Origin of the sequence: Sphingobacterium sp. MYb388 (genome assembly GCF_037479535.1) — a bacterium.
In the GTDB taxonomy this organism is placed as follows: domain Bacteria; phylum Bacteroidota; class Bacteroidia; order Sphingobacteriales; family Sphingobacteriaceae; genus Sphingobacterium; species Sphingobacterium anhuiense.
In genome coordinates this window covers 57,672-161,478 of the sequence record NZ_JBBGYV010000010.1, presented here as the reverse complement: position 1 = coordinate 161,478, position 103,807 = coordinate 57,672, and the positions used below count along the sequence as shown (strand labels likewise).

83 protein-coding genes (1 of these 83 running past the window's edge) are annotated in these 103,807 nt (G+C 35.1%); 40 read left to right on the top strand and 43 right to left on the bottom strand.

All coding sequences use genetic code 11. The features are described 5' to 3' along the window. The first annotated feature begins 386 nt into the window (after positions 1-386). From WH188_RS23630 to WH188_RS23600, 7 genes are all read left to right on the top strand, one after another. Complete coding sequence (locus WH188_RS23630) at positions 387-3,488, top strand: SusC/RagA family TonB-linked outer membrane protein (RefSeq protein WP_132769159.1); 3,102 nt, start codon at positions 387-389, stop codon at positions 3,486-3,488. Positions 3,489-3,505: 17 nt separating this feature from the next. Beyond that, positions 3,506-5,140, top strand: coding sequence for a RagB/SusD family nutrient uptake outer membrane protein (locus WH188_RS23625; RefSeq protein WP_132769157.1), 1,635 nt, complete (start codon positions 3,506-3,508; stop codon positions 5,138-5,140). 290 nt (positions 5,141-5,430) lie between these two features. Continuing rightward, positions 5,431-8,505 (top strand): SusC/RagA family TonB-linked outer membrane protein, encoded by a 3,075-nt coding sequence (locus tag WH188_RS23620; protein ID WP_165905858.1) that lies wholly within the window; start codon positions 5,431-5,433, stop codon positions 8,503-8,505. Between the two features lie 20 nt (positions 8,506-8,525). Then, the gene (locus WH188_RS23615; RefSeq protein ID WP_168127582.1) at positions 8,526-10,259 is read left to right on the top strand and encodes a RagB/SusD family nutrient uptake outer membrane protein; all 1,734 of its coding nucleotides are present in this window, start codon (positions 8,526-8,528) and stop codon (positions 10,257-10,259) included. A gap of 428 nt (positions 10,260-10,687) precedes the next feature. Next, positions 10,688-11,989 carry a ribosome biogenesis GTPase Der gene (gene der / locus WH188_RS23610; protein WP_021188677.1) on the top strand — a complete coding sequence of 434 codons (1,302 nt, stop codon included), beginning with the start codon at positions 10,688-10,690 and terminating at the stop codon, positions 11,987-11,989. Between the two features lie 19 nt (positions 11,990-12,008). After that, positions 12,009-13,475, top strand: coding sequence for a cysteine--tRNA ligase (gene cysS, locus WH188_RS23605; protein WP_132769153.1), 1,467 nt, complete (start codon positions 12,009-12,011; stop codon positions 13,473-13,475). Between the two features lie 32 nt (positions 13,476-13,507). Further along, a complete protein-coding gene (locus tag WH188_RS23600) occupies positions 13,508-14,392 on the top strand; it encodes a hypothetical protein (RefSeq protein WP_021188679.1) in 885 nt (294 codons plus the stop codon). An 81-nt stretch (positions 14,393-14,473) separates the two neighbouring features. Here the strand turns inward: WH188_RS23600 and WH188_RS23595 are convergent, their stop codons facing one another. Further along, positions 14,474-15,823 carry a peptidylprolyl isomerase gene (locus tag WH188_RS23595; protein WP_168127581.1) on the bottom strand — a complete coding sequence of 450 codons (1,350 nt, stop codon included), beginning with the start codon at positions 15,821-15,823 and terminating at the stop codon, positions 14,474-14,476. 360 nt (positions 15,824-16,183) lie between these two features. On the opposite strand from WH188_RS23595, the gene WH188_RS23590 reads away from it, so the two are divergent. Further along, positions 16,184-17,278 carry a lactonase family protein gene (locus WH188_RS23590; RefSeq protein ID WP_021191303.1) on the top strand — a complete coding sequence of 365 codons (1,095 nt, stop codon included), beginning with the start codon at positions 16,184-16,186 and terminating at the stop codon, positions 17,276-17,278. Here WH188_RS23590 and mnhG read toward each other — a convergent pair. Genes mnhG through mbhE form a run of 7 tightly spaced genes read right to left on the bottom strand, consistent with a single transcriptional unit; the run spans position 17,268 to position 22,997 of the window. Further along, positions 17,268-17,660, bottom strand: coding sequence for a monovalent cation/H(+) antiporter subunit G (gene mnhG, locus WH188_RS23585; RefSeq protein WP_021191304.1), 393 nt, complete (start codon positions 17,658-17,660; stop codon positions 17,268-17,270). The two genes, WH188_RS23590 and mnhG, sit on opposite strands and share 11 nt — an antisense overlap. Further along, complete coding sequence (locus tag WH188_RS23580) at positions 17,653-17,928, bottom strand: cation:proton antiporter (RefSeq protein ID WP_021191305.1); 276 nt, start codon at positions 17,926-17,928, stop codon at positions 17,653-17,655. The genes mnhG and WH188_RS23580 overlap by 8 nt, the downstream gene beginning before the upstream one ends. Beyond that, positions 17,925-18,401 carry a Na+/H+ antiporter subunit E gene (locus tag WH188_RS23575; protein ID WP_021191306.1) on the bottom strand — a complete coding sequence of 159 codons (477 nt, stop codon included), beginning with the start codon at positions 18,399-18,401 and terminating at the stop codon, positions 17,925-17,927. The genes WH188_RS23580 and WH188_RS23575 overlap by 4 nt, the downstream gene beginning before the upstream one ends. 8 nt (positions 18,402-18,409) lie before the next feature. Then, positions 18,410-19,912 carry a proton-conducting transporter transmembrane domain-containing protein gene (locus tag WH188_RS23570; RefSeq protein ID WP_132769146.1) on the bottom strand — a complete coding sequence of 501 codons (1,503 nt, stop codon included), beginning with the start codon at positions 19,910-19,912 and terminating at the stop codon, positions 18,410-18,412. Then, complete coding sequence (locus tag WH188_RS23565; protein ID WP_021190426.1) at positions 19,909-20,265, bottom strand: Na+/H+ antiporter subunit C; 357 nt, start codon at positions 20,263-20,265, stop codon at positions 19,909-19,911. Before WH188_RS23565 ends, WH188_RS23570 begins: the two co-directional genes overlap by 4 nt. A 7-nt stretch (positions 20,266-20,272) precedes the next feature. Further along, positions 20,273-20,686, bottom strand: coding sequence for a Na+/H+ antiporter subunit B (locus WH188_RS23560; RefSeq protein ID WP_021190427.1), 414 nt, complete (start codon positions 20,684-20,686; stop codon positions 20,273-20,275). 1 nt (position 20,687) lies between these two features. After that, on the bottom strand, positions 20,688-22,997 hold the full coding sequence (gene mbhE / locus WH188_RS23555) for a hydrogen gas-evolving membrane-bound hydrogenase subunit E (RefSeq protein ID WP_132769144.1): 2,310 nt from the start codon (positions 22,995-22,997) through the stop codon (positions 20,688-20,690). A 211-nt stretch (positions 22,998-23,208) separates the two neighbouring features. Here mbhE and WH188_RS23550 point away from each other — a divergent pair, with 211 nt between their 5' ends. The 8 genes from WH188_RS23550 (at position 23,209) to WH188_RS23515 (ending at position 34,992) form a co-directional block, all read left to right on the top strand. Next, a complete protein-coding gene (locus WH188_RS23550; RefSeq protein ID WP_021190428.1) occupies positions 23,209-23,745 on the top strand; it encodes an RNA polymerase sigma factor in 537 nt (178 codons plus the stop codon). 240 nt (positions 23,746-23,985) lie between these two features. Continuing rightward, positions 23,986-25,146, top strand: a complete 1,161-nt coding sequence (locus WH188_RS23545; RefSeq protein ID WP_339424692.1) for a FecR family protein — start codon at positions 23,986-23,988, stop codon at positions 25,144-25,146. Positions 25,147-25,274: 128 nt separating this feature from the next. Then, positions 25,275-28,979, top strand: a complete 3,705-nt coding sequence (locus tag WH188_RS23540) for a SusC/RagA family TonB-linked outer membrane protein (protein WP_132769140.1) — start codon at positions 25,275-25,277, stop codon at positions 28,977-28,979. 11 nt (positions 28,980-28,990) lie between these two features. Continuing rightward, positions 28,991-30,463, top strand: coding sequence for a RagB/SusD family nutrient uptake outer membrane protein (locus WH188_RS23535; protein WP_168127580.1), 1,473 nt, complete (start codon positions 28,991-28,993; stop codon positions 30,461-30,463). Between the two features lie 3 nt (positions 30,464-30,466). Further along, a complete protein-coding gene (locus tag WH188_RS23530; RefSeq protein WP_168127579.1) occupies positions 30,467-31,837 on the top strand; it encodes a substrate import-associated zinc metallohydrolase lipoprotein in 1,371 nt (456 codons plus the stop codon). A 3-nt stretch (positions 31,838-31,840) separates the two neighbouring features. Then, a complete protein-coding gene (locus tag WH188_RS23525; RefSeq protein WP_132769134.1) occupies positions 31,841-33,169 on the top strand; it encodes a DUF4302 domain-containing protein in 1,329 nt (442 codons plus the stop codon). Between the two features lie 206 nt (positions 33,170-33,375). Further along, complete coding sequence (locus WH188_RS23520) at positions 33,376-34,227, top strand: hypothetical protein (protein WP_132769132.1); 852 nt, start codon at positions 33,376-33,378, stop codon at positions 34,225-34,227. Positions 34,228-34,392: 165 nt separating this feature from the next. Further along, positions 34,393-34,992: a helix-turn-helix domain-containing protein gene (locus tag WH188_RS23515; RefSeq protein ID WP_165905857.1), complete on the top strand. Its 600-nt coding sequence runs from the start codon at positions 34,393-34,395 to the stop codon at positions 34,990-34,992. Between the two features lie 783 nt (positions 34,993-35,775). Here the strand turns inward: WH188_RS23515 and acs are convergent. After that, positions 35,776-37,692: an acetate--CoA ligase gene (acs, locus tag WH188_RS23510; RefSeq protein WP_132769128.1), complete on the bottom strand. Its 1,917-nt coding sequence runs from the start codon at positions 37,690-37,692 to the stop codon at positions 35,776-35,778. A gap of 180 nt (positions 37,693-37,872) precedes the next feature. Between acs and WH188_RS23505 the strand changes: the two genes are divergently transcribed. Then, positions 37,873-38,742 (top strand): hypothetical protein, encoded by an 870-nt coding sequence (locus WH188_RS23505; protein WP_168127578.1) that lies wholly within the window; start codon positions 37,873-37,875, stop codon positions 38,740-38,742. Positions 38,743-38,758: 16 nt separating this feature from the next. Here the strand turns inward: WH188_RS23505 and WH188_RS23500 are convergent, their stop codons facing one another. From WH188_RS23500 to rsmA, 3 genes are all read right to left on the bottom strand, one after another. Then, positions 38,759-39,691, bottom strand: coding sequence for an NAD(P)-dependent oxidoreductase (locus WH188_RS23500; RefSeq protein WP_132769124.1), 933 nt, complete (start codon positions 39,689-39,691; stop codon positions 38,759-38,761). Between the two features lie 96 nt (positions 39,692-39,787). Then, on the bottom strand, positions 39,788-40,936 hold the full coding sequence (locus WH188_RS23495) for an FAD-dependent monooxygenase (RefSeq protein WP_168127577.1): 1,149 nt from the start codon (positions 40,934-40,936) through the stop codon (positions 39,788-39,790). Positions 40,937-40,947: 11 nt separating this feature from the next. Further along, positions 40,948-41,724 carry a 16S rRNA (adenine(1518)-N(6)/adenine(1519)-N(6))-dimethyltransferase RsmA gene (rsmA, locus tag WH188_RS23490; RefSeq protein ID WP_132769120.1) on the bottom strand — a complete coding sequence of 259 codons (777 nt, stop codon included), beginning with the start codon at positions 41,722-41,724 and terminating at the stop codon, positions 40,948-40,950. A gap of 183 nt (positions 41,725-41,907) precedes the next feature. Here rsmA and pdxA point away from each other — a divergent pair, with 183 nt between their 5' ends. From pdxA to miaA, 4 genes are all read left to right on the top strand, one after another. Then, the gene (gene pdxA / locus WH188_RS23485) at positions 41,908-42,963 is read left to right on the top strand and encodes a 4-hydroxythreonine-4-phosphate dehydrogenase PdxA (RefSeq protein ID WP_132769118.1); all 1,056 of its coding nucleotides are present in this window, start codon (positions 41,908-41,910) and stop codon (positions 42,961-42,963) included. A gap of 117 nt (positions 42,964-43,080) precedes the next feature. After that, positions 43,081-44,514, top strand: a complete 1,434-nt coding sequence (locus WH188_RS23480) for a CCA tRNA nucleotidyltransferase (protein WP_021190442.1) — start codon at positions 43,081-43,083, stop codon at positions 44,512-44,514. Between the two features lie 70 nt (positions 44,515-44,584). Further along, a complete protein-coding gene (locus tag WH188_RS23475; RefSeq protein ID WP_021190443.1) occupies positions 44,585-45,175 on the top strand; it encodes an IS1096 element passenger TnpR family protein in 591 nt (196 codons plus the stop codon). Beyond that, the gene (gene miaA, locus WH188_RS23470; RefSeq protein ID WP_168127575.1) at positions 45,175-46,089 is read left to right on the top strand and encodes a tRNA (adenosine(37)-N6)-dimethylallyltransferase MiaA; all 915 of its coding nucleotides are present in this window, start codon (positions 45,175-45,177) and stop codon (positions 46,087-46,089) included. The genes WH188_RS23475 and miaA overlap by 1 nt, the downstream gene beginning before the upstream one ends. Before the next feature lie 114 nt (positions 46,090-46,203). On the opposite strand, the gene WH188_RS23465 is transcribed toward miaA, so the two are convergent. Further along, the gene (locus WH188_RS23465; protein WP_021190447.1) at positions 46,204-47,274 is read right to left on the bottom strand and encodes a branched-chain amino acid aminotransferase; all 1,071 of its coding nucleotides are present in this window, start codon (positions 47,272-47,274) and stop codon (positions 46,204-46,206) included. Between the two features lie 387 nt (positions 47,275-47,661). Between WH188_RS23465 and WH188_RS23460 the strand changes: the two genes are divergently transcribed. Continuing rightward, positions 47,662-47,808 (top strand): hypothetical protein, encoded by a 147-nt coding sequence (locus WH188_RS23460; protein ID WP_021190448.1) that lies wholly within the window; start codon positions 47,662-47,664, stop codon positions 47,806-47,808. 115 nt (positions 47,809-47,923) lie between these two features. Here the strand turns inward: WH188_RS23460 and WH188_RS23455 are convergent, their stop codons facing one another. Genes WH188_RS23455 through recJ form a run of 3 tightly spaced genes read right to left on the bottom strand, consistent with a single transcriptional unit; the run spans position 47,924 to position 51,947 of the window. Then, positions 47,924-49,438 carry a GH3 auxin-responsive promoter family protein gene (locus WH188_RS23455; protein WP_132769114.1) on the bottom strand — a complete coding sequence of 505 codons (1,515 nt, stop codon included), beginning with the start codon at positions 49,436-49,438 and terminating at the stop codon, positions 47,924-47,926. Between the two features lie 18 nt (positions 49,439-49,456). Beyond that, on the bottom strand, positions 49,457-50,197 hold the full coding sequence (gene lptB / locus WH188_RS23450) for an LPS export ABC transporter ATP-binding protein (protein WP_021190449.1): 741 nt from the start codon (positions 50,195-50,197) through the stop codon (positions 49,457-49,459). A gap of 49 nt (positions 50,198-50,246) precedes the next feature. Continuing rightward, a complete protein-coding gene (gene recJ, locus WH188_RS23445; RefSeq protein ID WP_021190450.1) occupies positions 50,247-51,947 on the bottom strand; it encodes a single-stranded-DNA-specific exonuclease RecJ in 1,701 nt (566 codons plus the stop codon). A gap of 113 nt (positions 51,948-52,060) precedes the next feature. Here recJ and WH188_RS23440 point away from each other — a divergent pair, with 113 nt between their 5' ends. From WH188_RS23440 to WH188_RS23430, 3 genes are all read left to right on the top strand, one after another. After that, complete coding sequence (locus WH188_RS23440; RefSeq protein WP_168127574.1) at positions 52,061-52,840, top strand: MBL fold metallo-hydrolase; 780 nt, start codon at positions 52,061-52,063, stop codon at positions 52,838-52,840. A gap of 215 nt (positions 52,841-53,055) precedes the next feature. Next, positions 53,056-53,535: a cation:proton antiporter regulatory subunit gene (locus tag WH188_RS23435; protein ID WP_021190452.1), complete on the top strand. Its 480-nt coding sequence runs from the start codon at positions 53,056-53,058 to the stop codon at positions 53,533-53,535. A 24-nt stretch (positions 53,536-53,559) separates the two neighbouring features. Continuing rightward, complete coding sequence (locus tag WH188_RS23430; protein ID WP_021190453.1) at positions 53,560-54,801, top strand: cation:proton antiporter; 1,242 nt, start codon at positions 53,560-53,562, stop codon at positions 54,799-54,801. 36 nt (positions 54,802-54,837) lie between these two features. Here WH188_RS23430 and WH188_RS23425 read toward each other — a convergent pair whose 3' ends face one another. Both WH188_RS23425 and WH188_RS23420 read right to left on the bottom strand, forming a co-directional pair. Next, a complete protein-coding gene (locus tag WH188_RS23425; protein ID WP_021190454.1) occupies positions 54,838-55,167 on the bottom strand; it encodes a metal-sulfur cluster assembly factor in 330 nt (109 codons plus the stop codon). Between the two features lies 1 nt (position 55,168). Then, the gene (locus WH188_RS23420) at positions 55,169-56,338 is read right to left on the bottom strand and encodes a glycosyltransferase family 4 protein (protein WP_168127573.1); all 1,170 of its coding nucleotides are present in this window, start codon (positions 56,336-56,338) and stop codon (positions 55,169-55,171) included. A 273-nt stretch (positions 56,339-56,611) separates the two neighbouring features. On the opposite strand from WH188_RS23420, the gene WH188_RS23415 reads away from it, so the two are divergent. Together WH188_RS23415 and WH188_RS23410 are read left to right on the top strand one after the other, a co-directional pair. Beyond that, the gene (locus tag WH188_RS23415; protein WP_132769108.1) at positions 56,612-57,580 is read left to right on the top strand and encodes a polyprenyl synthetase family protein; all 969 of its coding nucleotides are present in this window, start codon (positions 56,612-56,614) and stop codon (positions 57,578-57,580) included. A 91-nt stretch (positions 57,581-57,671) separates the two neighbouring features. Then, positions 57,672-58,448 carry an amidohydrolase gene (locus WH188_RS23410; protein WP_021190460.1) on the top strand — a complete coding sequence of 259 codons (777 nt, stop codon included), beginning with the start codon at positions 57,672-57,674 and terminating at the stop codon, positions 58,446-58,448. A 5-nt stretch (positions 58,449-58,453) separates the two neighbouring features. On the opposite strand, the gene WH188_RS23405 is transcribed toward WH188_RS23410, so the two are convergent. Next, positions 58,454-58,771 (bottom strand): hypothetical protein, encoded by a 318-nt coding sequence (locus tag WH188_RS23405; RefSeq protein ID WP_132769107.1) that lies wholly within the window; start codon positions 58,769-58,771, stop codon positions 58,454-58,456. Positions 58,772-59,013: 242 nt separating this feature from the next. Here WH188_RS23405 and WH188_RS23400 point away from each other — a divergent pair, with 242 nt between their 5' ends. Continuing rightward, positions 59,014-59,460 (top strand): MarR family winged helix-turn-helix transcriptional regulator, encoded by a 447-nt coding sequence (locus WH188_RS23400; RefSeq protein WP_021190462.1) that lies wholly within the window; start codon positions 59,014-59,016, stop codon positions 59,458-59,460. 41 nt (positions 59,461-59,501) lie between these two features. Here WH188_RS23400 and WH188_RS23395 read toward each other — a convergent pair whose 3' ends face one another. The 4 genes from WH188_RS23395 to WH188_RS23380 all read right to left on the bottom strand — a co-directional run bounded on the left by WH188_RS23395 (position 59,502) and on the right by WH188_RS23380 (position 64,930). Then, positions 59,502-61,052, bottom strand: coding sequence for an FMN-binding glutamate synthase family protein (locus WH188_RS23395; protein ID WP_021190463.1), 1,551 nt, complete (start codon positions 61,050-61,052; stop codon positions 59,502-59,504). A gap of 217 nt (positions 61,053-61,269) precedes the next feature. After that, entirely contained in the window at positions 61,270-62,034 is a 765-nt protein-coding gene (locus tag WH188_RS23390; RefSeq protein WP_021190464.1) for a Rossmann-like and DUF2520 domain-containing protein, read from the bottom strand. Further along, entirely contained in the window at positions 62,034-64,499 is a 2,466-nt protein-coding gene (locus WH188_RS23385) for a heme lyase CcmF/NrfE family subunit (protein ID WP_168127572.1), read from the bottom strand. Before WH188_RS23385 ends, WH188_RS23390 begins: the two co-directional genes overlap by 1 nt. Positions 64,500-64,519: 20 nt before the next feature. Beyond that, the gene (locus WH188_RS23380) at positions 64,520-64,930 is read right to left on the bottom strand and encodes a cytochrome c maturation protein CcmE domain-containing protein (RefSeq protein WP_168127571.1); all 411 of its coding nucleotides are present in this window, start codon (positions 64,928-64,930) and stop codon (positions 64,520-64,522) included. A gap of 357 nt (positions 64,931-65,287) precedes the next feature. On the opposite strand from WH188_RS23380, the gene WH188_RS23375 reads away from it, so the two are divergent. Then, the gene (locus tag WH188_RS23375; RefSeq protein ID WP_132769101.1) at positions 65,288-66,235 is read left to right on the top strand and encodes a lipid A deacylase LpxR family protein; all 948 of its coding nucleotides are present in this window, start codon (positions 65,288-65,290) and stop codon (positions 66,233-66,235) included. Here the strand turns inward: WH188_RS23375 and WH188_RS23370 are convergent. After that, positions 66,224-67,474, bottom strand: a complete 1,251-nt coding sequence (locus WH188_RS23370; RefSeq protein ID WP_168127570.1) for a dicarboxylate/amino acid:cation symporter — start codon at positions 67,472-67,474, stop codon at positions 66,224-66,226. The two genes, WH188_RS23375 and WH188_RS23370, sit on opposite strands and share 12 nt — an antisense overlap. A gap of 368 nt (positions 67,475-67,842) precedes the next feature. On the opposite strand from WH188_RS23370, the gene WH188_RS23365 reads away from it, so the two are divergent. From WH188_RS23365 to WH188_RS23345, 5 genes are all read left to right on the top strand, one after another. After that, positions 67,843-68,424: an RNA polymerase sigma factor gene (locus WH188_RS23365; protein ID WP_168127569.1), complete on the top strand. Its 582-nt coding sequence runs from the start codon at positions 67,843-67,845 to the stop codon at positions 68,422-68,424. Positions 68,425-68,524: 100 nt separating this feature from the next. Continuing rightward, positions 68,525-69,712 carry a FecR family protein gene (locus WH188_RS23360; protein ID WP_168127568.1) on the top strand — a complete coding sequence of 396 codons (1,188 nt, stop codon included), beginning with the start codon at positions 68,525-68,527 and terminating at the stop codon, positions 69,710-69,712. 131 nt (positions 69,713-69,843) lie between these two features. Further along, on the top strand, positions 69,844-73,191 hold the full coding sequence (locus WH188_RS23355) for a TonB-dependent receptor (RefSeq protein ID WP_339424691.1): 3,348 nt from the start codon (positions 69,844-69,846) through the stop codon (positions 73,189-73,191). Positions 73,192-73,200: 9 nt separating this feature from the next. Next, positions 73,201-74,652: a RagB/SusD family nutrient uptake outer membrane protein gene (locus WH188_RS23350; protein ID WP_168127566.1), complete on the top strand. Its 1,452-nt coding sequence runs from the start codon at positions 73,201-73,203 to the stop codon at positions 74,650-74,652. 8 nt (positions 74,653-74,660) lie between these two features. After that, positions 74,661-75,812 (top strand): metallophosphoesterase, encoded by a 1,152-nt coding sequence (locus WH188_RS23345; protein WP_168127565.1) that lies wholly within the window; start codon positions 74,661-74,663, stop codon positions 75,810-75,812. Between the two features lie 61 nt (positions 75,813-75,873). On the opposite strand, the gene WH188_RS23340 is transcribed toward WH188_RS23345, so the two are convergent. After that, positions 75,874-77,085, bottom strand: a complete 1,212-nt coding sequence (locus WH188_RS23340) for an FG-GAP repeat domain-containing protein (protein WP_168127564.1) — start codon at positions 77,083-77,085, stop codon at positions 75,874-75,876. 203 nt (positions 77,086-77,288) lie between these two features. On the opposite strand from WH188_RS23340, the gene mnmD reads away from it, so the two are divergent. Next, positions 77,289-77,954, top strand: a complete 666-nt coding sequence (mnmD, locus tag WH188_RS23335) for a tRNA (5-methylaminomethyl-2-thiouridine)(34)-methyltransferase MnmD (RefSeq protein WP_168127563.1) — start codon at positions 77,289-77,291, stop codon at positions 77,952-77,954. Between the two features lie 84 nt (positions 77,955-78,038). Here mnmD and WH188_RS23330 read toward each other — a convergent pair whose 3' ends face one another. The 4 genes from WH188_RS23330 to WH188_RS23315 all read right to left on the bottom strand — a co-directional run bounded on the left by WH188_RS23330 (position 78,039) and on the right by WH188_RS23315 (position 81,855). Next, positions 78,039-78,275 carry a hypothetical protein gene (locus tag WH188_RS23330; RefSeq protein ID WP_339424690.1) on the bottom strand — a complete coding sequence of 79 codons (237 nt, stop codon included), beginning with the start codon at positions 78,273-78,275 and terminating at the stop codon, positions 78,039-78,041. Positions 78,276-78,815: 540 nt separating this feature from the next. Then, positions 78,816-79,313: an FKBP-type peptidyl-prolyl cis-trans isomerase gene (locus WH188_RS23325; protein ID WP_021190473.1), complete on the bottom strand. Its 498-nt coding sequence runs from the start codon at positions 79,311-79,313 to the stop codon at positions 78,816-78,818. Positions 79,314-79,343: 30 nt separating this feature from the next. Next, positions 79,344-81,347: a thioredoxin domain-containing protein gene (locus tag WH188_RS23320; RefSeq protein WP_168127562.1), complete on the bottom strand. Its 2,004-nt coding sequence runs from the start codon at positions 81,345-81,347 to the stop codon at positions 79,344-79,346. Positions 81,348-81,369: 22 nt separating this feature from the next. Next, positions 81,370-81,855 carry a SixA phosphatase family protein gene (locus WH188_RS23315; RefSeq protein ID WP_168127561.1) on the bottom strand — a complete coding sequence of 162 codons (486 nt, stop codon included), beginning with the start codon at positions 81,853-81,855 and terminating at the stop codon, positions 81,370-81,372. A gap of 431 nt (positions 81,856-82,286) precedes the next feature. On the opposite strand from WH188_RS23315, the gene WH188_RS23310 reads away from it, so the two are divergent. Continuing rightward, the gene (locus WH188_RS23310; RefSeq protein ID WP_168127560.1) at positions 82,287-83,381 is read left to right on the top strand and encodes a glycosyltransferase family 4 protein; all 1,095 of its coding nucleotides are present in this window, start codon (positions 82,287-82,289) and stop codon (positions 83,379-83,381) included. Between the two features lie 63 nt (positions 83,382-83,444). On the opposite strand, the gene WH188_RS23305 is transcribed toward WH188_RS23310, so the two are convergent. Continuing rightward, positions 83,445-84,233, bottom strand: a complete 789-nt coding sequence (locus WH188_RS23305; protein WP_168127559.1) for a glycosyltransferase family 2 protein — start codon at positions 84,231-84,233, stop codon at positions 83,445-83,447. Between the two features lie 291 nt (positions 84,234-84,524). Here WH188_RS23305 and WH188_RS23300 point away from each other — a divergent pair, with 291 nt between their 5' ends. From WH188_RS23300 to WH188_RS23285, 4 genes are all read left to right on the top strand, one after another. Then, positions 84,525-85,556 (top strand): glycosyltransferase family 2 protein, encoded by a 1,032-nt coding sequence (locus WH188_RS23300; protein WP_168127558.1) that lies wholly within the window; start codon positions 84,525-84,527, stop codon positions 85,554-85,556. A 2-nt stretch (positions 85,557-85,558) separates the two neighbouring features. Beyond that, positions 85,559-86,824, top strand: a complete 1,266-nt coding sequence (locus tag WH188_RS23295) for a glycosyltransferase (protein WP_168127557.1) — start codon at positions 85,559-85,561, stop codon at positions 86,822-86,824. A gap of 428 nt (positions 86,825-87,252) precedes the next feature. Continuing rightward, positions 87,253-88,431 carry a glycosyltransferase family 4 protein gene (locus tag WH188_RS23290; RefSeq protein ID WP_168127556.1) on the top strand — a complete coding sequence of 393 codons (1,179 nt, stop codon included), beginning with the start codon at positions 87,253-87,255 and terminating at the stop codon, positions 88,429-88,431. Positions 88,432-88,518: 87 nt separating this feature from the next. Next, positions 88,519-89,592 carry a glycosyltransferase family 4 protein gene (locus tag WH188_RS23285; RefSeq protein ID WP_168127555.1) on the top strand — a complete coding sequence of 358 codons (1,074 nt, stop codon included), beginning with the start codon at positions 88,519-88,521 and terminating at the stop codon, positions 89,590-89,592. A gap of 66 nt (positions 89,593-89,658) precedes the next feature. Here WH188_RS23285 and WH188_RS23280 read toward each other — a convergent pair whose 3' ends face one another. From WH188_RS23280 to WH188_RS23220, 13 genes are all read right to left on the bottom strand, one after another. Then, complete coding sequence (locus tag WH188_RS23280; protein WP_168127554.1) at positions 89,659-90,747, bottom strand: glycosyltransferase; 1,089 nt, start codon at positions 90,745-90,747, stop codon at positions 89,659-89,661. After that, positions 90,744-91,862 carry a glycosyltransferase family 4 protein gene (locus WH188_RS23275; protein ID WP_168127553.1) on the bottom strand — a complete coding sequence of 373 codons (1,119 nt, stop codon included), beginning with the start codon at positions 91,860-91,862 and terminating at the stop codon, positions 90,744-90,746. The genes WH188_RS23280 and WH188_RS23275 overlap by 4 nt, the downstream gene beginning before the upstream one ends. Before the next feature lie 80 nt (positions 91,863-91,942). Then, entirely contained in the window at positions 91,943-92,968 is a 1,026-nt protein-coding gene (locus tag WH188_RS23270) for a glycosyltransferase family 9 protein (RefSeq protein WP_168127552.1), read from the bottom strand. After that, the gene (locus tag WH188_RS23265; RefSeq protein WP_132769066.1) at positions 92,968-93,573 is read right to left on the bottom strand and encodes a DUF4254 domain-containing protein; all 606 of its coding nucleotides are present in this window, start codon (positions 93,571-93,573) and stop codon (positions 92,968-92,970) included. The genes WH188_RS23270 and WH188_RS23265 overlap by 1 nt, the downstream gene beginning before the upstream one ends. A 157-nt stretch (positions 93,574-93,730) precedes the next feature. After that, positions 93,731-95,221: an NADH-quinone oxidoreductase subunit N gene (locus tag WH188_RS23260; RefSeq protein ID WP_168127551.1), complete on the bottom strand. Its 1,491-nt coding sequence runs from the start codon at positions 95,219-95,221 to the stop codon at positions 93,731-93,733. A 4-nt stretch (positions 95,222-95,225) separates the two neighbouring features. Further along, entirely contained in the window at positions 95,226-96,827 is a 1,602-nt protein-coding gene (locus tag WH188_RS23255) for a complex I subunit 4 family protein (RefSeq protein WP_168127550.1), read from the bottom strand. A gap of 3 nt (positions 96,828-96,830) precedes the next feature. After that, complete coding sequence (locus WH188_RS23250) at positions 96,831-98,873, bottom strand: NADH-quinone oxidoreductase subunit 5 family protein (RefSeq protein ID WP_339424689.1); 2,043 nt, start codon at positions 98,871-98,873, stop codon at positions 96,831-96,833. 2 nt (positions 98,874-98,875) lie between these two features. Continuing rightward, positions 98,876-99,181: an NADH-quinone oxidoreductase subunit NuoK gene (gene nuoK / locus WH188_RS23245; protein WP_339424688.1), complete on the bottom strand. Its 306-nt coding sequence runs from the start codon at positions 99,179-99,181 to the stop codon at positions 98,876-98,878. Next, positions 99,178-99,726: an NADH-quinone oxidoreductase subunit J family protein gene (locus WH188_RS23240; RefSeq protein ID WP_132769056.1), complete on the bottom strand. Its 549-nt coding sequence runs from the start codon at positions 99,724-99,726 to the stop codon at positions 99,178-99,180. The genes nuoK and WH188_RS23240 overlap by 4 nt, the downstream gene beginning before the upstream one ends. Then, positions 99,726-100,289, bottom strand: a complete 564-nt coding sequence (locus WH188_RS23235; RefSeq protein WP_132769054.1) for a 4Fe-4S binding protein — start codon at positions 100,287-100,289, stop codon at positions 99,726-99,728. The genes WH188_RS23240 and WH188_RS23235 overlap by 1 nt, the downstream gene beginning before the upstream one ends. Before the next feature lie 15 nt (positions 100,290-100,304). Continuing rightward, complete coding sequence (locus WH188_RS23230) at positions 100,305-101,378, bottom strand: complex I subunit 1/NuoH family protein (RefSeq protein WP_237682819.1); 1,074 nt, start codon at positions 101,376-101,378, stop codon at positions 100,305-100,307. Between the two features lie 169 nt (positions 101,379-101,547). Beyond that, a complete protein-coding gene (locus WH188_RS23225) occupies positions 101,548-102,834 on the bottom strand; it encodes a citrate synthase (RefSeq protein WP_132769051.1) in 1,287 nt (428 codons plus the stop codon). 329 nt (positions 102,835-103,163) lie between these two features. Next, positions 103,164-103,807, bottom strand: partial view of a molybdate ABC transporter substrate-binding protein gene (locus WH188_RS23220; RefSeq protein ID WP_168127548.1) — the 3' portion only. The gene runs 268 nt beyond the window's last position; only the last 644 of its 912 coding nucleotides appear in the window; its start codon lies beyond the right edge, outside the window; its stop codon occupies positions 103,164-103,166.

Sequence of the window (103,807 nt, the reverse complement as noted above, 5' to 3'; positions counted from 1 at the left end):
GATTCCCGCTACTTGGTAACCCTTTAGTCAAAAGCTAAAGGGTTTATTTTTGTCTTTTATTTTTTCCACCTCCTTCCCAATACCTATGATTTAATCCTCTAATTGTTACAAAGATTCTTTTTTAATGAATGGGATTCATTTTTCTTTATTTGAATATTATTTTCAATCTAAAGAGTTTGATAATTAGTGTTTTACTGATTATCAACCAATTTATATGTAGTACTTATTATTTTTTTAATAAAGTTGTCTAGGCAATATATGCAATCGATTGTTCGATTTTTGCTCTTTTTTTTTCAATAATATAGATTTAATATTGTGTTTACAAATAGTAAACAACTGACTTAAATACAATACAAAATCATTATTTACAATTATTAAATTAACCTATGAAAAGAAGAGCTACCATACTTTCTTGTGCTTTGTCTTTAGTTATGAGTGCAACTTTTGCACAAAAAATTAAAGTTAAGGGTAATGTTACAGATGACAAGGGAAATCAGTTGTCGGGTGTAACTATTACTGAGAAAGGTACAAGTAATGCTACGGCAACTAATGCTGCAGGAGGATTTGAATTAAATGCAGAAACAGGTAAAATACTTATTTTTAATATTGTGGGATACGAGCCCAAGGAGGTGGTTTATACCGGTGGAAATCTGAATATTTCATTAACATCTTCAAATACAGCATTAGATGAAGTTGTTATCGTAGCTTTTGGTACCCAAAAGAAAGCAAATTTAACAGGTTCTGTAGCAACAATTACCCCTAAGCAATTGGCAGATAGACCTGTAACTTCATTGCAGAATGCTTTACAAGGTATATCACCAGGCGTGACAGTCTTGAGTAGACCAGGTGAGGTAGGAAAATCTTCTAGTACGGGCGCGTCAAGTAATTCTGGAGGAATAACTGTACGTGGTAGAACTAATTTAGGTTCACCTTCGCCGATGTTTATTATTGATGGAATTCCAGCAACTAGTGCAGAATTTTCGGCATTGAGTCCAAATGATATCAATAGTATGTCCGTTCTAAAAGATGCTGCTTCTGCATCATTGTATGGTTCTCGAGCTGCTAATGGTGTTATTTTAGTAACGACTAAGCGTGGTGGCGGTGACCGAGCTGTCGTAGGTTTTAATGCAAACTACGGGTTTCAAAGTGCAACTTATTTACCAGAATATGCTGATGCTGTAGGTTATGCCGAACTGCATAATAAGGCGATGGTAAATGCGGGAAAAGCTCCTACATTTAAGCAAGATGTGATCGATAAATTTAAAAATCAAACCGATCCTGATTATTATCCTAATAATGATTGGTATAAAGAGGTCTTGAGAGGTTCCGCTCCTCAGCGTGATTTTGGATTGAATGTAAATGCTCCTGGAAAAATTACAAACTACTATCTTGGCTTAAACTATTTTGATCAAGAATCTTTAGTACCAGGACGAAAACAGGATCGTATTAATATGAAATTGAATACCAATACGACCGTTATCAAGGATTTGTTAACATTTAACACAAATGTTTCTTTTTTAAAGCAAGATTATGATCGTAATGGTAGTGCTATAAGCTGGGTTGAGATGGGTAGAGCGCTTCCTTTTACCTCAATACGTCAATCAGATGGTTCTTGGGGGTCAATCTCAAATGGAGCTGCTAACGCGACAATTGCAAAAAACAATCAATTGCGCGCCATTACTGAAGGTGGAAGGGGTAATAATAGAGATAATTATTTACAAATGGCTGCCAACGCATCTTTAACTCCGCTTAAAGGTTTATCAATTGATGGGGCTATATCTTTGAAATATACCAATACAAATTCTTTTGATTTTATAAATCGTACAGATCCTGTTATAAATTTCATTACAAAACAACCCATGGCCTCTACTGTAAATGCAATCAATGAGCTAAAGGAATTTTGGGGTAAACGTCAGGAGTTGATGTTGCAAGGAACAATTAATTATGAGCGTCGATTTGGAGATCACTATGCGAAAGCGACTGTTGGTGCTTCTGAGGAGTCAAATGTATACAGGGAAGCATTTTTAGGTAGACAAAATTTTGTTAACAACGATGCTTCTACGATTATTAACGGTAGTTCGGGCGAAATTAGTAAAGATGATAAAGGTCTTGCTAACCGCACTACTCAAGATGAGTGGGCATTGCGTTCTTTTTTTGGCCGATTTAATTATTCGTACCAAGATAAGTATCTCTTTGAAGCAAACATGAGAATGGATTACTCCTCTCGATTTGCTCCGGAAGTTCGTAGAGCAATTTTCCCATCTTTCTCTGCCGGTTGGAATATCAATAAGGAATCTTTTATGCAGGATGTGGAGTGGATTGATTTATTAAAGTTAAGAGGATCTTATGGTACATTGGGCAATCAAGATGCAGTTGCGATAGGTAATTATTATAATCTTTTGGATCGTTATTCTGCTTACAGCTTTGATGGATTAGCAGTTGATGGATTAGAGCAGCAATATGGAGCTAATAGACTTGCGCTCTGGGAAAAAGTTACGATGTCGAATATTGGATTGGACGCTACTTTTTTAGGGGGTAAGTTTAATTTAGTAGCTGATTATTTTGTTAAAAAATCGGAGGATGTACTATTAAGACCCGCAACTTTGTCTACATCGGGCTTTGATAAAGATCACACACCATATTATAATCAAGGGACTACGCAAAATAAAGGAATTGAGATTGCATTGACTTACAATGGTAAAGTAGGTGATGAATTTACATATTCGGTATCGGGAAATATCTCGAAGATTAAAAATACCATACTTTCTTTAGGTGATGTAAATGAAATCACCGACGGTTACTACATCAATCGTGTAGGCGGATCTGTTGGTGACTATTATGGTTATAAATCTGATGGATTGTTTACCAATGCGGAAGAGCTAAAGAATGTCAATTATGAAGCAATGGGAGGTACACCAAAATTAGGAGATATCCGATATGTAGATATCAATGGTGATCATAAAATTGATGCAGAGGATCGTACAATCTTAGGTAATGATGTTCCTTGGTTCAATTATGGGTTTAATTTCAGAGCTGCCTATAAAAATTTTGATATTGATGTGTTGACTTATGGAGTTGGTGGAGTTAAAACTTATTTGGATAATGAGGCTTCCTTTCCTTTCTTCAATGGTGCTAACATTAAGAAGAGCTGGTCAAACGGTTGGTCCGAAGAAAATAATGTATCGGATGCTCCATTTCCGAGAATCACATTGACAGGTGATGCTCCTCATAATTATAAAACATCAGATTTTTGGTTGTTTAGTGGTAACTATTTCAGAATTCGTGCCATTACGGTCGGATACACATTTCCTAAAGAAATGTTGAGTAATATCAAAATGTCTCAATTACGCTTCTTTGCTTCATCTAATAATCCATTTACTATTATGGCGGATAAGCGTCTTGGCGATTTTGATCCGGAAACTGGTTCGGGAAGAGCAAGTTATCCGGGTGTGAAAACAATTTCTGTTGGTTTAACCGCTAAATTTTAATTTTTAATAGAAAAGCAATGAAAAGACATATATTATATCCCTTATTAGCAACAACACTGTTATTTGGAGCCTGTTCAAAAGATTTTTTAGACCGTACACCTGTTAACAAGGTTCCGGAGGAAGAATTTTGGAGAACTGAAAATGATGTGAAATTAGCGGTAAACGCTATTTATGGAAAACTATCTGATGGTATGTATGATGATGGAGCTTCAGATTTGGTTCATGCTCAATACCCATGGGAAAGTGCTTCAACGGCAATATCATCTGGCTCGCTAGGTGCAGACATCGATGCAGGCTGGAGTTATATTCCAATCCGAACATGTAATTATTTTTTAGAAAATGTAGATAAAGCTGTCATGGATGAAACGCTTAAAGAGCGTTATAAAGCTGAAGTTCGTTTTATTCGTGCTTATCTATATATCCCTATGGTAGAGAAATTTGGAGATATTCCTTTGGTGACTAAGGTCTTGACTAAGGAAGAATCTAATGTTCCTCGCGTTGCGAAGAAGGAAGTACTTGATTTCTTGTTTAAGGAATTACAAGAAGTTTCAGCAAAATTGCCTGCGTCATACTCTTCTGAAAAGGGAAGGATTACGAAAGGTGCCGCTTTAGCTTTACAATCGCGATTATATTTGATGGAGAATAATTGGGAGGAGGCTGCACGTACAGCCAAGGAAGTAATGGGCTTAGGATATGGATTGTTTCATGCTGGTGCTGAATCAGAATTAAATAAAAAAGATAATTATGCGCAATTTGTTGATTTTGAAAATGCTGATGATGAGAAAAAGTTTCGATTAGGGCTTAGAAGTTATGAAGGTATCTTTCAGGTTGAAAATGAAGGTAACAGTGAAGTGATTTTGGATAGACAATATATTCGTGTCGCTCAATCTCAATTGAATAATACCTTACTAGGAGAAGGTGCTGTGGGCGGCTGGAGTTCTTTAACACCAACACAGAATTTAGTTGATCTTTATGTTAATTTTAAGACGGGAGAATCCATCAAGCCTGTGAGTGCTGAAGTAAGAGCTGCTAATTATGCAAAAGCGGATAAGGCTGATTTTGTGAAGGAGTTTAAAAATCGTGATCCACGTTTTTATGCCTCTATATTATTTGAGACAGCGCCTTGGAATGCTTTAACAAAAGAAGGAGGATATAAGTTTACTTGGAGCAGTGGTAAATCTAATATGTCAATAACAGGATATAATTTTAGGAAATTAGTAGATCCAACATCTAATAGAGATCAGATTGATTCTTATGCTAATGTTATCCTAATTCGTTATGCTGAAGTTTTACTTAACTACGCAGAAGCTCAAAATGAAAAATCTGGACCAGATGCAACAGTTTTTGATGCTTTGGACCAACTTCGTGTTCGTGCAGGTTTGCCTAAAGTCGATCGCGGAGCATATGGAAGTCAAGGTAAGTTAAGGGAATTAATTCGTAATGAGAGAGCTGTTGAATTGGTGTTAGAAGGCGTGCGCTATTATGATATTCGTCGTTGGAAAACCGCTCCTGATGTAATGAAAAATATTTACGATGTAAAAAATGGGCTAGCTCAAGAGCGAGTTTGGAATGATAGATTATATCTAATGCCTGTTCCGCAAAGCCAAATTGATTTATCTTATGGAGTTTTGAAACAGAACACAGGTTATTAATTTATTTTAACCCGATTAATAAAAGCAGGTATCTCTATAAATACCTGCTTTTATTGTTTATTGTGATATAATAGCCGAGCAGTTATTTCATTATGAAGAAGTTTGTATAAGCGCTATGATTGGGTAGTTTCTGAGATAACTATATTTTAGTTTTCATAACAATCGTTTGCGTGAATTTATGCAATCGATTTCGTTACATATTAAATTTATATTAAGTAATCTTTACGCTATTTTGCACTGTATAAATTATGATAATTAACTAATATACTGATTATCTTGAAATTAAGTTTATGAATAAAAGATTTACAAAACCTTTTTTTACGACTAAATTTTACCCGATTACATCTGCCTTAATGTTTGCTCTTGTAGCTCCAAATATGGTGATGGCAAATGATTATGGTAATTTGATTAGCGTAACAAGTAATAGTATGCAACAGAAAGTTTCTGGTACTGTTACATCAAGTACGGGCCCATTAAGCGGAGTGACTATTTCTGTGAAAGAAAAACCTACTCTTGCGACTTCAACTGATGCTAATGGTCGCTATTCTCTTCAAGTTGAAGTTGGTCAAACTTTGATTTTTTCAGCCATTGGATTTAACAAAACTGAAAAACTAGTGGAAGGTGCATTTTTAAATGTGCAGTTACAAGAGTCCAATCAAGCACTTGAAGAAGTTGTAGTTGTAGGTTATGGCACTCAAAAGAAAGAGAGTCTAACAGGAGCGCTACAAGTTGTAAAGGGTGATCAATTGAGAGGTACAACTTCTCCGAATGTGGAGAATATGTTAAATGGAAAAGCTGCTGGTGTTTATGTTGCCCCCGGATCGGGTCAGCCAGGTGCAAAAGGAGGAGTCGTGATTCGTGGTCAAGCTACTTTAAGTGGTACAACTAGTCCGCTCTGGGTCGTAGATGGTGTAATTCTTGGATCTAGTGCTGGAGATTTAAATCCAGATGATATCGCAACATTAACAATTTTGAAAGACGCAGCTTCCACTGCTATTTATGGTTCTCAAGGCGCAAATGGTGTAGTTGTCGTAACGACTAAGAACCCATCTGCAAGCGGCACTTCAATCAGTTTTTCTACAAAAATGGGATTCAATCAGCTTACCAATGGTAATATGAAAATGATGAACGGTGCAGAATTGTATGATTACTATGCTTCTTTTGCTAACCAAAGTGCAATCAAATTTCCACGTTGGAATGCAGATTTAAGAGATAGCAATTTTGACTGGTGGAAAGTAGCTACTCAGCAAGGATTTACGCAAAATCATAATGTTTCGATTCAAAGTGGTACGGAGAAGTTGCAGTCTTACTTGTCATTAGGTTATTATAATGAAGTAGGTGCTGTAAAAGGTTATGAATACGATCGTTATAACTTCCGTATGAATACAGTTTATAAGCCTACCACATGGTTGACTGTTAAACCAACATTGGTGGGGGCACGTCGTGGAGTTGAAGATAGACAGTATTCTACAACTGCTATGTATTCAAATTTCCCTTGGGACAGTCCATATGATGCTAATGGTAACTTGGTTGGTCACCGTTCAAGTAGCTGGGTAAATAGTGCGAGTACAAACTACCTTTACGATTTACAATGGGATCATAGCGCCAACACAAATTATGAATTCAGTGGTAATATGGACTTTGATATCAAGTTCACGAATTGGCTAACATTTTCGTCTGTTAATAACTACCGCTATAACACGTATAGTGCTGCTGGTTATACTGATCCACGCTCTAATGGTGGAGAAAGTGTAAAAGGACGTTTAACCGATTATCGTTCGGAATATGCACGACGTTACACCAGCCAAATATTAAAATTCAATAAATCTTGGGGCAAGCATGCTGTGAACGCATTAGCAGCATATGAATTCAATGATTATTGGTCTAAGACATTAGATGTATATGGAACTGGATTTATTCCAGGATTTGAAGTGCTTGATGTTGTTTCTCGACCAGAAAGAACTAAAGGAGCGATCAATGAATGGGCTGTTCAATCTTTCTTGTCTAATGCAAACTATGCTTACGATGGTAAATATTTAGGACAATTGTCTTTCCGTCGTGATGGCGCTTCTAACTTTGGTGACAATGCGAAATACGGAAATTTCTTCTCTGTGAGTGGAGGATGGAATATCAATCGCGAGAATTGGTTCAATGCCTCATGGGTTGATAATTTAAAAGTTCGTGCTTCTTATGGTTCTGTCGGTAACCGCCCTAGTGAGTTGTATCCACAATATAGCTTATATTCTGTATCATCATCATCCGGATATAATGAGACTTCGGGCGCTTTGATTTATCGGATTGGAAACAAGAATCTGACGTGGGAGCGTACGTTTACTACAGGGGCAGGATTTGATGCATCGATGTTCAGTAATCGTGCTCGTGTAAGTTTTGACTACTATGATAAAAAAACCGATAATATCTTATATAATGTGCCAATTAGTGGATTAACTGGAGTTACTTCTGTGTATAAGAATATCGGTAAGATGCAAAATAGAGGTATTGAGCTTACTTTAGGTGGAGATATCATTCGAAAAAATGACTTTACGTGGAGTCTGGATATCAATATTGGTCACAATAAAAATAAACTGACACAATTGATTAAGAGTAAGGATGCTAGTGGAAATGACGTTGTTAGACCACTTATCATTGGTGATGGTTTAGGCATCGCTGGTTCTGCTAATCGTGTTTTAGAACCTGGTTTACCTGTTGATACCTATTATATGCCGATATGGGCTGGAGTGAATGTAGAGACAGGTGCTCCCGAATGGTATAAAGTTGAAACCGATCAAGATGGTAATCAAACTCAAGTAAAGACCTCTAATTATTCTGCAGCAACATTACAGAAAGCAGGAAAAGCATCGCCAGATCTATTTGGAGGATTCAATACTGGAATAACTTATAAGCAATTTGATTTAAATGCTTCGTTTGGCTATTCAATTGGTGGAAAAATCTATAACTATTCTCGTCAAGAATACGATTCGGATGGAACATATACAGATAGAAATCAAATGAAATTGCAAGATGGCTGGAACCGTTGGGAAAAACCGGGAGATATAGCAACACATCCTATTGCGAAATACAATAATAACGATAAAGGAAATTCTACTTCAACTCGTTATTTAGAAGATGGTGATTTTTTAAGGTTGCGTTCTTTAACCTTAGGATATAATTTGAAATTGGAACAGTATAAATTGAAAAATGTTCGTTTGTTCTTTACGGGGGAGAACTTGTTTACCATTACAAATTACTCAGGTGTAGATCCTGAAATGTCTGTGAATGATTCAGGTGCTATATTGGGTTCTGCAGGACCTGCTATTTATCCTGCTACACGTAAATTTATGTTTGGTCTTAATGTGACATTTTAGTTAAAAGAGGAAAAAATTTTATGAAAAAGATATTATTTGTATTATTAGCAGCTGCTAGCTTTACGTCATGTAATATAGATAGGTTACCCCATAACTTAATGGATTCGGATGTTATTGCGAATAATCCAGACGCGATGATCAATGGTGCTTATGCACAATTAAAAGCATGGTCAGACCCGATGCATCGCGCAGGGGAATATGCAGGAGATAATATGATGATTAGGGGTGCCTCAACGGATGCATTTTATGAGTTTATTTCTTATGCACGTACTCCGAATAACGGACGTTTGTCTGAATTTTGGAATGCAGGTTATAAGGCAATTGCTCAATCTTCCAATGTGATGAAAATTATAAAAGAGGGAGAAAGTGCTGAAAAAGACAATCAATTAGGAGAATGTTACTATATCCGCGGGATGATGTATTTCTATTTGGTTCGTGCATATGGACGTCCTTATTATCAAAATCCAGAAACAAATCTAGGTTTGCCTATTGTAAATGGTACACCGGATGATGTATTTGATAATTTACATTTACCAGACCGTTCAACTGTTAAAGAAACTTATGCGCAAGCGATAAGCGATCTGAAGAAAGCGGAGTCTTTGTTGACAATTAATAAAGGTAATATTTATGCTTCTAAGGGAGCAGCTCAAGCGATGTTATCCCGTGTTTATCTATATATGAGTGGTACATATCAATCACCCAATGCAGAATATGCAAGATTGTCTGTTGAGTATGCGGATAAGGTAATCAACTCTGGATCTTATTCATTGTTGGAAAGAGAGCGATTTATGAAATATAATACGTTCACACCAGAAAATAATAACGAGACTATTTTCGCAGTTAAAAGAGTAGCATCTGAATTTTCGGGTGATGATCATTATTATGGTATTGGTGGTATGTATTCCAATATTGGAGGTATGGGCTGGGGTGAGATGTATGCAAGTGCTAAATACATTGATTTATTGAATGAAACCGGTCGTAACGATTGGCGTCCAGATAATTACCGCATCGTTGATGCTCGAGCATCTTTTATAGAACCTACTTATGCAAAAGATGAAAAAACAGGTAAGTATTCTGAAGTGTTTCGTTTTGTAAAAGAAGATGGAGTGAGTACGTTAAACTATGCTCAATTTGTTATTGAACGAGCTGGAAATGCAATCAATGCTGTAGAAGTAATCCCAGAAACGAAAACGGAGAAGGAGAAAAGAATATCATATGCATTAACTGTAATTGATGCAGGTCAGGGAATTTATAGCTTGAAATATAAAGATGGTAAAACCTACAAAGGAGTTCTCGATTACTATATTTCCTTGAACCGTGTATATCCTCAGTTTTACATCACCAAATGTTCTAAAGAAGGTGAAAATTCGCAATTACATTCACCTGTCATCAGCAGGTTAGGAGAGGTTTATCTCAATAGAGCAGAAGCACAAGCAAAACTAGGTAATTACAGTGCAGCTTTAGCGGATTTAAATAAAATAAGAACCCGCTCAATTACGAATGGTGCTTATTCATCTTTAAATGCTTCAAATGCAAGTAAATTAATTGATAAAGAGCGTGAATTGGAATTAGCATTTCAAGCAGAACGTAGCTATGATGTATTTCGTAACGGTGAAGCCTTGACGCGTCAATATCCGGGACCGCACAATCAGTCAGAGGTTATTGCTCCGACAGACTTTCGTGTAGTATACTTTATACCACAGTCTGCGATTAATTCTTACCCTGGTGTATTAACACAAAATCCAACTCAATAGTTTAAGTTTAGATTTTGATGAATAAAGTAATGGCTTTGCAATTTTGCAAAGCCATTTTTTATGTTTAATAATTATGATTGCTAGAATTTTCGCGAAAACGATTTTATGAATTAGAATAAATGAAATTTAGTGTTTTAGAACACCCCAGCTATTTGGGACTTTTTTTATTGAATCCCTTTTAGGATACTTTTTGGTAAGCTTATATTCTTTTAATTGAATTTCAATTAAAAGAATACTTACGGACTGATAGCAAGTTTGTTTGATAGTCTTAGCTCAGTTGTAAAATATGATAATAAAAATCTTATTGTTTACGATAAGATTAGATTGATTTTCAAAAATACCAGGTATATTATGTAACTTTGCCCACTGAGTTAAATTGTATTTAAATAAGTTGCCGTGAGGTAACGAGAATAATATATAGTAAAAATATGGCAAATATTGTTGCAATTGTAGGTCGTCCAAATGTTGGGAAATCCACGCTTTTTAATCGTCTGACGGAGAGTAGAAAAGCTATTGTTGATGACTTTAGTGGAGTGACGCGCGACCGTCACTATGAAACGGCAGAATGGATTGGGAAAAAGTTTACAGTAATTGATACTGGTGGGTTTGTACATGGATCGGATGATGTTTTTGAAGAAGCAATTCGTGACCAGGTTCATATCGCAATAGAAGAAGCATCAGCGATCATTTTTATGGTTGATGTAACAACAGGTATTACGGATTTAGATGATGAGATCGCAGATCTTTTGAGAAGAAGTTCTAAACCGGTATATGTTGCTGCAAATAAAGTTGACCACGCTAAATTACACCATGACTCTGCAGAGTTTTATGCTTTTGGTTTAGGTGAAATTTATAATGTTTCTTCCGCTACAGGATCGGGGACAGGGGAATTATTAGATGCTGTAGTTTCAACTTTTGAAGACGAAGAAGAAGATGATACCACATTAGCGAAATATACAATCGTAGGTCGTCCGAACGTAGGTAAATCTTCTTTAACAAATGCTTTATTAGGTGTTGATCGTAATATTGTAACACCTGTTGCAGGTACGACACGCGATTCGATTCGTATTCATTATAAGCAATTTGGACATGAGTTCTTATTGATTGATACAGCAGGTTTGAGACGTAAATCTAAGGTAAACGAAGATATTGAGTTTTACTCTGTGATGCGTACAATCAAGGCATTAGAGGATTCTGATGTTGTCCTTTTAATGTTAGATGCAAATGATGGTATTGAAGCACAGGATATCAATATTTTTCATTTGGCAGAAAAAAATAGAAAAGGTATTGTAATTATTGTCAATAAATGGGATACCATTGAAAAAGACAATAAAACGATGAAAGAGTTTGAAGCTCGAATTAAAGAGAAAATCGCTCCTTTTACAGATATACCGATTGTCTTTACTTCGGTCACTGAAAAACAACGTATTTTCAAAGCGCTAGAAGTAGCAGCAAAAGTTTATGAGAATAAAACGAAAAAAATACCTACTTCAAAATTGAACGAAGTGATGTTGCAGGTGATTGAGAATTATCCTCCACCAGCTTTAAAGGGTAAATATATCAAGGTAAAATACGTAACGCAATTACCAGGACGTACACCTATGTTTGCATTCTTCTGTAACTTACCACAGTATGTAAAAGATCCGTACAAACGTTATATCGAAAATAAATTACGTGAGCACTTCGATTTTGAAGGTGTTCCAATTCAAATATATTTTAGACAAAAATAGAAACAGCTATTTTCTAGACATGGAAAACAATCTTCATTTATACAATACGTTAACACGTAAGAAAGAAAAATTCCAACCATTACATCCCTCTTTGGTAGGGATGTATGTTTGTGGGCCTACTGTATACAGTGATGTTCACTTAGGAAATTGTCGGACTTTTGTGTCATTTGATTTGATATTTCGTTATTTAAAACATCTCGGATTTAAAGTTCGTTATGTACGTAATATTACCGATGCAGGCCATTTGGAAGGGGATAATGATGAAGGTGATGATAAGTTTGCTAAAAAGGCAAAATTGGAGCAATTGGAACCGATGGAGATTGTTCAAAAATATACTCTTGGTTTCCACGATGTGCTTCGTCTTTTTAATACTTTACCTCCAAGTATAGAACCGACCGCTACAGGACATATTTCTGAGCAGATTGAAATGGTCCAAAAGATCATTGCTAATGGCTATGCTTATGAAGTAGATGGGACTGTATATTTTGATGTAGAGAAATATGTGAAAGATTACGATTATACTATTCTGACTAATCGTAAGCTGGAAGATATGTTGAATAATACACGTGAGCTTGGTGGCCAAGATGAAAAACATGGCCGTCTGGATTTTGCATTATGGATCAAAGCTAAGCCAGAACATATTATGCGCTGGCCTTCACCTTGGAGTGTTGGATTTCCGGGTTGGCATATTGAATGTTCGGCGATGAGCCGTAAATATTTAGGCGATCAGTTTGATATTCATGGTGGAGGTATGGATCTGGCAGCAACGCATCATACAAACGAAATAGCTCAGTCTGAAGCATGTAATCATACTGCACCTGCCAAATATTGGATGCATACCAATATGTTAACGGTAAATGGAGCACGTATGTCTAAATCTTCAGGAAATGGCTTTTTACCTCATCAGTTGTTTACCGGTGATCATCCTTTGTTGGAACGTGGATATTCACCTATGGCTGTTCGTTTCTTTATGTTACAAGCGCATTATAGAAGCACATTGGATTTCTCAAATGAGGCACTTGATGCTGCAGATAAAGGGTTCAAGCGTCTTATGACAGCGGTAAATCTATTGGATAAGCTGAAACCTTCAAAAGGTAAGTCTGCTGTTGATGTAGCTGATTTACGTGCGAAATGTTATGCTGCCATGGATGATGATTTCAATAGCCCTATCTTAATTGCAGAATTGTTTGAAGTCGTTCGTTCGATTAATTCTATTTACGATGGAAAAGCAGCTATCAGTGCTGCTGATCTAGAAGAGTTAAGAGCATTTGTACAACATTTTATTTTTGATATTCTAGGCTTGCAAGATGATCAATTATCGAGCACTGATAATGTGGATGAAATCATGGCTATTGTGATCAAATTACGTGATGGAGCTAAGCAAAATAAAGATTTTGCTACATCTGATCGTATTCGTGAGGAACTTAATGCTATCGGTATTCAATTAAAAGATAGCAAAGATGGAACGCTTTGGAATAAGATTTGATAGTTAGTGTCCAATTAAAATAAAGACATTACATGAATATATGGAATAAAATGTCGGCAATAGTTTTCATGAGTGCCTTTTCAGCACAAGTGTATGCACAGGTTCCCGATAAAGTAGGTAGTTTAATCAATGCCGACAAAGAGGCTGCGTTGATTTCTAAGACAACTACTCCGCATCAGGCTTTTCTGTCGATTGTCGATAAAGAGTCTAAATTTTTTGTTCCTTCCGAGGTCAATGCTTTAGATTATCTTAATAATAGGCCGAATATACCCGATGTACTAACTTGGGAACCAGCGCTAGCGATGGTTTCAAAAAGTCAAGAATTTGGGGTTACTACTGGTTCGATGGAATTTCAGAAAGTAGGAGCGAGAAAACGTTTTGGGCAGTACTTAACCGTCTGGAAAAGAAATAAAAAAGGTAAGTGGCTGGTGGATATTCGTGCTGAAGTTGAAAATTTTGGCAATAAGGAAAATTCTGAACTGGAGTTTTATGAACCTAGTGAAGCTTGGTATTTGAAGCACCGTTCTCAGGTACGTTTAGATCAACGTAAAGAGATTGTTTTTGAAACCGATAAGCTTTTGTCAACGGTTCTTAAGGCTGATAATCAAGCGGGTTATAAAGAGTTTTTGAATGAAGATGCAAGATTTCTTTTTCCTTGGATACAACCAATAGAAGGTAAAAAAGAAATATTAGCATATTTAAAGAAATCTCGTATTAATATTCTAACTACTCCTGAAAAAGTAGGTAGAGCATATAGCGGTGAGTATGCTTATTCATTCGGTACTGCAACTGTCAATATTAAGGATAAGGTCGTTAAATACAATTATATCCGTATTTGGAAGTTGAGTGAACTCGCGAAGGACGATGTATCTAAAGCAAATTGGAATATACTTGTAGAAATGATGTTTGAAAGATAATATTTTTTCACATTATTTATAAAATAGAAAGGGCTTCAAAATTAATTTTGAAGCCCTTTCTATTTTATCTTATCAGATCAACTATTTTTTAGAGATCCAAACTTTAAGTTCATTACAGTCTTTAAAGTCATCGGCAATATTGATATATGTGTTCTCTCTCTTAGATTCAAACCAGGTATTCAATTTGCGGTTTACTTTATCTTGACGTGCAGCTTCTTTGATTTTCACAAAATCCTCATCTAAGTTTGCTTTATGAGGAGCAATACGTGATTTTAAATAATTGAATCGTAGACCAATTTCACCTGTACGATCTGTAAATTGTGCCGGTTTAGAATATTCTCCAGGTTTTAATGGATCTATAGCTTGAAATACAGAAGCTTCCAATTTATCTACAGGTATTAATGTTGAACGGGTTTCTCCCTCTTGGTTAAGAACCATTCCACCATTAAATTTTGATTCTTCACTGTCAGAGTTTGTCGTTGCAGCATGATAAAAATCTAATTTTCCTGTTGTCACTAAGTTGTAGATGCTATCCATCTTTGCTTGTGTGCGTTCAATACTAGCAGCTGTTGGTTTAAACTTAATCAAAATATGTCTAACATGTACTTCTTCCCCACGTCTTTCTAACACTTGTAAAAAGTGGAAACCATATTTTGTTTCAAAAACAGGAGAAACATCACCCGCTTTTAATTTAAAAGCCATTGCTGCAAATTCCTTAACCCAATTATCACGTGTATTGAAACCTAAATCTCCACCATAAGGAGCAGATCCATCTTCAGAATATAAACGTGCAACTGTACCAAAATCAGAACCATCTGTAACCTGTTTGCGAAGTCCCTCTGCCTTTGCTTTAAACTCAGCTTTCTCTTCAACAGTTAGTTTAGGGAACATAACAATTTCACCAATTTCTACTTCTGTATTAAAATAAGGTAGGCTATCGGTATTCAGTCCTTCATAATAGCGTTTTACCTCAATAGGTGTAACGTCTACTTTTTGAACAATATTCTGACGCATTTTATTTGCTTTCAATTGCTCATATATACTAGGACGCATATCTTCTTTGTATTGCAACAGAGATCTATTTAAGAATTTTTCTAATCTTTCTTGACCACCTGCTTGTTGAGACATATAGCGTAGTCGGCTGTTTAGGTTATCATCAACTTCAGTTTCGCCCACTTCGATGGAGTCAATTACCGCCTGCTGAGAAAGTAATTTCTGTGTTAACAGCTGTTGCAGCATTTCACATTTGAAATCTGCATTTGGTTTATTACCACCTGAAAGATATTGCGCATACTGCATATCAACATCTGATTGTAAAATAATACCAGATCCTACTGTCGCAACTACTCGATCGATAACTTGTTTTTGAGCAAATACTGTTTGTGCTGTCACAAATACCAATAATAGCAACGTATATAAGTTTTTTTTCATTAGAATAATATGTCTTTTAATGGTGATGAAGCTATCATGAGCTGGTTACTACTCGCGGTTTGTAAGCTATTATAAGCCCATGATGGTTTCATTCGTGGAATGTAATTTAAATGCTTTTTAAAAATATAACTGTTCAAACTTAAAGTTCTGAAAGCTTGCACAAAATTATTAGAATATATTAATTATTCTTAATTTTATTTGAATATTATTTCCGAGGTCTTATCCCGTTTATATGCTTATTATGAATAATAACATATTGAACGGCTCTGGAACAGCTAAAATAAGTATTTACAAGGTAGTAAAAGTAGTTTTAACCAAATTTAACACTACATTTTCCCACAAAATTTTAATTTTGAAATCATGAAAAAAATTATACTTTTTATTTTGACCTGTTTTCCTTTTTTTGGTTGGTCGCAAAACATTTCCATGTTTGTAGGTACTTATACCTCTAACACCGAAAGTAAAGGAATCTATGCATTTGATTTTAATGTAAAAACGGGTGAAATAGCGCTAGTATCGACCACTCCATTAGTGGATCCCTCTTTTCTAGCTCGAAAGGATAATATTTTATATGCCGTTAGTGAGCAGGGAAATAATAAAGGAAGTTTAACTGCGTATTCTTATAACAAAGGTAAATTTACAATCTTAAATACAGTTCCTACAAAAGGAGATGCGCCCTGTCATGTTTCGGTGAGTCCTTATAAAAACCTGATCACAGCTTCTAATTATAGTGGTGGCTCTTTTGTACTATACGGATTAGAACCCAATGGTGTTATCGGTAATCTAAAAGATTTTGTTCAACATGAAGGTAAAGGCGTTGACAAAGCTAGACAAGAAGGCCCTCATGTACATTCTGCGTTTTTCTCAAAAAAAGGAAATGAACTTTTTGTACAAGATTTAGGTCTAGATCAAATTTCGATTTATAAATTAATTGATCCAAAATCAAAGGATGTTAAATTGGGTACAGATCCTGCGGAAGTATTCTCTTCAGCAGGTGGTGGTCCTCGACATATTGCCTTTGATAAGAAAGAAAAGCATATGTATGTCGTACTCGAAATGACAGCAGACATTGCTGTATACAAACGGGATGGACAAGATTGGTTATTTGATCAATCTGTTAATATTAATCCTGATGGGTTTACAGGGAAAAATGGTGCCGCTGATATCAAAGTATCTCCGGACGGAAAATTTCTGTATGCATCAAACAGAGGTGATGCTAATACCATTGGAATTTTCGCTATTGCTAAAGACGGAAAATTGACCAAAGTAGCAAATCAGAGTACATCTGGAAAAGGACCGCGCAATTTTAATTTTAGCCCTGACGGTAAATTCCTATTGGTAGCCAATCAAACGAGTAACGAAATTATCACTTTTAGCAGGGATGAAAAAACAGGACTTCTAAAAGAGACTGGAAAACCACTTCGTGTTCCTGCTCCAGTTTGTATTATTTTTTAGTGATATCATCTGTTGATGAAGAGTCGTCAGAATTACTTTTTAATTCATGTGTCTCTTCATCATACATACCCTCTAATTCATCTGTGATTGTCCCTTTCCACAATTTAATGCCCGTTATATAGGCAACCCTTCCAATCATATGCGCCGCAACCGGAGCTGTTAGTACTAGAAAGAACGCGATTGCGATTGTTTTTGTTGTGACGGAGACGTCAGGAAAGACAATTGCGGCACAAAGCAAAAGCAAACCAACACCTAGAGTTGCAGCTTTAACCGTAACAGAAAGGCGTAAATAAAAGTCAGGCATTCTAAGGATGCCAATGGAAGCGAAGAGAATCGCTAAGGCGCCGATGGTACTCAGCACTGCAATAATAATATCAGTCATTATAGTCTTGTTTTTCTAAATAATAGGCAAAGGCAATTGTTCCTAAAAAGGCAATTAGGGCAAGTATCATGGCCACGTCAAGAAAAATTTCTTGAGATGTCGTGATACTATAGACAGTAATAATCCCAATACCTGTGGTAATGATTAGATCTAGAGCAATAACCCTATCGGCCACATCCGGTCCTTTGAAAAGACGTATAAATGTAATTACTGTTGACAAAATTAATATGGGCAGAATCACATAATCTAAATATTCAGTTAAGCTCATCTCAAAATTTCTAAAAGTTTGCGTTCAACATTGTTTTTCAACTCTGTCATGAATTTTTGTTTATCATGTAGGTACATGACATGGATATATAAAATCTTTTTGTCTTCGCTGATATCCAGAATTAATGTTCCCGGTGTTAGTGAGATAAAGGTAGAAAGTAAGTTGATCTCAAAATCAGACTTAGCATCCATCTTGTATTTCACAATTCCAGGTTTAAAAAAATACTTAGGTGTGATCACGTCGTAAGCAACCTGTAGATTAGCTATAATCATTTGATACAAGAAGAAAAAGAGAAAGCTAATCGTTTTCGGGACACGGTAAAAATAACGCTGATCAACTTCATTTCGGTTCATGACCCATAGAATGAAGAAACCAAGTAAGAAGCCAAAAAGAAAATTCGTATAATACATTGAACCTGTTAATGCTACCCAAATAAAAGAAAGCAGCAGGTTCATTAAAAACTGTTTGATCATATTTTACTTTATTTGCCTAATACTGCTTGAATATAAGGTTTGGTGTTTAACATTTCTGATGATATGCGGTCCGCTACCTGAATGATACTTTCTGCATTGAGTCCGATATATAAAGAACTAGCTGCAAGTATACAGATCGGTAAAATCAATGCGACCTTTCGAATACCTATCAGGTCTTTAAATTTGTCCTCAATTGCATCGGGGTCTTGTGGTTTTTTCCAAAATACTTCCGACCAAAATTTTGCGAGTACAAATAAAGTCATGAAGCTACCTAGTATAAGTGCTCCTGCATAAAAGTAATGTCCTGTTTGAAAGGCACCCTGCAATAAATATATTTTTGGCCAAAATCCGGATAATGGTGGTATACCAGCCAGTGAAAACAGTACTATGGCAATCAGCAATGAAATTTTTGGATATTCAGCATACAATCCACCCAGTTTTTTCATATCCATAGATCCTCTCATTTGACGGATCAATCCGGCGATTAAGAAGATGTTCGTTTTAACCATGATATCATGAATTAAATAAAATACGGCACCGAGAATTGCCAACTTGCTATAAATACCTAATCCCCCTATCATAAATCCGATATGGCATACGATGAGGTAAGAAAATAGCCGTCTTATATTGGTCTTGATCAATACACCGAATGCTCCTGTTAAAATGGTCAAAATTGCCAATATGACCAACAGATTCCGAATAAATTCATTAGGAATGAAAATTAAGGTAAAGACCCGGAATAAGGCATATATACCTACCTTAGTGAGTAGCCCACCAAATATAGCTGCTACAGCAGAAGGAGGTGTGTGATAGGATGATGGCAACCAGAAGTAAAGAGGGAAAATCGCAGACTTGATGCCAAATCCAATTAAAAAGAAAGTAGCAGTAATATCAACTATTGCACGGTTTTCAATCTTGGGAACGATGAGTGCTAGATCGGCCATATTTAAAGACCCCGATATACCATAAAGAATACCGATTCCAGTTAAGAAGAAAGTAGAAGCGAGTATATTCATCGCCATATACTTTACAGCGCCCTCTAATTGTGCTTTCCGACCTCCCAGGGTCATTAATACAAAGGATGAAATAATAATAACTTCAAAAAACACGTAAAGATTGAAAATATCTCCGGTTAAAAATGCACCATTTAATCCCATCACTAAAAAGTGGAAGATAGGGAAGTAACCGTAGAGTATACGTTGCCGGCCGATACCTGTTGCAGAGAAAATAGATACTGCTAAAGTCGCTATCGCTGTGAGCAGAACTAAGGTGGAGCTTAGTAAATCTGCTACAAATACAATTCCGAAAGGAGCCTCCCAATTGGCCGCATGCATAATGAGTATGTCTCCATTAAATACTTTAGCAAATAATTTGATGGCAAAAATTAAACTTATGAAACTGCCGCCAATGCTGAGGATACGTTGTGGACCTGTTTTTCTCCAAAAACCTAACTGTATGATTGCAGTAAATAAATGTACAAGTACTGTTGCTATAATTTGATTATCAATCATATATCTTCGTCTTCGGGTGTGTTTAAGTTGTCTAGATCGTCCGTGTTAATTAGTGCATAAACACGTTTTAATAGTACAATAGCAAAGGAAGTTAAGCCGAAGCTAATGACAATTGCGGTTAAAATTAATGCTTGAGGTATTGGATCTGCATATATATCTTGAAAGACTTTCAATCCATCTCTAATGATCGGCGGTTTTCCTTTGGTGATATTACCCAAGAGAAATATCAAAATATTGGTGCCGTTTCCAAGTAGCATAATTCCTAGAAGTAGTTTAACCATACTTCTTCTTAAAATAAGATATATGCCTGTCGCATATAATACGCCTATGAGTAAAATAAGTAGTATTTCCATTGCAATGTTAATCTGAACTGAGTGAAATGGTGAATAAAATGGTTAAAACAACTCCGATGACCACGAGGTAAATACCAAGATCGAAGAGTAGTGCTGTACCAATCATACCAATAACTGGGATCGGATGTTCCAGCCATAATCCAGTCATTACAGGCAGTCCGAAAAGTGCTGGCATAAACATACTGAATGCAGATATTCCTAATCCGATAGGAAGTAAGGATAGGGGTTTATAACGTAATATCTTCATTGTTTCTTCAGTACCATGAGCGAAACTGTGTAAGACAAAAGCAATGGATGCAACCAAACCTCCGACAAAACCACCGCCTGGGTAGTAATGTCCTCTTAATAATAGAAAAAAGGAAAATAAAAGAAGTATAGGCAACAAATATTTTGAAGCTGTTTGTAAAATAGTACTTTTCATATTATTCTTTCTCCGATGATTTTAAACGTAATTTTAATAAGCTGTACACACCTAATGCAGCGATCGATAATACAACAACTTCAAACATGGTATCAAACCCCCTGAAGTCAACAAGCAGTACATTTACGACATTTCTACCTTTCGCTAATAGATATGCATTTTTACCATAGAAGTCACTTATCGCAATATTCGTAGGAACATGTAGTACGCGAATGGCCACCAAAGCTAAGATTATCCCAAATATGATGGCAACCACCGCATCCCTTATCAGTACTCTTTTATTGGCAAGATTTAGAAATGGAGGTAATTTAAAGAGAACAAGAACAAATAGAACTACTGTTAGCGTGTCTATTGTAAATTGTGTCATAGCCAAATCCGGAGCACTGTAGAATACGAAAAGTAAACAGATACCGTATCCAATGACACTAGTTGAAACTACAGCGGTTAGCCTTGAAGAAGTGCTCAAGGTGAGAGCGACAGCTCCAAATACGATCAGAATAGTAACCACTTCGTATACGCTTACTGCTGATAGTAGTTCCCAGTTGATATGTAGTGGGCCACCAAGGTAAAGTTGATAAGCTAAAAGAACCTCTGCAAATATGATGATCTTCAATAGGTAAGAGCGAAGATATCCGTTATGGAAATAATGCGAATAACTTGTCGAGAAATTGTAAATGGTCCGATAACATTTTTGAAAAATGGTAATCGGCGCTATGAAATTTAATTGTTCAATCCATTTTAATTTATGTTCACTTGGCTTATTGATAAAATAGATAACTGTGCCCAGTACTATAGTTATGGCACTTAATAGCAAAATAGTATTAAATCCATGCCATATTTTAAGTTGAAAATCACTTTTAACGGACATGATACTATTTACGGTGGGTTGTGCGATCAGATCGCCAATAAAAGTTGGGAAACAACCAAAAACGACTCCTAAGAGTGCAAGTATAAACGGAGGTATCCAAAGCGATTTTGCAGGAAGTTTTATTTTCTCAAAATTTTCAGGAAGTTTCCCAAAAAATGGTTTGATACCAGCCATGAAACCCGCAGATACCAATAGAATATTTGTTATTACTGCTGCAACAGTCAGGTAAATAGCTAAATGTTTTTCACTATGTAATGTCGCTTCATATATTAAATCTTTTCCAATAAATCCAAATGTTAAAGGTACTCCGGCACTGGATATAGCGGCTAAAAAACCAGCAATTGCAACAGGTAATAAAACCTTTCTCAATCCTTGCAGTACAGATAGGTCCCGAGTGTGGGTGGCGTGATCAATAATACCTGTAATTAAAAATAATGTTGCTTTATATAGTGCATGCACAACAATAAAAACAGAGGCAGCGATGATGGCATCTTGGGTGCCAAGACCTAACAAAAAAACTAAAATACCTAATGCCGATATGGTTGAATAAGCGAGTACGCCCTTCATATCAGTTCTAAAAAGAGAATGAAAAGCTCCATATAGCATTGTGATTCCACCAATAATCATGAGGCTATACGTCCACGCTGTATTATTGCCTAAAATGGGATAAAAACGTGCAAGTAGGTAGATACCAGCTTTTACCATAGTTGCTGAGTGCAGGTAAGCAGATACTGGGGTAGGCGCTTTCATAGCACCAGGTAACCAAAAATGAAATGGAAATTGTGCAGATTTGGTCATAGCACCTAAGATGATAAGACCTAATATATAAGGAAATAGCTGATGTTCCTGAATTAGTTGAGCCTTACTTACGAGCTCGGAGATGGAATAGGTATTGGCAATATTACCGATTAGAACAAGACCTGCCAATAAAAAGAAGCCTCCTAGTCCAGTTACGCTTAATGCTGTCAGGGCACTTTTTCTAGATTCTATTTTTTCATTATTAAAACCAATCAAGAAAAACGAGCTGATGCTGGTCAGTTCCCAGAAGGTAAATAATAGAAAGATGTTGTCAGACAGTACAAGGCCGAGCATGGCCGACATGAACATACATAAGTATCCGAAAAAGCGATCAACATACGGATCATCTTTTAAATATGATTTAGCATAAAAAAATATACAGGTTCCGATTCCGGTGATTAATAAAGAAAATAGGAGTGATAATCCATCTAGTCTAAAATCAAAATTTATACCTAGTGAGGGTATCCAATCAATATGCTGCACATATGATTTATCCCAATTTATTAATGGTAGATATTGGAGATAATAAAGAAATAAAAGTAGCGGTATGAATGCGAGAATAATTCCCCATTTAGTTTTTACGAATTTGCCAAATGGAACAATAAGGCTCGATGTTATTAGTCCTATTAGAACGGTAAATAGCATTTAGTCTTTGTTTTTAATATTTGTGAAAGGCTACAATATAAGAAAAATTGACGGTTATTTCTGAATTGGAGGTGTAATTTTATGAGAAATTAATTTCGAATGACTATAGCATTTAACAAAATTTAACATTAACTTCGTTTTGAACTAACATGCTAAACCGTTTAAAAACTACCTAATTAATAATTTGTACTTGACCAAATTTATGTTTTAAATGAACAGTAACGTCCATAAACAATTATTTGAAGAACATTATAGAAGCCTATGTCATTTTGCATGGAAGCTATGTGGGGACGCTACAGAAGCTGAAGATCTGGCACAGGATGCATTCATTTCTTATTATAACCATGAAGATCATATTTCTACACATCAGGGTGCTATAAAGAATTACCTTTATACTTCTGTGAGGTATGCATTTTTAAATAGCAAGCGGAAAGAAAGGGTTGTTGAGAAGTATTGGTTAAATTCTCCATTTAATGAGTGCAGCAACGATTCTTTAGAATTAGATATTATTCATTCGGAAGTTATCGCAGAGGTTCATAAAATTATGCAAAGCATGCCTGAAGGCTGTCGTATCGTATTTAAAATGGGATACTTTGAAGGATTAAGTAATCAGGATATCTCTAAAGAGCTAAATATTAGTGTTAATACTGTGAAAACTCAAAAGCAACGTGGGTTAAAAACAATTATGAAGAAAATGAATCCTGAATTGTTGCCCCTAGCGTTGATTTTCTATAACATGTTTCGATAGATGCTTCCCGCATTCTATATAGATCAAACTCAAATTGATTTTTCTCTTACCAGTATTTTATTAGTCAAAAGCAGGTTATTTTTTTAGGTTCATATCTTTTATGAATCACTGTTATATATTTATGTTAATGGTGTTATATAATCTCTATAAGCCTGTTTCACTTTATTCTTTCAAGAAATTTACTTTTTTTAAAAATTGTTGTCACCCATTCGGGCGAGCAAAGTTTCTTTATTATATATTATGAAGAGTAAACCTTTTATTATTGCTGAAATCATCAAAAAATCTTTAGTCGGGGAACTGTCTATTGAAGAAAAAACTGTGCTTGAAAATTGGATAAATTTAACGGATGAAAACAAAAAATTGTACGCTAGTTTTAAGCAATCCCATAAAGTTGAAGAAGATTTAAAGTTTTTAAGATCAATTGATGTTGAGCAAGCTTGGAATAATTTAGAAAAAAAGCAAAATAGCACGCAAAAAGTTGAAAATAATTTTAATCTTAAAATTTGGATTCCACTTATTGCCTCATGTTTAGTCTTGTGTTTCCTCTTTTTATATCAAAATAAATCACCTAAGAATTCAAAGATAATTGCCATCCAATCTACCAAACATAAAAATGATATAAAGCCAGCTTCAAATGATGCCTTGTTAATATTGGATAATGGTGAAACTTTTGATCTCAGTAATCGTAATAACGGGCAAATAGCCAATAACATTAAGCTTAGCAATGATCAGCTGGAGTATGTAAAAGGTCATTATGGAGGTGCAGAACTCAGGTATAACACTTTAGTTGTTCCGAAAGGCGGTTATTATAAGCTCGAACTATCAGATGGTACTAAGGTCTGGATTAATGCGATGTCCAGATTGAAGTTCCCTGAGTCTTTTGGATCAGGAGAGCGTAAGGTACAATTGGATGGCGAAGCTTATTTTGAAGTATCTAAAGATGTTGATCGTCCTTTTATAGTCCAAGCGAATGGTACTGACGTTAAAGTTTTAGGTACACATTTTAATGTTGACGCTTATAGTAAAAAAGTAAGAACAACTTTGGAAGAAGGAAAAGTTGAAGTGTCCAATGCTGATCTTGCTATCATATTACAGCCAGGAGAGTTTGCAGAATTTGTTGATGGAAGACTCAATAAAGGTTATGCAGATTTGGCAAAGGACCTGGCATGGCATAATAATGAATTTTATTTTAATAAAGATAATGTTCAATCCATTGTCGATCAGTTATCTAATTGGTATGATGTAGAAGCTAAATTTGACCAAGGGGTCAATAGAAATAAAGCAATCACCGGATCAGTTGATCGCAATGTTCCACTTTCGCAGGTATTAGAGATGTTAGAATATGTAAGTGATTTGCGGTTTAAGATAGATGGAGATCAATTAATTATTAAAAATAAATAACACGATATGGAGAATAAATACTAAACCTAATTATTAAACAAAAAATACAGAGATGTTGCAGCATCCCTGTATCTATTCTTAATTAAGAAGCTAACCGAAAAATTAACTCATTAACCAAATGTAAATGTATGAATAACTTACCATTTGGCAAAAAACGACCTTGGGATTCTCAAGACTCGTTATTTTGCAAACCTTTACGTATTATGAAAATTAGTACCTTTTTAATGTTTGCTTTCGTTACTGGTGTCCAGGCTGAAGGGATTGCGCAAAAGGTCAACCTTAAACTCAAAAATGTTAGGGTCGAAGATGCGTTATCAGCTATTGGCAAACAGACAAAGCATCGTTTCCTTTACAGTGACGATGTCACTAGAGGTGCGAAGAGAATAAGTCTAAATTTAAAAGACGCAAGTCTTGAAGATGCACTTGAAGAAGTTTTAAGTGATAATAACTATACCTATAAAGTCATTGCCAATACGATTACTATCAATAATATTGAAAAAAGTAGTAATAAAACCTCAGAGGTTGTATTGCAAAATACCGTTAGTGGAACAGTCAAAGATAAGGAAGGGCGACCTTTGACAGGAGCGAGTATAACTGTTAAAGGAACAAGCGTTTCAACACAAACAGATAATAGTGGTAATTTTAAAATAAATGCTCCTGCCAATGCTACCTTAATTATTCGATATGTAGGTTTTACTCAAATTGAAACGGCTATTAATGAAAGAAATGTTATTTCAATAACATTGAATCGTACAGAACAACAATTGGACATTGTTAATGTAGTAGCAACAGGTTATCAAAATTTGGATCGCAAGCTGTTTACAGGGGCATCATCAAAAATTGATGCTAAAGAGGCAGAGCGCGCAGGAGTGCCAGATATATCGAGAATGTTAGAAGGACAGGTTGCTGGTGTTTCAGTACAAAATGTATCCGGAACATTTGGGGCTGCACCTAAGATTCGTGTCCGTGGAGCAACTTCTCTTACGGGAGATAATAAACCCCTTTGGGTTATTGATGGTGTTATCTTGGACGAAGCTGTTAATATTTCGAATGAAGCACTTTCAACAGGTGATGCCAACACATTATTAGGATCTTCCGTAGCCGGTTTAAATCCAGATGATATTGAATCTATTACAGTTTTAAAAGATGCTGCCGCTACAGCAATGTATGGTGCAGCAGCGATGAATGGAGTTGTAGTAGTAAATACAAAGAGAGGGCGCAATACAGACGGTGCAGTTAATTTTAATTATTCAGGTAATTTTACAACTTACATTAAACCTAATTATAATCAATTTGATATCATGAATTCTGCAGAGCAGATGCAATTGATTATTGATATGGAGAATAAAGGGTATCTGAATCATTCACAAGTTTCAAGAGCCCCTACAGGAGGAGTATTTAATAAAATGTATAATTTAATGTATGATTATGATCCGAAAACGGATTCATATGCGTTACGTAATGACGCCCCTTCCCGCTATGAGTTTTTGCAACGTTACGCTAATACAAATACGGACTGGTTTGATGAGCTGTTTAAAAGTAATATAGCACATGACCATTCTTTGAGTATGAGTTCAGGTACAAGTAAAGCACAAACCTATGCTTCTACTAGTTTTATGAATGATCCAGGTTACACGCTTGGTAATCAAGCGAGACGTTTTACTGCTAATATTCGAAATAATTATAAAATCAGTGATAAACTAAGTACAGAGTTTATCTTTCAGGGAAATATTAGAGATCAACGGGCTCCAGGTACGCTGAACCGTAACTCTGATGCCGTGTATGGAAGCTATTCGCGTGATTTTGATATCAATCCATATTCTTATTCCTTAAATACCAGTCGGATAATTACGGCTTTTGATGAAAATGGTGATCGTGAGTTTTTTACTCGGGATTATGCACCGTTCAATATTCTAAATGAGTTAGATAATAACTATATCAAACTCAAATTAATGGATATCAAAGTTCAGGCGGGGATTACCTACAAAATTTTACCTTCCTTAACTTATTCTGCAAACGGTATGTATCGTTATTACAATTCGGAAAGGCAGCATATGATTACAGAGAATGCTAATTTATCAAAAGCATATCGGGCGAACCAAGATCAAACTGTAAACAGTGGAAATAGGTTTTTATATGCAGATCCTGATTTTCCAAATACAGATAAATATGTTATCCTTCCAAATGGTGGATTTTTCAATTTGGCAAATAATAATATGATCAGTTATTATATGCGCCATAATTTGGAATATAATCAAACCTGGAATGACCATTCTTTAAATCTATTTGGTACATACGAACTTCAGTTTGGAGATAAGCAAAGTCATGATTTTAACGGGCCAGGTATAGAATATGGTAATGGTAATTTGGTATTACCTAGTTCTCGCTATTATAAAAAATTGATAGAATCAGGCGATAAACCGTTCGCGATGAATTATACTTATGATCGTAAGATTGCTTATGCTATTCGAGGTGCATACAACTATATGAATAAGTATTCATTTAACTTTACCACACGTTATGATGGATCCAATAAAATGGGACGGACAAATGTGGCAAGGTGGTTACCTACTTGGAATCTGTCTGGAGCTTGGGATATTGATCAAGAAAACTTCTTTAATAAGGACAATGGTATTCTTTCTGGTGCGCGATTACGTGGAACCTATGGCTTAGTTGCTAACATGGGGAATGCATCCAATTCTTCAGCAGTATTCTATAATGCTACTACGTATAGACCTTTTGAGGGAGAAAAAGAAGGAAAAATCAGCCTCGATGATTTAGAAAATTCAGAATTGACATGGGAAAAGATGTACGAATTGAATATTGGTACGGATTTATCATTTTTGAACAATCGAATTGATCTAAATTTTGATTACTATAAGCGTAATATCTTTGATCTAATTGGCCCAATACGCACATCGGGTATCGGAGGGAAATTTGAGAAATTAGCCAATTATGCCGATATGAAAAGCCAAGGTATAGATATTCAATTAGGCGGTTATCCTTTCAAAAATCCAGAAGGTTTCACTTGGCGGACACAATTTACCTTAGGTTTTAATAAAACTGAAATTACAAAACTTGATGTAACACGTAATATCTGGAATCTTGTTTCTGCTGAAGGTGGCGCTATGCTTGGACGACCTCATCGCGGATTATACTCAATAGATTTTGATAAATTGGCAACAAATGGAGGATATCCCACTTATATTGGAACGGATGGAACTCCTGGTGAGACTTACTTTTGGTTGCAGGATAATGAAACAAATTTCTTAAAATATGAAGGTCCAGTTGATCCAACCGTTGCTGGAGGATATTATAACCGTCTAGAATATAAAAATTTCAATTTGTCGTTTTTGTTAAAATTTGCATTTGGAAGTAAAGTACGTTTGCAGCCAACATATTCAGCAACTTATTTGGATATGTATAATGTATCAAGAGATTTAGTTAACCGCTTTATTTTTAAAGGTGATGAGTTCCTAACAGTCATCCCTTCTACATTAGATGGATTAACTTCCGAATTTGATATTAAGAATTCCAATGGCGATCGTAACGCATCAAATTATACTTATAACGCTTACAACTATTCTAGCGAACGTGTAGCTAAGGGTGATTATATTCGTTTATCACAGATTTCCGTAGGTTATAATGTTCCAAAAGAATTAGTTTCTAAGATTAAATTTAGAACCGCTCAGTTCAATTTGGTTGGTAATAACCTTTGGTTGCTGCATTCGGACAAAAAGTTAAACGGTGTCGACCCTGAGTTTTATAGCAATGGAGGCGTAGCTCTTCCAGTTCCGAAACAAGTGACATTATCTGTAAAATTAGGATTCTAAAAGACTAAACTATGAAACTTTCAAATTTTAAATATTTAATAATCTCATCGACATTGTTATTCGGCAGTTGTAGTAAATATCTGGATCAACAACCGGATATGCGTGCAGAAATTAATACAGTCGATAAAGTTAAGAGACTCATTACTTCTGCCTATCCTTTTAATAATTATCTTGCTATGGCTGAGACTTATTCAGACAATGTGGAAGACAAAGGTGTAGGAGATTTATATCAACCGGTTCCAGCATTGTACCGTTGGCAAGATGTTAAAGATAGCGGTTCTGATACACCTACTGGTTATTGGAATAAATGTTATGAAGCTATTGCTGCAGCAAATCATGCTTTGGATGCAATTGAATCAAATAACTTTGGAGACGAGGTTTTGGCATATAAAGGAGAAGCATTAGTAGCACGTGCATATGCACATTTTATGCTTGTCAACTTTTTTGCAAAAGTATATGATCATAAAAAACCAGAAAGTAATACGTCTCCAGGAATCCCTTATGTAACAAAACCAGAAACAAAAGTTATAGAAAAGTATGATCGTGGGACAGTTCAGTCTGTTTATGAAAATATCCGGAAGGATTTAGAAGAAGGACTAGCCCTTTTAGATGCTAACCCTGCTGAGTGGACAGTACCTAAATACCATTTCACGCCCGCTGCGGCCCATGCTTTCGCTACGAGATTTTATTTGTTTACTGGCGAATGGCAGAAAGTCATTGACAATGCAAATAAGATTTTTGCAGGTGGCAATTTTGCGGGCAAGCTGATCCCTTATAATTCAACATTTAAAAAAATGACATTTGAAGAGGTGCACACGGTTTTCGCAAAAGCCGAGCAGCCCTATAATTTATTAATAAATGAAACCTATAGTGGCTATCAGAGGTGGTGGAATAATCGTTATGCTATGGGTATAAACGTATTTCAAGACATATATAATGGCAATACAGCAGCCGGTGGTAAATTTTATAATTTTGGAGTTTCTTATGGTGCCCCTCATTATACTACGTATATATGGAAAGAATATTGGTATGTCACCAATACAACTGCCAATACGGGTTTCCCCATGTTAATGGTTCCAGTTTTAATTACGGATGAAGCTTTGATGAATAGAGCAGAAGCATATTTAGAGCTCGGAAATACTGGAGCTGGTATAGCCGATATGAATTTAATGGCAAGCAACCGAATTGAGAATTACAATCCGGCAAACCATGCCGTAACTACAGAAAAATCCAAATTGTTTTTTGGTGTACAGGATGATAAGGAAGCCCTTATTCAAACGGTGTTACAATTTAAACAAGTCGGTTTTATGTCTATGGGATTAAGGTGGTTGGATATTATTCGTAAGGGAATTACGGTAAAGCACCTTGTCATAGCAAATGATGAAAGTGAGTCTTATATAGAATTGAAACCAGAGGATCCAAGACGCGTTTTCCAAATTCCGGAAGAAGCGAAACTGTCCGGTGTTGAACAAAATCCAAGGTAAATTATGAAAACGACAGTAAAAATATTTATACTAGTTAGTTTAATAACTGGCTTATACTCTTGTACAAAGGAGGAAAAACTCAATGTGAAAATTGAAAATTACGATACATTCGTACCCGGGGAAATTGATAAATGGATTACAACTAATTTAACAGATCCCTATAATATTGAGGTGGTTTACCGGTATCAGCGTAATATGCATGATATCAATAAAAATATAGCTCCAGCAGATGAAGCTAAAGTCATTCCACAAATGGACGTTGTTATTAAGGGTTTTTTGGATGTTTACAAAAAGATCGGGGGTATTCCTTTTATTAAAACTTATACACCCAAACAATTTGCCTTATTTGGATCAGGTGATTATGATGTAGATGGTTCTGTAAAAGGTGGTACCGCAGATGGAGGAAGAAGGATTACATTGTATGGCATAAATAACTTTAGTACTGAGAACGCCAATTCTGTTCTTGGGAATTTACAGGTAATCCATCATGAGTTTACCCATATCCTGAATCAAAATAGATTTATTCCTGGCGAATATGGAAGGGTAAGTGTGGGAGATTATTATTCGAATTGGACTGCACAAGAGAATACTACAGCATTGGCACGTTCTCTTGGCTTCATTACTCCCTATGCCCGTAAGTCCATAGGTGAAGATTTTGCGGAAGTGTTATCTCACTTGATAGTAGCTGGGCAATTGTATTATGATGATTTTGCGTACAATAGTGGAAAAGATGCCTATCCTAAATTTAAACAGAAGGAGTCAATTGTTCGGGACTATATGATGCAAAACTTTAATATTGATGTTACGCAATTGCAAATTGAATTTCAGCGTATAATGAGCGAAACATATAAATCAACAAGATACTCTGCTGCAACGGCACTTAATAGTAATTATCTAGGTTCATTGGATTGGGATATCCGTAACACTTGGGGTTTGGAAAATACAATTTCTATAAAACAACGAGATCTTTTTATGAATATTCTTGACGAATTAGGAGGATGGAGAACTAAGACAATGGTGTTTCAATTCGTTTCCGCAACAAAAGCAACCCTAAATATAGGATTCGGAGATGATAATAATAATTATAATGCCGCTTATGATTTTGATATTGTGAGGAATGCCGATAATAGTTATAAAATCTCGAAATCAGCTGTACAAGGAACAAGTACAATTTATGATAATGGTAATGTTCCTTGGGTTATAAGTGACACTAAACCACTACTAGATTATCTTGGTAGTACTCACTTTTCAGCCGAATGGAAGAGTGTGGATTTAACCGTTAATCCAACTGATTATTTACAATATTTTGTATTGAAAAATATCGAGGATCCGAGCGTGAAATTTATGGGGAAAGTTAATTTGAGAAAATATTAAGTTATGAAAAATATATTTTATTTAATGTTTTTGGTTTTATTAACTATTAGCTGTAGTAAACCAAAAGAGATCGATCCCATTTTTGGGGATCCCACGCAACGCATTGCGGATACATTAGCTTATGTGAAAAATACTTTGGTAGCTGCAGCGAATGGATGGAAAGCCTACACAACTACCTCTATTAGCAATGGAGGATATGGATTTTATATGAAATTTGGTGAAAATGACAGGCTGAAAATGGTTGCTGATTTGGACGAAACGAGTGCTTCTGAAATAAAAGAGTCTACCTATCGTATACGCCAAATCATGTATGCAACTTTGTCTTTCGATACATATAATTATATAACCAAGCTACAAGATCCTAATCCTGACGTGTACGGAGGTGCACCAGGTAAGGGGTTGGGTAGCGATAATGAGTATGATTATGTTAAGACTCATGGAGATACACTATTTTTTCAGGGGCGTAAATTTGTTCAGCCTCTTATATTGGTTAAAGCTACGGCTGCTGAGGAAAATGCTTTTTTAACTAAAAAGTTATTGACTAGTATTGAAGATGTAAATACTTATTTTGAAGAAGGAATTAATGTAGTTTCTTTAAATAAGGCAAATTGTGAATTTACTTTAAATATTGCTGCCAAGCAGATAAATCTTATGGCAATGATTGATGGTAAGGTAGAAAGTGTTCAAATTCCATATTTTTACAGCCTTAATAAAAACCTGATTTTACTAGGTGATGTCTCTTTTGATGGTGAAAAATTTACTAATGTTACTGAGGAAAATGGTGTTTATAAATTACATTCTGTATCTGGCAAGTCATTCACTATTAATAAGTCCGAAGAATATTTGCTACCTCCTCAATATAAACTAGGAACTGCAATTACAGATATGTACCAACCAGGTGTCTATAATTATAGTTCTTATCTTCCGCTAAAAACATGGTCTACCAGTTATTCTGTTGATTGGAATGAATATGTACGGCTTTCAAAAACAGGAGGGTATAACTTAACCGTTGGTGAATCTTTTTATAACTTCAATGATGCTAAAAAATTGATTACAATGGATGGGTATATTTATCAAGATAATACAAGGTTTATAGGTGGATATGTAATGAATTATTCAATCGACCTTGAGAATGGTACAATACGTTTCCTTTCTGTCAAAAATACTACAAATAATGGAGGAATAATGGTGCCATACATGAACCAAACATTCTTCAAAAAGATGATAAATCACGATTTTAAATTGTCATTTATAAAAGATGAAAATTTTGGTCCGGGTATTCAATTTACTAGTGTAGAAGATCCTAATTATTATTTTTCTTTTGTTTATTAATTGAAGGGTGAATTTTATAAATACGTCCACAATATAATTAATGATTGATTTTGTGGACGTATTTACATAGCAATACTATACTTAATTTAATATGTTATAGGAATTTGTTGGGTAGATTTGAAATTATAAAAAAAGTTACTGCTTTGGCTTGCTATAACTTTTTTCAATTCTCAATCCAATGTTTCTTAAATTATTACAGTGCAATAATGTTTAAAGATATCATTTGGTGTTTTAAAAGGACTATTTTTAAGAGATATTCTTTTATTTATTTTGGAATTTTTTATTTAGTCAGTTGTAACGTCTCAAATAGTAATTATTTTTCAGGCAATCTCAATGTTAGTCCACCATTTTATATCGATTTTTATCACTTAAATAGTGGAGGAAAGGTATTTTCGGATAGTCTCAATAGTAATGATTTTAACATATCTATAAAGAATCTTCCAAAAGGGATTTATCAAGCGGTGTTTTCATGGAAAAGGGACTTACTTAGACCTCAAGATATTGAACGATTTTCACGACAGCCTGAGTTAGGAGTCCCAAAATATTTTTTATCAACGACTTTTTGGTTAGACAATGAAGAGGCCAATGAATACAACTTATCGTTCGATAAAGTTTATAATCAGGACGAGTTGGAAGAGATATTATTTAATCAAGTGGCGGACGAACCTACTCACATGTGGGTAAAATCTAATGGATTAAATAATAAGCTGTATTGTCAATACCTTGATTTATTAGATGGATTTAAGCATAAAAACCGACATCAGAAAGATAGCTTGCAACAGGTAGAGAATTATTATATTGAGCATAAAATGTACGATGAAGCCAAGATAGTTAGCGCAACGTTACATGAACCTTGGCTAGATCTTGTGAAAAATGAATTGATTACTCAAGAAATTCTATTTATGAAGAAACACATATCTAGCGATGTTATTATTCAGATATATAATTTTCAAGTAAATAGTAAGCAGGATTTTGAAAGGTATATCAAAGTCTATAATTCCTTTCCATCTAACATAAAACAAGTTTTGGATAGACGATTACGACATTTTATGGAATAGAAAAGTTGAATATCAATAATTATCAAATGTTAAAATATTTATCTCCAAAGGTATTCTAATACAATAATCCCCTTTAAATGCATTTAAATGCATTTGCATGTTTTTGACATATTTTTGGCACATGTTATAATTCATTATATAAATAACATTTTACACTTTCGTCTTATGGAAAGACAAAATATTCAAGAACAGATAAAATTCATGCGAAAGCAGAGGGGACTGACACAACAGGATCTGGCAGAGGTGGCTGGTGTCTCCTTAAGGACGATACAACGAGTTGAGAAGGGAACAGAAGAAATTAGTGGATTTAGTTTAAAACAAATTAGTCAGGTATTAGAAATACCTTTAGAGCAATTAATCATGCCAAATGTAAACCAAATAAGTATAGACAAGGATCAAACGGGAAGTATTAAAGGACTTTACTTATCATCATTGCTATTATTTGTGAATCCACTCTTAGGACTTTTAGTGCCAGCAATAATTGGTTCGACTAAACAAAACAAAAGCGACTTTTATAAAAAGGAATTAAGAAAAATGATAACAGCACACGCGTTGGCTTTATTTTTTTTAAGTATTTCTATTTCATATCTTTTCCTGACAGGTCTTTTAAATATTACTATGCCCGCATTTCTGGATAAGATATTGAATGCATATGTTCTTTTTACAATCCCACTCATCTATTATGTGTTTATTATTTTGTTTACAGCAATTAATTACCTTAATATCGATAAAAAATTAAAAAATCAAGATTTGACAGTGATATAATGACCAATTAGTTTTTGGAATAATAAAGCTATAAATTGGTTGTAACAAATCTGCAGAAGTAAATTGACGCTTTGTTTATCTCAAACAGAATAGAAAGGCATGATATTTTTCCATACACTTTGTTTTTTGGTATTTTTATTATGATCATTTTTGAGGAAAAACATAGACTTCCTAAGTTTATTCTGATTATATATATTATTCAATATGTGGTATTAACAATATATTATTTAAAAATGGATGTGATGTCGTTGTACTACCACATTCCAGCTATAATTATAGGTATTTTGTTGTTTATTTGCAGATCTAAGTTAATTTTGAACGATGATGTTATTCTAACAAATTCATTTTTTTATTTTTTTAATAGAAAGTATGATTTAAAAAAAATTGACAGTTGCAAATTTGATAGCATATCTGCTTTAGGATATTTTGGTGGCTGGGGAATAAGATATAGCAAGAAGTACGGTTGGTCTTACATTTTTAGTTCAAATTATATTGTTACTTTCTGTTTTGAGAATAAGAAGAAAGTCACTTTTTCAATACAGAATATAGCTAAACTAAAAACAGCGTTAACTAATTTGGATATTTGTTTTAAATAGTTCTCACTTTTGTATGCGCAGATATCTCTTATGATTAAGGTGAGGATTTCGATTCAAAGGTCTATTTTACTTGATTTTATCAAGCTCTCATTTCTATATTATTTTTTTTCTTGAAAAATATAGATAAAAGATCTAACTAAAAAAGCCTGCGCACGCGCAGGCTTCTTTAGTTAGAAATATAATATAATTACTTATTCATTTTTTCTGCACCTTCAATGATTGCTTCAACTACAGCTGGATCTTGAAGAGTGGAAGTATCTCCCAAGTTGGATCTTTCACCCTCTGCAATTTTTCTAAGAATGCGACGCATGATTTTTCCAGAACGTGTCTTAGGAAGATCTGATACAAATTGGATGATATCAGGTTTTGCGATAGCACCAATCAATCTTGTAATCGTCTGCATGATATCTTTACGTGTACTTTCTTCATCAATATGATGATTGGCAATAACGTAAGCATAGATACCTTGTCCTTTTACGGGGTGCGGGTAACCAACAATAGCTGATTCTACAACATCAGAGTGCATATTGATTGCATTTTCTACTTCAGCAGTTCCGATGCGGTGTCCAGATACGTTTAATACATCATCCACACGACCTGTGATTTTGTAATAACCCTCAGGGTTTCTATAACAGCCATCACCTGTGAAATACATATTTTCGTAAGTTGCAAAATAGGTCTGACGGCAACGCTCATGATCTCCCCAAGTGGTACGTAACATACCTGGCCACGGGAATTTGATACATAAATTTCCGGAAACATCATTTCCTTCAATTTCTTTTCCATTCTCGTCCATAAGTGCAGGCTGAACCCCTGGTAATGGTAACATCGCATATCCTGGTATAGTTGGTGAAATACCAGCCATAGGAGCGATTAAGATACCGCCATTTTCAGTTTGCCACCAGGTATCAACAATAGGAGCTTTTCCTTTACCGACTTTATTGTTATACCAATGCCAAGCTTCCTCATTGATAGGCTCACCAACTGATCCCAGTTTACGGATACTGCTCAAATCCTTTCCATCAATAAATGAGTCTCCAAAAGCCATCAGTGAACGGATAGCTGTTGGTGCTGTATATAAAATATTGACTTTATATTTATCAACGATATCCCATAAACGGCCAGCGTCAGGATAGGTTGGTGTACCTTCAAACATTAATGAAGTAGCTCCCTGTGAAAGAGGTCCGTAAACAATGTAGGAGTGACCTGTAATCCAGCCAATATCTGCAGTACAGAAGTATACTTCACCTTGCTGATATTGAAATACGTTTGCAAAAGTATAACCAGTATAAACCATATAGCCACCAGTGGTATGGACAACACCCTTTGGTTTGCCTGTAGAACCTGAAGTATACAAGATAAATAATGTGTCTTCTGAATCCATTTCTTCTGCGGGACAAGCTGGATTTCCTTGTGTTTCTACTTTCTTAATTTCATCTTCCCACCATACATCACGACCTTTAATCATGGAGACTGGTGTACGTGTTCTTGTTAATACAATGACTTTTTCAACAGAGTCACATTGCATTAATGCATCATCAACAATGCTCTTTAATTCTAATACTTTTGGACCACGGTAGCTACCATCAGAAGTCACAACTACTTTACAGGCCGCATCATTGATACGGTCAGCGATAGATTGAGCCGAAAAACCTCCGAAGACTACGTTGTGAATAGCACCGATACGTGCACAGGCTAAAGTCGCAATAACCAATTCGGGAACCATTGGTAAATAAATACATACACGGTCTCCTTTGCGGATATTGTTATTTTTTAGAACGTTGGCAAATTGCTCAACTTTCTGTAAAAGTTGTTTGTAAGATAAAATGCGATGCGATTCATTTGGATCATTTGGCTCCCAAATAATCGCAGGTTTATCCCCTAAATTATAGATATGGCGGTCAAGGCAATTTTCTGTAATATTTAATTTTCCACCTTCGAACCATTTTACATTAGGCTCTGTAAAATTCCAATTCAGAACATTTGTCCATTTTCTTTTCCAAAAAAAGTTTTCCGCTATCTCTCCCCAGAAAGTTTCCGGACTTTCTACACTTTTTTTATAAACGTCTTGATATTCTTCAAATGATTTGATTTGTAGACTCATATTTTGGTTTTATTAAATTCAATCCCTTAAAACTTATTTGGTTGATTAAACAAGTTCATTTGGAATCAGCTAATTTAGTTTTTTTTGAGACAATTGCCAATTTATAAAATTTATAATTTGAAATTTAACTTTTTTATAACACTATTGTTATATTGCTCATGATATAATAGATTGATCTATATGGATGTATTAAAAAAAATGTACTATTTTTTAATTTTTAGCAATATATTAATTGCATTGGCGGCAGCTTCGCAGTGTGTATTGACGTACATTATACTTGATCAGGAGATTAATGGTTATATCGCATTAATTGAGGGAGCGGCTACACTTGCGCTTTACAATTTTAGCTTGATTTTATCTAAACCACAACATCCGGAGAAATCAATTTATGCCCGTACAAGGTGGGTTTTTAAATATGAACGTATTTTATGGATCAACACATTTATAGCAACAGGTATTTGCCTATGGTGTCTTTTTCATATCCACGTTTACTCTATCTTTTTCTTAGGTGTTATTGGATTGGTCAGCGTATTGTATAGTCTTCCTATTATTCCTTTAAAAGATCGATGGGGGGGATTAAGACAGATTCCGGCAATGAAAATTTTTCATATTGCATTGGTATGGGTATTAAGCAGTGTTTTTCTTCCCTATATAGAGCTTTACAGTAATGCTATGTCAGTAAACCTGCATTTATTGTATTACCTCGCTTGTTTAAAGTTCGTTTTCTTGATTATCTGTACGTTGCCATTTGACATTCGTGATATCAAGCAGGATTCTTATTATCATCTCCGAACATTGCCCAATATGCTCGGAGAGGGGAGAGCAAAGAGCCTATGTTACATCTTACTGTGCATACATAGTCTCTTGATTTTATGTGCTCCTTATTTATTGATTATAAAAGTTGGTCTTCTTGTTACGAACACAATTATTTACCTCATTTTGAGATTTCTTGTTTTCAGAACAAATGAACACTATCATTATGCTTACTTACTAGATGTAAGTCTCGTGCTCCAATTTTTAATCATTGTGTTTATTAAAAATTTTGTTTGATTTTATCTTAAAACGATTACTTGTTCAAAAAAGAGATAATCTTATCCGCAACTACATCAGATAATTTATAGTAACTTTCAAATGTCCATCCTGCAACATGAGGACTTAAAATTACATTGTCTCTACTTGTTAGATCTGAAAACCAAGATTGCTCTTTAAGACCAGGAAAATTCTCTACGGGAAGGACATCAAAAGCAGCTCCTATGATTTTTCCTTCATCCATTGCCTTTAATACAGCAGGAATTTGAACAATACCACCACGAGCTCCTAAAAGGAAAAATATGGGTTTGCGAAAATGATATAAATATTCTTCGTTGATCAATCCTTTTGTCTCTTTGGTTAGTGGAATGTGAAAACTAAGTACATCTGCATGTTTGACAACTTCTTCCATGGAGACTTCCTTTGCGAATTGATCTGAAAAGCCAGTTTTGTACTTGTCATATGCAATAACTTTTACACCAAAGCCGGAGAGTTTCTTTGCCATAGCCTGGCCATTGTGACCATAACCAATAATGGCAACAGTTCGACCTTGTAATTCATAGCCACGGTTGGCCTCACGACGCCATAAACCGGTCTTAATTTCCTGATTGGTTCTGTTAAGATGATTCATAAGAGAAAGCAACATACCGATCATATGTTCACCAACGGCATCACAGTTTCCTTCATTTGCACTTATGAGTTCAATTCCTTTTGATTGTGCATAAGCCTCATCAATATTATCCATACCAGCTCCGCAACGTGCTATAAATTGGAGATTATTTGCTAAATCTATAAAGTGCTGATCGACTTGAAATTTAGATCTTATGATTAATCCCGTATAATCAGAAATGTATTTTTCAGCATCTGCGCGATCGAACTCAGGTTTGTAATCGTAGGCAATTCCAGCTTGATCCAATTTTTGAGTAAGCACTGCATGCGCGTCATCAACGATTAATACTTTTGTTTTCATAATGATTATTTATTTACATTAAAACAAATTATAATTAAACAGCAATGAATTGATCATAAGTCAGATATGCATGCTGACTTGTTCAATTCAATATAATTACAATTTCATAAAATCAACACTTAGCAGTTTTTTAAGCTTATACTGCTTAACTTCTTCAGGTAGTATACGCATCAATGTATCTCGGATGATAATACTTATCGGATTCTCCCATTGTGCGACCTTTCCGATAGACCATGATGTTTCGGTAATATAACGTGTTCTTTTTAACCTTCTTTTTTCAAATATTTGAAAAGCAAGAACAACATCTGTCGTTTTCTTTAATTCGTCTATCAATACGGCTACATCTTCAATTGCCTGACACGCACCCTGACCCATATTGGGGGTTGTTGCATGTCCTGCATCGCCAATAAATAAGGTATTACCGAAAGCTAGATTTTTTAGAGGTTTAATATCAATGATATCATTCCAGATCAATTGCTGGTCATTTGTTTCAGCAAGGACGCTTGTAATCGGATCATGATAAGACGCAAAGTTTTGTTGCAGATCCTTGATTGTGTAACGACTGAATACTTTGTTATGAGCGGGAGAATTTATACAAGCATACCAATAAATCTTGTTTCCAACAAGAGGAGTCATGCCAAAGCGTCCTTTGTTCCCCCATGTTTCTGAACCAGTGCTGAGGTTTATATTAGCATTATCAATGGTTGCACGCCAACAGGTATAACCTGCATAGCGTGGTGCTGAACCAGGAATCAATTGTTGTCTTAATCGAGAATTAACACCGTCAGCAATAATCAGATAGTCCGTTTGATGTATGGTCCCATCTTCAAAAAAGATGTCAATTTCTCCTTCTCGGTATTCTATTTTAAGAGCTCTTTTTCCAAGATGTAAGTTTTCATATTCAATTTGTGCGAGTAGAAACTGATGTAAATCTGCACGGTGTATAGCAAAATTATCCTGTTCATACTTGTCACTAATGGTTTTGGTTTCGGGAGCTGCAAGAATCCTTCCCTGCTTATCCAGAATATTATAGTTTTCTAAATAATGTCCTAGGGGGATGACACCTGCTTTAAGTTCCAAGTATTCTAATGCCTGAATGGCATTGGCCGCTAAACCAAAACCAGCTCCAATACCTTTTAATGCCTTAGCACTTTCATAGATAGTGGCTTGTATACCAATTTTGTTAAGGCCAATGGCTGCAGTCAAACCAGCAACACCACCTCCGATAATGGTAAAGCGTTTCATGGAGCTAGATCTTAGGCATTCGCAATTTCGTTTGTTAGAACGATAAAATCATTAACCGTTAATCGCTCAGCGCGTAATTCATATAATGGATTGTCCGACATTTTATCTTTTGTAACTACCGCCGACAGCGAGTTTCTTAAGGTCTTACGTCTTTGGTTGAAACCAGATTTTACAACTCTCCAGAATAATTTCTCATCACACGCAAGTGCTGTGCGATCATTTCTCGTCATTCGAATGACACCAGAAAGTACCTTTGGTGGTGGATTAAATGCACCAGCCTTTACGGTGAATAAATATTCTACATGATAGTAAGCCTGTAAGAACACACTTAAAATACCATATTCTTTACTACCTGCCTTTGCTGTACAGCGCTCTGCAACTTCCTTTTGAAACATACCGGTCATCTGCACAACACGGTTGCGTTCATCCAATATTTTAAATAAAATCTGAGAAGAAATATTATAAGGGAAATTACCGATTACGGCCATCTTTTCGCCAAAATGTTGTGAAAAATCCAAGTTTAAAAAGTCACCATGAATCAGACGGTGTTCCAACTGAGGATATTTATCTGCTAAAAATTCAATAGATTCATCATCCACATCGATCATCCATGTTTCGTAAGCATCATTTTGTAGAAGAAAATCGGAAAGAACACCCATTCCAGGACCGACCTCAAGCACCTGCGTGAATCCTAATTTTGGATCCAAAGCATCAACTATTTTTTTTGCCGCATTTTTATCATTCAAAAAATGTTGTCCTAAATGTTTCTTGGCTCTTACTGTACTCATATATGCTCGAATTTGGTACAAATATAGTTAACTTGTGGAGGATAATAAACAGGTAAGGTAAATGAGTGGCAATTTATCATCTGTTTCTCTTGAAGGTGGTTTATATGAATTGGAAATTAAAGTGATGCTTGACTATTTCATATAATTTTAATTACTTTTGAGTCAATAATTTCATTTTTTACTATGGCTGACAAATTAAAAATAGGTATTACAGTAGGCGATATCAATGGTATCGGATTGGAAGTAATTATAAAATCATTATTGGACAATCGTGTTTTAGAATTTTTCACTCCGATTGTTTACGGTAATACAAAAGTTGCGTCATTTCATAGAAAAGCATTAGGTGTCAGTGATTTTAGTTTTAATGTCATCAATGATCCTGAGCAGGCAAATCCTAAACGGGCTAACATGATTAATTGCTGGCAGGAGGATGTCAAGATAACTTTAGGCGAAGAAAATGAGATCGGTGGTAAATATGCTTTTATTTCATTAGAAAAAGCGGTTGAAGATCTAAATGCAGGAAAGATTGATGCTTTGGTCACTGCCCCTATTAATAAACATAATATCCAGCAGGAAGGATTTCATTTTCCAGGACATACGGAGTATTTGCAAGAAAAAACAAATGCGGATGATGTATTGATGTTTATGATCTGTGATGAGTTGCGGGTGGGTGTTGTTACAGGCCATATACCTGTAAAAGATGTTTCCGATCATATTACAGAAGCAGCAATTTTAAATAAATTGGAGCTAATGAATGAGAGTCTTAAAAAGGACTTCTGGATTCAGAAACCTAAAATTGCTGTACTCGGATTAAATCCACATGCAGGAGATAATGGTGTTATTGGTGTTGAAGATGATATGATTATCCGACCAACGATAGAAAAAGCAAAAGAAAAAGGAATATTGTGTTTTGGACCCTATCCTGCAGATGGTTTTTTTGCTAATCATGCTTACGAAAAATTTGATGCGGTATTAGCTATGTACCATGATCAAGGATTGATTCCTTTTAAACATATTGCAAATCGTAATGGTGTAAATTTTACTGCAGGTTTGCCGATTGTTCGTACTTCTCCAGATCATGGAACGGGTTATGATATTGCTGGACAAAATGTTGCTGCTCATGAGTCTTTCATGGAAGCTATATTTCAGGCAGTTCACATTGTAAAGCGTCGTCGTGAACAGGCAGAGCTATCTCAAAATCCACTAGCTTTCCGCAAGCTTTCTCGCGATCGCGATTAAATATAAAGACGTAATATTATTAGTCTTGTGCGCTTATATCGCAAGACTAATATCTATTTTATAATAAATTCCTTACTTTTGCATCCTAGTGTTTTTTTAAGGACCTAGATTCATGCTATGAGTGATAATTTACAACATCCTATTTTCCCAATCATTAAAGAGTTAGCCGAAACAACAAATACGGAGTGCTACGTCATTGGCGGTTATGTACGCGATCATATTATGGGCCGGCCTTTTAAAAATGATGTGGATATTGTTGTTGTTGGAAGTGGAATTGAGTTTGCTACAGCTTTAGGAAATAAATTGAAAACTAAAGTTGCTGTTTACAAAAGTTTTGGAACAGCAATGTTAGTTTTTGAAGGATTAAATGTGGAATTTGTAGGAGCTCGTAAAGAATCTTACCGTGCTAATTCCCGAAAACCAATTGTTGAAGATGGAACTTTAGTTGATGATCAAAATCGACGTGATTTTACCATCAATGCTATGGCATATTCACTGAATAAGGATAATTATGGTGAGTTGCTTGATCCATTTGATGGAGTAAGGGATATTGAATTACGTACTATACGTACACCATTAGATCCAATCGTGACATTTTCCGATGATCCTTTGCGTATGATGCGTGCTATTCGTTTCGCTACACAATTGAACTTTAAGATTGATACAAAGGCGATTCAAGCGATCACAGATACTAAAGATCGTATTCGTATTATATCAAAAGAGCGCATCACTGACGAAATTAATAAGATTATCTTGTCAGAAAAACCTTCTATTGGATTTAAATACTTATTTGATACAGGGTTATTGGCTTTGGTTTTTCCTGCAATGCAAAACTTATACGGTGTAGAAATCATCGATGGAAAAGGACATAAAGATAATTTTTACCATACGCTGGAAGTTTTGGATAATGTCTGTGAAACAACCGATGATCTGTGGTTAAGATGGGCTGCTATTATGCACGATATTGCAAAACCTCCCACAAAAAGATTTGATAAAAAGCTAGGATGGACCTTTCATGGTCATGAAGATAAAGGGGCACGAATGGTTCCTAAATTATTTGCTGAGTTAAAACTTCCATTGAATGAAAAAATGAAGTTTGTTCAGAAACTAGTTTTATTACATCTAAGACCAATTGTACTGGCTCAAGATATTGTTACTGATTCTGCTGTACGTCGTTTGTTATTTGAGGCCGGTGATGATATTGATGCTTTGATGCAATTATGCCATGCCGACGTAACAACAAAAAATGAATATAAAAAGAAGAAATATCGTCAGAATTTCGAATTGGTCAAGCAAAAACTAAAAGATGTTGAAGAACGTGATCAGATCCGAAATTGGCAACCTCCAATTTCTGGAGAAGATATTATGGAAGTTTTTGGTATTGGGCCAGGTCGTGAAGTTGGGAAAATAAAAAATGCAATCCGAGAAGCGATCTTAGAAGGAGAGATTCCTAATGCTAAGATGGACGCATATCATTTTATGGTCAACAAAGCTCAAGATTTGGGCTTGACTATTAGAAAGGCATGGGATTTGAATACAACAGTTAAATAAAAAAAGTATCTTTAATCGCTTCAATTCTTATTGAAGCTCATCTTGTTAACAAACAAAACGAATATTAGAAATGGCTATTTATAGATTCAGAATCACTTTTGAAGATTATGAGGATGTGTATAGAGAAATCGATATGCTTTCGAAACAAACTTTCTTAGAATTACATGAGGCTATTCATAAGACAACTGCTTATGAAGCTGACCGTTCATCTTCCTTTTATGTTAGTAACGATCAATGGAAAAAAGGAACTGAAATTGCTCTTTTACCAACTGCTCGTAAAATTTCAGATGGTGTTTTACTAATGGAAAATATTCGTTTAAGCAAGTTTATTGACGATCCCCACCAAAAGTTTTATTACATCTATAATTTTGATAGACCTTATGAATTTCATGTGGAATTGATCAAAATTTTAAAAGAAGAGGAAGGCAAAACTTATCCTACTGTTTTTAAAACGGTGGGTCAAGCACCAAAATCTTTAGCAGCAGCGAATTTTCCTGTTGCAGATCCTTTGGATGACGATGAAGAAGATGAAGTTTTGGTAGATGAAACGCAATATGGCGTTGATGATGACGAAGAATTCGATTTGTTTGACGGGGATGATGAAGAAGAAAGTGGAGAAAAGTCTGAAGAGGAAAGTAGTGGTTCGTTTGACGAATATTAATGTTAGGCACCACAGATCAACATAATAAAACTTTAATTGCTATAGTAGGGCCTACTGCAGTAGGTAAGACTGCTATGGCAATTGAGCTTGCTCAATATTTTGATACGGAGATTATTTCAGCCGATTCAAGACAGTTTTACCGTGAAATGAGTATTGGTACGGCCAAACCTACTGCATCTGAATTAGGTCAGGCGCCTCATCATTTTATTAATTCACATTCTATAGAAGAGGATTATTCTGCCGGTGATTTTGAAAAAGAGGCATTAGAAACAATAAGCTCGCTGTTCAAAAAAAAGGATATAGTCATTATGGTAGGCGGATCTGGTTTATTTGTGAGAGCAGTATGTGAAGGTTTGGATAATTTACCAAAGGCCCTTCCAGAAACAAGAGAACGGTTAAATAACAGGTTTGATAACGAGGGAATTGTGCCACTTCAAGCTTATTTAAAAGAAGTCGATCCTGTTTATTATGATCAGGTAGATATTTCAAATGTTCAACGGGTAATTCGAGCCCTGGAAGTATTTGAAACTACTGGATTACCATTTTCTAATTTTCTTCAAAAGACAAAAGCAGTGAGACCCTTTAAGATCATTACAGTTGGACTTACAATGGACCGAACAACTTTATACGAACGCATTAATATGCGTGTCGATTTGATGGTGAAAGATGGTTTATTGGGTGAAGTAAAGTCATTAATATCTTTTAAACATAAGCCTGCTTTAATGACTGTCGGTTATTCTGAGCTGTTCGATTTCTTAGATGAGAAAATATCTTGGGAAGAAGCAATAGATAAAATTAAGCAAAACTCGCGACGGTATGCTAAAAGGCAACTCACTTGGTTTAAGAAAGATATCAGTACAGTTTGGTTTGATCCTAAGGACAAAAACCAGATTATAGATTATATTCAATCATAATTTTATACGATATCAACAGAGTTATCCACATTATGTTAATAACTCTGTTGATAACATAAAAAGGGCTTGATTACAATGGTAATCAAGCCCTTTTTTCTACGAAATGAAATATAATTATTCCACGATCAAATTCCATCCAAATTCGTCAGCAATTCTGCCATATCGAAGATCATCTAAATAGGTTAATACTTTTTTAGAGAAATCGCGACCTTCTACAGGAGGTAATTGAAACAATTCACCTTCATAACCAATAGTGGCAATTGGTGTTAATGTTGCAGCTGTACCAGCAGCAAATGCATCTGTTACAATTCCTGCTTTGATTCCATCAATAAGTTCTTTGACAGATACTCTGCGTTGCTCCGTTTTATATCCCCAGCTTGCCGCCAGTTCCATAATTGTACGTCTTGTTACACCATGTAGGATCGTATCACCGTGAGGAGTAATAATACTGTCACCGATACGGAATATTAGGTTGGCTGTTCCAGCCTCTTCAATATATTTATGTTCCGAAGCATCAGTCCACATCAATTGATCAAAACCTTCATCATTTGCCAAACGAGTAGGGTATAGTGACAATGCATAGTTACCTGCATTTTTTGAGAAACCTACTCCGCCTTCTGCTGCGCGGGTATAATGTGTTTCTACCTTTAATTTTAAAGGATTGCTATAGTAAGCACCTACAGGGCTAGTGATAATTATAAATTTGTAGGAATTAGAAGGGTGTACTCCTAAAGCCGCTTCAGTACCGAACATAAATGGACGGATATATAAAGATGTGCCTGGAGCATTTGGAATCCATTTATTATCGGTGGCTAATAGTTTTTTTAATCCACCTAAAAAGATTTCTTCAGGAACTTCTGGCATCTCCAGACGAGCTGCAGAAGTATTGAATCTTTCCCAGTTCTTGTCAGGACGGAAAATACTAATAGTTCCATCTTGAAATTTGTATGCTTTAATACCTTCAAAGATTGCTTGGCCATAATGTAAAGCCGACATAGAAGGGCTTACATTAATATCACCATAAGGCACAATACTGACATCAGTCCATGCTCCATCTTCATAGGTAGCGACCAACATATGGTCGGATAATATTTTTCCAAATTTTAGATTGTTAAAATCTACTTGCGAGAGTCTCGATTGTTGTGTGGGCTCTACGCGAATTGAATAATTTTCTGTCGCGCTCATTGTATTTTAATTACAAATGCTAAAGTATGAAAAAAACCACGAATTTGAATGATAAACCTCTTGTTTATCAAATATTATTCTGAGTGAGAAAATTTTATTATTACACAGTAAATTTGTCTATTTTTTAGGATTTTACGTTTTATTTTATGGACAGATTATCATTTGAATTACTAGAGATTATCATTTTTTAGGCTTTTTTAGCTGTTTTGTTACCTTTTCCTTTATTCTGTGTTAATTTTAGATGAATTAACACAGTAATTGTAAAGTGGCATGTTATTTGGATTAACGGAAACACTAATCTATCATCAAAAATGGTAGGTTTTAAAAAGGGCTAACACTTCTAAACAGATATTCACTAATAAAAAACAAACTAAACGATTAAAAACCATGCACCGATTAAACAGTAAAAACAATGCATTGGAAAATGATGAATTAGAATTTGATCAAAACACAGCTGTGGAGAAAAAAGGATTTTCACTAAATTTTATTTTAGGCTTTTTTGTTTTTCTTTATAAAACGGCTATCAAACCCTAGGGTATTTTATTATTTTTCAAATTTAGCAGGTACTAAAAAATTGAAATGAGATTGCTCATAAACTGATCAATCTCATTTTTTATTAAAATCTTTCCCTATAAACTTTTAAGGTACATTACTTCTTTATTATGTCCAATATAGGCTCAAGGTAATCACGATTATTCGACAGTCGCGGTACTTTATTTTGCCCACCAAGCTTACCCTTTGATTTCATCCATTGAAAGAATGTGTATGCAGGGGCATTGTGAATAACCGGAAATTGTAATGCCATATTTTTATAACGTTTAGCATCATAATCCGAATTGATCTCTCTCAATGTTTGATCCAATATCTTACAAAACGTTTCAAAATTATCAGGTTGTTGTTCAAATTCAATAATCCATTCATGAGCTCCAGCTTCACCCTCTTTAAAGTAAATCGGTCCAGCAGTATAATCTTTTACAATTGCACGTGTACTTTCACTAGCCTTCTTTATAGCATCCTCTGCATTATCGACGATAAGTTCTTCGCCAAAGGTATTGATGAATTGTTTTGTCCGTCCTGTTATTTGAATACGGTATGGAGATAGCGTTACAAATTTAATCGTATCACCGATCATGTACCGCCATAAACCAGCATTGGTCGAAATGATCAAAGCATAATTTTTATTTAATTCTACTTGATGTAATCCTAATGTTTGCGGATTCTCATCATATAAATTTTCGATCGGTAAGAATTCGTAATAAATGCCATAGTCAAGCATTAATAATAATTCTTCTGAGTCGGGCAGATCTTGAAGAGCAAAGTATCCTTCGGATGCATTATAATTTTCTAAATAATACATATTATCAGAAGGAATCAGTTTTTTAAACTGTTCGCGATAAGGTTTGAAACTTACGCCACCATGGGTATAAAATTCCAGATTAGGCCAGACTTCAAGCAAATTATTCTTACCTGTGATTTCCAATATCTTTTTTGCTAGAACAATATTCCATGTTGGAACACCAGCCAGATTGGTGACATTCTCATGGATGGTGATATTGGCCACCTTTTCTATTTTTTCCTCAAAATCAGGAAGTAAAGTTACTTCTAAATTTGGAGTACGCTTAAATTCGGCCCAAAAAGGGAGATTCCGCAATAGAATAGAAGATAAATCACCATAATAAGAGTCTGAACTAAAACTGTTAATCTGAGAACTCCCTCCTAATACGACCGATTTTCCACAGAAAATCTGGCTTTCGGGTTTATTGTTGAAGTAAATTGTCAACATATCTTTCCCACCCTGAAAGTGACATTCTGTTAAAGACTCTTCACTGACTGGGATAAATTTGCTACGGTCTGAGGTAGTTCCCGAAGATTTGGCGAACCACTTGATGTCAGATGGCCATAGTATATTTTGCTCTCCTTTGATCATCCGATCGATATAAGGCTTCAATGAATTGTAATCTTGAATTGGAACTCTGTTTTTAAATTCCTCAGGCGTTAAAATACTGTTGTAATCGTATTTTTTCCCCCATTCTGTTGCTTCGGCTGATGATATTAAACTTTGAAACCATTCTTCTTGTACATCATGTGGATATTTCATGAATAATTCAATCTGATGAATCCGTTTTTTCATGAACCAAGTAAGTAGGGAGTCTAATATTGCCATATAAAGGTAGAATTAACGTTAAATAATTATCTTTTTGCGACGGAGTTCAAAATGTTGGCCTAAATAGAATGTACGGGCCATTTCATTACTGGCAATTTCTTCTGGAGTTCCAGCAAGCATAATTTTACCTTCTGTCAATAAGTAAGCCCTATCTGTAATGGATAACGTTTCTTGTACGTTATGATCGGTAATTAAAATTCCGATATTACGTGTTTTTAACTTTGCAACAATTGTTTGGATTTCCTCTACCGCGATTGGATCCACACCCGCAAAAGGTTCATCTAACAAGATAAAAGATGGGTTTGCCGCTAATGCCCGTGCGATCTCCGTACGACGTCTTTCTCCACCGGAAAGAAGATCACCTCTGTTTTTACGGACACGGTGCAAGCTAAATTCGGTTAAAAGTTCTTCCAGTTTTTCTAAGCGTTCCTTTTTATTAGGATAATGGATCTCCAGTACAGATAATATGTTGTGTTCAACCGATAGTTTTCTAAAAATCGAAGCTTCTTGGGCAAGATAACCGATTCCTTTTTGAGCACGCTGGTACATGGCATCCTGTGTGATTTCTTGATCGTCTAAATAAACATGACCCTCATTAGGTTTTATTAATCCAACAATCATATAAAAAGAAGTCGTCTTTCCCGCTCCGTTAGGTCCTAGAAGACCAACAATTTCCCCTTGCTCTACCTGGAAAGAAACATCGTTTACAACAGTGCGTTGCTTATATTTTTTGATGAGATGTTCTGCTCTTAGTATCATTTGATTCGTGTTTTAACTCAAAAAAGCAATCTGATAAGTACAAATATATTTAATATCGGATTCCTTTTATATTTAATTGCAAATTCTTTTTGCCTCGCCATACATTTTCTTCTATGCTATAACAGATGTCAAATGGCTTACCACTGTTAATAGCCTGTATATGTTCAGATAATCCAAAACCAATGCAATCAAAAGAAGGAGAGTTTTCTTGTTTGATGGTCATTTTTAAGTGATTCGATCCTACTAAATAGGCAGGTCCGATTAAACTAACTTTTTGACTAAGGAAAATGGGGCTTTCGTTTTGAGGCCCGAATGGTTCAAATTGACTTAGAATGCGGTGAAATTTGGCATCAATATCTTGCAGGTTTAGTTTAGTATCAATCAAGATCTCTTGTATTAACATCTGAGGAGTAATGAGTTTAGAAACAACCTCTTCGAAACGATCCTGAAATAATTTGATATTTCCGATCTGCATCGTCAACCCTGCTGCATATTTATGCCCTCCAAATTGATCTAATAGATCGCTACATTCACTTAAGGCTTCATATAAATCAAACCCAATTACAGATCTACAGGAACCTGCGATATGACCATTGGTTTCGGTCAGAATAATCGTTGGTCTATAGTATTTTTCAGTCAACCTTGATGCCACAATGCCGATAACACCTTTATGCCAATCTGATTTATAGAGCACAGTTGATTTTCGTGTTTTTAGCGAGTCATTTTGATCTATAATCGCTAGAGCTTCTTCGGTTATTCTAAGGTCAAAATCTTTACGAACATTATTTTGATCATCAATATTGATACTAAAATCTTTTGCTTCTTGCAGTGATTTTGATATTAATAATTTTACCGCATCTTTAGCATGATCAATACGACCAGAAGCATTGATCCGCGGACCTATTTGAAAAACAATATCATTTACTGTGAATGTCTTTGTTTTATTGGTGGATAAATCAACAAGTGCTTGAAGACCGCAGCAAGGATTGGTATTTAATTTAATGAGTCCGAAATGCGTCAGAATTCTATTTTCTCCAGTTATAGGTACAATATCCGATGCAATACTTACCGCAACAAGATCTAAAAATTGATAGCAAATATCCAAAGACATATCATTTTTCATGATAAAGGCTTGGATAAGTTTAAATCCTATACCGCAGCCAGATAATTCTTTGTATGGATAAGCACAGTCTTTTCTTTTTGGATCAAGTACAGCAAATGCTTTTGGAAGTTCATCTCCAGGTAAATGGTGATCACCAATAATGAAGTCGATATTCTTAGAATTGGCATAGTCAACTTTATCGTTTGCTTTTATACCACAGTCAAGTGCAATGATCAATGAGAAACCGTTTTCTGCAGCATAATCTATACCTTGTGTAGAGATACCATATCCTTCAGCATAACGATCAGGAATATAGAATTCAATGCGCGAGTGAAACTCTCGAAAAAAACTATACACAACAGCTACAGCAGTAGTGCCATCTACATCATAATCTCCATAAATTAAGATCTTTTCATTCTGGCCGATTGCGGTCGTAATTCGCGCAATTGCTTTTTCCATATCTTGCATTAAGAATGGATTGTGCAGTTGGTCTAGAGAAGGTCTAAAAAACTGTTTTGAAGTATCAAAAGTCTCAATATTTCTACTGACTAACAATTCTGCTAATACTGGATTAATACCAAGTTCATTGCCTAATTGATTAACTTTTTTGACCTCACTTTTAGATTTTAGTACCCACCTTTTTTGCATATCTTTGCATCGTAATTATGTGTAAATATACGTTTTGTCTATTGACTAACCTAATTATACACTAGGGTAATCATAGCGTTGTGTCTAACACGCAAGTTTCCAATAAATTAAAGATGTTACAAGTATATTCCTTATTCGAAGGCTCATTTTCGGTCGATGTTTCTAAAAAATTTATTCCCTTTGACCCTGCTGTTGATAGTAAAAATGATCGTCCAGCTTCTATGTTTATTCAAGTGCATCCGTTTCTAATCGAGACCGCAAATGGATTGGTTTTATGTGATACTGGACTTGGATTAACAAACAATGAAGGGAAACTACTTCTCTATGAAAATATTGAAAAATTAGGTTATTCTCCCAAAGATGTGAAATATGTATTGATGTCACACTTGCATAAAGATCATGCTGGTGGTATGGTGAGTTTCACTGATCAGGTCGGAAGGATTGCATTTCCCGAAGCAGAGTATATAGTGCAACGAGGTGAATGGGAAGATGCTTATTCCGGAATCAATAGCTCTTACCGTACTGAAATTTTTGATGTTCTGCAAAGGAGCGGTAATCTGAATCTTGTTGAAGGAGATGGTAAAGTTAATGAAGAAGTTGAATATTGTTTAAGTGGCGGGCATACCCAACATCATCAGACCTTCCACATTAATAATGGAAAAGATCATTATTTTTTTGGAGGAGACGTCCTGCCGGAACCAGAGATGATCTTTCAAAATCAGAGCGCAAAATATGACTATGATGGACATTTGTCAAGAAAGTTACGTCAGGAGTACTGGGAAAATGGAGCTCCAAACGATTGGATTTATCTTTTTTATCATGCCACAAGTATAGCAATAGGAAAGCCTACCATGCAGTTTGATAGAAGTTTTACAGTGATTGAAGCAAAATAAAAATCAAGAAAAGATAAAAAATACCGCATCTTTTCTTAACTTAAGGAAGACCTGTGTACAAGGACTTCATTGTATCTGTATTTGAATTAATCCGATGGTCACGTCATATAAATTCTATTATGACTGGATTTTTGGTTAAGTTTGTATAAAGCTGTATAGTATGCCTTTTTACTTCAGCTATTGAAAAATTAAGTTTTATAATAAAGCAAAAAAATATGTCTATTGTAAGAGAGTCGGATCTTATTGGTATTGGAAAAAAGTATCAAATTGAAACTGAAGCTGGAGACAATATGGTCGTGGTTATTCATGACGATGGTCGAAGAGAATTATATCGTTATGATGAGGAAGAGAGTGAGTCTCGCTGTGTCATGACCTTAAGCGATGAGGAATCAAGACAGGTTGCCGGTATTATCGGAGGATTGTCCTATAAGCCTAAAGCTTTAGAAACAATTGAAGTCGCTTTAGATGATTTAAGAATTGAATGGTATAAAGTTGAAGGCAAATTTGAAGGAGCCAATAAAACGATTGGCGAATTGGAAGTTCGTCAACGTACAGGAGCATCTATTATAGCAGGAATACTAGGTGATAATACGGTTATTAATCCAGGACCTGATTATATGATTAGTCCAGGGACTACCTTAGTTATTGCCGGAAAAAAGAATAATATTAAATTATTGAAAGAGATATTATTGTAAACATTGTAAACTAAATAAATATATATGCCATCACACACACTTATTTTAGAAATTGGAATCGCAGTAGGCCTTGTCGCATTTGTTGGTTTAATCGCCAATAAGTTAAAGTTTTCAGTTATTCCATTTTTTATATTGATAGGTATGGTGTTGGGCCAGCATGCTCCCCAAATTGGTCATATAGACCTGACATTTACGGAAAGTAAACCGTTTATTGATTTTATGGGGCGCTTAGGCGTACTTTTTCTGTTGTTTTATCTCGGACTGGAATTCTCGGTTGGCCGATTAATTAAGTCCGGAAAATCAATCGTGACAGGTGGAACAGTGTATGTTTTACTCAATTTTGTGTCTGGGTTACTCATTGGATGGATGATGGATCTGCCATTTAAGGAGATGATGGTACTTTGTGGTATTATGACAAGTTCTTCCACAGCCATTGTAGCAAAGGTATTGACAGATTTGAAACGGACTGCAAATCCTGAAACAGAGGTGATTATGGGAATGATTATGTTTGATGATTTATTTATTGCCATGCATATTTCTTTCCTTTCGGGATTGATTCTAACGGGAAGTAGTTCTTTTTGGACTGTTGCCGGAACTTCATTGCTAGCATTGGGATTTATTTTAACATTTCTAATTCTGGGAAGAAAGCTAGTTCCTGCAATTGATAAGCTATTGCAGGTTAAATCTTCTGAACTATTTGTCCTTGTTATCTTTGCACTACTATTTATAACAGCTGGATTTTCTGAAACTATTCACGTTGCGGAAGCCATTGGAGCATTAATGGCAGGATTAGTTTTAGCAGATTCGCAATATATCAAGAAGATTGAAGCGATGGTATTGCCCTACAAAGATTTTTTTGGAGCAATGTTCTTTTTTAGCTTTGGTTTATCAATAGATATACTATCCTTGGGTGGTGCGGTATTATGGGCCTCAATTGCTGCTCTGGTTACTATCCTCGGTAATTTGGCTTCAGGATACTTTGCGGCAAGGTTCTCAGGAATGAAGAATAAAACAGCTTTTGATATCGGATTTACATTATCTGCTCGAGGTGAGTTTTCCATTATCATGGCCAATATTGGTAAGGCAGGAGGGTTATTGCCTGTTATCCAGTCGTTTGTCGTTGTGTATGTGTTGATTCTGTCAATTGTATCACCACTGTTAACAAAAGAATCCCGTAATCTATGGACAAAATTATTCGGTAAGGATGAAATTAAACCAAAAACAGTCAAAAGGCTAAGTGATCTGGAGTCTGGTCAAACATTATAAAAAAAGGGAATCTATTATAGATTCCCTTTTTTACCATTACAAGAAGCCTAATTCTAATTTTGCTTCTTCGCTCATCATATCCCTTGTCCACGGTGGATCGAATGTAAGCTCAACAAGAGCTTCTGTAACGCCAGGTACAGCAGCAACCTTACTTTGTACCTCATCCATGATCTGACCAGCAACTGGACATCCTGGCGCAGTTAATGTCATCACTATCTTAGCGGTTCCATTTTCTTTGGTTATGATTTCATATACCAATCCTAAATCGACAATATTTGCCGGTTTTAATTCTGGATCATAAACAGTTTCTAATGCTTCCTGGATAGCTGGCGCAATATTTAACTTATCTAAAATTATAATACTCATTTTAAGATCGTTTTATGTTATCTTCAATTGCTTCATTATATATTTCAAGCAATTTCTTTTTATTCTCTTCTGGAGTAAAATTACTAAAATAGAACTCTTTTGTTGTTTGTCTAATGTTATATTTTTCTTTAATACTGTAATTTTTCCATTGCTGTACAGTTTTTAACATATTATCCACACTTTGTGGGTTAAATAGTAATCCTGTCTTATCTGGGATAATTAATTCACTTAAAGCTCCGATATCACTGCCGATCACTGGGGTTCCGACTGAGAAAGCCTCTAAGATCGTCATTGGCATCCCCTCAAACCATACTGAGGGCACGAGCAATGCTTCGGCTTTTTCAACTAATGGCAGTATTTCATCACGGGTTCTAAAACCCATATATTTTATATTGGCATGACGATTTGCAGTATCGACTACTGTTTGTTTTAAAGGTCCGTCACCTATAATGATGATCTTGCTATCTGTTTTTGAAAATGCTTTCAAAAGATTTACGATACCTTTTTCTTCTGTAAGTCTTCCGATATATATAAAAAAGTCTTCCTGAGCATCGATTGTATCTTTAATAGGAAAGGTAAAGTTTGGTTTGATTGTAAATTTTTGTGCAGGAACATGTAAGGTTGAATCTATAAAAAGTTTTTTCGCAAAACTTGATAAAGCTATATATCGATCTACCATATTCCATGTTCCAATTCGTCTATGAAACCAATAGTTCAATGCAAGTACAAAAGTCTTGACAGTAGATCCGTCTAGTACTTTCTTTTTAATGGCTGTCCATGGAAAATTTTCTTTTAAACTGGAAAGAAATAGCTGATGCTCATGATATAATATAGCAGAGGGACAAAGAATACGAAAATTGTGCAAGGTCATGATGAGTGGAACGCCCAATTTGTGAATTGTCCTTAAAATGATAGGACCACTTGCATAATGTGTATTATGAATATGGACAACCTGAGGTTTAAAATTATTAATGCACTTTCTTACGCGATAAGCCGCAGCAATATTCCAAAAAGAAAAAAGTGTTTGCAAAGCGCCTTTCCATCCTTTTTTATTTTGAAAGGTAAACGTCTCCACATCATGATCTATAGCGAGTAATTCACTTTCCTGTTTGAAAACGGTGTCTTCACCTCCTGGCCCTTGATAAAAAGTATGGATGATTAGAATACGCATATATGCTTGCTTTTTTACAAACTTAGATAAATTTGTTTTATGTGCAATTTTAATTCCAGTGCAGTAACAACAAATATAATCGATCCTAGGTAAGGTATCTATCTGCTCACGATTCATTAACTTTAAATATTTTATCTTTTTCTCACTAAGAAAGTAGGTGTAGGAGATAAAAACTATTTGAAATGAATTAAACTGTTTTCAACGGTACTTAGTAAAAGTTTGTTTTTATAATTGTTATCTTCGCGTATCATTAGGAGAAGATGACTAGATACTATGCAGCATTTACAAAAACTAATCTCTGACTCGATTCAAAACAGTCAATTTCCGAATCAACCGAATAATCTTTACGACCCAATTCGCTATTTTTTAAGTTTAGGTGGTAAACGTATTAGACCAGCCTTGACATTGGTTGCCGCTGAAATGTTTGATATTAAAGAAATTAATGATGCTTTACCTGCTGCAAAATCAATCGAATATTTTCATAACTTTTCTTTAGTTCATGATGACGTTATGGATAAAGCACCTCTACGAAGAGGAAAAGCAACCGTTCATGAGAAATGGGATTTGAATGTCGCTATCCTTTCAGGAGATGGATTATTGGTAAAAGCTTATGATGAATTGGCTAATAGCAATCCGCTTTATATAGCAGATCTCCTTAAAACTTTTAATAGAGTTGCTATGCAAGTCTGTGAAGGCCAACAACTGGATATGGATTATGAACATACTGATAAAATTAGTATGGATCAATATATTGAGATGATTAGGCTTAAAACTTCAGTACTGTTAGGAGGTGCACTACAGATGGGGGCAATATTGGCCGAAGCAAATCTTAGTGATCAAAAATTAATTTATGAATTTGGAGAATATATAGGAATAGCTTTCCAGCTTCAAGATGATGTACTAGATGCTTATGGCAACCCTGAAACTTTTGGTAAACAGATTGGAGGAGATATTCTAATTAATAAAAAGACCTATCTGTTGGTCAAATTAATGGAAATCATAAAGGAAGAGGATCTTACAAAACTTCAGAATTTATTAAACGCAACAATACAGGATAATCCAAACAAATTGCATGATATGTTATCACTATACCAAAACTATAATATTAAAGAATATGCAGACAAATTAAAAGATGCATATACACAACGTGCATTTGAAAGATTATCGGCGATTAATATACCAAATCACAAGAAAGAGACGTTAATAACATTATCGACTCAACTCCTCATCAGGGAACAATAGTAATAGCTATTAATTGTCTATTTAATCTTTATTTATTTAAAAAATTCTTAATTTGTAGACTTAGGTCATCATAATTTACGAAACAACTACAATGGAACCGTTAAAAGTAACAATCTTTCAAGCATATATCTTTTGGGAAAATGTCGATAAGAACTTGAGTAATCTCGCGCTTAAACTCTCGAATTTAAGAGAAAAAACGGATCTTATTATTTTGCCTGAAATGTTCAATACCGGATTTACAAATAATGTAGAGAAGTGTGCAGAACCAAGTGATGGTAAAACCATGCAGTGGCTGTTCCACATGTCCCAAAGTTTAAATTGTGTGATAGCAGGTTCATTGATTATAACAGAAGACGGGAAATACTTTAATCGTTTTGTCTGGATGTCTCCAGATGGAACCTACGTAAAATATGACAAAAGACATTTGTTTGCAATGGCAAAAGAAGACCTCTATTTTACAGCTGGACGAGAACGTATTATTGTAAACATCAGAGGTTGGAATATATGTCCTATGATTTGTTATGATATACGCTTTCCGGTATGGTCAAGAAATATTGGTGGCGCTTATGATTTATTGATATATACTGCAAACTGGCCAGATAAACGTTCTGCTCATTGGAGAACCTTAATTCCAGCACGTGCTATAGAAAATCAAGCTTTTGTTATTGGTGTTAATCGTGTAGGTCACGATGGTAATGATATTTATTATTCAGGTGGTTCTATGTGTATTTCTCCTGTAGGAGATGTGGTTTATTATAAACCTGAAGATGAAGATCTGTATACATTTACTATTCATCCCAAAGATCTTCATGAAGCAAGAAAATCTTTTCCATTTTTACAGGATGCAGATAGCTTCACAATAGATTAATGTCATTATTTGTAGGGTCTATCAAGAATGATAGACATTATGACTGCCTTTCTTAAATCAAAGTCTTCTGTTACCATTGGTTCTTTTTGTAAAGATTGTGGTAATTTATTTTTTTTATTCAAAGCTAAGCGGTGCTCTTCTCTTTCTTTTTTAAATCGCTGAATTTCGTTTGTATCTTTTATTTTTTCTGAGTAAAAAGGTGGTGGGGTAACCACATTCTTTTCTTTCTGAGAGGGTTGATATGCAGGTGGTTCTGTTTTGTTTTTGCTAGGAATAGGGGCATTTGCCTTTCTTCTTTTTAGCGCAGCATCTTGCTCTTTCATATAGTTCTGATATGACTTAAAACCAAAGATTGCTAATGCAATTAATAGGGGGACCAACTTTTCCATAGCATGAAGATAACAAAAAAAAAACAATTTAATTTTTGTTATACCATGTAAAGCATTATATTTATAATATAAACCTATTTGGCCAACGAGTTATAGTTAATTTTATCTTTTTTGAAAATAAAGATCCGTTGGCTAAAAAGTACGATATAGTATAACCTAAAAAGACTTTGATTATTATGCTTAATGAAGATTTAATTGGAAAGATAGAGTTCTATGATTTTCTAACTGGAAAAGCGACTACAGCCATATCGCGTAGAATGCAGCGTAATTTAAAAGATGTGGGAATCAATATTACGGCTGAGCAATGGAGTATTTTGTACAATTTATGGCAAGAGGAGGGACTTACACAACAAGAGTTGGCCATTAGAACCTTTAGAGATAAACCAAGTATTACGCGTTTAATTAATAATTTGGAGAAATTAAATTTAGTTATCCGAGTAAATGATAAAGATGATCGTAGATCAAATTTGATTTATTTAACTAAGTCTGCCCGTAAGTTAAAAGAGATGGGTATGCAACAAGCTAATAAGACTATTGCTGAAGCATTGGATGGGGTATCTCCAGATACAATTGATATGGCGCAAGTAACGCTTCAACAAGTTATCTGCAATTTGAGAAAATAATAAAGAAGGGCTTTTGTTTTATGAAAAGCCCTTCTTTATTATTAAAATATTTTTGCCTCAAAATCAGTATGACTTTCGATTAGACGACCTTCTCTTCCAAAATAGATGTCTTGAAAACTTAATGTGTTAACAGCATCAACTTTTCTGAAAAATTTATCGGCACTGACATCGGATAAAGTTTTAAATCCACAAGCTTCCATAATCTCTACAGTAGCACGTAAAGTGTTACGATGGAATTGTGCGACACGTACATATTTATCGTTAACATCTAATCCTTTATACAAGTGGGGCTGTTGTGTTGCAACTCCTACAGGACAAGTATCTTCGTTACATTTCAAAGCTTGAATGCAGCCTAATGCAAACATCATTCCTCTGGCACTATAGCATGCATCTGCTCCGAGAGCAATTACTTTTAACAAATCAAAACCAGTGACGATTCTACTCGAAACTAAGAGCTTGATATGTCTTTTAAGACCAAAAGCAATTAGAGTTTTTGTAACAAAAGCTAAAGCATCATATAATGGCATTCCTAGATTATCTGTAAATTCGAGTGGTGCAGCACCTGTTCCACCCTCGGAACCATCAATAGCAATAAAATCTGGGAATATCTGTGTTGTTTGCATTGCACGACAGATTTCAATAAACTCTTGTTTATCACCGATACACATTTTGAATCCCACAGGTTTGAAGTCACTTAATTCTTTCAATCTATGAATGAATTCCATCATTTCAATTGGATTTGAGAATGCACTGTGTGCAGGAGGTGACATGACATCTGTACCTGGGATGACGTGGCGAATTGCAGCAACTTCGGGTGTGTTTTTGGCTGCAGGTAGTATACCTCCATGGCCAGGTTTAGCACCTTGTGATATTTTCAGTTCAATCATCTTGATGTTAGGACGTGAAGTTTTTTCTCTAAAAAGTTCACCATCAAATTTACCGTCATGCGTACGACAGCCAAAATAACCCGTACCTACCTGCCAGATCAAATCGCCACCACTGTTATGATAGTCACTGATACCACCTTCTCCAGTGTTGTGTGCAAAATTTTGTAATTGAGCACCTTTATTTAATGCGGTAATAGCTGTTTTACTCAATGCGCCATAACTCATTGCAGAAATGTTAAAAACACTTAAACTATAAGGATGTTTACAAGCTGCATTCCCTACAGTAGTACGTAAGTCATGATTATCAATGTGACAAGGAAAGACAGAGTGAGCTGCCCATTCATTACCGACTGTTTGTGGATCTGTCTGCATACCGAAAGCAACAGTTTCCCGTTGGTTTTTAGCGCGTTGATAAACGATAGAACGTTGTCTTCTATTAAAAGGACGTCCATCAGTATCAGACTCCCAAAAGTATTGACGTAATTCTGGACGAATGGATTCAAAGAAATAACGGAAATATCCAACTAAAGGATAGTTTCTTAAAATTGCATGTTTATGTTGGAAACTGTGATATATCGCCACAAATAAAAGAGGCATCGGTATGACTAACAACCAAAACCACTGTGGTGTAAAAATAAGCCCAAAAGAGATTATAATCAAATTGATTACAGTCATGGTGCCAAGAATTAATTTTCTAACGGTCATAATTTAAATAGTATTTAGACTCTTACTTTAATAAAAATTTGATCAAATATCAATCAAATGTAATCGATTGATCTGTTACAATTTTAATGTTTACTATGCTTTCAAATATTGAACCAATGTTCATTTTATACAAAGCAAAAGTACTAAGTTACTTGTTGTAAAAGAAAATTAATGGCCGTTATGAAGAAGTTTTAAAATCTTGGTAAAGAAATGATATTTAGCTTTTTCTTTTTACAATCTCTTGTGATAATAGTTGATAGATTTGTTTCCAATCATCATGTTCGCTGATAAAATTTAAATGCTTTTTTATCGTGATTTCGTCATTTCTAACAGCTGGTCCGGTCTGAACTTGACTAGGTAGCTTAGATTGTACCTTTTGTGCAGTTTCAAGAATAATTGGCCTGATTATATCAAACGGTAAATCGTGCTGCTGTAAGAGGTCATAACTGATTTGAAAGAGTGCGTTTGTGAAGTTATTCGCAAATACTGAGGCTATATGAATAGCTAATCTTTGACTTGAGCTACAAGCGATAGATTTTGGTGCTATAGTAGCCATAAGCTTCATCAGAATATTAAATGTTATGGAGTCATTTCCTTCAATACAAAACGGAATAAGACTGAAGTCGGATTGATCATTTTTAGAAATGGACTGCGGAGGATATATCACACCATAATGCTGAAATTTACTTAAAACTTGTATATCTGTAGCTCCAGAACAGTGCACAACAATGCCGGAGATAGCTGTAGATATGGTTTCAATAAGTGATGGAATAGCATGATCCGGAATTGCGATCATATAGAGATCAGCTTCTTTATTTATTTCTGATACCTTAGAAATAGCCTCTGCATTTACAGCAAAGGCCAATGCTTGAGCATTGACCTTCTGTTGACTGAATATTTGCAAGATTTTGTGACCTTTGTTATGGAAGTTATGTGCAAAGTGTGTTGCAACATTTCCACTTCCTAAGATGACAATATTCATTAGCTTTGTTTTTTATCTAATCTTTTTGCCTCACTATTTCTTCTAAAAATAGACATGAAAAATCCGATTGTCATGACAATAGTTCCACACCAGAAGAAATTAATATATGGAAATTTAATCGCTTTAAATACAATCCATTTTTTCTCTGGAAGTGGTTTTTGGTAAACCATAACTTCTAATTTATCTTTTTTAGGCAAGATATTTGAAAAACGGAAACGTAGTCCTTCTTCATTTACATCTTTATTAAAATCATATGAAGTACCATCTTTGATTAAAAACACCGGTTCAACGTTGTATTCTTTTTTATCAGAAGCGATAACTTTGATTTTTAATCCTACAATGACATCTTTCTCTCCCTTAGGGATGTTTTCTAAATGAGCATTTCTGTTAATACCTTCAATGACAAAGAAACCATTTCTATAACGAAGGGTGTCACCAACATTGACCTCATAAGTTGCCGGTTCTTCATAATCCTCAAAGCCTGTTTTCTGATCGGCAGGGATATTTGCATTTTTCGCCTGTAAGTCCGAAGCTGCCGCAGTTATTAGGGTGTAAATGTCATGTGTGAAGTAGTGCTTTGTCGCAGGAGTACCGATCAATCCTCCCATTTTCTCATTATTCTGAGCAAACGGCATAAGTACAAACGAATTTTTTACTTTTCCACTTTCCTCATCGATTGCTTCATATTTTATCTTATAAAACACATTGGGTTGTGCTACACTATCACCAATATAAGTGATGCGGTATTCACCCATCTGCACCGGTTCACCCTCTGTTAAGAACAGGTTGTCACCAGGTTTTTCAACCTTGTCAAATCCAGATACAGCAATATAACCCGTATTATTGATTGAAATCACTTCATTGGTAGATGCTGCTATCATGGCTCCAATTAATAATAATCCAAATCCAATGTGCGCAATAGCTGACCCCGCTAATTTCCACTTACCTTTTACGGCATCTGCTAATACGCGAATATTCGCGAGAATACAGAATAGGGAAGAGAAGGTTATTAAGATGAAAATTAAATTTGTGTATGTTTTCGTGATGTAAGAAACTGCAGCAGTTAATACAATAGCTACGATTAAAGAAGCGATGGTTGACGCGAAAAATTTTCTAGGATCTGTTTTTTTATACTTCAAGAATTGGGTGATTGAAGTTAAAATCATAATAATGACCGCAAATCCCGACTGCCATTTGTTATAATGTTGGATCGGATCTAAAGGTGGAGCAACCTTGGTTCCAAAAATAGCATTGAAGACTGGAATTGAAGTTGAAGAGATCATTTGAACGCAGGCAACAGTTAGAACCAAAGCGCCTATGAACAACCAAAATTCTCTTGAATAGATATCCTCCTCTTTTTGAGTCGTCGGCATTTGTTTTTTACGGACAACCAAAGCTACAACCATAATCACAAAGAAGGTCGCATTAAAGGCAATAAGTTGAACATTTAACCCCAAATCAGTAAATGAGTGCACAGATGTTTCTCCTAGAATCCCACTTCTTGTTAAGTAGGAAGCATAGATGACAAGAACGAAACTGATTAAAGCCAAGAATGTAGCTGTAAAGTAAGAATGCCCAGAGTTTTTATAAGCAATCATTACGTGAACAGCAGCAATTAAAGTAAACCAAGGAATAATAGATGCATTTTCTACAGGATCCCAAGCCCAGAAACCACCAAAGTTAAGTGCTTCATACGCCCAAAATGATCCCATAATTATACCTACACCCAATATCATGACAGCAAAAAGTGCCCATGGTAATCCAGGTGTAATCCACTCTTTATAACGTTTGGTCCATAAAGCCGCGGCCGCATAAGCAAAGGGAACAACCATAGAAGCAAAACCTAAGAATAGCGTTGGCGGGTGAATAACCATCCAATAGTTTTGTAACAGTGGGTTTAAACCTTTGCCATCAGGAATTAAAGATAAATAGTTTGGATCGTTAAAAATTGGTCCCTCTATAGCCTCTCTTAGTAAGATAAAAGGCGAGCTACCTAGATGAAATCCAAAAATTTGTACACCTACGATCATAGAAGCTAGAAATACTTGACACAACATGATGAAGGTCATTACTGGACCCTCCCAATCTTTAGCCTTAAAAAGTAAAACTGATCCTAATACACTTTGCCAGAACATCCAGAGTAAAAAACTACCTTCCTGACCTTCCCAAAAACTGGAGATGATGTAATGTGTAGGCAATGATTTGGAGCTATGTGCCCATGCATAATGGTATTCAAATAAATGAGTATGGATAATGAAAAAAAGCGTTGCAGCAATCGCAATGATTGAGGCTGCATTTGTCCAGAAAGCAATCCGGGCAATTTTTAACCAAGATTTTTCTTCTTTATTTGTTGTAGCAAAATAATAACTAATGAAAGATAGTAATGCTGTTCCGAATGAGAGAACAATAAAAAACTGACCTATTTTTCCAGGCAATAGATTCTCGCCTACGTAGTTTACGTCCATTTATTTGGTGATTATGAATATTAGTTATTAAATGCTGTAGCGTTAGTTTCTGTAACCTCGACTTTATCTTGGTTATATTTCGAAGGACATTTCATCAATATTTTTGACGCATGAAATACATTACCATCCATTTTACCTGTTAATACAATTTGTTCAGATCGTTCGATATCCTGAGGTTTTGAACCATTGAATACAATTTGACATTCTGTACTATCATTGTCATACATGTAAAATGAAAAGTGATTTGCATTAGTTTTTGGATCATAATGCAATGCTTTTTCCTTATTAAGTACGCCTACAACATAGAGTTCTGTTTTTTTCTCTTTCGCTTCTGTAAAAGTTGAATAGGTGCTAGAATCTGTGTAAATTACAAGAATCATCGCAATTGCAACAGCAATAAGGGCGATTAGAATAATGGAACTTTTTTTCATTAGAATAATTTGTTTAATAAATGAGCGTCAGCTTTCTATTTGTATTATTGAGCTCGCTAACACTCGGTTTTAAAGGCCATGAAGCTATCATGAGCAGTTATTCATTTTATTAATGAGCTGATTTAAGCTCATGATGGTTTCATTTTTAAAAAAAATTAACACTTTATCGAATACAAAATTACGAATAGATTGGCGAAGTAACTAAATTTGCAACCGGGATCGTTTATTTATAACCTTTCTAAATAAATTTATAATGCGTTGAAAATAGGTTTAAATCATTCTATACAACATACATTTAATCTTATTAAATATCTTTAATTTAGTTTATATCTTAATTTTTACAATCATTTGGATCGAATGAAAATAATCGTGTTGCGTATTGTGTGTTTGCTCGTAGGGATATTGCCTTTACAACTTGCTTTATCGCAAAGCAAAATTTTAAAAAGTGAAATTGCTCTCCAAAATGATAATGACGTTTATTTATTAACATCTCAGGACCGTTATTATACAAATGGAATCAATATAAACTATAGATTAGGTTTAAAATCAGATACTTCGAAAGTTAAAAATCGTGTGTTGGATATTGAGCTTGGACAAAAGATGTACAACGGGGTTAATTTGTATAATAATAGATCATCACAATGGGATAGACCGTTTGCAGCCTATCTATACCTATCGGGTGAATTGAATCAGTATTATAGACAGGAACAGGTATTAAGTTTAAAAGTTGAATTCGGGCAGGTTGGACCACTTGCAAAAGGAAAGGAGGTGCAAAAAATTATCCATCAGGTATTCAATATTTATGAAGTATCTGGCTGGGAAGGGCAGATCCCAAATGCATTTGGTGTTGATCTAGGATTAAAGTATCAAAGGCTGTTCTATAGATCATCTGGCAGAAGTTTCGAAATTTCGGGTGTAAGTTCAGGAACATTAGGAATGAACCATGTAAATGCAAATATTGGTTTGCCTATCAGATGGGGGCGCTTACGGTCATTTTATCATTCTGCATTTACTAAGGGACATGTTCAGAGTACGGAGACCGATCGAGAATTATTTTTCTATTATATACCATCCTTATATTATCACGGCTATAATTCCACTATTCAAGGCGGGATTGGACATGATAAAACATTCAGAGATCAATATACGATTGAGAAATTCATGCCTAGCCATAAAGTTGGATTTATGCTGGCAAGTGGTCGATCAACCCTAGGATTATCCTATGTCTTTCAATCACGAGAAGCGAAAGAAATGCTTTATGGTACGCATCAATATGGATCCTTGTTTTATGGATTACGATTTTAAAACCTCCGCTGTAACAACCTGATATTTATTTCCGGTAAATTTTGTCACGAGCATACTTGCTACAGTGTCTCCGGTAGAATTTAATATGGTCGCTAATGGATCAACGAGCGTTCCGATAATCATTACGGCTGGAACGGCTTCTATTGGAAGGTCCAGCACAGAGATCATTAACATTTCTCCAATATATCCGCCATTAGGAATTCCGCCTGCTACCACACTAACTAGAACAGTAATTCCGAGTGACATAACGAGCGTCATCGGATCAAAAAAATCTTTTCCTATTAACAAAAATGCAACGTATATTTTAAAAATAGAAGATATACTGGATCCTTGTTTATGTAGCGTTGTTCCCAAAGGAATGACCACATTAGCGATAGTATCTGGAACTCCAATGTTTTTTGCAGCCAGTAAGTTAGCAGGCATTGTTGCCAAACTACTGCAAGAACCTAATGCAGTCAGCGTGGGAATAATATTATTTTTCCAATAAGAGGTAATTCCATATTTGCCATTCGCAATAAATGCAAAGACAGTGAAACCCACAAAAAAATAACAGGTTCCAAATAAATAATAAAGCCCTAAAGGTTTGGCATAGAAACCAAAAAGCTGTGGTCCTAAACTACTGACTTGATAAGCAAAATAAGCACCTAAACCGATCGGTGAAATTTTCATGATCAAGATCAACAAATTTTTCATCACTTCATTTCCAGCATTTAAGAAAGATAGGAATGGCTGTGCAACAGCACTTGATTTTCGCGTAGCTATACCCACTAAAAATGAGAAAATTACAAGAGCAAGCATATTCTCTCGTGATAGTAGTTTACCAAACTCTGAAACGGTTAAAAAGCGAACCATCTTATCACTCCAGGTGTCATCAGGATTATTGTCCAGAAGTTCTGAACCATTTGGTACTATGGGAGCGTCAAGAGGAAAGAAATAAAGGACGGCAATCGTAGCACAGGCAGAAATGAGTACACCCATTAAAAAGACGCCGGTCATTGCCCCGATGATCTTGCCGAGTTGGTTTGTTCCTTCAATATTAGCTACAGATGATGAGATAGCAAAGAAAACTAGCGGAATGACAGCAACAAATAACAAGTTCAGGAAAATATCACCTATAGGCTTGATATATGGAACTATAGTAGGTAAATATATTCCTAAGATACTCCCTGCAAGGATACCTACAATAAGTAGGATGATGCTTCCATAATTTTGGAGAAATATATTGGTTGTGTATGTCATTGTGGATACTAATTTAGTTTTTTTTATTTATATATCATTTAATATATAGTGAACGGAACTTAAAATTCAAAATTTTCAATTTATACTAGTTTGATTTTGAATATGATTTGTCTAATTGTTGGTAGACCTCGAACAGCTTGCAATTTTATTATTGATTTAATGGTTAAAAGGTTTGTACATCTTATTGGTAGTATAATGCCTCTGCACGGTTAACGGTATGATGCCGGTATTTTAAATAATTGTTAACAACTTGTTATTCTAAAAAGTCTTTTCTATTTTAGTCCAAAATAGTGACTCTAACCTATGTATCACTTTAAATAGATGCCTTTTCGTTTTTTTGAAAAAATAGTCTAATTTCACACTGCCTTATGACAGATTCACAATTGATAGACAGTTTGAAAGGAGACGATCAAACGGGATTTGTTATCATCTATCATCGATTTTATAAGCAATTATTCTTTTTTATACTGAAGTATATTAAAGAAGCAGATATTGCGGAAGAGATCGTAGCTGATGTATTTGTTAAGGTGTGGGATCGTCGGATGAATTTCCCCACTATGGAAAACCTTCGGGCATTTGTTTATATTTCAGCTAAAAATGCAAGTCTTAACACGATTCGGGCAAAACGTTCCAAAGGTATTCATGAATCTTTATCAGACTATGAAGATCTTTTAGTTGATGACAAGGATGCCTTTTCGAATTTGATACATGCCGAACTTGTTCATGCTATTTTTACAGAAGTAGAAAAATTACCTGAAAAACAAAAAGAAGTTTTTAATTTAACCTTCCTAGAAGATAAGACCGTTGAGGAAATTGCAGAAGAACTGGCAATGAGTCCTTCCGCCGTATACACTAACCGTTCTCGGGCAATTAACACAATTAGACACCTGTTAAAGACAAAAAATACATTAGCACTTTTTGCTTTTTTATCTTTTGTTGGCCAAAAGTAAATATATATTTTATTTAACTCATTATTAGATATTTAGGTTTTTTTCTCAAATATGCTGTAAGATTGTTAAGTAACTCGTGTTTCTATTATCAAAATGAATAATGGCACACACGAAGCATCATATAGACAACACCTTAATCCTATTACAAGAATATTTGAAAGGGAATATTCATCCAACTACAGATAGAGAGCTTCGGATGCTTTTTCAACAATATCCAGATTTACGAATCATGGTAGAAAAGTTGGAAAATGCTGATCATTTGCGTCAAGAACTAGAATATTATAGTGTGCACGTCAAAGATATCGAAAAAAGAGAATCTCGAGTACTCTCTAATATCATGACAAAAATTGAGAAACCATCTTTAAAGAAAACGACAAGTTATAAAAAGTTACCACTATGGTATACAGTTGCTGCTTGTATCATTGGATTAGCAATATTTGGTATTTGGACCATCAAAAGTAAAGATCACAATAACAATATTGATGTTACAAAATTAGCAGAAAACCTGCACCCTGGTGGAAACAAAGCAACACTTCATTTTTCTGACGGGAGCAGTTTAGGATTAGATCAAAGCCATAATGGAATCGTTATAGGCAGTAGTATCACCTATAATGATGGTTCCGTAGCCTTAGGTAGCTCGACGGATAAAAGACAGATGATGACCTTATCAACTCCGCGGGGAGGGCAATATGAGATTCAGTTGTCGGATGGTACAAAAGTATGGCTAAATGCATCTACAAGTCTAAAATACCCAGATAAATTTACAGAACAGCAACGTTTAGTGGAATTAGACGGTGAAGCCTTCTTTGAAGTAGCGAAATCGCAAGGTAGACCATTTATTGTTATTACTGCAAAGGAAAAAATAGAAGTGTTAGGAACTCATTTCAATGTCTATTCTTATCCAAATGAGAAAGAATCCAAAGTTTCTTTAAAAGAAGGTAAAGTTAAAGTTTCTGTTCCCACTGGAGAAGAGAAAGTACTTGCACCAGGCGAACAGGCAGTGGTCAATGGAGAAAACCTTCGTGTGCAACAAGTCTCTATAGATGAAAGTATCTCTTGGACAAATGATGAGTTTATGTTTAATAATGAACCTCTAGGTACAGTGCTGACACAGGTCGCAAGATGGTATGATATAGATATCGATATAGACCCTAGTCTTTCAAAAATTACGCTATGGGGATCCGTTTCCCGACTTGATACTTTTGATAAAGTGTTAAAAATTATAAAAATGACTGACGATAAAATTAAAATTCAAATCGAAGGGAGGAGGGTAAAGCTTATGAAATAATGATTACACTCAGAATCTAATATTTCGTAATCTTAAGTAGCTGAGGAAGGTGGTACTTCCCCAGCAATTGGTTCGAAAATTAAAAAATACTTGCTAACTATTTATTAAACTAACAAAACCAACCAAATGTAATGAAAAAGTATAAATACCTCATTATTATGAAAATGATTATTATGCTTCTTTTGTTTACCGTGGGACAGCTTCATGCAGGAAGTTTTGCTCAAACGGTACGTATTAAGAAGAAGAATAGTGCTATTGTTGACGTATTCCGTGAAATCAAAAAGCAGACTGGATATACAGTTCTTTGTAAATCGGAAATTATCAACAATACGCCTTCTGTAAGTGTAGATTTTGATAATGTAACGTTAGACCGTGCCCTTTCCGAGTTGCTAACTCCACGTGGACTGACTTATATTAAAGATGGAAAGTCTATCGTCGTTAAATCGGGTAAACCTGATTTTGATAACCAACAAACTATTAAGAATTCCAAAATCACAATCTTAAGCGAACAAAAATCGGTACATGGACAAGTAACAGACCAAAGTGGACAGGTGCTTTCTGGTGTCAGTGTTTCGATTAAAGGAACAAAAAATACTGTAGGAACCGACCAAAATGGCAATTTTTCGATTGTGGCATCACGAGGATCTATCTTACAGTTTAACTTTTTAGGTTATGAAAGAAAAGAAGTAGAAGTTGTTTCTGAGACCGTAAATGTGAGCCTGCAGTTTAGTCAAGCAAATTTAGAAGAGGTTGTTGTAACGGGGTATGGTACGTTTAAGAAATCAGATTATACTGGATCTGCTTCAACAATCCGTACTGAGCGCATGTCCGACGTGCCTGCTGTCGATTTTTCGACAATGCTTCAGGGAAATGCGCCTGGGGTGCAAGTTAATTCACTTTCCGGTCAGCCAGGTGGTGCTACTGATATCCGTATTAGAGGAATGGGATCTATTAATGCTTCTAGCAAACCTTTATTTGTCATCGACGGTGTTCCGGTAATGTCTAATGATATTTCATCAAGTAGTTCAAATAATGCTGGATTGGATGTCATGTCTACTTTGAGTAATGCCGATATTGAGCAGATTACAGTAATTAAAGATGCCGCAGCAGCTTCACTTTATGGATCACGTGCTGCTGGTGGAGTAATTTTGATTACCACAAAGTCTGGAAAAGCTGGAAAGCCAGTATTCTCATTTAAGGGTGCTTATGGTCTTTCAAGTCAAGCAACAGATTTCCGTGAGGTCATGGATGGTCCCCAACGACGCGAGATGCTTTTGGAAGGACTTCGAAACCGTGCTCGTTACATCGATAAGGTGGTCGATGATAACTTAATAGAAGAATATGCACAAGCGAACATCGATAAGTATGCACCTAAACCTTGGAGTGGTTGGACAGATTGGAAGAAAGAATTGTTTCGCCAAAATTCTCCTTTTAGAAATGCAGATCTTTCTGCTTCAGGAGGTGATGGTAAGCTCTCTTACTACACATCGATGGGGTATGTCAATCAAACAGGTTTGTCTTATCAATCTGGTTTTGAGCGTATAACTGGCCGTTTGAATGTTAAATATAAAATGAGCGATAAAATAGAACTTGGAGCTAATATTCTATACTCAAACATTGCTCAAGATGTGAATTCAGAAGGAGGAGCTTATACTTCACCGATCTATTCAACTCGTCATAAGATTACAGCTTCGGAGCCGGTGTACAATGAAGATGGTTCATTTTTCACAGATTTCTTTTCTAATGGACCGCGTAATCCTAAAGCAACTTCCTTGTATAATTACCGAAGAGAACAGGGTGATCGTTCTTTTAATACCGTATTTGCCAATTATAAGTTCTTTGATGGTTTAGTCTTTAATACAACTTTTAGTTTAGACCATACCAATACCAAATATAATTCTTGGTCAGATCCACGTACATCAGACGGTGAGAAAACAAATGGTTCTTTAACTACAAGTTTTACAGATTATAATCAGATCGTATGGCGGAATAGTTTAACTTATAATAAGACTTTTGCTAACAAGCATCATTTGGATATATTGGGCGGATATGAGGTTAATAAATTTCGCAAAGATGGAATTGATGGTGCAAAAGATAATTTTCCTTCAGTAGATAAAGTTGTTCTTTCAAATGGTTCTGTCATTACAGATCTTTCTGGTTCCAATTCAGAATGGCGTTTGTTGTCTTACCTTTCCAGAGCAAACTATAATTATGATGATAAATATTTCTTTGGTGGTAGCGTTCGTATGGATGGTAGCTCTCGTATTCATCGTGATAGCCGTTGGGGGAAATTTTGGTCCTTATCAGGAGCATGGAAGTTTTCAAAAGAAAACTTTATGGAATCAATAGGTGACGTTGTAACTGACGGTAAGATTCGGGTGTCATATGGTACTAATGGTACTCTACCCAATACGTATTATACTTATATGGATTTGACCGGTTTTGGTTTTCCTTATCTTAATAATCCTGGTATAAGAGAAACTCAGATTGGAAACCCGGCTTTACAATGGGAGAAACAAAATAATCTAAATATTGGATTAGATCTTCGTCTTTTTGATCGTTTGGGAGCTACCTTCGAATGGTACAGACGCCAGTCGTCAGATCTATTGAACGATATGCCTACGTCCTATACAACAGGTTTTTCTGCTTATCTAACCAATATTGGAGCACTTCGTAACTCAGGAATAGAAGTTGATTTGAATGCAGATATTTTAAGAGATTCTGAATTTAAATGGACTTCAAATCTAAATTTTGGAATGAACAGAAATAAGACTATATCATTAGCTGATGGAAGTTCTGAGTTAAGGGACGGTACATTGATTCACCGTGTCGGCCAACCATGGTATAGCTATTATCTGATCGAATTTGCGGGGATAAGTAAGGAAACTGGTGTGCCACAATATTACATCAATGATCCAGCTAATCTAGATTCAAGAGATATCACAGAAGATTATACCAAAGCAAACAGAATTCTTTATAAAAGTGTCGATCCTAAGTTGATCGGTGGTTTTACTAATACCCTTCGTTATAAGATTTTTGATCTAAACTTTACATGGACATATTCTCTGGGTGGTTATTCATACGATAGCGGTGCGAGTAAAACAGAGCTTGCTGGAAAAACGGGTTATGATAATATTCCGCAATATTATGAACGCAGATGGCAAAAGCCAGGTGATGATACCGATATCGAAATGTTTATGGTTGGAAATACTTACGATATGAGCAGTGTAGCCAATACACGTCGTGTTCATTCAACAGATCATATCCGATTGAAAAACTTGACTTTCGGAGTATCTCTTCCGCAACACATTGCACGTCGTCTTAAAGTGAGTAATATCAGAGCATATTGTTCAGGAGTCAATCTTTTGACTTTTGCAGCTTATAATAATTATGATCCTGAGGTACCTGTAAATGGTACAGTATATTTTGAATCCCCAAAACTGAAGACGGTTACTTTTGGTTTGGATATTAAATTCTAAAAAAAGACTATGAAACTTATATTATCAACGGTTCTGATATCTTGTACTTTGTTAGTTGGATGTGGGGACCAATGGTTGGAAAAATCCCAGCCAAGTACTTCTACAGAAAGTTCTGAAGCAATTAAATCTGCCCGAGAAGCTCAATATGCTTTAAATGGCATTTACGATATTCTACGTGGTTCTGAATATTATGGAGCTCGTATGACTTATTATGGCGATGTAACTGGAGAAGATATGTTGTCGAACGGTGACACAAAACGTGCGGCAAAATATTATCTTTTTGATTTTAACAAGGACAATACTCCTTCATCACTGTGGTATCAGCCTTATCGTGTTTTAAGAAATGCGAATGGTGTTTTGGCCTTCGTTAATGGAGTTGAGAAAGAACAATTGACTGATGAACTCAATGACATAAAAGGACAGGCATTAACACTTCGCGCGTTGGCACATTTTGATTTAGTTAAAGTGTTTGGAGATCCTTATACAAAAAACAACGGGGCCTCACTAGGGGTACCGATTGAAATAGAAAAACATAATTCAACTAATAAACCTGCACGTAATTCAGTAAAAGAAGTCTATACACAGATTGTAGGTGATTTGGAAAATGCAGTAACCTTAATGAGTGCTGCGAAAAAAAATGGCAAACTTAATAAATTTGGTGCACAGCAACTATTAGCAAGAGCATATCTTTATATGGGCGAAAATTCCAAAGCTTTAACTGTCGCGATGCAATTGATCAAAGAAGCGGAAACAACACAGAGCTCGACTAAAGGTCAATATCTGTTATGGACAAATAGTGAATACGCTTCTGTTTGGTCAAAGGATTTTACAAATGAAGTTTTGTTTCAGCTATCTATTGTAAAGACTGAAAACGGTCCTGGAAAAGAAGGAATAGGGTATCTATTGTGGAGAAATGGATATAATGACATTATTTTATCGGACGATTACATGAAGTTAATCAAAGATGACTCCAATGATGTCCGTCATAAGGTCATTACAAAATATACCAGTAAACAGGTTGACTATTATTATTTGAACAAATATCCTGGAAATACTGCTGATGGTGAAAATCCTGAATTTGCAGATGTTCCTGTTCTTCGTCTTTCGGAGGGATATTTAATTGCAGCCGAAGCTGCCGTTAAACTAAACGACAGTGCAAATGCTTTGAAGTATCTTAACGCTATAGTTTCTCGTGCTAATCCTGCAAAATCTGTTTCTGGTGTCGTTACTCTAGAACGAGTTATGGAAGAGCGCCGTCGTGAACTTGTAGGTGAGGGACATCGACTTTTTGATGCATTACGCAACAATATGCGTATAGAGCGTAAAGGTAGTGCTCATGTTTCGCCATCTTTAAGACCTGAAACCAAATCGTTTGATCGCACATTTTTCAAAACATTGATGGCTATTCCACGAATTGAGATTGATGCGAATAAAAACATCGTTCAAAACGACGGATATTAAACTATATTATGATGTATAACTGCATTAAACAATATCTTAAAGTCAATTATACTGGTCCTTCTTGGACCAGTATAACTTGTGCTTTGACAGCTGTATTTGTTCTTTTTCAGATTGCCGATACACATAGTCAAACAACATTGGGAAATAACGATGGTCCCTATTTCTTTTATGAAAATGGAGGAACGAAGCTTGTGCGTGTCGATAATGGTGAGATTCGAAGTGAAGTACCGGTTAAATCATCATTTAAAGTCGTGACAGAAGATGGTGAACATCAGTTTGAAGTAAAGCGACACCCGCTTAAGACCCCTAGCTGGAATTCTCCAAAAAGTAATAAGATCCTTGTTCTGTCAGATCCTCATGGCGATTTTCAATCTTTTTATGCTATTCTAAAAGCGCAGAAAGTAATTGGAAATCATTATGAATGGACTTTTGGAAAAAATAACTTGGTCATTATCGGAGATGTATTTGATCGCGGTAAAGACGTATTACCTATCTTTTGGTTAATCTATAAATTGGAAAACGAGGCTGAAAAAGCTGGCGGTAAGGTGCACTTTCTTTTGGGCAATCATGAAGAAATGATCTTACGAGGTAATTATAAATACACCCAAGATAAGTATAAAATGCTTGCTGACGCTATTGGAAAAGATTATCGTGATTTCTGGTCATTAGATACTGAATTAGGAAAATGGCTACAAAGTAAAAATACGATGGAGAAGATAGGGGATCATCTTTTTGTACATGCAGGACTTAGTCATACCATGCTAGATCCACAATGGACAATACCTGCAGTAAATGATTCTGTTCGTTTTTATTTGTTTCAAACCAAAGAAGAGAGACATAAGTCGCGTGCAGGTACTTTTCTATTTGGTAGTGAAGGGCCTTTGTGGTATCGCGGCATGGTTCGTCAAGAAGAAAAGTACCACCCTTTAAGCGAAGCAGATTTAGAAACAATACTGCAGATTTACAGTGCTAAAAGAATATATCTTGGACATACAATTTTTCCGGAAGTTACCTCTTTTTATAAAGGTCGCGTTATTGCTGTAAATGTGAATAATGAAGCAAATAGAATAGGAGGCAAAAGTCGTGGATTACTTATTGAGGGAAATAAGACGAGCGTCATTTATGATGATGTAAAGAAGAATAAGAGATTAGCACAATAAAGTCCTATTCTTTTATAATTGAATGTTTAGGCTGGGACTTTCCCAGCCTATTTGTTAAAATTTATTTTTGACCCAATAACAGACGAACCTGAGAGCCCCATCCGCCGATCACCATATCAGCTATCCCATCCGCGTTGACATCGTCAACTGCAATACCCCAGCTTCTACCACGTGTAATTTCAGGGATTGTTTTGTCAGTAACAAAAGAAAAGTGACCCTTTCCATCGTTTCTTAAAGCTTGCACTTGCATCTCTTCAAAAGGAGGAATCTTGATTGCACTCAGTATAATGTCTAAGTGTCCGTCATGATCAAAATCAATTGCAGTAGCCGCATACGTAGAAAATGTTTGTTCTGGCATTCTAGATTCTGTTTCATCTACAAAACGACGGTCGCCCTGATTTATAAGCAATCGGGCTCTGGGATCTTTATCTTTTGCGCCCCCATTACTTGTTAGATTGGCGAAAAGTATATCGGGTTTCCCATCGCCATTTGCATCAAATACAATCACCTCGCGCGTGTGTAAGGGTACCATGAGCGGTAATCCTGCAGTATGTTCTATGAAATTTCCTTTTCCATCATTAAATAATAAACGATTTGGTGGAGTTTCGTTACCAATAATCATATCCATGTGACCATCTGCGTCCAAATCTGCAAATTTGACGGATTGAGTTTGATCTTCAACCTGTGGAAGTGAAATTGAAGTATGGTCTAAAAAATACCCAGGTCGCTTAGCATCATTTATCCATAAGAAATTTTGTGGTGATTTGCCCGAATTACCGATAACAATATCCATAAGGCCATCTCCGTTGACATCTGCTACATCCAGACCGTTAGCTTCGCTTTTGCCTAATAGCCGATCGGATACATCGATAAATGTGCCATCACCTTTACCTAGATAATACTCATGGTTCTGATCATCCTCAGCCACAAAAATAAGGTCTATAAAACCATCTTTATTAAAATCTGCCGCCCTTACATGCTCGGTATCATGCGGTTTATCAGCAAAAACACCTTTCTTCCAAGAAAACTTACCACTTCCATCGTTAAGGTATAATCTGTTGGGTTCAGATTCTAGAGCCAGTACAAGATCAAGATCTCCATCTGCATCAACATCGATAAGGATTACATCCAAAGCATGCGCTTTTGCATCTTGTGGAATATTTGTTAACGTCACATCATTAAAATATTTCTGTTGAGCCACACTGCATTGCGTAGAGCCAAACAATAAGCATATGCTCATATAACTTAGTGATTGTTGGATGTAATTTTTCATAATCATTTTGTTTACAAGATGTTAATATATAAATAATTATTCATTTTTAATGAAAGGTTTTTAAATTTTCTTGATAAGAACAAACAATTTTATGAGGTATTGTTTTTTACTTTTAATAACCTCAATGAAATATAAAGACTGATTATATGGATATCCATAGCAATTAAGTTCATTTTATTCTATTTTTGTTATCTATGCGTGAAATGGAATTTGTAACAACAGGAGATGGTTCAAAAACATTGTTTAATGAACAAATAGGAGAGTGCTACCACTCCAAACATGGAGCTGTTCAAGAAAGTAAACATGTTTTTATTCAGACAGGACTTGATTATTACATTCAGAAACACTCCTTTAAGGATATCGCTATTTTGGAAGTCGGTTTTGGAACAGGCTTAAACTTTACGCAAACGCTCGCTTATACATCTGGTAAAGAAATTTCGGTAGATTATGTAGGTATAGAAGGCTATCCATTGTCACTGGAGGTTATTCAGCAAATTGGTTATGATGCATTCGTTTCTGAAGAAAACTGGAATAATTATATAACAGGTTATAACCAAGCTCTAAATGAAACAACAGAGATTGATTCAAATACAAATTTACATATCGATCATACCTTATTGATGGATTTTAGTTCAGATAAAACTTTTGATTTGGTATACTTTGATGCTTTTGCCGCTATTCATCAACCCGAAATGTGGTCAGATGAGGCTTTGGCACATGTTTCAAAATTTATAAAACCAGGAGGTGTATTTGTTACCTATGCTATTACCGGCAATCTCAAAAGAAGCATGAAAGCACTAGGATTTACGATCGAAAAAGCACCGGGAGCACCAGGGAAGAGAGAGATGTTACGGGCGACAAAGGTTTAAGGCAATGATTCATAATAGTAGGTTGTGAATATGAAAGTTACAACAATATGATTATAAAGACAATTCTTAAAAAACAGGATTTAGCTAAAGTTTTTCAAACTCAAAAGTTATAGGTTTGTGAGTTGGGCGATTCGGTGCAGTTACGCCACAGATAGGAAGATATTTTCCGTATTCTTCTTTCATTTTGTCCTTGGGGTCTCGATTATTCAAGTCAATATATGGACGAGGTGACTGCCATGACCATTTTATGGTTTGGTGACAATTAAGAGTCAGACTACTTTGAAATGAATAAGAAGGATGTGTAATATTCGCGGTAGCCATGATTGAGAATACGCTATGGAGGCTATGGGCCATGCTTCATTATAGAGTTATTGCAAAACAGGAGCATGGTTTCGCACTATGGCGGGAGGCTTTCGACAAAGGATAAAACGATTCCGCCACAGGGGTAAATGAAACAGACAGGTGGCGAAACGAGTTTGCCACGTAAGGAAATGGCAGGGACAGGCGACGAAACGATTTTGTCACGTGGGGAAATGATTTATACAAGCAACGACACTATTCCATAATATGTGAAATGATGCAGTCATAGGACAAAACGATTCTGCCACGTGGGGAAATGAAACATACAGTGGTCACTACGATTCCGCCACGTGCGGAAATGTCATATACTGGCGACGAAATGAAGCCGCCATAGCGCGAAATCGATGAAAAATTGCAATTTCTCTTATAGCTGAAGTTATTAATCAACAGTCAGAACTGTTAGCTCCTTTCTGAAATTAGACTATACGTTATAATTACTACAAATAAAAACGGATGCTGGTTTGAACCAACATCCGTCTCTTATAAATATTTTGGTCAGAATTAGTGACCTTGAGTACCATCTACACCGTGAGAGTGACCATGAGATAACTCTTCTTCAGTTGCAGGACGTACATTTAAAATTTCGATTTCGAAATGTAATGATTTACCAGCCATTGGGTGGTTTAAGTCAGCAACTACAACTTCAGGAGTTACTTCTACAACTACTGCACGAAATTGGTTACCTTGGTTATCTTGTAAAGGGATAACCTCACCTACTGGAGGTAAACCAGTTTCTTTGAACATATCTGCTGGTAATTGGGCAACAGCACGCTCGTCTTTTTCGCCATAAGCATCTTCTGCAGATAATTCAAATGCAGTAGTGTCACCAACATTTAAGCCAGCGATGTTTTCTTCAAATTTAGGAAGCATCATGCCTACACCATATAAGAAGTCTAAAGGATTTTCTGTTGTTGTTTCTTCTACGAATACTTTTTCGCCGTTTTCGATTGTGTGAAGTTTGTAAGTTAACGCTACTACGTCATTAGTTACTATTGCCATTTGTTTTGATTTTTGGGATATCCCCCGTTATTATTCTATTATTTTTATAAGTTCTGCAATTGTATCCTGTGGCAGACTGCATGTTTTATTTCGACAAAGGTATGCTTTTGAATTTAAACCCTGTCTATTTAATAACAATGGTAGACTGCTTTTTGTTCCACCCAATACAATTTTATTCGGAATGTAATAATGATCTAGCTCCTTACGAAATGCATGTGCATCTTCTCCAGTTAGCGCAATCTCATTGCAACCATACAATTCTTCTAACAATAATATTGCCCAATTTGAATATGCAGAACCATATGTCTTGATTTGTGGGAATACATTGGCAAATAACTGATCTGAAATTGCCGTATACTCCTCATTGTCAGTTAGTAGGCCTATTTTTTTTAATTGATGACAAATTGCTGATGTAGATGACGGAATGACATTATCCATGACTTCACTTTTTCGGGCAATTAATTTTTCTGCGCTCGATGCACTGTAGTAAAACGTTGTTTCGTCGCTATCATAAAATAATTCGATTGTTTTATCGAGTAATGAGGTTGCTGTTTGTAACCATTTTTCCTCAAATGTAGCTTCATAAAGTGCTGTAAATGCAGTGATCGTAAAAGCGTAATCATCTAAAAAACCGGGGATACTGCGATTTGAATCTTGTGGCTGATGTAAGATACTGAAATCGCCGGCAATCAATTCACTCTTCAGAAATTCAGCATTCAGTAAAGCCAGCTCTAAGTATTCCTTTTTATCAAAGATGCGGTATGCATCAATCAGCCCCTTTAGCATTAACGCGTTCCATGTTGCCAACTGTTTGTGGTCAAGTCCAGGATGAATACGATTTTTTCTGTAGTCAAATAGCTTTTTCTTTATTGACTGTAGGTAAATTTCCCATTCTTCTGTGTTGTAGCCAGCTTCCTTAGCCATTTTATCAGCATCAATGTCACAAATCAATATATTAGTTTTTTCTTCTTCCCAGTTACCTTCAACAGTTATGTTGTAATAAGCGATAAATAAATCAGCATCTTCACCTAACACCGTTTTAATTTCGACGATGTCAAATGTGTAGAATTTTCCTTCGACGCCTTCACTATCGGCATCTAAAGCTGCATAAAAGCCATTGTTCGGAGCTAACATTTCGCGTTGCGCCCAAGCAATTGTCTCTTCAACGACACGTTTATATAAAGGATGGGGTTGCTGTTGATAAGCTTCTGCATACAGGGAAATGAGTTGGCCATTGTCGTACAGCATTTTTTCAAAATGTGGGACATGCCATTCACTATCGACTGAATAGCGCGCAAAGCCACCTCCGATGTGGTCGTAGATACCTCCAGAAGCAATTTTTTGGAGCGTAAAATGAACATGGCTTAGTGTTTCAGTATCCTGCGATAAAACAGCGTAACGCAATAAGAATAACCAGTTGTTAGGAAGCGGAAATTTTGGACTGCGATGATAACCACCGTCTCTCGGATCAAATAATTCTTTCCAAGGTTTTATAATATCTTCTAAATTTTCAAACTTATATTGCTCCGGTATTGCATTTATAGGTAATCGCTCACTCTGTTGAATGCCTTTTGTCAATTTGTCAGCATATTCCATTGCTACAGCAGGTTGTTCTTCCCACATGCGGGCAATCTGAATTAAAATATTCTGCCAATCATGAGCTTTGAAATAAGTACCACCATAGATGGGTCTACCGTCAGGTAAACAGATGCAGTTTAATGGCCATCCACCAGCATTTGTCATCAACTGTACTGCAGTCATATAGACCTGATCAATATCGGGACGCTCTTCTCTATCTATTTTAATCGGAACATAAAACTTATTCATGGTCTGTGCGATCACGTCATTTTCAAAGCTTTCGCGTTCCATCACATGACACCAGTGACAGGCAGAGTAACCGATACTGATGATGATCAATTTATTTTCTTCCTGTGCTTTCTTTAATGCTTCTTCCCCCCATGGCATCCAGTGAACCGGATTGTGCGCATGTTGTTTCAAATAAGGAGAATTTTCAAATTGCAATTGATTTGCCATAACCCGAAGGTACAAAAATGAATTATACTATGGTATTTAAAAGCGTAGCAGTATTGGATGTTAGGGTATTAAAATCAAAACCCTCATCAAGAATAAGATGTACAACTTGCGATGTTGATAAAGGGACAGATTCATTACTCACATATTCAATAAAATCTGATAAACCAGGGTTATGGCCAAATATAAATAGTGTATGAATATGTGGTGGAACCTGGTTGATTAGTTTTAGAATATCCAAATAAGTAGCCTCGTAAAGCTGATCTTCTTTAATTAAAGCGATTTGAGGGTATTTAATTGTTTTAATAAATATTTCTGCAGTTTGATATGCTCTGATTGCAGATGATGAGATACAGAGCGTAGTAGAATCCGCTTGCATCTGTAGAGCAAGCTGATGGGAAACACGTTGTGCTCTTTCTATGCCTTTATCTAATAATATACGGTCAAAATCTTTCTTAGAAAATGACTGTTCAGCCTTGGCATGACGGACGATATAGAGATTTTTAGACATATTCTGAAGTTATCCATATAAATATAAATAAAATCGATTTATTATTTCAAAGAATAGGAAAGTTTAACATTAAATTAATGGTAATATTGTATTTAGACATACTTGTTAAGATTTGAATAACCATATCCTTAATTTCAATGATAAATAAGGAATGAGTTACTTGCAATATAGTACCAAATAAGATATACTTACAAACAGTATTATTGCGAGACTATTTGCTTGTAATTTACTTTGATTATGATGTTTTTAAAGCTTTTCATAAAATAAGTTTTGATAGGTTGAAAGCAGTTTCGACTAAGTGAATTATATTTGTCAAAAATGATAATTGTTGCCTTCATATAAGTGAATAAATTCATATTCTGAATTTATTCACTTTGGAAAAGGAAATTTTCATTTTATAGCAATTGATTGAATTATAAAATATAAGATTAATGAAGGTATTATTTGATTATCAAATTTTTGCAGCACAAAAGTTTGGGGGTATTTCTCGATATTTTGTAGAATTGATGAATGGAATCGATAAGGTTGAAGATATGTCATATCGCATAGATGTGTATGGTAATATCAATCATTATTTATCTGAAAAGCATATTAGAGCTTTCAATTTTATTGAAAAAATCAAGAAGTATCAACGAAAACCTTATAAATCAATAACGAAAAATCAACTTGTAACATTAAATGCTCTTCAAAATTCCTCCATTGATGTTTTTCATCCTACATATTATGATCCCTATTTTATTCAGGATCTTAAGAAGCCACTTGTTATTACAATTCACGATATGATTTATGAAAATTACCCAGATATTTTTTCATCGGATTCTCCAATTGCTCACAATAAGCGATTGCATATTGAGAAAGCAGATAAAATAATTGCTGTTTCCGAGAAAACAAAAAGTGACATCCTGAAATATTACAACTTGAATGAAGATAAAATTGAAGTAGTCTATCATGGTATTGATTTAAATCAACCATTAGTTTATGAAGATATTCGAAACCTTCCGGAATTATATATTTTATATGTCGGTAACCGATACGGATATAAGAATTTTAGTTTGCTGGTTCAAGCTTTTTCTAAATTATCTATACAGTTTCCTGAACTCAAACTTGTATTGGCTGGTAGTAGCTTGGCAATTTCTGAACAGGAACTTTTATATAGAAATCATATAACAGATAAAGTCATTCACGTAGCAGCTACTGATGAGCAGTTAAATCTATTATATACGAAAGCTTTATTTTTTGTTTATCCTTCTCTTTATGAGGGGTTTGGTTTGCCTATTTTGGAAGCTTTTAAAAATGAATGTCCGGTATTATTAAGTAATGCAAGTTGCTTTCCAGAGATTGCAGGAGATGCCGCGGCTTATTTTGAAGTGGAATCCTTAGATTCTTTTGTTAGTGAAATGAAAAGTTTGCTTGAATCTAAATTATTACGTGAAAGCTTAATAAATAAAGGAAAAGAAAAATTAATAAATTACAGCATGCATTCATGTATTGAAAAAACAATTAAAATCTATAAAAGCTTAGGTTAAAATAACTGTAATTATCGGTTTTCTTTGACAGACCAAGTAGATTCAGAAATTTCAATAAATCCTTTACTGAAATTTCTTTACTCCGAATGCTTTAAGTATTTTAAATCCTTTTGATGATTGGATTCTTTCTAATTTTTTTACAGCCGCAGTAGTTCTAGTGAAATCTTCAAGTATAAAAGAAAAATTTTCTTTGAGAAAACGATCACGTTCTGCATTAATTTTATCGTGATTCTCAGGTCTAGCTGTAATACCCGTAAGATCAAAGTTGGTTATGATTTCATTAATATGTTTGGTACTGACATTCTCTTTGACAATTACTTTAGTGAAAAATGCCCAATCAGCAACTATTGGATAAGATGTATCATATAATCCATATCTTGTAAATAAATCTTTTTTTATGAATGAGCATGGGTGACCTATAGTTTCATAAAGGAATTGGCTAAAGGTTAATTTACTTGGGTAGTGTTGAACTCTTGAACTATCTTCATCCTCATAGATCAGAGATCCATAAATAATTTCTTCGCCATCTAGTTGCGATATAATATTATTAATCACTTCGGAGTTGTTAAGGTAATCTCCACTGTTGAGGAATAATAAATATTCGCCTTTTGCCAGTTGAATACCTTTGTTCATTGCGTCATAGATTCCACTATCTTTTTCAGAAATTTTAATATCAATAAATCCAGAATTGTTTATTAAATCTTGACTCCCATCTGATGAATTTCCATCAATTACTAAATATTCAAAATTTTTATTTGACTGATTATCAATTGATTTTAGTGTTTTTTTTAAACCATCTTTATTATTTAAATTTATTGTTATTATCGATAGCTTGGTGTTTTGATTCGTCATATTCAATTTATTCTGCCCCTAAATTACAAATTTTACAAATTAATTATTCAATTCTTTTTTTTACTAATCCCATATCATGGCTCTATATTTTCAGTAAGATAGGTTTAAAAAGAAATAAAAGTTATAATTTCGTTTCATTATATTGGTAATAACATAATACTTTTTTATTTTAAGATTTTTTAAAATTGATATTTTAAATTGACTGGCGCACTACTTCTTACTAAATGAGTTTTTCAGAGTTTGATAATTAATGTATTATGAATTTAAATTTAACGAATAAGGATTTGATATATGAGTGCTAATAAAGTTGATGTTTCTGTTGTTATTCCAATCTATAATTGTGAATCTTTTCTTGAGGAGGCTATAAAGAGTGTTTTAAATCAGAATATCAAATGTATTGAATTAATTTTGGTAAATGACGGAAGTACTGATCGGTCAGCGTTAATTTGTGAGAAATATGTAGTCGAGCATGCTCATATCCATTACTTTTACCAGAGTAATTCTGGGGTATCGGTAGCTAGAAATAAGGGGCTACTAGAAGCAACCGGATCATATGTTTTTTTTCTGGATGCAGACGATACAATGGAGAATACATTTTTAAAAAATTCATTTGATATTGCTATAAGTAGTCAAAGTGATATCGTTGTCGTTGGAGCACATAGTTGCTCTCGTTTCCCCAATATTATGGCTTTACCTACTTGGGGGATGCTTTTAAAACGGGAATTTTTGCAACAATATCCTGAAGTTAGATTTCCTGTTGGTATACAACCATGTGAGGACGGTTTATTTTCGCATCAATTACTTGCATTAACAACCCAAATTAGCTTAAGTCCAAATAGTTCCTATTACTATCGTCAACATGATGATCAAAATCATAATATTATCAATCAAAATAGCGATAAAGTTTTAGATCAGATTCCAATTTGGTTCAATATTTTAAAGAATTTTTATACAAAATATAATCTTCATAAATCACATGCCCTTCATTTGGCACTTTTTATAGAACATGAACCTTTCGAACTTAGGTATTTAAAGATGTCTCTAAATAATTCTCAAAGAGAGAGACTTTTTGGACTTATTCGTGTTTTTATGAATGATAAGGTACTTCCATTTTTAACTGAAAACGATAAAAAAAAGTTAAGCTTTTTATTTAGGTATTTCTTGTCAGCAAACACATATCAAGACTTTGAAGAATTTTATAGAAAATGTGAAGATAAAAAAATAAGAAAAATTAAGCTGAAATTGTTTTTGCTGAAATTCGTTCCATTTTCGAAAAAGAAAACATTAAGGCTTCAAAGCAAAATAGGAGCAAAGAATAATTGATTATGAAAATATTGTTGGTTCAGCATCTTTATTTTATTAACGGAAGTGGGGGAACAGAAAAGATCTGTTCTTTTCTTGCTAACAGTTTTGTTAATAATGGGCATCAGGTTGAAATTGCAACAAATGAGAATATCTCAGGAAAGGCGATATTCAAGTTACACTCACTAGTTAAAGTAACAAACATCTATAGCCCCGATCTAATACAAAAAAATCAAATTCCTATATCAAATTATAGTGGAAGTAATCCTTTAAATTGGCTTATTCATAAAATTCGTAAAAAATATGCCAAGGCTTATAATTCTATTTTAAAAATGAGCATGAAAGGCGAACAAAATCTATTTGTTTATAATTTGGAACGTCGTGCAAAAGCCTGGAAAACTTATATTGATGAAGTAAAGCCTGATGTAATTATTACTATGTCAATAGGCTCTTTATTGGAGATTACTTATAATAATGAAATAACTGTTCCAATTATTGATTCTGTCAATGGTAGACCAGATTATGATTATACAAATATTTTTGGAGGTAGAAAACCATTCGAAGTCAAATTATTAAAAAATTCATTTCAGAATCTTGCTGGAGTCCAATTACTATTTGCAGGTTATTCTGATTACTTACCAGATTGTTTTGTCGGCAAAATTGCCGTAATTCCTAATCCTGTCCCCAGAATTAAGGAGTTTGTTAATCATTTTATTTCAAAAGATCGATACAAGGTTATTCACATTGCTCGTTTAGATATGGCATGTAAACAACAACATCTCGCTATTGAAAGTTTTGCAAAATTAGCGCCCCAGTATATAAATTGGGATTTTGAATTGTGGGGAGTAGGATCAGATATGCAACGTTTACAAAAACAGATTACTGATTTAAATATGGAGGATAGAATTTTCTTGAAAGGATTTACTGAGGATCCAATTCAAAAATTGAAAGAAGCTGATATATTTATATTTCCTAGTAAGTATGAAGGATTTGGGCTAGCTCTTGCCGAGGCAATGTCCGCAGGTCTTCCTGCAATTGGTTTTAAGAGCTGTTCTGGAGTTAATGAAATAATAAAACATAATGAAACAGGTTTTTTGGTAAATGATAATATAGAATTGTGTGTGTGTTTAGAAAAGTTGATGGTCAGTCCAGCGCTACGTGATCAGTTGGGAAAGAATGCTAAAATAAGTATAGAGGACTTTAGTGAAGAAAGTATAAGTGAAAAATGGCAAAAATTTGTTCAAGAGATTGTATATTCGTCCGCTGTTACGAAAAATATTAGAATATGACAGCCAAAAATAATATATAGAATATTAGTAATGCTATTTATTGAGTTTTACGACGGCTCATTTTTTAATTGATCGCAATACCATTAAAATTTTAAATATTATAGGTTTCTATTACATCTACCATTTTGTTTACTTTGAATTAGTTCAAAATTACAATTTGGATATCATTGTAAACCTATTTTTTTATAATAACTTTTATTGTGATGATATCATTAGTAGTAAGTTATAATATTAAAATAAATAATTCTTTTTGTGTTGCGTTTCGTGTATTATTTTCGTTAAGAAGTTATTGCTGTTTTTATAAATTTATATTTAAAAAAGTTTTAAAAGATCTAAAATCAATATCTGTTGGTGGAATTAGTAAATAATATCCATTTTGGTCGTAGTCGTATGACAATATGTATCGATCATTAATTTAAGCATTTTAAATGTCGAAGAAGAAAAAAATACTTTATTTCGTTCCTGATAATCCATTTAATAACAAGGCTGGTAATATTACAAGGTTTGTTAAGATGTTGGACTATTTTAGCAGAAAATCTGGAGAATTTGATGTCGATTTCATTACAGAGCGATTTTGGGGTAATTGGAATGATGAAAGTATTAGGATGTTCGCAGATAAGTATCCTACAATTAATCTTGTTGTTTTGGATAGGAAAATAGACAGGAAAAAGTTTTTGAGTTATATTTTCAAGTATAAAATATGGGAGTTTATCTTCGGTTTTACAAAGAGTAAAATCGACTTAACAACATATCTTTTAAAATTTAATTTTAAAAAATTTACTGGAAATAAAAAATACGATTTTGCTATAATTAGTTATGTTAATTGGGGAAGTCTTATTAAAAATTTAAAATCATATAAAATTTCAATAATTGATACACATGATTTTATAACAGGTCAGTATTTAACCACATATAGAGCTAAGAAATCAACATCATTGCCATATCGAATATTAGAAAAGGAAGTGGGCATCTTAAAAGAGTTTGATGAAATTTGGACATATTCTGTAGAAGAAAAATATATATTTGAGCAGTTTACCCAAAAACCAGTACAGCTAGTTCCTATTTCATTTCCTAATCGTAAATCGGAGTTTTTATGTAATAAAGACTCTCGAAGACTTTTTTATGTAGCAAGTGACAATGATCATAACAAAAGAAGTGTTAAATGGTTCCTAAAGGAAGTATTACAACATATCAACAAAGATATTGAAATCGTAGTTGCTGGTAGTATTAGTAAATATTTTTCTGGCTCAAACCAAGTAATAACGCTTGGAGTTGTGGAAGACTTAAAATCTCTTTTCGTGAATGCGAAAGTATTTATGTGTCCTATGTTAACTGGGACTGGAATAAAAATTAAAGTTGTGGAAGCATTATCTTATGGCATGCCAGTTGTTACTAATATAAGAGGAATAGATGGTTTGTTTAATAAGAAGCAGAATGGTTGCATTGTTGCATCCTCAGGAGTAGAATTTGCCAATGAAATAAATAGGCTTTTTAATGATGAGAACTATTATAAAAAAATACAATCTGAAGGAGAAAGCTATTTTCTAAATAACCATAGTGAAGTTTTGGAAGAAGAGTTTTTAAATGACTCCTTGATTAAAGATTAGTTTAAGTTTCTAAAATCAATTTTTTTAATTAGGGATTCCTTTATTATCAAGGAAAAAACTGTTAATCGAAAGTGTGATATTGAGTCAATGAGTTATAAAATTATATTTGATACTGAAAGAATGAAACATAAGCATACAGGCTTATATTTCTTTTGTAAACACCTTGGCTTATCTTTATTGAAAAACCAAACAACTGATGCTGAATTATCATTTTATTATCCGGATGCTATTAAAAAAGACTTTGGTGACCGAGTTAATTATATTAAGCAAAAATCGTTACATAAATTTTGGATGCCTAGGTTTAATAATGTAGACCTCTGGCATTCAACATATCAATTGAGTTCATACTTTCCAAGTAAAGGCACAAAAACTAAAGTTTTATCTACTATTCATGATCTTAACTTTCTTAAGGAAGGAAAATCTGTACAAAAGGAAAAATATTATTTAAAAAAACTGCAGGACAATTTGGATCGTGCAGATTGTATTGTTGCTATCTCTAAGTATGTTAAAAATGATTTGGAACAACACTGTGATTTAAGAGGTAAACCTATACATATAGTGTATAATGGGAATAATATTGAGACAGAAATTGTAAATCAATATCATTCTGCAGAAAATAATCAGCATATTAGAAAACAACTGTTATTTACAATTGGTACTGTAAACCATAAAAAGAATTTTCATGTTTTGCCATATTTATTAGTTGGAAATGATCTAGAACTAGTAATAAGTGGTGTTGTCAATGAAATTGGTTATGATAAGTATATCCTATCTATTGCTAAAGAATTAGGAGTTTTGGATCGTGTTGTTATTACTGGGCCAATTACGGAGGAAGAAAAATATCAATATCTAAGTAACTGCGCCATGTTTGTTTTTCCGTCAATTGCCGAAGGTTTTGGTTTACCTGTTATAGAGGCCATGTCTTTTGGTAAGAAAGTGCTATTATCTACAAATACGTGCTTACCAGAAATCGGTGGTGAGGAAGCTTTTTTCTTAGATTCAACCGAGAAGGATTATATGATTAATTTTGGTAAATTTCACATTATGAACTTAATTAATTCTACTGATAGAAGTTCCCATATAAAAAAGTGGGCCGGACAATTTTCATGGGATATGGCAGCAAAACAATATTGGAACCTATATGAAGAAGTGTTAAAGTAAGAATACTGGGTTTCTTCTTGGGGTGTTTTGAAATATTTAGAACTTTACGTAAAAGTACACTAAAAACTAGTTGTTTAAAATATAATCTTCGAGGTTCTTGTAGATTATATTTTTATCAAAGGATTTTAGTATAAATTTCCTTCCTGCTGTCCCCATTTCTTTCCGAAGCTTAATGTCTTGTAGTTTTTTGATTTTCTCCACCATTTGTGGAATACTATTTACTTCCGTTAAAAAGCCAGAGATGTTATCCTTTACTAATTCAGGATTGCTACTACTGTTAAAAGCTATAATGGGCTTCTCTGCTAAAGAAGCCTCTGCTAGTACATATCCAAAACCTTCCCATAGTGAACTTAATATAAAAATATCAATATCAACTAAAAAGCTCCTCGGGGAATCTGTGAATCCTAGAAAATGAACATTCTTATCTGTCCCCTTTTCTATATTATAAGTTTTTAATTCGCTTTCCAGTTCACCTTTTCCTGTAATGTAAATCTGATGTTTAATCTGTAGTCGGGTTAATTCTAAAGAGAGATCGATTAAAAACTTCTGATTCTTTTGTGGAGCAAGTCTTGCTAGATTTCCTATAATTAATGAATCATCTTTGCGATCGGGAACTATTTTTTTATAAACTAATTGATCAAATTTTTGAAAATCGATAGGGTTGTAAATTACTCTAATTTTTTCTTTTGGAAACAGTTGAGGATTATTTGCTAATATCGTTTCTCGAGTTGCATAGGAATTTGCTAACACATCAGTGATATAGTTTCCAAAAATACGCTGATTTAGAAATGTATTTTTGATAGGAATAGCAGATCCCCTTCGGTATATAATACGAGGAACTCCTGCACTATGAGCGGCGTAAGCTGCAATTTTTAAATCTCTCGGATTATTGATTAATACGACTTCAATCTGTAACTTTTCAAATGTCGAAGTCAAATAGCACCTCTTTACCGGATTTAGAAAACTAAGATTAGTTAAATGGACTTCAATATATGTGATTGCAGGGAATGCAAGTAGCTTGGTTTTTAATTTACTGTTCTTTGAGCCAAAAAAATAAACATCATGACCAAGCTTTGCAAAATGTACAGCAGACTCAAAATGCCATTTTTCACCTCCGCCCCACGTCTCTATCGAATTAAAAAAACCTATTCTCATTTACTAATTTTTTTGTAAAGCTTCATCCATTGAGCAGCCAAGATTTCATCATTAAACTGCTGCGCATATGCTAATCCCTCTTGACGCATTTCTTCCTGTTTTTCCTGAGAATTCAGGATGGCATCAATACTAATCGCTAATTGATCTATATCATTCGGATCAATATAGCGGGAAAATGGTCCTCCAGCTTCAGGAAAAACGCCAGAATTTGTTGTAATAACAGGGGTTCCACTATATAATGCCTCAATGATAGGTATTCCAAAACCTTCGAAAATTGAAGGGTAAACAAATATCTTAGCAATGCTATAGAGAACCGATAATTCATTCATTGTCAATCCTTGTAAAAAGATTACGCGATTCTCCATATTATGAGCCGCAACGTACGATTTTATTTCCTTAGCATAAGCAGTCTGTTTACCAACTATAACTAAAGGAATATCTTTATCTTTAATTGCCTGGACAATTGAAAATGCATTTTTACGAGGCTCGATTGTACCTACATTCAATATGAATTCGTTGGGAAGACCCAACTTCTTAATTAAGGTTTGCTTTTCTTCTTCCGATTTAACAGATTTAAATGATTCATGACATCCTTGGTAGATGACTTTGATCTTGTCTTTAGAAATGTGAAAAAAATCAACAATATCTAATTTGGTTTGTTCACTTATCGCTACAATTTGATCTGCATGCTCGCATGCATATTTAAATTTCTTATGGTAAAGCGCACGGTCAATCTTTTTATATAGTTCAGGATAGCGAATAAAAATCAAATCATGAATTGTCACGACAGATTTAATGGATGTTTTTTCTAGACCTATTGGGATCTCTCCGGAAAGACCGTGATAAATATCAATCTGATCATGTTCTAAATCCTTAACAATACGGTTAGAACGCCAATTACTTGGTAAGGTACGATTTATAAAACCAGAGGGACGTTTAATAATATGATCTGGAACTAGACTATTATAGTGAGATTTTCCAGTTTGTGGTGTGTAAAGGAGGTATTCTATCTCAGGATTATTAGCACGTAATATGCGAATTAAATCACGGCTGTAGTTCCCTAGCCCTGTGTGATTATTAAAAAATCGCTTTGCATCAAATCCTATTCTTAACATTTTATTACTTGTATATTGTCTTATTTTAGATGTTACTTAAAGTGGGTAAAAGTATTATTCGATTATCTGTAAATTCAAATTTAGATAATTTGTTTTATTTTGTTAATAATCATTTCCGAAGAGACTAAATCAATTGCTTCCTTACCATCACAATCACAGGGCTTATTCCCATATATTGAATTTGGTCTATTAGGATGTTCTACCTGAACACAATCTTTTATGGATTGTCCATAACCAAGAAATCCCGCAAAAGGGTGGGTAGCACCCCACACAGACAAGCAACGAACACCCATTAAAGAAGCCATATGCATACCTGAAGAATCCATACTGATCATTAAGTCTAAATTAGAAATAATAGCAAGTTCTTCTTTAAGATTGAAACGACCAATTGTACTGTGGACACTGGGATATAGTGCTTGCCATTTTTCAGCTTGTGCTTGTTCCAATTTCCCTCCGCCAAATATGAATATGTCAAAGTTGTTCTGGGATAAGAAAGCAATTACTTCCTGCATTTTTGGAAGAGGAAAGACTTTATAGGGGTGTTGTGCAAATGGGGCGATTCCAATTTTTCTGCTTTCATCATCCGAAAATAAAGCATGTGCTAAGTTGGGTAATGCCAACTTAGTAGGCTCTAATTTATTCTGCAATATAAATTTAAAACCAAGATCACGAAATACATCGGCATAACGTTCAACAGTCGGTTTTAACGGTTTCAAAACCTTATTTTGAAATCGGGTAAGTGCTTTTTTTTCTTTTCGGCCTTTGTCCAATTGCTTGACCACAAGTCCCGATACTTTAAAAAGAACTGCTAAAATTCGAGATCTTAAATTAAAATGTAGATCAGCAACTGCATCGGCACCATAAGAAGTTAATTCTCTTTTTAGATTGACAATACCTTTTAAACCCTTATGTTGTTCTTTGGGATTAAAAGGATGGAATTGTACATTCGGAATACCTTCAAAAAAAGCCTTAAAAGGTGGACGGGTTACCATAATAATCGTTACAGCAGGGTACTGTTGCACAAATTCCTTCAAGACTGAAGCAACCATGGCAACATCTCCCATGGCAGAGAAGCGCGTAACAATTATTTTGGATGGTAAAGACATTATTTTGATGCTTGATACAATACAGGATTTAAACTCGGATCGTTATACATCTTCATCTGTTTATAGACTTTCATGTATTTTTTTCCAGCTTGGATATCAGAAAGCAATTCATCAATACTCTGAGAGAGATCAACACGTTGTTCTAAAAGAATATTCAATTTAATTTGACAAGCATCGATATGGCTCGGTGCTACATCATTACGTAAAGTCTCTTGCTCCATATGATAGATTTTTAAAGCTAGTATCGACAATCTGTCAATTGCCCAAGCAGGACTTTCTGTGTTGATTTTAGCATCTTCGTTTGGAGTAACATCTTGAAATTTCAATAGATAGTAGCTGTCTATATATTCCACAGTATCTGTACGATGCTGATTGGATTCATCGATTCTTCTTTTCCAGTATAAACCTACCTTAGGATCGATTTCAGGATTTCTGACCACATCTTCCATATGCCATTGTACGGTATCAATCCAACATTTCATATACAGTAAATGTTCCAATGATGACGACTCAAAAGGGTTTTGAATAACTTGATCAATTTCGTTTTCAACGTGATAATCTGCGATTGCACGTTGAAAAATAGTGTTAGCTAATGCACTTATCATAGTACAAACTTAGATAAATTTGTTTTATTTACAATCTTAATTGCGTCATATCTAAAACAAATTTATTTGCCAGAATCTGTTTTAGGAAATGCTGTTAGGGTATTAGCTGCTATACCCGAAAAGAACTTCTTAATTGATGAAAGAATAATTTGGAAGCCTATTTTAATAAATCTAAAAGCAGACCTGGATATATTCCGAGGAGTACAACCAAAATACTGATCGAAACAGCTATAAGAACTAAAAATCTGTTGAACTTTGGTAACGCTATAGCCGTGTCACTATCTCTTAAAAATGCAAGTAGTGGAATTTTAAAATAAAAGAATAACGAGATCACAGAAGTTAAGGCTCCTACAATAAGTAGGAATAATAAAGGTATTTCATTTAACGTCTGGTACTGTTCAAACACCTTAGAAAATACCAGAAGTTTTCCGATAAATCCCGCAGTAGGAGGGAGTCCGATTAGTGAGATCAACAGAATAGAGAAGCTCACAAATATCACCGGGTATTTTTTACCCAAACCTTTATAAGATTCAATAGTGGTGCTTTCAAGACCTTGTTCCAGTTGATCAATAAATAAAAAGACTGCGATATTCATCAAAGCATAGATTGCCAGATAAAATAATAGAACATTAGGATCGTTGTCAATATAAACAAGAGCCACCATCAAGAGTATACCAGTATGACCAATCGAAGAATAGGCCATCATTCTTTTAATATCTTTTTGCTTTAATGCGGCTAGATTTCCGATAAGCATTGTAGCGATTGCAATGATGATGATAACGGAGATTAAGAACTCTGAGTAGAAGAATGGGCTAGCAGTCCAGCTCGCCAGTAAACGTGATAACAGAACCAGTGCACCAATTTTTGGCACTGTTGATAGATAGGCAGTTATCGGGGTCGGAGCACCTTGATAAACATCAGGACTCCACACATGAAAAGGGGCAAAGCTTAATTTAAAACCAATTCCGGTTAGTAAAAACAGAAATGCAATACAGGTCATGACTTTTGGAGCTTCAATAAGTCCCTGGATATGTTGCTGGCTATCAAAATTTAAGTTTCCCGTGAAACCGTAAATAAGTGATAGACCATACAGCATGACCGCTGCACAGATGGAGCCAAATAAAACATATTTCATTGCCGCTTCAGCCTCAAATTTCGTTTTAGAGAAATATCCGACCATGACGTACGAGCTGATCGATAAAGTTTCAATCGCTATAAAAATCAGCAACCAGTTGCTGCTTATCGTTAATAAGTGCAGTCCTAGTGTAGCTGTGAGCAATACTGCATAAAGATCACCAATAGGACGGATCTGATTTGAAAAACGTTGCTGGATGAATACAGCTATAAGTATAGTTGATAGCGATAAGATGATTCGGGATAAAATAGATAATTTATCAATTTTGATCATCTCAAAAAATCCAGATTCACCAGTAAGTAGGCTATTCTGATCAAAAAGGAAATATAAACTAAGTAATAAACCGATTATGGTAATAGCAAATGAACTCTGTTTCCAAATTCGGTCTATAAATAAACTGCAAAATATACTGCATACAAAAGCAATCATGAGTGCAAGTTCCGGCTTGAATAAAGGGATACTTACTATGATATGGTCTAAAATTGACGAAATTGATGAAGCAAATGCGGCCATGTTTTTAGTTATACTGTTGAATAAAGGAAACCAAATTGATGACAGAAGCATTCATTTGGTCGAATATAATAAAAGGACATATTCCTAAAAGTAGAGCAAGTGCTAAAGTCGGGAACAAGACCAGTTGTTCCCTAACGGAAAGATCGACTAAGGCCTGTTGCCAAGAATCTCCACCTTTTAATCTTGTTTCTCCAAAAAACATTCTTTGTAATGTCCATAACAGATAGGCCGCACTCATTAGGATTCCAATAGATCCAGCTATAGCCATCCATCTTGGGAGACCAGTACCTAAACTTGCTGAATTAAATGTTCCGATAATCACAAACGCCTCTGCAATAAATGCAGAGAAACCAGGTAAACCTAAAGAAGCAAAAAATGCAATAGCTATATAAGCAGTATATTTAGGCATAATACTGGCCAATCCTCTAAAATGTGGAATGTAACGGTCATGTACACGGTCGTAGATAACACCGACCAAGAAAAATAAGGCCGCAGATAGAAAACCATGACTAATCATCTGAAACATTGCTCCCGAAATACCCTCTGCAGTAAAAGAAGCTAAGCCCAAGAGCACAAATCCCATATGGGATACAGAAGAATAAGCAATCATTCGTTTCAAATCTTTTTGTGCTAATGCATTAAAGGCGCCATATAAGATCGAAATCACCCCGATAAGACCCAGCCACCAGTTACTAGTGGCTGCAGCATCAGGGAAGATGCTGAAACAAACGCGGATGATACCATATCCCCCAATTTTTAATAAGATACCCGCTAGGATAATAGAAACGGGTGTCGGAGCTTCCACGTGCGCATCAGGCAACCAGGTATGTAGCGGGACAATAGGAACTTTAATAGCAAAAGCAAAGAAAAGTACGATAAATCCAATCAGACGGGCTGATATACCAAAAATCTCCTGATAACCATCCAGTGCAAAAATAGAACCTTCTACATAATTGTCCGGATTCATCATATGGATCATGCTAAAGGTATGAGCACCTGTAACAGGATTGATCACCGAGAAGTAAAGACCTACTATGACCAAGAGCATGAAAACAGAACCGAATAATGTATAAATGAAAAACTTCATGGCAGCATATTCTCTTCGCTCGCCACCCCAGATTCCGATGAGGAAGTACAAAGGGAGTAACATCACCTCATAAAATAAATAGAATAAGAAGAAGTCTAAAGCACAGAATATACCGATGACCGCCATATTCAGAAGCATAAGTAAGGCAAAATACCCCTTAAGACTTTTCTGGATATTCCAAGAAGCGCCAATTGCCATTAGCATGACAAATGCACTTAGAACCAATAAAGGCATAGAAATCCCGTCTACACCAAGTAGGTAGTCAATCTCCAGTTTACCAACAGTTCCAAGATCCAAGCGAATCCACGGCAGTTGCTCTACCAATTGATATCCTTCAAGTGTATTGATACCTGTTGCCGTTGGATTAAACGAGAAGTAGGCCATTCCTGCCAATAGAAACTGAATAGCAGTTATAGCAAGGGCAATATATTTATAAGCATCCTTGAATCGACTAGGAAGTGCTAATATAATCGCTGTCGCTAGTAGAGGTAAAAAGATTAATAAGGATAGTGTAGGCATTTTCTAACGTAATAAAAGATAAATTAAACCAACTATAACAAGTAAGAATACAGAATATAAATAAGTCTGTAGTCTCCCATTTTGGGGTGAACGCACAAAAGTTCCTAACAGAAGAGCGAATTTTCCAATAGCATTAACTAAACCATCAACAATATGTTTATCAAGCCAATGACTCAAATGCGCGAGCTGCTGGATCAATTTTGTTAAGCTGTGTATAAAACCATCAACAATATTTCGATCTAACCAATAGGATAGAGCACTTAATTTCAAAATACTGTTGACAATAATTGTTTCATTAAATGAATTCAGATATCCCTGATGCAAGGATAACCGGTTTGCAAGACTATTTTCATTTAGTGGATATTGACCTTTTGCATACCATTTCCATCCTAATATCCACACTGATAATGCACCGACTGTTAGTAATACAGGAATAACCAGATGGGCAAGATGATTTGCTTCGTAAGGGTAATCGACCAGTAATCCATCCATTATCCACGAGTCATGATAGGAAATTGGATTGATCGAAAATAGAGGAAAGAAACAGCATATGCCTAGGAAATACATTGGCCAAAGCATGAGCTTAGGCGATTCACTCAAATGTATAGATGATCCCAATAGATTTTTGATACGCAGTTCCGAAAAGAAGGCCTTAAAAATTAGACGTCCAATATAAAATGAAGTCATAATACTGACGATAATCAATGTCACTGGCACGATCTGAAACAAAGCTCCTTTTGTTGATGCCCATTCGAATGCAGAAATAATGATACTATCTTTTGATAAATAGCCCGAAGTCAACGGAAAACCCGCAAGTGCCAAGGAAGCTACTGTCATCAGTACAAATGTTTGTGGCATATAGTGACAAAGTCCACCCATATTGCGCAGATCCTGTGGGTCGAAATCATGCTTGCTATGCGCTTTCAGATGTGCCATTTCATGGATAACAGCCCCAGCACATAAGAATAATAAACACTTGAAAAAAGCATGTGTCAATAAATGAAACATAGCCGCATCCCAGGTGCCGATACCTATTCCCACCATCATATAACCCAATTGGGAAATTGTCGAAAAAGCAAGTATTTTTTTGATGTCATATTGTCCCAAAGCAAAATATGCAGCAGTAGTAGCAGTGATGGTACCAATGATAGCAATAGTCAAAAGGACTGTTTCGTTGAATAAGGGAAATAAAGTACTCATTAAAAATACACCGGCAGCCACCATGGTCGCAGCATGTATTAAAGATGAAACAGATGTAGGTCCCTCCATAGCATCAGGTAGCCAGACATGTAATGGAAATTGGGCTGATTTTGCCATCGCTCCTAAGAAAAATGCAAGGCCAGTAATCGTTAACCAGATCGCATCCATACTATTGTGTGGAGATATCCATAGGCCGTTTTCAATACTAGTATTAGCGATAAGTCCATCATTTCCAAATAGATTGATCAGATTGAGGGATCCAAATTGAGCGTAGACAATCGCTATGCCGATCAAGAAGCCCAAATCACCGATTCGGTTGACTAAAAAAGCCTTCTTATTTGCTTGCACGGCAGCATCCTTCGTATACCAGAATCCAATTAATAGATAAGATGCAAACCCGACAAGTTCCCAGAACACATACATAAGCAGTAAATTGTTCATGATGACAAGCCCGAGCATTGCGAAGCAAAATAGACTGAGATACATCCAATAACGATGTATGCCGGTATCATCGTGCATATATGATTTAGAATAAATATGCACCGGAACCGCTATTGTCGAAACTAATAGTAGCATCAAAGAGCTGAGGTTATTCAGCAATAGACCAACTGTAAAAGTTGTATTTCCTATTGTAAACCATCTGATCTCAGAAGATAATGGCATTGCGTTCCAGACATCGAGAAATGTAAATAAACTAAAGATGAAGCTTAAAATGATCGCCGCTGTACCAACAAGGCCAGATCGATCTTTTTTACCAACAACAGCCTGATATAGAAAAGCCAGCAAAGGCATTGCCAAAGCAAACAATGCTGTATTAATGGGTGATATGTCAAATAAATAGTTCAATGCTAGTCTTTTAATTCACGAATTTGATCCGGATTAATGCTTCTGTATTGTCGGTATACATTTAAAATGATGGCCAATCCAATTGCAACAGCAGCCGCAGCAAGTACGATGGCAAACAGTGCAAATATTTGGCCCCCATAATTAATTTTATCATACTTTCCGAAAGCTACAAAATTGAGGATAGCCGCATTGATCATCAATTCAATGCCAACTAAAATCATAATGGCGTTCTTCTTTGCAAGAACAGCATATAGGCCAATACAAAAAATACAGGCCGAGACAACTAGAAAGTGTGTTAAGGTGATCATTTTTGTAAATCCTTTCGTGAAAGATGTGATGCTCCGATCAAAGCCATCATCAAAAAGATGGAAATAACTTCAAATGGAAGCACGTACTGGGTCATAAACTTAATACCTAATTGATGGATATTATTGTCTGTACTTTTGATAACCGTATTATTTTGGATAGCTGTTGCCATCCAAGCTGGGAAAGATTCTTGCCATTCCAGAATGCCAAAAATCATGACTCCAAAAAAGGCGAGAGCAACAGGTAGCACCTTCCATGTCGGTAGGGAGAATAAAGAACCTGTTGTTTGCTGTAAATCTTGCAACAGCTCTTTGTTAGAAAGCATAAATGCAAAAAGCAATAAGATTAATACACCGCCTACATATACCATGATTTGCGTAATAGCAACAAAGTCTGCTAAAGCAAATAAGTAAAGTCCGGCCATAGCAAATAAAACAACAAAAAATAAAAATAGCGCGCGTGCTATATTTTTTAAGCTTACTACTAATAAGGCAGAACCTACAGCTAAAAGTGCAAAAGCATAAAATAAAAAAAGCTCTAAAGTCATTATTTTGATTTTGCTGCCTCCTTTTCAGCTTGAAATTTGGTCCATTCAGATTTTCTTTGCGCAACTTGATCGTCGGTCATATCCGAAAATCCATAAATCAGATCCGTTAATTTCGTTGAACTGCGGTCATATTGATTTGTCATCGTGATACATTCTGTTGGACATACAACCGTACATAATCCACAGTACATACACTTTGCCATGTCAATATCAAACTGAGCGGGGTAAAGACGTTTGACACTACCATCTGAAGTTTTTCCGATTGCTTCCGGAGATTTGATCGCTTCAATTGCGATACAATCTACAGGACAAGCCTTCGCACATAAATCACAGACAATGCAGTCGTCGATCTCAACTTCAAGCTGGTATCGCGCAACTTCAGGAATGGGCATTTTGACTTTCGGATACTGCACTGTTGCAATACCATCCTGTTTATCAAAATAATTATCTTTTGTAATATCCAGTTCTTGACGTGCCTTTCGAGCACCAAACAGATGCTTTACTGTCAAAGATAGTCCCTTGAAAGCAGTTGTTAATGCATGAAAAGCCGTTTTGAATATCATATCGAATTAACCAAATTAAACAATTACTAAAATTCTCCAGATCGCTGATATAGCCATACATAAAAACGCGAGAGGTGTTAAAACCTTCCAGCATAAATTCATCAGTTGATCGGCACGTAAGCGCGGTAAAGTCCATCTGATCCACATTTGTACCCCAACTAAAAAGAGGGATTTGGAAAAAGTCCAAAATATTCCCCAGCCAAAGCCTGTTGTCCAGTCAGCCAGTTTTAATGGGCCAATATTCGGAAGAGGTGTATTCCAAGCGCCTAAGAATAAAACTACACCCAACATGGATACCAGAAACATCATAGCATATTCAGCTAGAAATAAAAATGCAAACTGTATCCCCCCATATTCGGTATGAAAGCCACCAACAAGTTCTGATTCTGCTTCCGGAATATCAAAAGGAGCACGGTTACACTCTGCTAAAGTCGCTATAAAAAATATAATATAGGTGACGATCATATGGGGGGCTTGAAAAATATTCCAGGCAAATATACCACCGACATTTTTAATAGACCAAATACCTAAAAACTTGATTTCTTCTGTTGATAATACACCTTGATTCGTCGCAATATCATTCAGATTTAGCGTCTGCGTAAGCATCACGGCTGCGATCAAGGATAATCCTACAGGAATTTCATAAGAAACCATTTGTGCAATTGCACGCATAGAACCAAGCAATGAAAATTTATTGTTAGAACCCCAACCGGCCATTAAGATACCAATAGCATCTATGGAGACTATAGCCATAATTAGGAATAAGCCAGTATGTGTATTGACTGGGATAAAATCCTTAGACCATGGCATAACAGAAAACCCCGTGAAAACAGCTACGAAAATAACAATAGGAGCCATGCGGAATAAAATTTTATCCGCTAGTAGCGGAGTAATCAATTCCTTTTGTAGTAGCTTTAAAATATCTGCTATGGTCTGGAGAGATCCATATTTTCCCGTTTCCATAGGACCAAGTCTATCTTGAACAAAGCCTGCAATTTTACGTTCCGCATATACCGCAAACAACGTAAAAACTGCTATAAACATGAATATAGCAACAGGAACAAGGATATGGATGAATAAATCTAACAATTCTTATTTGTAATGATTATTAATAAGTGAAATTCTAGTAGGCAAATTTAATGAAAAGGTATGAATTAAGAGAAGGAAAAACAAATTATATACTGGTTTAATAGACATTTGTTTATGGAAATAAAAAAAGCATCTCGAAAGATGCTTTTTTATTAAAATATTTTAAGAATTAACGTTGTGTTATTTCAACATAATCACGTTCCGTCGGACCAGTATATACTTGTCTTGGACGACCGATAGGTTCTTTGTTTTCACGCATTTCTTTCCATTGTGCAATCCATCCCGGAAGACGACCTAAAGCAAATAATACGGTAAACATTTCCGAGTTGAATCCTAATGCACGGTAAATAATACCTGAGTAGAAATCAACATTTGGATATAATTTTCTATCGATGAAGTATTGATCATTTAATGCCGCTTCTTCTAATTTTTTAGCGATATCTAAAACAGGATCATTAACACCTAATTTTTCTAAGATATCATCACATGCTTTTTTAATGATTTTAGCACGAGGATCGAAGTTTTTATAGACACGGTGACCGAATCCCATCAAACGGAAAGGATCATTTTTATCTTTTGCTTTCGCTAAATATTTTTCAGCATCTCCGCCATCATTTTTGATCGCTTCAAGCATTTCAATTACAGCTTGGTTTGCTCCACCATGTAACGGTCCCCAAAGGGCATTGATACCAGCAGAAATAGAAGCATATAAATTTGCGTTTGATGAACCTACAATACGTACTGTAGAAGTCGAACAGTTCTGTTCGTGGTCAGCATGCAAAATCAATAATTTATGCATTGCATCAATCACAACTGGATCAAAAGTTTTATCCTGATTGACTTCACCAAAGATCATATTTAAGAAGTTGTCGATATAACCTAAATTAGTTTTAGGATATACAACAGGATGACCTAAAGATTTCTTTTGAATCCAAGAAACAATCGTAGGCATTTTAGCCAATAAATTGATAATTGTTTTGTCTTCTTCTTCAGGTGTTGGATTTGGATCTAAAGATTCAGGGTAAAATGCTGATAAAGCTCCAACTAGACAAGATAATTGTCCCATTGGATGGGATTTTGAAGGAAAGCCTGCAAAGAAGTTTTTCATGTCTTCATGAATCATCATCTGTGATTTGATGTCCGTTCTGAATTGTTCTAAAACTGCTTTTGTTGGAAGGTCTCCGTATATCAATAAATAAGCAACTTCCAAGAAAGTTGATTTCTCCGCTAATTGTTCGATAGGGTAGCCACGGTATCTTAAAATACCTGTCTCACCATCAAGGAAAGTGACAGCACTTTTTGCTGCACCAGTGTTTTTAAAACCTGGATCTAATGTAATATATCCAGATTGATCTCTCAATTTAGAGATGTCAACTGCTTTTTCGTTTTCTGTACCAGTAATAACTGGAAATTCGTATGACGAACCATTTAAAATAATAGATGCTGTTTCAGACATAAGCTTCTTATGTTATCATGTGTTTATGCAAATGTAATAAAATTGAGGGCTAATATACTAGGTTTTCGTAATAATAATGCCATAATCTAAGCATTTTTGACATTATTTTTAATTAAAAATCTTAGTTATTACTGATACGCGCCATTTGTTTATCCAAAAGTTTTCAATTGGCTGATAAGGTAAAAATCTAATTTTTTAAGCATAATGTTGCTTATGCACATAATACAAAAAAAGCCCTTCCAATTTGCCTCTTCGATGAGTATAAAAGGAAAGACTTTTTTGATTCTTCCACGCAGAAACCTGAAACAAAATTTAGGCAATGCTAAAGCTTAATCTACCTGAAAACCATATTTTTTATAAATGTTTTTTGCAGAATCTGATTGGAGGTAAGCCATAAAATCACTAGCAGCTTGTTTATTTTTAGATTTTTTCAATTTACCAGCCATATATTTCGCCGTAATGTTTTCATTATCCGGAATGGTAATACTTTCTACCGGATGTTTGATCATTTTTTGAAAAAATGCCTCTGAGTACCATACTGGAGCAACATCGGCTTGACCTTCTAATATTCGAAGTGGACTCTCTCGATGATGTATTTTAGTGAGATAAGTAGATTTATCTGCAACCTTGTCTTCCATAATGGTATGTACGAGTTCTTCTCCACCAACTTTGCGATAAGCGGTTTTTATCTGCTCGCCAACACCTTCCCAAGCTGGATTCGGCATGCTGATACGAACATCCTTACGTTTTAAATCCTTCAAGGATTTGATGTTTTTCGGATTACCCTTTGGAACCATTAAGGTAAGTTTGTTGGTTGCATAAGCAATAGTCTGATCAAAATAGTCAGCCATCTCTGTGATCCGTCTTTGACCCGCAGTGTAAATATCTGGCGTGTGCGTAATCTTCAAATTGCCGATTGTTAGTGATCCACCTTGAATTTGTTTTGCCAGTATTCCCGGAGGTAATGTTTCGA

Bases quoted from the DNA above. Each gene is read 5' to 3' on its own strand.
- WH188_RS23630 (WP_132769159.1), top strand. From the start codon at position 387: ATGAAAAGAAGAGCTACCATACTTTCTTGTGCTTTGTCTTTAGTTATG.
- WH188_RS23625 (WP_132769157.1), top strand. From the start codon at position 3,506: ATGAAAAGACATATATTATATCCCTTATTAGCAACAACACTGTTATTT.
- WH188_RS23620 (WP_165905858.1), top strand. From the start codon at position 5,431: ATGAATAAAAGATTTACAAAACCTTTTTTTACGACTAAATTTTACCCG.
- WH188_RS23615 (WP_168127582.1), top strand. From the start codon at position 8,526: ATGAAAAAGATATTATTTGTATTATTAGCAGCTGCTAGCTTTACGTCA.
- der (WP_021188677.1), top strand. From the start codon at position 10,688: ATGGCAAATATTGTTGCAATTGTAGGTCGTCCAAATGTTGGGAAATCC.
- cysS (WP_132769153.1), top strand. From the start codon at position 12,009: ATGGAAAACAATCTTCATTTATACAATACGTTAACACGTAAGAAAGAA.
- WH188_RS23600 (WP_021188679.1), top strand. From the start codon at position 13,508: ATGAATATATGGAATAAAATGTCGGCAATAGTTTTCATGAGTGCCTTT.
- WH188_RS23595 (WP_168127581.1), bottom strand. From the start codon at position 15,823: ATGAAAAAAAACTTATATACGTTGCTATTATTGGTATTTGTGACAGCA.
- WH188_RS23590 (WP_021191303.1), top strand. From the start codon at position 16,184: ATGAAAAAAATTATACTTTTTATTTTGACCTGTTTTCCTTTTTTTGGT.
- mnhG (WP_021191304.1), bottom strand. From the start codon at position 17,660: ATGACTGATATTATTATTGCAGTGCTGAGTACCATCGGCGCCTTAGCG.
- WH188_RS23580 (WP_021191305.1), bottom strand. From the start codon at position 17,928: ATGAGCTTAACTGAATATTTAGATTATGTGATTCTGCCCATATTAATT.
- WH188_RS23575 (WP_021191306.1), bottom strand. From the start codon at position 18,401: ATGATCAAACAGTTTTTAATGAACCTGCTGCTTTCTTTTATTTGGGTA.
- WH188_RS23570 (WP_132769146.1), bottom strand. From the start codon at position 19,912: ATGATTGATAATCAAATTATAGCAACAGTACTTGTACATTTATTTACT.
- WH188_RS23565 (WP_021190426.1), bottom strand. From the start codon at position 20,265: ATGGAAATACTACTTATTTTACTCATAGGCGTATTATATGCGACAGGC.
- WH188_RS23560 (WP_021190427.1), bottom strand. From the start codon at position 20,686: ATGAAAAGTACTATTTTACAAACAGCTTCAAAATATTTGTTGCCTATA.
- mbhE (WP_132769144.1), bottom strand. From the start codon at position 22,997: ATGCTATTTACCGTTCTAATAGGACTAATAACATCGAGCCTTATTGTT.
- WH188_RS23550 (WP_021190428.1), top strand. From the start codon at position 23,209: ATGAACAGTAACGTCCATAAACAATTATTTGAAGAACATTATAGAAGC.
- WH188_RS23545 (WP_339424692.1), top strand. From the start codon at position 23,986: ATGAAGAGTAAACCTTTTATTATTGCTGAAATCATCAAAAAATCTTTA.
- WH188_RS23540 (WP_132769140.1), top strand. From the start codon at position 25,275: ATGAATAACTTACCATTTGGCAAAAAACGACCTTGGGATTCTCAAGAC.
- WH188_RS23535 (WP_168127580.1), top strand. From the start codon at position 28,991: ATGAAACTTTCAAATTTTAAATATTTAATAATCTCATCGACATTGTTA.
- WH188_RS23530 (WP_168127579.1), top strand. From the start codon at position 30,467: ATGAAAACGACAGTAAAAATATTTATACTAGTTAGTTTAATAACTGGC.
- WH188_RS23525 (WP_132769134.1), top strand. From the start codon at position 31,841: ATGAAAAATATATTTTATTTAATGTTTTTGGTTTTATTAACTATTAGC.
- WH188_RS23520 (WP_132769132.1), top strand. From the start codon at position 33,376: ATGTTTAAAGATATCATTTGGTGTTTTAAAAGGACTATTTTTAAGAGA.
- WH188_RS23515 (WP_165905857.1), top strand. From the start codon at position 34,393: ATGGAAAGACAAAATATTCAAGAACAGATAAAATTCATGCGAAAGCAG.
- acs (WP_132769128.1), bottom strand. From the start codon at position 37,692: ATGAGTCTACAAATCAAATCATTTGAAGAATATCAAGACGTTTATAAA.
- WH188_RS23505 (WP_168127578.1), top strand. From the start codon at position 37,873: ATGGATGTATTAAAAAAAATGTACTATTTTTTAATTTTTAGCAATATA.
- WH188_RS23500 (WP_132769124.1), bottom strand. From the start codon at position 39,691: ATGAAAACAAAAGTATTAATCGTTGATGACGCGCATGCAGTGCTTACT.
- WH188_RS23495 (WP_168127577.1), bottom strand. From the start codon at position 40,936: ATGAAACGCTTTACCATTATCGGAGGTGGTGTTGCTGGTTTGACTGCA.
- rsmA (WP_132769120.1), bottom strand. From the start codon at position 41,724: ATGAGTACAGTAAGAGCCAAGAAACATTTAGGACAACATTTTTTGAAT.
- pdxA (WP_132769118.1), top strand. From the start codon at position 41,908: ATGGCTGACAAATTAAAAATAGGTATTACAGTAGGCGATATCAATGGT.
- WH188_RS23480 (WP_021190442.1), top strand. From the start codon at position 43,081: ATGAGTGATAATTTACAACATCCTATTTTCCCAATCATTAAAGAGTTA.
- WH188_RS23475 (WP_021190443.1), top strand. From the start codon at position 44,585: ATGGCTATTTATAGATTCAGAATCACTTTTGAAGATTATGAGGATGTG.
- miaA (WP_168127575.1), top strand. From the start codon at position 45,175: ATGTTAGGCACCACAGATCAACATAATAAAACTTTAATTGCTATAGTA.
- WH188_RS23465 (WP_021190447.1), bottom strand. From the start codon at position 47,274: ATGAGCGCGACAGAAAATTATTCAATTCGCGTAGAGCCCACACAACAA.
- WH188_RS23460 (WP_021190448.1), top strand. From the start codon at position 47,662: ATGCACCGATTAAACAGTAAAAACAATGCATTGGAAAATGATGAATTA.
- WH188_RS23455 (WP_132769114.1), bottom strand. From the start codon at position 49,438: ATGGCAATATTAGACTCCCTACTTACTTGGTTCATGAAAAAACGGATT.
- lptB (WP_021190449.1), bottom strand. From the start codon at position 50,197: ATGATACTAAGAGCAGAACATCTCATCAAAAAATATAAGCAACGCACT.
- recJ (WP_021190450.1), bottom strand. From the start codon at position 51,947: ATGCAAAAAAGGTGGGTACTAAAATCTAAAAGTGAGGTCAAAAAAGTT.
- WH188_RS23440 (WP_168127574.1), top strand. From the start codon at position 52,061: ATGTTACAAGTATATTCCTTATTCGAAGGCTCATTTTCGGTCGATGTT.
- WH188_RS23435 (WP_021190452.1), top strand. From the start codon at position 53,056: ATGTCTATTGTAAGAGAGTCGGATCTTATTGGTATTGGAAAAAAGTAT.
- WH188_RS23430 (WP_021190453.1), top strand. From the start codon at position 53,560: ATGCCATCACACACACTTATTTTAGAAATTGGAATCGCAGTAGGCCTT.
- WH188_RS23425 (WP_021190454.1), bottom strand. From the start codon at position 55,167: ATGAGTATTATAATTTTAGATAAGTTAAATATTGCGCCAGCTATCCAG.
- WH188_RS23420 (WP_168127573.1), bottom strand. From the start codon at position 56,338: ATGCGTATTCTAATCATCCATACTTTTTATCAAGGGCCAGGAGGTGAA.
- WH188_RS23415 (WP_132769108.1), top strand. From the start codon at position 56,612: ATGCAGCATTTACAAAAACTAATCTCTGACTCGATTCAAAACAGTCAA.
- WH188_RS23410 (WP_021190460.1), top strand. From the start codon at position 57,672: ATGGAACCGTTAAAAGTAACAATCTTTCAAGCATATATCTTTTGGGAA.
- WH188_RS23405 (WP_132769107.1), bottom strand. From the start codon at position 58,771: ATGAAAGAGCAAGATGCTGCGCTAAAAAGAAGAAAGGCAAATGCCCCT.
- WH188_RS23400 (WP_021190462.1), top strand. From the start codon at position 59,014: ATGCTTAATGAAGATTTAATTGGAAAGATAGAGTTCTATGATTTTCTA.
- WH188_RS23395 (WP_021190463.1), bottom strand. From the start codon at position 61,052: ATGACCGTTAGAAAATTAATTCTTGGCACCATGACTGTAATCAATTTG.
- WH188_RS23390 (WP_021190464.1), bottom strand. From the start codon at position 62,034: ATGAATATTGTCATCTTAGGAAGTGGAAATGTTGCAACACACTTTGCA.
- WH188_RS23385 (WP_168127572.1), bottom strand. From the start codon at position 64,499: ATGGACGTAAACTACGTAGGCGAGAATCTATTGCCTGGAAAAATAGGT.
- WH188_RS23380 (WP_168127571.1), bottom strand. From the start codon at position 64,930: ATGAAAAAAAGTTCCATTATTCTAATCGCCCTTATTGCTGTTGCAATT.
- WH188_RS23375 (WP_132769101.1), top strand. From the start codon at position 65,288: ATGAAAATAATCGTGTTGCGTATTGTGTGTTTGCTCGTAGGGATATTG.
- WH188_RS23370 (WP_168127570.1), bottom strand. From the start codon at position 67,474: ATGACATACACAACCAATATATTTCTCCAAAATTATGGAAGCATCATC.
- WH188_RS23365 (WP_168127569.1), top strand. From the start codon at position 67,843: ATGACAGATTCACAATTGATAGACAGTTTGAAAGGAGACGATCAAACG.
- WH188_RS23360 (WP_168127568.1), top strand. From the start codon at position 68,525: ATGGCACACACGAAGCATCATATAGACAACACCTTAATCCTATTACAA.
- WH188_RS23355 (WP_339424691.1), top strand. From the start codon at position 69,844: ATGAAAAAGTATAAATACCTCATTATTATGAAAATGATTATTATGCTT.
- WH188_RS23350 (WP_168127566.1), top strand. From the start codon at position 73,201: ATGAAACTTATATTATCAACGGTTCTGATATCTTGTACTTTGTTAGTT.
- WH188_RS23345 (WP_168127565.1), top strand. From the start codon at position 74,661: ATGATGTATAACTGCATTAAACAATATCTTAAAGTCAATTATACTGGT.
- WH188_RS23340 (WP_168127564.1), bottom strand. From the start codon at position 77,085: ATGAAAAATTACATCCAACAATCACTAAGTTATATGAGCATATGCTTA.
- mnmD (WP_168127563.1), top strand. From the start codon at position 77,289: ATGGAATTTGTAACAACAGGAGATGGTTCAAAAACATTGTTTAATGAA.
- WH188_RS23330 (WP_339424690.1), bottom strand. From the start codon at position 78,275: ATGGCTACCGCGAATATTACACATCCTTCTTATTCATTTCAAAGTAGT.
- WH188_RS23325 (WP_021190473.1), bottom strand. From the start codon at position 79,313: ATGGCAATAGTAACTAATGACGTAGTAGCGTTAACTTACAAACTTCAC.
- WH188_RS23320 (WP_168127562.1), bottom strand. From the start codon at position 81,347: ATGGCAAATCAATTGCAATTTGAAAATTCTCCTTATTTGAAACAACAT.
- WH188_RS23315 (WP_168127561.1), bottom strand. From the start codon at position 81,855: ATGTCTAAAAATCTCTATATCGTCCGTCATGCCAAGGCTGAACAGTCA.
- WH188_RS23310 (WP_168127560.1), top strand. From the start codon at position 82,287: ATGAAGGTATTATTTGATTATCAAATTTTTGCAGCACAAAAGTTTGGG.
- WH188_RS23305 (WP_168127559.1), bottom strand. From the start codon at position 84,233: ATGACGAATCAAAACACCAAGCTATCGATAATAACAATAAATTTAAAT.
- WH188_RS23300 (WP_168127558.1), top strand. From the start codon at position 84,525: ATGAGTGCTAATAAAGTTGATGTTTCTGTTGTTATTCCAATCTATAAT.
- WH188_RS23295 (WP_168127557.1), top strand. From the start codon at position 85,559: ATGAAAATATTGTTGGTTCAGCATCTTTATTTTATTAACGGAAGTGGG.
- WH188_RS23290 (WP_168127556.1), top strand. From the start codon at position 87,253: ATGTCGAAGAAGAAAAAAATACTTTATTTCGTTCCTGATAATCCATTT.
- WH188_RS23285 (WP_168127555.1), top strand. From the start codon at position 88,519: ATGAGTTATAAAATTATATTTGATACTGAAAGAATGAAACATAAGCAT.
- WH188_RS23280 (WP_168127554.1), bottom strand. From the start codon at position 90,747: ATGAGAATAGGTTTTTTTAATTCGATAGAGACGTGGGGCGGAGGTGAA.
- WH188_RS23275 (WP_168127553.1), bottom strand. From the start codon at position 91,862: ATGTTAAGAATAGGATTTGATGCAAAGCGATTTTTTAATAATCACACA.
- WH188_RS23270 (WP_168127552.1), bottom strand. From the start codon at position 92,968: ATGTCTTTACCATCCAAAATAATTGTTACGCGCTTCTCTGCCATGGGA.
- WH188_RS23265 (WP_132769066.1), bottom strand. From the start codon at position 93,573: ATGATAAGTGCATTAGCTAACACTATTTTTCAACGTGCAATCGCAGAT.
- WH188_RS23260 (WP_168127551.1), bottom strand. From the start codon at position 95,221: ATGGCCGCATTTGCTTCATCAATTTCGTCAATTTTAGACCATATCATA.
- WH188_RS23255 (WP_168127550.1), bottom strand. From the start codon at position 96,827: ATGCCTACACTATCCTTATTAATCTTTTTACCTCTACTAGCGACAGCG.
- nuoK (WP_339424688.1), bottom strand. From the start codon at position 99,181: ATGATCACCTTAACACACTTTCTAGTTGTCTCGGCCTGTATTTTTTGT.
- WH188_RS23240 (WP_132769056.1), bottom strand. From the start codon at position 99,726: ATGACTTTAGAGCTTTTTTTATTTTATGCTTTTGCACTTTTAGCTGTA.
- WH188_RS23235 (WP_132769054.1), bottom strand. From the start codon at position 100,289: ATGATATTCAAAACGGCTTTTCATGCATTAACAACTGCTTTCAAGGGA.
- WH188_RS23225 (WP_132769051.1), bottom strand. From the start codon at position 102,834: ATGTCTGAAACAGCATCTATTATTTTAAATGGTTCGTCATACGAATTT.